Raw genomic sequence first — 115343 nt, 5'->3', positions numbered from 1 at the left:
ATCCGAACGAGTTCTTCTTTCGTCCGGGCCAGCACACTCTTCGCCGTATCCAGACCCACCCGGCGCAACTCGTCGATCATCCAGGTATCGATCTCGTCGCTGAATTCCGACAGGTCAACGTCTTCATCGTCTTCCTGACCTTCCACATCGCGGAATACGTCAATTTCCATCCCGACCAGCCGACCCGCCAGCTTGATGTTCTGACCGCCTTTGCCGATGGCCAGCGACACCTGATCCGGTTTCAGGAAAACCGATACGCGTTTGGCGTCGTGATCCACGTTCATCGACGTGATCTTGGCGGGGCTCAGCGCCCGGCTGATCAGCAGTTCGAAGTTATCGGTATAATTGATAACGTCGATGTTTTCGTTGCCCAGTTCGCGGACGATGCTGTGAATCCGCGATCCTTTCATCCCGACGCAGGCACCGACCGGGTCGATCCGGTCGTCGTATGATTCGACGGCGACTTTGGCCCGTTCGCCCGGTTCGCGAACGATCCGGCGGATGGAAATCAGCCCGTCGTAAATTTCCGGAATTTCGTTTTCAAACAGCCGTTCCAGGAAAACCGGTGATGTACGCGACAGGACGATTTTGGGCGTTCCGTTGATCATCTCGACGCGGTGAACGACGGCTTTGGTCGTCTCGCCTTTCCGGTACCGATCTTTCGGAATCTGCTCGCCTTTCGGCAGGCTCAGTTCATTGCCCTCATTGTCGAGCAAAATTACTTCATTTTTCAGCAATTGGTAGACTTCAGCGTTCAGTAAGTCACCAACCTGGTTTTTGTATTTATCGTACAAGAGCTCTTTTTCCAGGTCTTTGACCTTTTGAATGAGCGTCTGGCGGGCGGTTTGCACCACCCGCCGGCCGAAATCTTCCAGTTTGACCTCCTCGGCTACTTCTTCACCCACTTCAAAGTCAGCCTGAATTTTGCGGGCTTCGGTGAGCGGAATTTTGTCATAATCCCAAATATCCTCCGAATTATCGTCCACAATCTCGCGGGTGCGCCACATTTCGAGGTCACCGCTTTCGGCGTTGATGATCACGTCAAAGTTTTCGTCGGTGCCGTATTTCTTGCGAATCATCGTCCGGAAGACATCTTCCAGAATTTTGATCATGGTCGGGCGGTCAATGTTTTTCGACCGTGCAAAATCTGCAAACGACTCAATGAGTACTCCGCTATCCATAATTTCAGTCTTCAGTTTTTCAGTTCGCAGTCATCAGGAGCGGATTTCCAGTCAGACTTAACAGAAAAACCAACTGAAAACACGCGTTGAAAACTGATCTTCATTTAAATGAAACTTGTATTGTGCTTTTCTTGATATCCGTAAACGGTATGGCCATCGGCTCGACGGGCGGATCGTTCTTTTTCGGCTTCTTGAGCGGTTTTTCCGTAATCACAATAGTTTCTTCACCTACACTCTCCAGCTTACCCCGGCGCGATTGCCCGTCGTTGAGCAGAACTTCGATTTCCCGCCCGATGTTTTTGAGGTACTGACGCCGAAAAACCAGTGGTTCATCGACACCCGGCGACGATACTTCCAGCGTAAAGGGCTGACCATCAAAAATTTCCAGTTCTTCCAGTTGATTGCCCAACCGGCGGCTGATGACCGCGCATTCGTCAATGGTTATTCCGGTATCGCTGTCCAGCAAGACGGTTATTTTAGCACGAGTACGGGAAGGGGATACCTGAATATCAACGACAAAATACTGATCTTCGTTCAAATGCGGCTGTAACAGCTCGTTAACTTTCGCCTTTACATCCATAAATTAACAAAAAAGGGAGTTAAAAACTCCCTGCCATGCACGAATGCTGATAAGTGCTGCAAAGATACAACTTTTATGAATTGTTTCCCAATCAAATTACGACATTCCGGGCCTAACAATTTTTAACGCCTGAGTGAACGGCCTAATTTACGAACATTCATTTGTACCTTTGTACCGCTACGCCCTCGATCTTACGTTACTGAAAAAAGGCGGTCCGAATGACCCGCACCCATCTGACTCGTTCGTATGAAATTCTCGCTAAGGCTTGGCGTACTGGTTTCTTCGTTTTTTTTATCGCTGTTCTGGTCGCTGAACTTATTGCTTTTTTTGTACACATTGCTGGTTTATTATCTGCTCTACGAAGTGCCCATCGGGCACTGGACGGCGAGTGTGCTGATGATATCATTGCCGGTTGCGTGGGGCTTTAATCTTTTCTACATCGTATTCTGGGGGTTGGTTCGTCCCTGGCGGACGCTTATGCCGCTGGTTACGATGCTCATCGGTATTCCGTTCTGGCGACGTACACTCACTTACAACCGGCCTGATGCCAACAGTGAGAAGCGCCCTACGTTACAGGTGATGAGCTACAACGTGATGGGGTTTAACAAGTACGATGTGGTCGATACGCAGCACCCGGATTATGCCAACCAGATGATTGACTGGGTACTGAAAGAGCCTTCGGATATTAAATGTTTTCAGGAATTTTATAATAACAATACTTCCGTTGTTTTTAAAACCATCCGGCGGCTGGAACGGGCCGGTTATCCCTATTACGCCATTCTGCATCCGCCTGACCGGGACTATCTGAAAGAGAAAGACGGTAAATTTATCGGGGTTGCGTTGTTCTCGCGGTATCCCATTGTCAAACGCGGTGAAGAAGTTTTCGATCATTTCAACGGATTGGTGTGGGCCGATGTCAAGATCGACCGGGATACCATCCGGGTTATCAGCGTTCACCTGCAATCGATGGGCATTCGGGTGGGCGGAATGTTGAATCAGCGGGAAACCGAGCAGGTCAAGGAAAATACCCAGGGCTTGTTGCGCCAGCTCCGGCAGGGTTTTACGATGCGCCGGAACCAGATTGCCCGGATTGAAGAATATTACCGGAACAGTCCTTATCCGGTGATCATTAGTGGTGACTTCAACGATACACCGTACAGCTATGCGTACGGCAAACTGCGCCGACTCTTACGGAACGCTTTTGAAGACGCCGGTCGGGGCTTTGGATTCAGTTACAACAAAGCACCCGGTTTTTTGCGCATTGATAACCAGTTTTACAACGCCCGGTTTCTGGAACCCCTCAACTTTGTTACTTACAAGGACGTAAAATTTTCCGATCACTACCCAATCATGGCGCAATACGCCATCAAGCCCCGTGAGATCAGCAAGGATCGAAGGCCGAGAACGCATGTGGAGTTTGATTTTTAAGAAGAACACATTACCGAACACTGAATATTGAATAACGAACACCGAATTGGGAAGGTTGGATAAATCTAACCGTTCATGCCTTTTTCGTTATTCGCTATTCAATATTCAGTGTTCGATATTCATTTGTCTACGGATGGGCATCGACCCAGACCTGGCCATCTTCAAAGATTTCTTTTTTCCAGATCGGAACCTCTTGCTTGAGCGTGTCGATGATGTACCGGCAGGCATCGAAGGCATCGGCGCGGTGGGGCGTCGCGACGGCAATCAACACGGCAATATCGCCGATCGCCAGATTGCCTTTCCGGTGAATGATGGCGTATTTTCGGACAGCCCAGCGCTGGCAGGCTTCTTCGGCGATTTCCTGCATTTTCGACAGGGCCATGCGGTCATACGCTTCGTATTCCAGCCGCTCGACGGCGCGTTCTCGGGTGTTATCGCGAACGGTTCCAAAGAAAAACGTAATGGCCCCGGCACCCCCGTCGGAAACGTGCCGGTAAGCCGTATTCATATCAATCGGTTCAGTCGTAATCGAAACCATAAGGGAATGATGAGTTAAGAATTAAGAGTTATGACGGGGCCGCCCGGCGGTTAGCTCCGCAGGAATAGAATGCGTCAGCCAACTCTTAACTCTTAATTCATAATTCTTAACTATTTTCAGCCTCCGCTGACGGGCGGGATGAGGGCGATTTCGTCGTTGGGATGCAGCGCCTGGTCGGCTTCGGCGTATTCGCCGTTGACGGCTACCAACAACGAGCGTAACCCGTTTAGTGCGGGGTACTGTATCTTCAGGTCAGTTAACAAATCACCTACCTGACCGGTTTGTGGCAAATCGATCGTCAGGGCCGACGTGCCGACGATCTCGCGGGTAATGCCAAAAAGTTGAACAGATACTCGATTGCTCATGCTCAAAGATACGAAATTATCTGGTTGATGCTGGATGGGCTGGATGCTTGATTCTTGATACTGGATGCTTGATTCTTGATATTGGATGCTGGATGGTCTGGATACTGGATTGAAAGAATATTAAACCCAATGGACCGTTTTAACTAGCAAGTATCCAGCATCCAATATCCAGCATCCAGTATCAAGAATCAAGCATCCAGCTTATGACCAACGATCAATTTACCGCCTTTTTTCAGGATGTACTGATTACGGTTTACGCCAACATCCGGGATTTGCATGAAAAACAGGGCTTTGCTGACCCGGAAGAGCAGGACTACATTGACGGACGGCTCTTTAGCTACCAGGAAATTCTGGCAATTTTTCGGGCTTCGGCCAAGGATACCGGCGTTGACCCCAAAGAATTAGGGTTGTAGTTTCACGTAGAACAAGTAGAATTTTTTAAAAATAAGTTATGATATTTGACGCCCGACAACCAGACTGACCAGCCAGGTTGCGGTAAGGTCCGAACATTGCTACCCTTTAACGATTTTATGAAAAAATACATCCTCTCCGCCGTCCTGCTGGGTATGCTGGTCGGCTGCAACAATTCCCAAAAACAACAAGAATCGTCAACCATGTCGGATAGTACCAGCACAGCGGCTGCTGACTCAGCCAGCGGTTTACCGGAACGTTCACGTTTTCAGAAAGACGTCGACGGCAAACAGAATGATTTATATGTATTGACCAACGCCAAGGGCATGAAGGTTGCCATTACCAACTACGGCGGGCGAATCGTCAGCATTCTGGTGCCCGACAAAACCGGGAAGATGGTGGATGTCAACCTGGGCCACAGCAGCATCGACGACTACCTGGCGAATGAGTCCTTCTTCGGAACGCTGGTCGGGCGGTACGGAAACCGGATTGCCAAAGGCCAGTTTACGCTCGAAGGCAAAACGTATAAACTGCCGGTTAACAACGGTCCCAACTCCCTGCACGGTGGGAAAAAAGGCTTCAATGCCCGGATGTGGGACGCTACCCCCGCCGGTGACAACAGCCTGAAATTACGGTATGTATCGCAAGACGGCGAAGAAGGCTATCCCGGCACGCTGACCGTCGATGTAACGTATACACTGACCGACGACAACGGCATCCGGATTGATTATCAGGCCACAACTGACAAAACTACCGTCGTTAACCTGACCAACCACGCCTATTTCAACCTGAACGGCGAAGGATCTGGTTCTGTCGCCGACCACCTGATTCAGATCAACGCCGACCGCTTCACGCCGGTCGATGCAACCCTGATTCCGACCGGCGAACTGGCATCGGTAGAAGGAACGCCCTTCGATCTGCGGAAACCGGTAGCCATTGGCGAGCGGCAGGATGCCGACCATGTGCAAATTAAAAACGGGGGCGGTTTCGACCATAATTTTGTGCTCAATGGCGGGCAAACCGCCCAACCCCGGCTGATTGCCACCGTAACTTCGCCCAAAACCGGCATTTCGATGGACGTCCTAACGACCGAACCGGGCGTGCAATTTTACGGCGGTAACTTTCTGAATGGCAAAGCAGTTGGTAAAACCGGGAACCCGTACGAAAAACGGTCGGCCTTCTGTCTGGAAACGCAGCATTATCCGGATTCGCCGAACCAACCGAACTTCCCGAGCACGGTTTTGAAACCCGGCGAAACCTACAAGACGACCACGGAGTACCGGTTTTCGGTGAAATGATTGTTACACAGGGTTTATCAGAGGACATCAGAGGGTATCAGAGTTTTCTCCGATTAACCCCGATGTTCTCTGATAAACTCTGTGTAATCTTTTTTAACAACCATCTTGTTCCATATGGATAAAATTCAATCAATGCGCCGAATAACGTTGGCGATTTTGCTTTGCGCATCGACTTTTGTGGCGATGGCCCAGCAGTGGACCGCGAAGCAGGCCAACGACTGGTACAGCCGCCAGCCCTGGTTAGTGGGGAGCAACTTTCTACCCTCAACCGCCATCAACCAACTGGAAATGTGGCAGGCCGAATCGTTTGATCCGAAAACGATTGACAAAGAACTGGGCTACGCCGAGAGCCTGGGCATGAACACGATGCGGGTTTTCCTGCACGACATGGTCTGGCGGCAGGATGCCAAAGGCTTTAAAAACCGCATCAATCAATTTCTGGCGCTATGTGCCAAACACAAAATCCGGCCGATGCTGGTGCTGTTTGATTCGTGCTGGGACCCGCAGCCAAAGTTGGGCAAGCAGCACGAACCCGTGTTGGGGCGGCATAACTCGGGCTGGGTGCAAGGACCCGGCGCGGCCATCCTGAGCGACAAAAGCCAGTGGGGAAGTCTGCGCGCCTACGTGCTCGATATTGTGGGCACCTACCGGAATGATCAGCGTGTGTTGGCCTGGGATATTGTCAACGAACCGGACAACGACAATGCCAACAGCTATGGCAAGAACGGAACGATTAAAACCGAACTACCTAACAAAGCCCAGTTAGGCGTTGAATTGGTAAAAGCCGGTTTTGGCTGGGCGCGGGAAGCCAAACCGACGCAGCCCATTACGTCTGCTCCCTGGAATGGCGACTGGTCGTCGCCCGAAAAGATGAACGAGATGAACCGGTTTCTGTTTCAGAATTCCGATGTGATTACATTTCACAATTACGGCCCACCGGAAGATTTCAAAACCCGGGTGAACCATCTGAAGCAGTTGGGTCGACCACTGATCTGTACCGAATACATGGCGCGTCCGGCGGGCAGCACCTTCGAAGGGTCGCTGCCGATTGCGAAAGCGGAAAAAGTGGGGATGATCAACTGGGGATTTGTGTCCGGCAAATCGAACACCATTTACCCCTGGGATTCGTGGCAGAAGCAGTACACGGCCGAACCGCCGGTCTGGTTCCACGATATTTTTCGGGAAAACGGCCAGCCTTACATTCCAGCCGAGACGGCTTTCATTAAGAAGATGACAGGGAAATAATGGAAAATGGCTGGATGGTTATGAATGGTCAGATGGCTGAATTGCTGCTAACAATTTTTAACCATCTAACCATTCTTAACCATCCAACCATTTAGACCCATTCAGAATTAATTATCCTGCATCTTCTCCCCGGCTTCTTCCATTTTTTTGCCGGTTTTGCGTTTTGCTTCGCGCGCTTTCTGCTTGGTTTCTTTGGCGGTTTCCCGGATTTCGTCTCCAGCTTTATCAGCTGCTTTATCTATTTTCTTACCCGCTTTTTTCGCTTTCTGCTTGGCTTCCTGCGCGGTTTCGCGCGTTTCATCGCCCACTTCGTCAGCGGCTTTTTTCACCGTCTGACCCGCGTGATGAGCCGTTTCCTTCGCTTCCTCTTTCACTGTCTGTGCGTTTGCCGTAAAACCGAATGCGGCCAGCAACGCAACCATCCACAATTTTTTCATGACTTTGGCTGTATGATATATTCGATTGTCTCCTGCTATAACCCGCCAGCGCGCGAAATGTTGGGCGAAAACAGAAAAACCTCCCCAAACGGAGAGGTTTTGCCGGGCCGATCAGCCGTCGAATGCTTACGGCAAACTGGTAAAATACGTATAAGTGCCTAACAAATAGCCCGTAACGGCCGTGGAGTGATTTTGACCTTCCAGTTTATTCAAGACAACGTTTGTTGCGCCCCGTTTCTGCATGGCATCGTAGGCATCTTGTGTATTGAAGTAGAAGACCAGGTTATCGGCTGTCCCGTGATACAGATACGTCGGGGTTTTGGGTTTCCAGTCATGCACATCGTTGTCTTTCACAGCATTCAGGAAACCGGTATCCGTGCCATCGTTGACGGCTTTTTTAAAGCTATCGGTGAAAATGTCGCTGATGCTGACCGAAATAGTAATGTCCTTACCATTCTGCGTGGCCTGCGTGGCATACGGTTCTTTCAGGTAATAGCTCATCGGTCTATTTAGCTTGTACAAGTCGTTGTAAGTGAGCAACGTCCAAAGATACAGTCGATTATAGGTAGCGATGCCGTCCGTCTTCTGGTTGATGATGTGCTTCATAAACGCCGTCTTATGATAGGCGCCCGAACCCATCGAGGAGGCAACGAGGTTAAACTCGGTCGGCGCTTCTTCTTCCATTTTCTTCTGCAACGCCATCGTGGCAAAACCGCCTTCCGAATAACCGGTAAGCAGCACCCGTTCGTCCCATTTGATCGAATTCTTTTTGACGAATTCTTTCGTCGCCCGCAGCATGTCGAGCGAAGCCGTTGCCAGCCCTTCGCGGTGTTCGTAAGTATGCGGAATGGCCTTCGATTCGCCGTAGCCAATGTAATCCGGACAAGCCAGAATAAAACCGCTCGATGCGAAGAAAACCCCGCCAAAAGCCGCATCGCTGTTGGCTCCGAAATTCGACGGCGCGTCGGCATCGTTCAGAATGGTCCCGTGTTGCTGGCTGATTAACGGTACGGGAAGCTCTGAATCAGGTACAATGACTGCGCCGGAAGCCTTCGTCGCCGTGCCGTCGGGTAGCTTCGTGTTGTAGACCAACTTGTAGACCTTCACGTTATGCTGCAGAAAACTGCCAATAATGCTCTGGTATTGGGCCGGTAACTGCTGAGCCACCTGGGCGGTCAACTGTGATCGGGTCAGCGATTTGATCTCAGTACTACTGACCAAATAGGTGTCGGCGACGGGATCCGGGTCCTTGCCGTTGTCGTTTTTGCACCCGGACAGAAAGGCCGTAGTCGACAGCAGGAGTGATAGTAAAAACTCCTTTCGATTAAGTGTCATGCGGATGAGTTGGGTAGAAATTTTTCGAAAATGGAAGATGCCGGTATTTTATTAACAACGGCCCAATGCCCTTAGTTCGTGTCCGTTAAAGGCGTTCTTCGAATAATTTTAAGATCCGTTTGTATTCGTCCATCCAACTCGTCGGTTCCACAAAGGCATGATCTTCAACCGGATAAGCTGCCACTTCCCAGTTTTCCTTCCTGAGTTCAATCAGCCGCTGCGTCAGCCGGACCACATCCTGGTAATGCACGTTCACATCGACCATGCCGTGGCAAATCAGCAGATGCCCTTTCAACCCGTTGGCAAAATAAATGGGCGAACTGCGCCGGTAAGCCAGGGTGTCGGCATACGGTTCGTTGAGGATGTTGGCCGTGTAACCGTGGTTATAAGCCGCCCAGTCGGTCACAGGGCGCAGGGCGGCTCCGGCAGCAAAGACATCCGGCGTCGTAAACATCGCCATGAGCGTGATAAAACCGCCGTATGAACCGCCGTAAATGCCGATCCGCTTGGCATCAACGCCCTGAGTTTTCACGAGCCACTGAGCCGCATCGACGTTGTCTGTTAAATCCTTGCCGCCCATGTGCCGGTAAATACCCGTTCGCCAATTGCGTCCGTAACCCGCGCTGGCCCGGTAGTCAATGTCCAGTACCGTGTAACCTTTGTCGGCCAGCAGGTTGTGAAACATGTACTCCCGGAAATACTGGCTCCACCACTTGTGCGCATTCTGCAAATAACCGGCTCCGTGGACGAACACCACCGCCTTTCCGTTCGGTTTCGCCGGTTTATACAACCGCCCGTAAATAGTTTGGCCGTCGCGGGCCGGAATCGTCACCAGCGCCGGATCACGCCAGGGATACGCCTGAAAATCAGGTGTTACTGATTGCGTCAACTGAACCGGGGCCGTTAGTGCGGTTGTCTTACTGCGCCCCTTGTTCATTGGTACTTGTTCATTATCAATTATATACAGTTCCCACGGCTTGTTGGTGTACGAATACCGGATGGCCAGCTTCGTTTCGTCGGGCGAAAGCGTTACATCGTTGGCTCCGGTCATCGTGGTGAGTTTCACCCGGTCGCCACCCGTAACGGCCATGCGGTAAAAATGCTGCTCGCCGGGATGGACCTCGTTGGTCGTCAGGTAAAAATGGGTTTTACTGTTTGACAACTGAACCTGCTGCACTTCAAATGGTCCCTTGGTCAACTGCTTTTTCTGACCGGTTTCGACATTGACGGTGTAAAGGTGCGAATAACCGTCGGCTTCCGACAGGAAGTAAAGTGTCTGGTTATCGCCCAGAAAACCGGTCGTACTGATTGACGCACCGAACCCGCCGATCCAGGCTTCATCGCGCTGACGGTCCAGCAGTTTCAACTGGCGGGTGGCCGGGTCGAGCCGCAGAATCCAGCGGTCCTTGTTGTCGTAGGCCCGGGCAATCACCACGGCGTATTTGCCATCTTCCGACCAGATCGGGCCGCTGATCGTGACCGTGCGTTCGGTCGGCTTTTTGGCTTTTTTGGCGGTATCGGCTGCGAGAGGCTCCGGGGCCGATGGTCCGCGCCGTCGGCTGCTGTCGGGCACGGGTACCGGAGCACTCGGCGTTTTGGCGTAATCCGGCAGATCCATAATTCCCGGCAGGCTTTTGGTCGAAACCGCCTGAATGGTATCCCGCTGAATGTCGTACACAAAAAACTCCTGGCTCGACGGAGGGGCGCCAACTTTCGTGCGGGCCGTGAGGTCTTCCGTAAAGCCCGATTCGGTTACGTAGTTGGGCACGATGGCAGTTTTGGCCCCCTGAGCGGCTTTTACGAGTGAGAACGTCACAAACCGTTCGTCGGGGCTGAGCGTCGGATTCTGGACGGTGCGGCCCTCGGTATAGAACTGTTTCGGACGCCGGGGCTGGCCGGTTTTGGTAATTTTTTCACCTTCGTCCTTTTTCGCTTTTCGTTCGCGCAGCACGTCGAACAAGGCCAACTGGTCGCGTTTCAGCCAGTTTTCCTGCTCGTTGATTTTCGAATCGGCTTTTTTCGAGCCGGTATCCAGGTTTGTTACCTGCGTCAGTTCACCCGTCGCCAGGCTGATGGTAAATAAATTATTAGCGCGGGTAAAAACCACTTTCTGCTCGTTCCCATTGAAAACCGGGTTGCTTTCCCGTTCGACGGTATTGGTGAGCTGACGCGGAGGCAGGAGGCCATTTTTACCCGGTTTGCAATCTTGCAAGAACAAATCCCCGTCTTTTTCATACAGCTTCAGCGTCCGGGTCCGGTTATACGTCCCGCCTGAAGCCGAGGGGAGTAGACGTCGCTCGGTAGGGTTGACTTTCAGGGGCTTACGGTCGCCTGTAAGGTTGATTTTATACAGCGAATCGGCTTTGGCCTGAATGGGATTCCAGTTAAAGTAAATTGTTTTTGAATCTTCCGACCAGAAAATAGCGGAGGGTGACGTCCCGATCCAGCCTTTCGGGTCCTGCATGATTTTTTCGATGGTGAGTTGGGATGGGGCAGGGGTCGGTGCCTGGGCCAGACTTTTGACGACGATGAAGGCGCTCAGTCCAAGTAGACGTAGTTTCATTGATGAAAGAATCGACGAATGGGTTTTTAAATAATGAAATTAGCGAGAAAATAGGAAAAGGATTAGATTTGATCGAAAACAAGTACTGTCCGAATGAATTTCGGCGCATTTTTCTCTAGACTTAACACAATGCGATACGTCGTTCACGCTTACGATTACACAGATGAGCAGGCTATGGATCGGCGGATGGCTGTCCGACCAGCTCATTTTGACGGTGCCCGTCGACTGAAAGCAAACGGAAATTTTGTTCTTGGCGGAGCGTTGCTCGATCCCGATGGAAAAATGATCGGTTCGCTGATGGTGGTCGATTTCGATTCGGAGGAACAGTTGAACGATTGGTTGCAGGCCGACCCCTATGTGACGGGCAAAGTCTGGGAGCGGATCGATGTAAAACCGTTTCGGCAGGCCGAGATTTAGTTCGTAGGGTTTATAATTTATAGTTGACGGGTCTATGAACCTTCGGTTTGTGTTAACTATAAATGACAAACAATAAACCGGATAACTTCGTAAGAATGATTCAGGCAGCAATATTTGATATGGACGGCCTTCTGGTCGATTCTGAACCGTTTTGGCGGGATGTCGAGGTGGAAGTATTCCGGACGGTGGGGCTGGAAATGAGTGATGAAATGTGCAAGCGAACCACCGGAATGCCGACGGATGCCGTCGTGCGGTACTGGTACGAGCAGTTTCCGTGGACCAATCGCAGTCTGGATGAAGTCAATACCGACATCCTTCAGGGCGCTTACGATGCCATCGGAAAATACGCCGGACCGATGCCGGGCGTTCCGGGCATTCTGGATTTGTTTCGGCAGGAAGGCATTCCGATGGCGATTGCGTCGGCATCGCCCATGCACCTGATCGAACTGGTCATCGACCGGCTGAATATCCGGTCGTATTTCACCTGCTGGCACTCCGCTACGCTGGAAAAACGCAATAAACCGCATCCGGATGTGTACCTGGGAACGGCCCAAAAACTGGGCGTTCAGCCGGAAGCCTGTGTTACATTCGAAGACTCCGGCAATGGCCTGAAAGCGGCCCATGCGGCTGGCATGTTCACCGTGGCGGTGCCGGCGGATTACGAGTTCAACGATCCGAAGTTTGACCTGGCCATGCTGAAAATTCCGGTTTTGACGGAATTCACAACGGCCCATTTGCGGGAATTTGAAAACCATCTGTCACGACCCTCAGCGGTTCGCTGAAAATCTAAACCTTTTATGCCCATTCGCCTTTACCAACTGGATGCCTTTACCAACCGGCTTTTCGGAGGAAATCCGGCCGCGGTCTGTCCGCTGACGGAATGGCTGCCTGACGAAACCATGCAGGCCATTGCCGCTGAAAATAACCTGGCCGAAACGGCATTTTACGTGCCCACTGACCCGGCCAACGGGGGATACCACATCCGCTGGTTTACGCCAACGGTAGAAGTCGATCTGTGCGGTCATGCGACGCTGGCATCGGCCTACGTTGTCTTTTGCCTGGAAAAAACCGCCCCCGGTGACGCCATTTCGTTCGACTCCCGAAGCGGTGTGCTGAACGTCCGGCGTGAGGACGACTGGCTGGTGCTGGATTTCCCGATCGATCATACCCACCTGGCCATTCAACCGCCCGCGCTGGAAACTAGTCTCGGCGGTATCAAACCGGTGGAGGTGCTGAAGGGAAAAACCGACTACCTGATCGTGTTTGAAACCGAGCAGCAAGTCTGGGAATTGCAACCTGATTTCCGGGAACTGGCGACCATTCCGGCGCGGGGTGTCATCGTCACGGCCCCGGGTGATCCGTTTGAGGGCAAATCCATTGATTTTGTATCCCGGTTTTTCGGGCCGCAATCGGGTATCGATGAAGATCCGGTAACGGGTTCGGCACACACCACACTTATCCCGTACTGGGCCGAAAAGCTCGGCAAGACGGAACTTATCGCCCGGCAGATTTCCAAACGGGGCGGTTATCTGCGCTGCCAGTTGCTCGGCGACCGGGTTGAAATCAGCGGGCAAGTCAAACTCTACCTAACGGGTGAGTTTGAACTCTAACGTACCCAAGGACTTTAGTCCGTGTTTTTATTGTCTTTCTCGAAAAGCTAGCTTAAAAACACGGACTAAAGTCCGTGGGTACGTTATTCGTGGGTACGGAAACCTTCATCCACGGACGGTTTTCCGGGACCATTCAGGAATAGGAAAACGCTCATCGCTAGTATATTAAGTGCGGGGAAGGTGTTTTTGTACGTATCGCCAATGGCAAGGTGACCCATCAGCACGGCAAACGTGAAGTTGATGAACAGAACAACAGCCGCCCAGCGCGTCCAGAGGCCAAGGATGATCAGAATCGCACCGAAAAATTCAGCATAAGCCGAGAGTGCAGCACTGACCAGCGGGAGCGGAAAACCCAGGCTCTTCAGCCAGTCGGCATAACCCGGAACCCCTTCGGCGGGGTGCAGAGCCGTGTGGCCAACCACATCCAGAATTTGGTACCCAAAAGCCAGCCTTAGCAGAAAAGGCGCGTAAGGCCGGTAGCGGTCGAGGGTGTTGAACACTTTTTTCATAATTAAAATTGATAAAAGTAGGCATCAAGTTGTACCGATCCCTAATAATATTTGTACTTATTCTAAATAAGTAATACATTTGTGGCGTCTCGTTGAAAGCGCCATGAATGAATTGACCGAAAAATCGTTCGAATTTTCCTTTTTCGCACAAAAAAGCCTTGAATCAGGTACCAATCCGTTTCTGGGTGGAATGGATTGCGTCTTCAAAAAGTGCTGTAAAAAATGGAAAAAGAAGGGGAAACATTGCAAGAAGTGCCCCGAAAAATAAGTACGTTACGTTCCAGCCTCTTCCTTTTTTGACCGGTTTTCAATGAAAAACCGGGTTTTCTGCCAATTTTGTAGCATGAATCTTCGCTACAAAATCCTCTCCGGATTACCAGCCGACCCTCTTTTGCAGGAACTCTTCCTGCTTCACGAGCGTGTTTTTACCGGTCAATCGCCGGACGAACTTTTACAGGAGTTCAGGGAAATGGAAAGCCGCAATCTGCTGACCATTCTGGCGCTGGACGAGCAGACGGTGGTGGGGTATAAAATGGGCTATCAACGGAAACCAGGGCATTTTTACAGTTGGTTAGGCTGCGTAAGTCCGGATTACCGTCGGCAGGGGATTGCGGGTGAACTGATGCGGCAGCAGCACACCTGGTGCCAGGGAAACGGTTTCCGGACCATTCGAACGCATACCCGTAATCAATGGCGCGACATGCTGATTCTGAATATCCGACACGGCTTCGACATCATCGGAACCATTGCCAACGCAGGCGGTTACATCACCATTGTTCTGGAAAAACAACTCGATGCCTGAAACAGACCGTCGGCACGGCTGTATGGGAACCGGACGATGCTCCGATTTGTAATGGAATCGATGCATCTCTACATTCATATTCCGTTTTGTAAACAAGCCTGCCATTATTGCGACTTTCATTTCAGCACGAGCCTAATTCAAAAACCGGCGCTGGTTGATGCGCTTTGCCGGGAAGTTGAACTGCAGGCAGATTACCTGCCAACCCGCCACCTGGAAACCATTTACCTCGGCGGAGGCACTCCCTCTTTGCTTACCGAAGCCGAACTCAACCAACTCTTTGAAACGATGCACCGGCATTATACCGTGGCTCCGGATGCCGAAATTACGCTGGAAGCCAACCCCGACGACCTGCTGGGGCCACCCTCGGATCGGTTGCAGCCCCTGCGCAGGCTCCGAAAGTTCGTCAATCGGCTGAGCATCGGGATTCAGTCCTTTCACGAACCCCATTTGCGTATGATGAACCGGGCGCATTCGGCCGACGAAGCCGTAACCTGTGTGCAGTTGGCTCGGGAAGCCGGTTTCGACAACCTGACGATCGATTTGATCTACGGTATATCGGCGGATTCGCACGACCTGTGGGCTGCCGATCTGGCGAAAGCGCTGGCGTTTCGGGTACCGCATATTTCAGCCTACTGTCTGACTATTGAACCGGGTACGGTTTTCGGAAACTGGCAGAAAAAAGGCCGGTTTCAGGCTCCCGATGATGAGTTTGCCGCCGAACAGTTCACGATGCTGGTCCAAACGCTTCGCAGCCGGGGGTATGAGCAGTATGAAATCTCGAATTTTGCCCAGCCGGGTTGGGAAGCCCGGCACAACAGCAGTTATTGGAAACAACGGCCGTATCTGGGAATTGGTCCCAGCGCTCATTCGTTCAACGGCGAAAGCCGACAATACAATGTGGCTCATAATACAAAGTACATTCAGGCCATTGAAAAAGGGAAAATTCCCTGCACGGTTGAAGTATTGTCGCGTGCCGACCGGGTCAATGAATACCTGCTGACAGGCCTGCGCACCCAGTGGGGCTGCGATATTAATGAGCTGACCACCCTGGCCGAAACCGATTTTGAACTCCTTCGCCGGACCGAACTGGAAGAACTCTGCCAGCGAGGCTGGCTCCGGTTCAACAACCACAAACTAACGTTAACCGAAGCCGGAAAGCTTTTTGCCGACCGCGTAGCCGCCGAACTATTTGTGAGTTAAGAGTTATGAGTTAAGAGTTATGAGTTGGCTCCGCCACTTTATGGGAAACGGCGGAGCCAACTCTTAATTCTTAACTCCTAACTCATAATTCTTATGTAGTTTTGCGTTTAATGAATACGCCACGTCCGGTCAATCGTTTGCGCTCATCAACTCCACGTTCGGCTTCCTCCCGTTCGGGCCGTGCCCCGCGGGTAAGTTCGTACCTTCGTCAGCGTCCCTGGCTGGAGCGGATCGGGCGGTTTGTCGCCAAATTCGTTCTGCTGGCCTTGCTGATTTCGGTCGGTTGGGTCATTTTGTTGAAGTATCTACCGGTTTCGTTTACGCCCCTGATGATTTCCCGGAAACTGGAAGCTTCGTCGAATGACCAGGACAGCAAATTGTACAAAGACTGGACGCCCTACGAAGAAATCTCGAAAGAAATGGCACTGGCCGTCATCGCTTCGGAAGACCAGGCTTTCCCGACGCACTGGGGGTTCGATTTCGACGAAATTCAGGATGCCATCAAGGAAAATCAGCGCCGGAAACGGCCCCGCGGAGCCAGCACCATTTCGCAGCAGGTGGCCAAAAATGTTTTTCTTTGGAATGGCCGGTCGTACATTCGCAAAGGGCTGGAAGTTTACTTTACGTTTCTGATTGAGCTAATCTGGGGGAAAGAACGCATTCTGGAAGTTTACCTGAACGTGGCCGAAACCGGTCCGCTGACGTTTGGCGTCGAAGCGGCTTCCCGGCGGTATTACGGTCATTCGGCCCAATACCTGACCCGTACCGAAGCGGCCCGCATTGCGGCTGTATTGCCGAATCCACGGTTATTCTCCATCAAAAAACCGTCGGCCTATACCCAGCGTCGGACCCGGCAAATTGCCCGGCAAATGCGGTATCTGGGCGGTCAATCCTATCTCAAAAAATTGTAAATTGGCAGAATTCATTGTAATTTTAGTTCATGATAATTGTAAGAAATGGACAAATGTTAATTGGGTCCATTTCTTACAATTAGGTTAGCGAACGCTTTGACGTACCAGGGCCTTTGTTACAGTTTAATTAGTGATATTCGGACATAATTAATCTAGTATGTCTGTCAATTTCATCGCCAGATTACACCGTATCTTGAACTGATTATTACGAAAATGCCACAATCGGTCCAGATTTTGAATTCACCTTCCTTGCAGCGAAAAATCTGTGTATTTATAGTGGATGACGACGAAGACGACCGGCAGTTTATTCTGAGAGCCTTTCAGAATGTGGGTGCCAAACACCAGGTGATTCAGTTTGAAGACGGCGACCAGTTACTCCGAAGTTTGCTGGAGCACGAAGACGCGGCTGAGAAGGTAGCCAAATGTGGCCTGATTATCCTGGATGTCAATATGCACCGGATGAGCGGTATTGAAGTCCTGCAAGCCATTAAAAGCCATCCGGCACTAAAGCACATCCCGACGGTTATGCTGTCGACTTCCATTGAAGAAAACCTGGTGCAAAAAGCGTACAGTCTGGGTGCAAACGGCTATTTACAGAAGCCGAACCTGATGGACGACTACAACCATCTGGTGATCAGCATGCAGACCTGTTTTCTGGAAGTGCCCAGCGTCCGCTGGTCGCAATTGCTCTGACCCCAGGTCAGGCCAACTCAGTGCCAGGATCCCAAAGGAGTTTATCAAACGCTTCAACCCGGTCGTCGCTAACCCGGACACCCTCGGCGGCCAGTAAGTCGGCCATCGCCGTTGGGCTGCCGAAAAAATGCTTGCCTGACAAAACGCCCACCCGATTGACTACCCGGTGAGCCGGTACGTCCCGCCCGTGGGCCGCGTTCATAGCCCAGCCCACCATGCGGGCTCCGGCGCGCAGGCCGAGGTAACGGGCAATAGCCCCGTAGGTGGTGACGCGCCCCGGCGGCACAAGCCGTACCACTTCGTATACATCCTCGAAATAATCCCGTTGTGCCATCCGCTAAAACCGCTTACCGGGTTTCGATTTCCTTCACCAGTTCGTCGTACCAGTCGGGGCCATACATCCGGATCAGCGGTTCTTTCAGAAACTTGTATACTTCAACGCCCAACTGCTCACCGAACGAGCAGGCCGGGCTGCAAATCGGCCAGCGGTCGTAATTGAGGGCATGGAAACTGTCGTATTTGGTAATCCGGATCGGATACAGGTGGCAGGAGATGGGCTTCTTGAAGTCGACTTTTCCGTCGTTGTAAGCCGCTTCAATGCCGCATTTCAAAATGCCGCGTTCGTCGTAATTGGCAAAAACGCACTCCCGGCCGTTGATGGTGGTCGTCACAAAACCGTCGTCGCCATCGGATTCGTACAAACCCTGTTTCTCAATGGCCTTAACTCCTTCGGGCATCAGATACGGTTTTACTTTCGGATAAATTTCGTCCAATACCGCCAGCTCCGAGGGTTCCAAAGGGGCACCCAGATCGCCCTCTACACAACACGCCCCTTTGCATTTTTCCAGGTTACAGACAAAAAACTTCTCGGCCACATCATCGCTGATGCAGGTATTATCGATCAAAATCATACGCCTTACTTCTTGATAATTTTTAATTGCTGACCCACGTTAACATTGCCCGACGAGAGCTGGTTCCAGGTTTGAATCTGCTCGACCGTCACACCGTATTGTTTCGAAATCCGGAACATGGTTTCGCCCTTCTGGACGGTATGGTACACGATTTCTTCGCTCACTCGTGGGTCACTGGCCGCCGACCGGCCCGACGACAGGGCCTGGCCCGGAGCGGTTTCCCCCGTTCCCTTAATAACCAAGGATTGCCCCACGGCCAGTTTGTCTTTTTCCGTCAGGTTGTTCCATTCCAGCAAGTCGCTGACCGAAACGTTGTACAGGCGGGAAATGCTGTAGTAGGTTTGGCCGGGTTCCACTTTATGACTCATCGAGCGGGAACTGGCAGAACGGACCGGAGCGGTGGAGGTGCTGGCCGGTGCGGGTGTCGAACGGGTAATCGGAGCCGGGGTTTCGGCCACCGGCTCGGTCGTCGGGCGTTTGGTACTGGCCATCACCGGCGCGGTTGTTGCGCCCGAATCCACTGGTTTCCGCTCGGTGGGGCGACTAGTCGGTGCCGGGCTGGTCGTGGTTTTCATCGGTGTCGCATCCCACTCTGAACCGGTTGTCGCCGACGAACCGGAGCCTTCCGGGCGAACAATCACGACCCGTTGCGTCGAACCGGAATTCTGGGTCGTAACAGTCGGCGCACTGGCCGGTTCCGAAACCGGCGGTTTGGGGTTCGAATTCACCGGGATTTCGGCCGGACGGCTGGCCGGAGCCGTACTGTTGTCGGCAATCCGGGCGTCGGTTTTGGCCGGAGCCGGGGTATCTTTCGACTCGACCAGCTTTGGTGTGTAAAGCTTCCGCTCCGAGGCATTCCGGGGAATGGTATTGGCCGGGCGTTCTGTGGGTGCCGACTGGCTTAGGCGGGTATCGTTCGCGCCGGATTGCGAGGCAATGGGCCGGGAGGCAGGCGCCGGATTGGTCGGTGTTTTGATGATTTCGACCGGACGATTGGCTGGACGGCGTTCGCGTAGCCACATCACCCGACCGACCTGCAAACGGTCGGAACGGTCGATCCGGTTGTACCGTAAGAGCTTTTTCAGCCGGACCCCGTACATCTGCGAAATGCTTCGTGCTGTTTCGCCCACCTGAACCGTGTGGTGCGGAACGGTCGCCTTCTTCATTTTTTTAGACAGGTAATAAACCTCGTTCTCGACAACGGGGTCGCGGTCGCTCATGTCGTTGTACCGCAGGAAGCTCGACACGCTGATCCGGGCTTTACGCGCCAGCGTTGAGGCATTGGCACCCGCCAGCGCCTGAATACCGGGTAAGCCGTTGATTTCGTACAGGACAACATCCGGTTTTCCTTTGGAGTAGTTGACCTTACGCAGAATCGGAAAACCGGTATCGGTTTTTGTCAGTTGCGGAGCCTGCGTTCGGCTTACCGACGTGGCCTGGGTTGCGGTTCGTTGCTGGGCCAGACGCTGGAGAGCCGCAGCCTGCTGACCCGTTGCCGGAATCGCTAGGACATATTCTTTGTCCGCGGGAATGTTATCGCCCAAAACCCAGCGGTTGTATTTGCGGAGTTCGGCTTCGTCGATATTCAGGTCCTGCGAGATCCGGGAGAGACTTTTGCCACTACCATAGGGGTATTCGACCAGCACAATCGGGTTGGCCGTTCGGTAAGCGGGCAAAACACTTTCCAGTGCGATCTTGTGCGCAAAAAAGCGCAAAATATAGCGGTCGGTTTTCTCGTTCAACGTAACCTCTTTGGCGTAGGCCCAGTCGGCCGGAACGAGCTTGCTGATGCCGGTTGTGCCGAGGTAATACGAGAAAAGCGACGATACCCAGTTGTTGTAAACCGTGTTATTGCGTTTGAAATAGCGGGCAGCTCCGTGGGTGGATGCCACGATGCTCTTGCGCTCGTCCACTTCATCATCGACGCGCATCCCGTGATCCATCGCCGTTTCCCGTTTGAATTGCCAGTAGCCCACCGCCGTAGAGGCCGAAACGGCGTCGGGCGTCAGCGAGCTTTCCTGAACGGCCAGGTATTTCAGATCGACCGGAACACCTTCTTCTTCCAGAATGGACTCGATCAGCGGAAAATACAGCACCACGCGGTCGAGCTTGGCTTCCCAGTATTTTCGATTGGATTGTACCAGGGCCGTAATATCCTGTTTGATAATGCGCCGGGCCCCCTCGTCAAAACGGACGTCAAGATCCGCAAAACGGACGGAGGAAGGCACTTCAGTGGGCGTTTGGGCAATACCGGTCAGAACGATTGAGCAGGAAAAGAAAAGGAGAAGGGAGAGCGTCGATAGTCGCTTTTTCATACGCTGTTTAGTGTTTGTAAATCATCATCAAACCATCCCGAACGGGGAGCAAAAGCTGTTCCACGCGCGGGTCTTCACTCACTTTGCGGTTAAAGTCGATCACGGCCTGGGTGTCTTTGTCAGCCCGGCGTTCGGCCGCCGTCCGGCCCTGACCCACCGGTCGGGCCACCTTGCCGCTCCATAGCACATTATCAGCTAAAATAATGCCACCGGTGCGCACTTTGTCGAAAACCAGGTCGTAGTACAGGCTATAATTTTCTTTGTCGGCATCGATGAACACCAGATCGAACGGCCCGTCGAGCGTCGGGATGAGGTCGGCGGCTTTGCCCAGCCGCAAATCGATCCGGTGACCGACCGGCGACTGATTCCAGTACGACCGGGCAAAGGCTTCGAGTTCGTCGTCTTTTTCGAGGGTAATAAGCGTGCCGTCGTCGGCGAGTCCCTCGGCCAGACACAGGGCCGAATAGCCGGTAAACGTACCAATTTCGAGAATTCGGCGGGGGCGCAGCATCTTCGAGTACATCGCCAGCAGCCGCCCCTGAATGTGCCCCGATAACATGCGGGGGTACAGCATTCGGGCCTGGGTATTGCGGTTCAACTGCCGCAGGAGTTCGCTTTCGGGGGACGTATGCGCTTCGGAATAGGCAGAAATATCGGGTGGCAAAAAATCCATGCCGGTGTACGGGGGTTGCTTTAGGCCAGTGAAATAATACCCGGTCGTGTGGTTTTGTAAAGGTACAATTATTCTCTTAACGGGAACGGAGCGATCCTATTTTGTTCCCGTACGGATGAAGAGACATTATGATGAATAATTGCTGACGATTACTCGTCTTCGTCCGGTTCGGGAACAAAAATCAAGTGACTTAAAGAGGGTTCATCGAACATTTCGTGGGCAAGTTCCTGCAACAAACCGGCATCGACCTGACGAATTTCCGCAAAGATTTCTTCCAGCGAATCGAGTTTGCTGGTATCCAGAATACTTTTTGCCATCGTGAGCATCAGGCTCTGGTTGCTTTCTTCCGACATCGCCAGTTGCCCCATCAACTGCTCCTTGGTGTGGTGAAGTTGGAGGGTGGTCAGTGGTTTTTCGCGGAGCAGTTTCATTTCTCGGCCAATCAGCGCGATGCTGCGGTCGAGGTGTTTCTGGTCCGTGCCGAAATAGATACCTAGAAAACCGGTATCCAGAAACGGCGTGTAACTGGCTTCGATGGAGTATACCAGTCCGTATTTTTCGCGCAGGTTCATGTTCAGTCGCGAGTTCATGCCCGGTCCGCCGAGCAGGTTGACGAGCATGAAAAACGGCAACCGGCGGGCATCGGGCAGAGCGTACGACGGGCGACCGATGGCACACTGGGCCTGTGTAATGGGCCGTTCGACAGTCAGGCGTTGCGGTTCATATGGGCCGGGAGCCAGCCGCTTGCGGTCGGAAGTCCGGTGCGGAATGTCGCTGAGGTATTTGGTAGCAATCTTTTTGACCTTGCTGAACGACCAGTTGCTGACCGACGCAAACACGACCCGTTCGGTGTCCAGGTTTCCGGCGATAAACTGCTGAAGCTGTTCGCGGGTAAAGGCCCGTACGGTTTCGGGCCGGCCGAGAATGTTACCGCCCAGCGGATGGTTTTTGAAAACCACCTGATCGAAATCGTCTTGCAGGGCGTCTTCCGGCGAGTCGTAGTACATTGCCATTTCCTCCAGAATGACACTTCGTTCTTTTTCGATTTGTTTTTCGGGAAAAACTGAATAAAAGGCAATGTCGGCCAGTAACTCGGTGGCTTTCTCGAAATGCAGTCCGAGCACCGACGCGTGAAAGCAGACCTTTTCCTTGGTCGTATAGGCGTTCAGTTCGCCCCCGACGGTTTCGAGCCGGTTGATGATGTGAAACGATTTCCGCTTTTGGGTACCCTTGAAAGCCATATGCTCCCAGAAGTGGGCCAGCCCTTCCTGCTGGGGTAATTCGTCACGGCTCCCGATGTCGAGCATGATGCCGCAGTGGGCAATTTGGGTATGCGGTACTTGTTTATGAACAATCCGGATGCCGTTTGGTAAGGTATGCAGTTCGTAATCTTCCATTCTATTCCAACCCGGTTGCGCAACGCGGAAGCGAATGCCAATCAAAACCGGCCTTAAATTCTGTGAGGTGTTTTTGCCGGTACGGGAATTAAGAACTAAATTTAGTCAAAGAAAATTTCATCGCAATGCACGTATGAACACAAATAGTATACTGCTTGTCGTCATCCGCCTGTTGGCTGGCCCGGTTTTGGCGCAGCGTCGCCCGGCGCAGGCTGTTGCCTCTGTTCCATACACGCTAAACGGTCGCTAACGTTGTTTTGCTGTCCGCCAATCTGAATTTTACTCAATGAATCAACCTTTCCGGTTTCTGATTATTCAAACCGCTTTTATCGGCGATGTCATTCTGGCAACGTCCCTGATTGAAAAACTACACGCCCATTACCCGGATGCCCACCTGGATGTGCTGGTTCGGAAAGGCAACGAAGGTTTGCTGAAAGGCCACCCGTTTCTGAACGAAGTGCTGGTCTGGGATAAGAAAAACGGCAAGTACCGGGATCTGCTCCGGCTGCTCCGAATCATCCGGCCGCGCCGGTACGACAAGGTGATCAACCTCCAGCGTTTCGGAGCCACGGGGCTGCTGACGGCCCTGTCGAACGCAACTGAAACCGTTGGCTTCAGTAAAAATCCATTCTCTCGGTTTTTTACGTACCGGGTCGAACACCGGATTGCGCCGGGTATCCACGAAATCGACCGGAACACGGAATTGGTCAGTGACTTTACAAACCGGGCCGTTTACCGCCCCCGGTTGTACCCATCGGCAACCGATTTCAACCTGGTCGAACCCTATCAGGACCGGCCCTATATTTGCGTAGCGCCCACATCGGTCTGGTTTACCAAGCAGTATCCCGAAGAACAATGGGTCGATTTTCTGCAACGTGTTCCGGCTCCTTACACTGTATACCTGCTGGGCGCACCGTCGGATGTGGAAGCCGTCGAGCGTATCCGGCTCAGTGTGGACAGTGAGCGGGTGATCAGTCTGGCGGGCAAACTGCCTTTGCTGGCGTCGGCGGCTTTGATGCAGGGCGCGCAGATGAACTTTGTCAACGACTCGGCCCCCCTGCACCTGGCCTCGGCGGTCAACGCGCCGACAACGGCCATTTTCTGCTCCACCGTGCCGCAGTTCGGCTTTGGTCCACTGGCCGATGAGTCGCATCTGGTTGAAATCGAAGAAATTCTGGAATGCCGCCCGTGCGGGCTGCATGGGCGTAAAGCCTGTCCGCTGGGCCATTTTTTATGTGCCCATGGCATCCGGACCGAACAACTCCTGGAACGAATCCCGCACTGAGGCTTTTGCCGGGATCAATCAAAAGGATTCATATTCGTACTGCTCCAGCACCGATGCGCTTCCAGCCTGCATGCGTCTGACCGGCAAGTTGTTGGTATAGACATATCGATATTCATCGACGCTTGGCTTGGCCTGGGTACCGGATTGCGTCAGGTAGGTCGAAGCCCGGATGCAGTTATTTCTCGACCAGCTCATCTGATCGAAAATCGGGCAGTCGGTCAGCCGGTACGGATTAGTTTTGGTGTCGTATTCGTAGACAATCCGGCGGGTTTGCGTCGAGGCTGCTGCGTTCCGCTGGAGTGGAACCGTCGTGACGGTTTCTTCAACCAGATTGTCCTGGTCGTCGTAGCGGTACTGGTGTGTTGTCAGGGTAACGGGGGAGGTAGCGGCTTTCTCGCCCCGAACGGCGTAGGTGTACCGTTGGCGACCCACCACCTGCCCGACTGCGTTGTAAGTCAATGAATCCGAGTAGAAAAGTGCCCGGTCGGGTTGAGTTGGCAGGGTGCCTTTGCGGAGAATATACCGCTCTACGGTGCCCAGGCGTCCCTGTGCATTGTATTTATACAATTCGGAATACCCGTAGTTCCAGGGCGTTTCGGGATGTACGTACTGCATGGAATACGCCGTGAGTTTGCCGGTTGGGTTGTAGCCGTGCTGGGTCTGACTGAGGGGTGTCTGGTTACGGGTCAGTTCTTCTTTAGTCAGTTTGCCTTTGGCGTCGTAGAAAAACTGCCGAACGCTACCGTCGGAATACGCAATTTTCTTGAGTCGGTTTTGGGCGTGGAGGGACTGCGTAGCGGTCAGAACAAGTAACAAGCTGAAAAAGAGGGTGGAACGAAACACTTTTTGCATAACGCTGGGAGATGGGTTGTGTTGAGTAGAGGCTTGCAAAAACTATGCCCGTAAAAAAAGCCACTCTCGAAAGGGCGGCTTTTCTGGTGATTTTACCAAAATTAGTTTTTGCGGTATTGCTCGATAATCTTATAAAGCGCTTTTTGCTTTTCCAGTTCGGGAAAGAAATCGAACAACTGGCTGTGCTGCTCGTAATTGAGTGTCAGCGCAGCTTCCAGGCTGACGAGCGCTTCGCGGTACGAACCAGCATGGATGAGGTAGATGACCGCCCGGTAGTATAGATCCGCTTCCTGGGGCAATTCTTCAATGCCCATCTCGATGATCTCGTGGGCCCGGGCAAAGTCGCCCTGATCGAACAGCACCAGCGACCATTGCAGGTAGACATCCACGTTGGTTGGGTCCGCATTGACGGCTTTTTCAAAGGCTTCCAGGCTCGAAATCCCGTTGCCAAGCTTGTACTCGGTTTCGGCCAGGGCCAGCCAGTATTCCGCGTTCTTCTCGTTGAGCTTCAGCGCTTTCCGCAAAAACGGGATGGATTCATGCCATTTGCCCAGTTCGCTCAGACAAACGCCGATGCCGTAGTAGCCTTCGTCCCAAAGGTTGTCCAGGTGAACCGCGTCACGGTACCGGGTGATGGCTTCGCCGTAGCGGTTTTGTTTCTCCAGGCTCGCACCCAGGTAACAATACGTTTCGGCCGTCGCTTCTTCGTACTTCAGCGTGTTCCGGTAGGCTTCCTCCGCTTTGACGAATTCGCCCAGATTCATGTACGTATTCCCCAAATTGAAGTACGCCGACGCAAAATCTTCCTTGATGATTGTCGCGTAATCGTAAGCTTCGGCGGCTTCCTTGTAGCGGCTTAGCTTGCTGTAGGCAATGCCGATGTTATACCAGGCGTTGTGCGAATAGGGGTCACGGTCGATCAGTTGCTGGTAATAATCCAGGCTGTTCTCCAACTCGCCGATCAGATCCAGGCAGAACGCCAGTTCGTAAAGGGAGTTTTCGTTGTTGATGTTATGATTGATCGATTTTTTGTACTGCTCGATGGCCTCTTCATATTTGCCCCAATTTTGGTAGGTTTGCCCGATCTGGAAGTAAATATCGTCCTTCTCGTCGGCGGTTTCGAGTAAATCCGTCAGAATTTCGATGGATTGTTCGTAATGCCCGGCCAGGTTGCTGATCGTGCCCTGCATGTACTGCACATCGGGGTCGCTTGGGTTGTAGAGGGCCGCTTTGTCCAGAAGACTCAGGGCCTGCTCGAACTTGCCGTTCGTGGCCAGCAACTGGGCTTTATCCAGCATCAATTCCAGCGAGTAAGGGAAATTATCAAGACCGGCCTCACAGGCTTTCATGGCTTTTTCCAGATCGCCCTCTTCCATGTAATGTTCGACCATCTGTTCGTAAACATCCAGGTCGAAAAATTGGGTTTCAGTTCCTCCCAGCATACTTTCAAATCGCTGTAACGAGGCCTGTATTTCGCTTTCTCTTTCCTCAAACTCTTGCTCCATATTCACATCGTACGGGGGTTACGTATAAATTATACACCACCATTTAGCGTGGAATTCTAGTAGAAATATACAACTTATAATCTATTTCACAAGGATTCCGGTAAAAAATGTACCCACCGGTTTTAGCCTTTTCGGGCAGTTGTTGGCGATCAGGTTTTTAGCTAAATCGTCCGGTTTTTTAGTACTGGGTCTGTCTGAAGAACATCGAAATGCGCCGAATCGTTTCGTCCATGTCCCGGTAGCGGAAGTCAAGTATCTTCTCGATTTTCCGGCCATCGTAGCGATAAGAACCCGAGGCCGAGCGGGCGGTTTCGCGGGTAATCAGCGGGGCCTTGCCGGTCAACCAGGCCCGCACGGCTTCGAGTGGCCACAGCAGCCGGGTGAGCTTTGGCGAGACGGCAATGCGCGGTCGTTTTTTGCCCAATGCATCCGCCAGTTTGTCGAGAAATGTTTTGTACGACATACTCACGGCGGTCAGGATAAACCGCTGGGCAGTGATGTCGCTTCCCATCAGTTGAAAAACCGCTTCGGCCACATCCAGCACATCGACCAGGTTGACGATTCCGGCGGGGTAGAACGGTTTTTCGTCAAAGGCGTATTTAAAAAGCTGCGTACTGCTGCGGGTCCAGTCGCCCTCGCCGAGCACCAGCGACGGGTTGACGATCACGGCGTTGAGTCCTTCGGCGAGGGCGCGCCAGACCTCCAGCTCGGCCCGGTATTTGGTCTGGCCGTAAAACGAGTTCTGGGGCGACTCTTCCCAGCGCTGCTCCTCGTCGATGAGCGTAGCGATGTCGGTTGTGACCTTATTGGTCGGCCGTCCGATGGCCGCAATCGAACTCACGTAGCCCAACTTCCGGATGCCTTTCGCCAGACAGACGTTGACGACGTTGGCAGTCCCTTCGACGTTCACTTTGTCCATACGGTCGCGGTCTTTGGGCGCATATGAAACGATGGCGGCTACGTGGATCACATCGACCGTTCCGCTTTTCTGCGCCGTCTGAATTGCTTCTTCCAGCGACGGAATGTCGAGAATATCGCCTTCCAGCCAGGTAATTCGGTCTTTTACATCATGCAGAAGGCTCAGGTCGCTGCCGGTTCGCCGGAGTGCAGCCACTTTCCGGCCCGCTTCCAGGTATCGCCGGACAATGTGGCTGCCAATGAGGCCGTTGGCGCCGGTGATGAGGGTTATGTCAGGTTGTGAGGAAGTCATTCAGGATGCGTTCAAGGGTGATGAAACCGGGTGCCTGGCGGGCGTGTAGGTCGGTAAGGAGTTGGAGGTACTGTCCGTCGGAGCCAATCGTGGTACGCTTCATGGCTTTGCAAAACGCCCGAAGTTCCGGACTGAATCCGTACGTAGCTACATCAAGGTTCACTTCCTGCGCGTTCCAGAGCAGAAAGGAGTCGATCGCTTTATCCAGCATAATCAGATGTTGGCTGGTCCCGGTTTTTTGCCCGTAGGTAATTCGATTGTTTGCCTCAATAAAGGTGAAATCATCAAAATAAGGCGGTCGGTATTTGGGTTTATAAGTCACATCCTTATCGATTATTCCAACAACTTTATAGGTCGGTTGATTTACCAGGGCGCTTTTCATGGCTTTTACAACATTGTGGACGCCAAAACTGTGGTCAATGACAGCCGCCGATGGAAGTAGCATAGCCACCAGCGCCGTATCTGCGAAGCACTCAGGCAGAAACAGAACGTCCGGCATTGGGAATAAATTTGTCTAAGTTAAAGAACACATCGGTGCTGAAATCAAGAATATGCCGCAGGTCTTGAGCGGTCAGCGCGTGTACTTTGGTTTCATAGTTTTCGTAGTACGTCACGAAAACGTTCAATTGATCTTCTTCCAGATTTTCAATGAACGTGTGCAGCAGATAAGGACTGTGCGTTGAGATAAAAAATTGGTTCTCCGTGCTGTAAATCATTCGATACGCCAGTTCCTGCGTATACGGCGGAAAGGAATGGACTTCCGGTTCTTCTAAAATGATGACAGAGTCCTTATTGGACTCAACAGCAGTGATGTAAAACATAAACCGCCGGAAGGTGTCGGCGATGGAGAAGAACGGATATTGAGTAACGTATGGCCCATCTTTTTTCTGCAGAATAAACTCTTGTTCTGCGTCAAATAAAACAAGTTCCAACTGTTGTTCAGTAAACAGTTTGGCAAACTCACCCCACAAATCTTTTCTTCTTCTGATTACTTCGTAAAGGTTTGGCCCATTGGGAGGTAATAAAAATTCCTGAAATAGGTTTTCGAAATCTGTTAAATTTAAAAAATCATATTTTTTAACAGAGTTTAATCTTTTAAAAGATCTATCAGTTTCAGGAAGAATTACACGATCAAATTTGCCATCTTTTTGAATAGAAATTAGCTGTGTGCCTGAATACTGTTCCAATGTATTGTAATGCCGTCGATCGCGCTTGACGGCTTGGTAAGCTTGATAAGAAGAAAGCAGTAAGCGAAACGTCGTCTCAACTTGTGGTACAACTGAAGAGGAAAATAAAACGGCTACTTGTTTGTCTGAGATAACCTCAATGGTTTGTCGAGTTTCACTATCACGATAAAGGTGTTTCAATTCTTTATAACGAGTAAAACCGTCCATAAACCTTTCGGCACTATACTCCGCCCCCAACAACCCCAACGCTTCCAGTATATTCGATTTTCCCACGTTCGGCTTGCCGATGAAGACGTTTACTCGTTTACAATCCTTAAGTTCTAAGTCCTTGATCGACTTGAAGTTTTTGATTTCGACCCAATTCAGGAAATTATTCGTGCTTTCCATGGTGTTCTCCGTAAACCGGCCCGTTTGCGGCCCTTTGCGTAAACATAACAAGGTTTGACGCCGATTTGCTAATTTCGCGCCAAAATAAGGTGAGAAAGTACGCGGTCGAGCGTCCGGCGGAACCCGGATTTGTTTTTACCCTGAACCGCATACCGTATACCGAAAACCGACCATCATGTCATTAGAAAACCCGCAACGCTATACCGTCACGGCGGCCCTGATTTACGCCAACGGCCCGATTCACATCGGACACCTGGCCGGTTGTTACCTGCCCGCCGACATCTACGTGCGCTACCTCCGGGCGACGGGCAAGGATGTGGCCTTCATCAGCGGGACCGACGAACACGGCGTTCCGATCACGATCCGGGCGCAGAAAGAGGGCGTCACCCCGCAGGAAATTGTCGACAAGTATTACGTCCAAATCAAACGGTCGTTCGAAGACTTTGGCATCTCGTTCGACATCTACTCGCGGACCTCGAAGCCGATTCACCACGAAACCTCACGGGAGTTTTTTCTGAATCTCTACAACTCCGGCAATTTTACGGAGGAAGTCACCGAGCAGTATTACGACGAAACCGCCAAACAATTCCTGGCCGACCGCTACATCGTGGGCGTCTGCCCGGTTTGCGGCAACGAAAATGCCTACGGCGATCAGTGCGAACGCTGTGGCTCGACGCTCAGCCCCACGGAGTTGAAAGAACCCCTGCGCTCGATGCTCTCCGGCTCAAAACCGGTGTTGAAAGCAACCAAAAACTGGTACCTGCCGCTCGACCGGATGCAGCCGCGCATCGAGGAATACATCAACAGCCATCCGGAATGGAAAACCAACGTGATGGGGCAGTGTCAGTCGTGGCTGAAAGAAGGGCTGCGGCCCCGCGCCATGACCCGCGACCTCGACTGGGGCATCAAAGTGCCGCTGCCCGACACCGAGGGCAAGGTGTTGTACGTCTGGTTCGATGCGCCGATTGGCTATATCTCGATGACCAAGGAGTGGGCCGAACAGCAGGGTCGCGATTGGGAACTGTACTGGCGCGACAAGGACACCAAGCTGGTGCATTTCATCGGAAAAGACAATATCGTCTTCCACTGCATTATTTTCCCGGCGATGCTGATGCACGAGGACAGTTATATCCTGGCCGACAATGTGCCCGCCAACGAGTTTATGAACCTGGAGGGCGACAAGATTTCGACATCGCGGAACTGGGCGGTCTGGCTGCACGAATACCTGAACGAGTTGCCGGGTAAACAAGATGTGCTGCGCTATGTGCTGGCGGCCAACGCGCCCGAAACGAAGGACAGCGAGTTTACCTGGAAGGATTTCCAGACCCGCAACAACAGTGAACTGGTGGGCGTCTTCGGCAACTTCGTGAACCGGGCGATGGTGTTGACGCAGAAGTTTTGTGACGGAAAAGTGCCGACGAAAGGCCCGTTGACCGAAACCGATCAGGCCGTGCTGGACGAACTGGCGCAGTTTCCCGACCGCATCGGACAGGCCATCGAGCAATACCGGTTCCGTGAAGCGCTGGCGTTGCTGCTGGACCTCGCCCGGCTGGGCAACAAATACCTGGCCGAAACCGAACCCTGGAAAGTGGCTAAAACCGACCCGGTTCGCGTTCATACCATCCTGAACATTGCCTTGCAGATTTCGGCTAGTCTGAGCATCGTCTGCGAGCCTTTCCTGCCCTTTACGGCGGAAAAACTGCGGAGGATCCTGAATACCGACCAGATCACCCCTACCGATGCGGTCGGCTCCGGTTTTCACTGGATCAACGCGGGCAAGGGCGATCTGCTGCCGCATGGGCACGTGCTGGGCGAAGCGGTTTTGCTGTTCGAGAAGCTGGAAGACGACGTTATCAATCAACAAATCCATAAACTGCACGAAGCCAAACGCATGAACGAACTGGCCGTTAAAACCGTCCCGGAAGCCAAACCGGTGATTCAATACGACGATTTTGCCAAAATGGATATTCGCATCGGAACCATTGTGGAAGCCGAGCGCGTACCCAAGAGTGATAAACTGCTGAAGTTGAAAGTCGACGATGGCACGGGCCAGCGCCAGATACTGAGCGGTATAGCGAAGCACTTCGAACCCGAAAAACTCATTGGTACGCAAGTCACCTTTCTGGCGAACCTGGCGCCCCGCAAAATGATGGGGCTCGAATCGCAGGGCATGATTCTGATGGCCGAAGACCGCGACGGCAGCCTGGCGCTGATTAGCCCCGACAAGGCGGTTTGGAACGGGGGGACAGTTTCTTGAACCCGGATTACGCAGATTAAAAGATTAACGGGATGGCTACCGCAATCTTTTACATCCTGATAATCTTTTAATCTGCGTAATCCAAGTTCAAGACTGTAAAAAGATAAAGCCTCCCGATCACTGCGAGAGGCTTTATACTGACTATTCCTAAACCCTTAACCTTTTCTTATCTAAAAACTTACCTTCTGAAAAAACCGTATAATTTGCCGGTTTTTGATTGTTACCATCTTTAAGACGTAAGCGATCTTCAGAAGTAACGAATTAAAATTCTAAGTTTCTTATCTAACTGAGAATTTCCTGATTTTGTTCAATTAACCTTCCGTTGAAGGACAATGCAAATATCGCAAGAAATTTCAAGAGTACAAATTTTATTTTAAAAAAATGTTGAACTGAATGGGTGGTATGCACTTGATTTGTAATAGGTTATAAGTTCAATTATAGCTTGTTTAGGCGGGTTTTTAAAATAAAATACTTTAAAATGCACAATTAAGCCAAAGGAAATTTTTATTTCTCAAAGTTGAAAATTCTTTAAAATATTATATTATTGGTTGAAAAAATTCATCGTGTGTTGTAGTCCGGAAGTACAAAAACTGATGACGGCATCCCCGGCCCGGTCGAGATGTTGGGGTAAAACCACCATTTCGTCTTCCGGAAACTGCCCCAGAACAAAGTCGACCTGACGACCTTTCGAAAAATCATTGCCAATTCCGAACCGTAAGCGAGCATACTCCTGCGTCCCCAGCACCTCGTCAATGTTCCGCAAACCGTTGTGGCCACCCGGTGATCCTTTGGGCTTCAGCCGCAACTTGCCAAAAGGCAAATCCTTGTCATCCGTAATAACCAGCAAATTTTCTGCCGGAATACCAAGCTGTTTCAAATACAAGCTAACGGCCCGACCGCTCAGGTTCATGTAGGTTGTCGGTTTGATCAAATGAATCACCTTGCCCTTGTGTCGCCACTCGGCCGTGTAGGCTAGCCGGTTGAGCGAAAAGCTGAAACCGTACTGGGCTGCCAGGCGATCCACTACCATAAAACCGGCATTATGACGCGTCAGCATGTATTCCGGACCGATGTTGCCAAGCCCGGCGATCAGAAATTTCATAGTAACTGTTTTGTTGAATCCCTTGACTGTTTGAACCCGCAAAGTTCGCAGAAACAAATCAACAAAAAACAGGCGCTGGAAACCAAAAACTGAAAACCGCCTAGTATCTTTCGTTCATGAATCAGAAACGCCTTATTCTTGCCAGCCCGTTGCTGGAGATTGTCATCAGCCGTCTGTGTCAGGAACTCATTGAAAATCATCAGGATTTTGCCGAAACTGTCGTGTTGGGCATGCAGCCACGCGGGATTTATTTTGCGAAACGAATCGTGGCCGAACTGAATCAGACACTGCAAAAAGAAATTCCATTGGGTTTTCTTGACGCGACGTTTTACCGGGATGACTTTCGCCGGCGCGACCTGCCGCTGCGACCGAACAACACGTACGTGCCTTTTCTGATTGAAAACAAAAAAGTTATACTGGTCGATGATGTCATCGCGACGGGGCGCATGGTTCGGGCGGCACTCGATGCCATGACGGCTTTTGGTAGACCGCAATCGGTCGAGTTGCTGGTGCTGGTCGACCGGCGGTATAACCGGGATTTGCCCATCAAACCCGATTATACCGGCAAACGGGTCAATACACTGGAATCGCAGCGTGTGCTGGTCGAATGGACGGAGCAGGGTGCCGAGACCGATCGGATCTGGCTCATGGAATAGAGCCGCATTAGCCCAAATGACAAAAAAACGCCCGAAATTCAGGACGTTTTGCATTTTCGGGCATTATAATCTGACTACGGAGATTCTCTATTGGTTAACCAAAACCGGTCGTTCATGGCTCTCTGGCTATCATTAATATACTTACTGTTTTTAATTGTCTGATAATTTGGTAGTTTTACTCAGTAATTTATTAGCTCTCTGTCTTCCAGCAAGTCTTTGTTCTGCGCTTTTACTATAGGAGCCCAAAAGCCATCATAGAGAACCCGCTTAGTATTTTGTTTGATAAACTAGCTTTTCGGCTCTTTTTTATCACTAAGCAGTGTAAGGTTCAACATATATATACTGAGCACTAATTAGAGTAAATACAGTTTAGTAAAAATGTTTGATAAAATATCATTAATTTAAGTACTTGTACTTAAACCCGCTATGCTTATATGATAAGTTCTGTTTTAACTTATGTTTCCCTTAGTCGGCTTGCCAAGGCCATGATAGAAGCCAGAAATCATCAGTTTACTTCACTGGTGTCGGCAGGACAGGCATGTAACCGGTTATACCGATTGACTAACCGCGACCATTGGATTGTAAAACACCAGCAGGAGCAAATTTATTGGGTATTACGTCCGAAACATGCCGAAGCATTCGAGAAGGAAGGACACGTAATTCTGACGCCCCGCAAACGAAAATAATAGTACTTTTTTTACTCAACGTGTATGAAGCGAGCCTGGGATTTATCCCAGGCTTTTTTGCTGCATGTTCGGTAATGGGGTATTATTGGATGGCAAAACTGGAATCTTTAGTTTGATGGCAGGTAGGCCCGAGCTGAAAACCACTATTTTACCCACCAGATCTGATTTAATCGGACGTTGCCGGGCAGAGTAACGCTGTATAGGACAGTTGCGCCTGAGCCAGCAAGTCCGCATACCGATCAATGCTGCTTTGATACCGTTGCATCAGGCGCGTTTTGTAGGGGCCTTTTGCCATTTCCTTTTTGGTAGAAAGGAGCAGATTTTGCATTTGCCCGAGCGTTTTCTGAAGATTCTCAATCCGGTTTTGTTTGGCTTTTAGTAATCGCGTAAACCATTCTGAAGGGGTGAGCTCCTGAACAACCGGTTTGTGCAGGGGCTGGGCCAGAATCGACTCCCATTCTTTTTTCAGAATACGGATTGGTTCCGAGAAAGGATGGTTATTGAAGATATCGAGCGGCAGGTCAATGATACCGTTCCCATCGCGCAGCGAAGCTCTAACAGGCTGACTTCCTCGCTGAACAATACCGCTCAGAATGTCAAAAGCCGTTTCCAGCTCATCAACCTGGCAGAAAAAATTTCGCCATTGCTGCTGGTTGTCGATTGTCGTTAAGGTGAGAACCATGTTGCTGCTTGTTCATTATTCTACAGAATAACGCTGAAGGAAATTTGAATATATAAAATGATTTAAATATAGCTGTTTGCTTACCAGAATGTTAGTAAGCGCGATTTAGAGTTCGGAGCCGGAGATGAGCGTAGCGGTCTTCACTCCAAGGAAAGATAATGACTTTTAAGTGAACTACTTACCTTCTTTTTTGAAAGTAGATACAAATTGGTTTAGCGTAAACTACTTATATTTTTATTATTCAATGGCCTTTAGGAAAGGGGGCATGGTAACCGGATTCAACTCTGTATAAAAAAATAGGGCGGGGCGTAGGGGGGAGGTTGCCGACGCGGGTCTTAGCGGCATAAAACAACAAATACCGTTTCAAACCGCTATAACAGCCATGAAAATTACATCCATTCTTTCTGTTTTTTTTGTTCTGACGTTAGGGTTACTGACCTCCTGCGATTACGAGCGCATAGGACCCTATGAAGAAGATGACCGCACCTACGGGCTGACCAACTTCGACCGGGTCGATATGGGCAGTGCGTTTACCATCACGGTTGAGGAAGGCAGCAATTTCAGCATCGAAGCCCGGGGTAACCGCCGGGATCTGGACGACCTCGACATTTACACCAGCAACGGAACGCTGTATGCCAAATACCGCAACGGTCATCGCAACCGTCGGTACGACATGCACATCGACATCACGATGCCAACCCTGCGCGGGGCCGAGTTTTCGGGCGCATCACGGGCGGAAGTGTTTGGCTTCCAGGGCTTACGCGAACTGGATATTCGGTTGTCGGGCGCGTCGCGGGCCACATTTGATGTCGACGCCGACCGGACTAACATCGACGTATCGGGCGCATCAGACCTGGATTTGAAAGGAGCCAGCGGTTTGTTGATCGGCGAACTGTCGGGTGCCAGCAAGATGGAAGCCTTTGACTACCCGGTCGACGAAGCCGAACTCGACCTCTCGGGTGCCAGCACAGCCCGGGTGCGGGTCGTCAAACGGCTGGAAGTCGAAGCCAGCGGGGCCAGTAGCGTTCGGTACCGGGGCAATCCGGAACTGAGAACGCGGCTGTCGGGTTCCAGCACGGTTCGGCAGGATTGATTTCACAGAAAAAGGAAGTGAGAGTCAAGACGAAAGGGCTTCAACAAAAAAGGACGCACCGACAAGGGCGTCCTTTTTTGTTGGCTCATTTTTATGGTTACTCAATGACTTTGGCCACTTCCAGTTCCTGCGGTTTTTTCGGCTTTACCTTTTTGCGGGTAAACCGGGCAATCAGCCGGTCGACCACCAGGTACATCGACGGCACCACCAGCAGCGTCAGCAGGAGCGAGGAGGTGAGCCCACCGATGATGACCCAGGCCATCCCGTTTTTGGTTTCGGCCCCGGCCCCACTCGCCAGCGCAATCGGCAACATCCCCAGAATCATCGCCAGCGTCGTCATCAAAATCGGCCGTAACCGCTCTTTCCCGGCTTCGATCAGGGCGTGAATCACGTCGTGCCCTTCGGATTTCAACTGATTCGCGAAGTCGACAATCAGAATGGCGTTTTTGGCCACCAGACCCAGCAGCATGATCATCCCAACAATCGAGAAAACCGTCAGGCTTTCCATCGTGAGGGCCAGCGCCAGCAACGCGCCGATCAGGGCCACCGGAATCGAGAACAGCACCACGAACGGATAAACCACGCTTTCGTACAGCGCCACCATGATGAAATACACCAGCAAAATGGCAATCATCAGGGCCAGACCGAGGCTGCCGAAGGCATCCGACTGCTGTTGTAACTGACCAAGGTACTGAATCGAGATGCCTTCCGGCAGTTTTACCGTTGCCATTTTCGCCTGAATATCAGCCCCTACGGTTCCGACCGGACGACCCACGACCTGCGCGTTGATGGTGACGGACGAAAGCCGGTCGATGCGTTCCAGTACGCTTTCCCCGATTTGTTCCTGAACCGTGGCAAACTGCGAGAGTTGGAAGGTTTTACCCTGGTTGTTCACAAACGTCAGGCGGCTGATGTCGCTGGCACTCGTGCGGTCGAAACGGTCAAGGCTGATCAGAATGTCGTATTCATTCCCGCCCTGCTTGAACTTCGACTGGTCGTTGCCCCGGAATGCAGTTTGCAACGCAATCCCAACTTCCGACGCATTGATTCCGAGTTGCGCCATTCGTTCCCGGTCGAGGTTGACGGTCACTTCCGGTTTCGGGTCTTTTACCGAATACTTCACATCCTGCGTTCCCGCTACCGATTTGGTCACGTTCAGAACCGTCGCAGCCGCTGCCCGAATGTCTTTCAGGTTGGTTCCTTTCACGGCAATCTGAATCGGAGCTTGTTGCGCACCCACAATCCCGACCGGACTCACGGTGACTTTTGTCCCCGGAATCTTGCTGACTTCCTCTTTCAGGATTTGCCCGAATTCCTCGGTCGAAACCGTGCGTTGTTTTTTATCAACCAGCTTCACGTTCACATCGGCCAGGTTGCTGTTCGATGCCGTCGCCAGCCCGTTGCTGCTGTACCCGACGTTCGTAAACACGTTCGTCACTTCGGGGTGCTTCATGATGATCTGCTCGGCCTGCTGGGCAATCGAGTTTGTCTGGTAAATTGACGCCGTGGGAGCGAGTTCAATCTGTACATTCATTTCACCCTGATCACTCTGCGGCATGAAGGCCCCCCCGATAAAACCGGCCGGTACGAGCGCAATCGAGCCGACCATTAGCGCAATCGTTGCCAGGAAAATATAACGCTTGTGGCCCAGCACCCACACCAGAATACGGCCATAGGCGTTGGTTAGGCGGGTGATCAGGTTTTCAAAACCGAGGTTCAAACGGCCCCAGAGCGATTTTTGGCTCAACACTTCAATTTTGCCAAACCGGGATGCCAGCAAGGGCGTCAGTGTAAACGATACCAGCAAGCTCATCAGCGTCGAGAAAACGACCACGAGCGCGAATTCGCGCAGGATGTTCCCGATCAAACCGCCCGTCATCGCCAGTGGCACGAACACCACCACGTCGACCAGCGTAATCGCCAGGGCCGTAAAGCCAATCTCGCTCCGTCCGTCGAGGGCCGCTGTCCGTTTATCCTTGCCCATTTCGAGATGCCGGTTGATGTTTTCCAACACCACAATCGAGTCATCGACCAGAATCCCAACGACCAGCGACAAGGCCATCAGCGTCATCAAATTCAGCGAGAAGCCCATCAGGTACATGAGCGCAAACGTCGGAATCATCGACGACGGCAGGGCCACCAGGACGAACAGGGCCGACCGGAGGCTGTGCAGGAACAACAGCATCACCACCGAGACGATCAGAATCGCCAGCCCCATGTCGAACACCACCGCATCAGCCGATGCCAGCGTATACACCGACTGGTCGGACGCAATGTTGAATTTCAGGTTGATGTTGCCGTACTGTTTTTCCAGTTGGGTAATCTTGGCCTGCGTCAACTGGCTGACCGACACGGCGTTGGCGTCCGACTGCTTCTGAATTTGCAACCCAATGGAAGGCCGGGCGTTGATGTGGTTGATGGCGGTCGGTTTCGTCGTGGCATCGACCACTTCGGCCACATCGTTCAGCAGCACCTGGCTCCCGTTGGTTTTGCGGGCAATAATCAGATTCCGCAGCCGATTGGTCGTTTCGACGGAGGCATCAAACCGGATCGAGTACTGCGACTCGCGGGTTTCCAACTGACCGGCCGGGTAGCTGGTGTTGGCGGCTGCAATGGCCTGCGACACCTGCGTGATCGACAGACCATAAGCCCGGAGTTTCTCCTGATCAACATTCACCTGAATTTCCCGTTCGTTACCACCGATGACGTTCACCTGGCCGACGCCCGAGACGTTCGACAACTGCGGCTTGATGTTGTCGTCGATCAGGTCATAGAGTTCGGTTGGCGAAAGGTCGGCCGTAACACCCATCCGCAAAACCGGGATTTCGTCGGTCGAGAATTTGTTGATGATCGGGCGGTCGGCTTCGTCGGGCAACAGGTTGATGATCTGCTCCACCTTCCGCTGGGCATCCTGCTGGGCGAGCGTCGTGCTGACGCCGTTTTTCAACTGCACCACCACGATGGAAGCGCCTTCCTGCGAGGTGGAGGTCATACGGTCCAGCCCTTCGAGCGACGACAGGGCGTCCTCGATCCGCTTGGTCACGTTGGTTTCCACCTCGTCGGCGGAAGCACCCCGGTAGGTCGTTGCCACACTGATGACGTTGGCTTCGAACTTCGGCAGCAGGTTGTAAGACAGTTGCTGGTAGCTCAGCGCCCCGAACAGAATCAGGACAATAAAGACCGTCGTTACCAACAAGGGCCGTTTGACGGCTATTTCGGATACTGACATGTTGATGTTTTTTTACGTACCCACAGACTTTAGTCCGTGTTTTTTGAGCTTATCCAAGCTAGATAGTTGAGCTAACTCACACGGACTAAAGTCCGTGGGTACGGGGTTATTTGGTAACTTGTACGAGTTTGCCATCGCTCAGGTTCAACTGGCCGGTGGTCACCACCTGATCCCCGGCCGACAGGCCGTCCAGCACTTCAATCGTATCGCCAAACTCGCGGCCCACTTTGATCTTCCGTTGTTTGGCGGTATTGCCTTCAAGGACGTAGACATACGGGTTCTTGATGCTTTCGACCAGGGCAATGCGTGGAATCTGCAACGCCTTCTGGTTTGATTTCTGCGAGAAATCGACGTTCACAAACGTACCGGCTTTCAGACCGTTGGCGCTACCAATCGTGATTTCGACCGGGTAATTATGTTCGTCGGTACCCTGCGGTGCGATATACGAGATTTGTCCGGAGTACGTTTTGCCGGGGAACACATCGGCCGTTACCCGAACCGTCTGGCCTTTGCGCAGTTGGTACACATCACTTTCGTTAACCAGTACATTGACTTTCAGGCGGTTGACGTCCAGTACCGTCCCCAAAACCGTCCCCGGCGTAATGTATTCACCCGGTTCGATGTCTTTTTTGACGATCTGACCGCTGATCGGCGCTTTGACATTGGCATCCTGAATCTGCTTTTTGATCTGCTCCGCCTGGTTGACGGCGTTTTCGTAGTTGTATTTCGTCTCGTTCACCTGAATTTCCGTCGTCGCATTTCCCGCCAGCAGCGTGTTGTAGCGGTTAACGTCTTTCTTCAGCTTTTCGATGCTCAACTGTGTGGCTTCCAGCGACAGTTCTTTCAGCCGGTTGTCCAACTGCACCAAAACCGTTCCCTGCCGCACCTGCGAGCCCAGGTCGAAATTCACCTGCGTGACCCGCCCGGCTGTTGTCGCCGTGATGCTGGCTTCCTTGAACGGAATCAGGTTCCCGGTTTTAACCAGTTGCTGACTGACCGCACCCTCCTCAACCGACGTTACCGTGACCGGAATGGCCACATTGGTGTTGGTTGGTGCTACTTTTTTCTCATCGATCTTCTTCTTGTTCGAAGCCAGCCGGAAGCCGATAAGCGCCGTAACAGCCAGAAAGGCTACTACAACGATGATGGTTGACTTTTTCATGGTGTTGTCGGTTGTATACTCAGAGTTGGTTATAAAAAGTTAACAGCGTGCCCTGCGATTGTTCGAGATCCAGCCGGGCCTGGTAGTAATTAATAAGTGAGTTGATGTAGTTCGACTGCGCCTGCCTGTACGAGTTATCGGCGTTGATCAGGTCTGTCAGCGACTTGGTGCCCTGCCGGTATTGCAGCGTGGTCACGTTGTACACCTCCTGCGCCAGTTTTACGGTTCGGTCGTCGTTCTGAACGGTGGTTTGGGCGCGTTGCAGCTGCGACTGCGAGTTGTTGAACTGCAACTGAAAGGCCGAAGCGTTCAACCGCTGCTGTTCTTCCTGCGTCAAGACCGTCAGCCGTTGCTGCTGAATCTGGGCGTCGCGTTGCAGACCGTCGAAAATCGGCACCCGCAGGCTTAGCCCGACGCTTCCAAAACCGGTAAAGTTCCGGAACGCATCGCCGAATTGGTTAGCGAAGGCTAGTGTACCGTAGCTGGCGCTGGCGCTCAGCGTTGGGAGGTAGCCCGCCTTGATCCGCTCCAGTTGCAGCCGTTGCAGCGCCAGATTGGTTTCGGCCTGTTGGAAGCTCACCAGTTTTTTGACATCAAACGGCGGGACTTCAATCGGCGCAATCTGATTGAACGCCAGCGAATCGGGCAGCACCAGCGGCTGATCGGCGGGCAGGCCCATCTGGTATTTCAACCGGTTGAGCGCCAGGTTTAGGTCGTTTTCGGCCACCGAGAGCTGTGAGCGCGTGTTGTTGTAGCTCACCTCGGTATTCGTGTAATCGATGGGCTGAATAACACCGTTGTCCCGCTGCAATTTCAGAATGTTCAGCACCTGCTGCGTCCGCTCCAGGTTGTCGCGCAGGAGGTTGATCTGCTGCTGAGCAATAAAAACCTGGTAGTAGTTGCTGGTGATGTTGTAAATAATCTCTTCCTGCGTCTGCCGGTTGTTCAACTGGGCCAGTTGCTGGTTCGGTTTGTTGGCTTTCAGCCCAATCAGTAACGATTTATCAAATATCGGCTGGGTAGCCTGGGCGCTGACGTTGGTCTGGTATTTCTGACCGAAGGCCACCCGAACCGGTTCGGGGCCAAAAATTCCGGCCGGAATAATCGACGTTTGCAGTTTGATATTATCTGTAAAATTTCCCGATCCTGTAACCTGTGGCAAATACAGCCCCACGGCCTGACGCGCCTGCTGATTGGCGGTTTCGGTTTGGTATTGTGCAATCCGTACGGTCCCGAAATGTTGCAAACCGTAATCGATGCAGCTTTTTAGCGACCAATCCGTTGTCTGGGCCAGGCCGGGCAACGAAGCGGCTAGCGAAAGCGACAAAACAAAGGCGACTAGCTTTTTCATAATTGTACTAAAAAAAGAAAAACTTAACTTGTGGATATGTCAACTGTAGATATATCAACGATTTATCTACGAAAAAAACAATTAGGGTTCAATCAGGTTCGAAATCTTTTTCAAAAGCTTCATGAGCGTTGTAACTTCATCCGGGGTCAATTGGTTTGTGACTTCCCGATCCAGTTTTTGAGCGGTCTCTATAATCTTGGTGATAATCAGTTTTCCGGCGGGCGTTAGCTCGACCAGGTTTTTGCGCCGGTCGATGCTATCGGGCGTAACGCGCAGATAGCCATCCCGTTCCAGCGTCCGAATCGAGCGTTGGATGCCGGATTTGTCTTTTTGGAGGATATTGGCAATATCCTGTTGCGACAGCAATCCTTCCGTTGAACAGTTCACGACAAACAAAACCGGGAGTTGTTCCAACTGCAGCGAGAAACCGGATTTGGCCAGATCCCGGTTTGTCTTTCGGGCAAACAAATGGGACACGTGGTTGACGTTGAAGATGAGCAGATCACCCAACTGATCGTATATTTTTTCCCGTATGGAAACGTCTTCTTTCACAATCATGGCTACAAATTTATTGTCCGTTGATATATCAACCAAATTTTCAAGAAAAAAGTTTTGTATTTTTTCAGTACCCCTGACCGCCGGGTCCGGGAAGTTTTAGCTATCTCATGGAGTAAAAAGCAACTCATGGATTCGGCGGGTCCGGTGGCGTTTCGTCCATCCGAATGGTCACTAAAAACTCCCCGGACCCGGCGGTCCGGGGTACTAGAGGGCATACCGGCCGGTGGCGGCATAGTGCTTGAGCTCGATGGTATCGCTCGGGAGCGGTTTGGAATTCCAGTGGGGGTGAATCGCCAGGGCGGAACCCAGGGCCGTGGCCTGGGCCATTGAAGCGGCAAACACCTCAGTGTCGGGAAACGCAGCCGCCAGCAGGTTCATGTAAAGGGGATTTTTACTAAAACCGCCATCCACAAAAATCCGCTTGACCGGTGAGTTAGCCAGCACGAGGTTCGTCGAAATGAGTTGCTGGGCCACAATATCGAGCATCAACTGGTGATAGGCTTCTTCGTACGTTCGGAAAACCGACAGGTCGCGGTGCCGGAAAAGGGATTCCTGGAGCGGAGGAGCCTTAACGCCCTCGAAGCGGTTGTCGCCGTTCGGCCGTGATTCCCGCAGGTATTGAATCAAATCCGGATTATAATCCACCTGTTTGTAATAATTGTCGGCGGTATTGAAATGAGCCGCCAGCCGTTTGGTCTGCTGTTCGTGTTCGTACCCGGCGAACAGGCGCGAGGCTTTGATGGGCTGCCCTTTGTAGTGCATGAAAGACAGGCAATCGTACTGCAACTCTTCGGCGGTCAACGGCGCGGTATTGAACGGGTTCAGGCTAATCGACCACGTGCCGGTGGAGATCAGCACGAACGGTTCCTGAAACGAGGCCAGGTACGGAATCAAAGCCGCCGAACTGTCGTGCAGGCCGACGCCCACCTTGAGCGGGTGATTCAGCCAGATGGCGTTCAGCACGCTGTCGGACGTAAAAATCGGCCCGAGTAACTTGTCCAGTTTTTCGGCAAACACCCAGTCGTGGTACTGGTTTTTGGTATAATCCCAGAACATCGTGTGGCAGCCGATGCTCGTCACGTCCGACAACACCTGCCCCGTAAACAGGTAACTCATATACTGCGGCAAATGCAGCGCGTACCAGATTTTGCGGAATAGCTTCGGTTTGTCGTACTTGATCCGGTACAGCATCAGGCCCGAATTCAAACTGTCCAGTTTCGGCGATGCGGTTTGCATGGCCAGCGTGGTTTCGTCGCCGTACGTATCGTAGAATTTTTTCCGGACCCCGGCCGGATACGGTTTCAGGTAGTTGTACAGATAGCCGATCGGGCGGCTTTCTTCGCTCAGGTACACCAAACTGGCGCCGTAGGTCGAAAAATTCAGCGCCCGAATGTCAAATTCCGGCAATTCCAGCACGTCCCGCAGGAGCGTTTGCACCCAGTTGGTCAGCCGGGCCAGATCTTCGCACGGATCGCCATCGTCATCGACAATTTCCTCAAACGGTTCCGTCCGTTCCCAGACGATCTCATACCGTTCGTTGAACAGAAACAACTTCTTGTTGGTCTTCCCAATGTCGAAAATGGCAATAACTGGCGTTTTCATATTTCAATGAGTGAATGAGCGAATGAGTGAATGAGTGAATAGCTTCGCCACTTCCGCTTCCTGCGAAGCTATTCACTCATTCACTCACCGCGCGGGCGGCCCCGTCGCTCATTCAAAATTAGATTAAAGTCCCGTTGCAATCGTTTTCAGGCCGCGTTCGCCGATGAGTTGCTGGCGGATGTTGAGTTGGCGGAAGAGGGCCAGCGGTTGCAAGGCGCCACCCGCCCGCCGACGCGCTTCGGCTACCAACGGTCGAACGTCGGTCCGGAATGCTTCCTGCAAAATTTCCTGCGCCCGCACTACATCGTTGACTTCCCGGGCTTCTTCCAGCGCCACACGGTCGACCAGCAGCGCCTGGGCGTAGGCCAGTTGAATGGCTTCGACGGATTGCAGCAGGTCTTCCAGCGGGTCTTTCACGTTGTGGCTGGCGTCGATCATCCAGCCCAGGTCCGTCGCGTGGTTCATGCCTTTGCTGTCCATGCCTTCAATTAATTCGTTGAAGATCAGGAATAATTGGTAAGGTCGAATGCTGCCCACGGTGAGGTCGTCGTCGCCGTACTTGGAGTCGTTGAAGTGAAAACCGCCCAGTTTGCCTTCCATCAGCAGTAGAGCCACAATCTGTTCGATGTTGGCATTCGGCAGGTGGTGACCCAGGTCGACGAGCGTATACGCTTTCGGGCCAAGTTTGTTGGCAAACAGCAGCGACGAACCCCAGTCGCCGACGGTCATCGAGTAAAAGTTCGGTTCGAAGGCTTTGTATTCCACGAAAACTTTCCAGTTGTCGGGCAGGGCCGCGTAGATTTCCTGCAAACTGTCCAGCGTGCGTTCGAAGGCTTTCCGGAAATTCAACTGGCCGGGGAAACACGAACCGTCGGACAGCCAGACCGTCAGCGACTTCGAGCCCAGCGCCACGCCGTGCCGGATCACCTCGATATTGTGGTCAATGGCCTGTTGCCGCACCACTCGGTCGACGTGTTGCAGTGATCCGAATTTGTAGCTATGTTGCTGATCCGGCTGGTCCTGAAACGTGTTCGAGTTCATCGCATCGAACCGCAGCCCGAAGCTGGCGGCCAGGCTTTTGATGGCTTCACCGTCGGTCGGAATGTCCCACGGAATGTGCAGGGAAATGGCTCCGCTCGATTGGTTGAGGGCGTGCAGTAGCCCCACATCCTCGATTTTTTCTTCCAGCGAACGCGGTTCACCTCCGCCCGGAAACCGGCCAAACCGGGTGCCGCCCGTGCCGAGCGCCCAACTCGGAATGGCAATCTGGAAGTCGATGAGTTTGTTGATGACCTCCTCGGCGTTGACAACTTCCTCCGTCCAGTACGACAGCTTCCGCTGGTGGGCTTTTTCGAGCTTGTTGTTATGATCGGCAATCTGATAGGATTCGAGTTTCATGAGCAGGTTAGGGGTTTAGGAAAGAGAGTTGTTACACAGGGTTTATCAGAGGTGATCAGAGAAAACCCTGATTAACTCTGATTTTCCCTGATAAACCCTGTGTAACAACTACAATTAATTTACCTTACAAACGCCATCGCCACCCCGCCATCGACGTTCAGCACGTTGCCGGTCGATTTGCTCAGCAAACCACCCACGAAGGCGAAACACGCATTGGCGATGTCGTCGGGCAGGATGATTTCGTTCAGCAGCGTCCGTTTGGCGTAGTAGGCGGGCAGTTCTTCCACCGTCACGCCGTAGGCTTTGGCCCGGCCTTCCGCCCAGGCACCCGCCCAGATTTTGCTGTCGGAGATCACCGCATCCGGATTAACCACGTTGACCCGGATATGGTCTTTACCCAGTTCGGCGGCATTCAGGCGGCTCAGGTGCAACTGGGCGGCTTTGGCCGAACCGTAGCCCGCGTTGTTGGGGCCGGACACCAGGCCGTTTTTGCTGGCAATGTTAATCACATCACCGCCCAGTTTTTGCTTCCGCATGATTTCCACGCCTTTCTGGGTGACCAGAAACTGGCCTTTCACCAGCACATCGTACAACAAATCCCAGTCTTTTTCGGTATGCTCTTCAATCGGTTTCGAGATCGACAACCCGGCGCAGTTGACCACAATATCCACCCCGCCGAACGAGAGCGCAGCCGCATCGAACGCCTTGCTGATGGTGTCGGCGCTGGTCACATCGAGGCCCACCGCCGTGTGCGTATCCCGGCCGTATTGCTGACGGAACTCTTCATTCGCACCATTTAGCCGCTCGGGATCGTTGTCGTTGATGACCACCACGGCCCCTTCGGCCACGAACCGTTTGGCGATGGCTTTCCCGATGCCGCCCGCGCTCCCGGTGATCAGGGCGATTTTGCCCGACAGCGGTTTCGGTTTCGGCATCCGCTGGAGTTTGGCTTCTTCCAGCAGCCAGTATTCAATGTCGAAAGCTTCCTGACGCGGCAGTGAGGTGTATTCCGAAATGGCTTCGGCCCCCTTCATGACGTTGATGGCGTTGGTATAAAACTCAGCCGCCACCCGCGCCGTTTGTTTGTCTTTAGCAAACGAGAACATGCCCACGCCCGGCCACAGAATAATCACCGGATTCTTGTCGCGAATCGCCGGGCTGTTCGGGTGTTTGCAGGTTTCGTAATACTGCTCGTACATGGCCCGGTAGGCTTCAAAAGCCGGGCTCAGTTTTTCCTGAATGGCGGCCGTATTCGTCACGTCCTCGTCGGGCGTCAGGTCGAGCACCAGCGGGCTGATTTTGGTCCGCAGGAAGTGGTCGGGGCAGGAGGTGCCCAGCGGAGCGAGCCGCTCCAGATCATTCGAGTTGATAAACTCCAGCACGCGCTCGTCGTCCGTAAAGTGGCCGATCATCGAGGTGCGGTTCGAGCAGAAACCGCGCAACACCGGTGCTAGTGTGGAGGCCTGTTGCCGACGGGCTTCCTGATCGAGACTTTGCAGTTTGGCACCCCCAAAAACCGGGCGGTTTTTTCCGTAGTTTTCTTCCAGGTATTCCGCGCATTTTTCGATGACTTCCAGCGTATTGATGTAGCTTTCGTAAGCCGTATCACCCCAGGTGAACAAACCGTGCGAACCCAGCATGATGCCCCGGATGCCCGGATTCTGTTCCAGGCATTCGTTCAGTTTCAATCCCAGATCAAAACCGGGCCGCTGCCAGTCGACCCAGCCGATGGCACCGTCGAACAGTTCCTGCGTAATGCGTTTGCCGTCTTTGGCGGCTGCGATGGCAATGGCGGCATCGGGGTGCAGGTGATCGATGTGGGCAAACGGCAGAAAACCGTGCAGGGGCGTATCGATGGACGGCGCTTTCGACGCCAGATCGAAAATGCAGTGGTTGAACAACTCGACCATCTCATCTTCGAATTCGATCCCCCGATAAATGTTTTTCAAGCTGCGCAGCCGATCCACATACAGAGCCGCCAGACCGCTCCGCTTCATCGTACCGAGATCGCCCCCGGAACCTTTGATCCACATCACCTCGGTGTCGTTGCCCGTCAGCGGGTCTTTCGCCATCGTTTTGCAGGAGGTGTTGCCCCCGCCGTAGTTGGTCAGCCGCAGGTCGGCTCCCAGGAGGTTGGAACGATAGATGAGGAGGGCCACTTCGTCACCGGCCAGTTGGGCGGCTTTGGCTTCGTCCCACAGGTAGCTTACATGACGAAACTCGTTCGCCTGCCGTGTGTTGTTCGTACTGAGCATATCGAATGGATGTCGGAACGCCGACGCGATTGATTCTTCTGAGCCAGGTTATCGATCTTAAAAAGAGGTTTCGACCGGACTTATACCCAAAGATAAACGGCAAGCCCAGGCTGACTTTCATGTACTGTCCTATTTTGTGACCGAAAAATGATTTTTTTGTCTGCCAATTGAAGCGGTTGCAAAATAGAGGATGGTTTTGGCGACAGCAAACTCTTTTTCGCTAATTGTGTTTGTGGAATAAAACCGACCAAAGAACCATGCTGGCTGTTGCCCCCGTAACGCTCTACAAAATAACCCAATCGGCTGATCCTCAAGCGCAGCCCGACCTGCTGGCCGTGGAAGAGCCGCTGGAAATCCGGCTGGGTTTTGGCCCGGCCGACAACCGCCAGCAGCGTACGGTGGCCGTCACGATGCGAACGCCCGGCCACGACGAAGAATTGGCCCTGGGTTTTTTATTTACGGAAAATATCCTCGAAAAACCGGCGCAGGTTGTTTCCGTTCGGCATTGTGTCACGGACTCCGAAAAAAAAGGGAATGTCCTGCGGGTCGAACTCCGGCCGGATGTGCTGATCGACTGGCAGCGGCTCGAACGGCATAGTTTTACGGCCTCCAGTTGCGGAATTTGCGGCAAAACGTCGATCGACGCGGTGCAGGCCGTTTGCCAGACGCCCGTTGTGGCTGGTTTTCAGATCGCGCCGGAACTCATTCACAATTTACCCGAAAAACTCCGGGAAACACAGCGGGCTTTTGCTCACACGGGCGGGTTGCACGCAGCCGCCTTGTTCGACGAAACCGGGTGCTTATTGCTGGTGCGGGAAGATATCGGGCGGCACAACGCCCTCGATAAGCTCATCGGGGCGGCTTTCTGGCAGGGTTGGCTTCCGCTGAGCCGGTTTGGCGTACTGGTCAGCGGCCGCATCGGGTTCGAACTGGTGCAGAAAAGCTGGATGGCGGGCGTTCCGATGCTGGCGGCCGTGGGTGCACCGTCGAGCCTGGCCGTCGAGCTGGCGAAAGGAGCGGGGATGACGCTGCTCGGTTTTGTCCGTGATAACCGATTCAATCAATACAGTTAATCCTGTCAGGGCAATAAATCAAATCCATGAAACTCGCTCCCAACGCCCTAAACGGCCTGAAAATTACGAAGCCGACCGAAACCGCTGCCGGACTGACCGCCGTGACGGTTTCCTTTCAACACGTTTTCCGGCATACCGATCTTGTGCGGGGCTGGAAAGCTTTGTACCACCTTAACCAGAAAGACGGCTACGACTGCCCGAGTTGCGCCTGGCCCGATCCTGACCACGACCGCTCGACGATTGCCGAGTATTGCGAAAACGGCGCGAAAGCCGTGGCCGAGGAGGTGATGACTAAACACACGGCCTCGCCGGTTTTGTTTCAGCGGTATTCGGTGGCCGAACTCTTGCAAAAAGACGATTTCTGGCTTGGGCAACAAGGTCGCCTGACGCAGCCGCTGGTGATTCGGAAAGGACAAACGCATTACGAGCCGATTGGCTGGGAGGACGCCTTTCACTTAATCGCCGATCATCTGAATACCCTGGCGTCGCCGGATGAAGCGGTTTTTTATACCTCTGGTCGGACCAGCAACGAAGCCGCTTTTCTGTACCAGCTTTTTGTCCGTCAGTTCGGCACGAACAACCTGCCCGATTGCTCGAATATGTGCCACGAATCGACCTCGGTGGCGCTGGCCGAAACGCTCGGGCTGGGCAAGGCGTCGATTGTCTACGAAGATTTCGAAAAGGCCGAGGTGATTATGATCATGGGCCAGAATCCGGGCACCAACGCGCCCCGGATGCTGACCCCGCTCGAACAGGCCAAGCGCAACGGCGCGACCATCATTGCCGTCAATCCGCTGGTCGAAACCGGGTTGGTGGCCTTCAAGTATCCGCAGAGCCCCCGCGATATGCTGCTCGGGGGCCAGAAGCTGACCGATCTGTACCTGCAAATCCGCATCAATTCGGACCTGGCGTTTCTGAAAGCGGTTTGCAAACTGCTGCTGGAAGAAGAAAAGAAAACGCCCGGCCTGGTCATCAATGCGCCGTTTATTGAGAAGTATACCACGGGTTATCAGGCGTTTATCGAGAATCTGGAAGCGTATGACGTGGGCGAACTGGTGGCCGAATGCGGGTTATCGATGGAGCAGGTGCAGCAAACCGTCGAGCTGCTCAAACACAAAAAGAAGATCATCATTTGCTGGGCGATGGGCCTGACGCAGCACCGCAATGCCGTCGAGACGATCAATGAAGTGATCAATTTGTTGCTTTTGAAAGGCAGCATCGGCATTGAAGGGGGAGGAGCCGCCCCGATTCGCGGGCACAGCAACGTGCAGGGCGACCGGACGATGGGCATCTGGGAACGGCCGAAACCTGAATTTCTGGACAAATTAAAAACCGTCTTCGGCTTCGAGCCTCCGCGCAAACCCGGTTTCAGCGTCGTCGAAGCCGTGCAGGCCATGCACGAGGGCCGGGCGAAGGTATTTTTCGGGATGGGCGGCAATTTCCTGATGGCGGTTTCCGATACGAACTACACCGCCGAAGCCCTGCAACGCTGCCAACTGACGGTTCAGGTATCGACCAAACTAAACCGCAGCCACCTGATTCACGGCGAAACGGCCCTGATTCTACCGTGTCTGGCCCGCTCTGACCGCGACGAGCAGGCATCCGGCGACCAGTTTGTAACCACCGAAGCCACCACCGGCGTGGTGCAACATTCCAAAGGGATGCTCGAACCGGTTTCCAAACACCTCAAAAGTGAACCCGCTATCGTGGCCGGGCTGGCAAAGGCGGTTTTCCAAAACCGGCCAACGCCCATCAACTGGGATCAGCTCGTCAGCAATTACGACCACATCCGCGATCTGATCGAGCAGGTTGTTCCCGGTTTTGAGCGGTACAACGAACGTGTGCGGAAGCCGGGCGGTTTTTATTTGCCTAATGGCCCCCGCGAACGAAAATTTACAACCAAAGACGGCAAAGCGCATTTTACCGTCAATACCCCCGACCGCATCGCCCTGCAACCCGACGAGTTGTTGCTGATGACGATTCGCAGCCACGACCAGTTCAATACCACCGTTTACGGCCGTGACGACCGTTACCGGGGCATTCACAACGAACGGCGCGTGGTGTTGCTGCACGCCGACGACATCGCCGACCGGGGGCTGAAACCGCAGCAGGTGGTCAATTTGCAAAGCCGGTACGACGGCAACATCCGCACCGCCGAACGGTTTGTCGTCGTGCCCTACAACATTCCGCGCGGGTGTGCGGCTGCTTATTTCCCGGAAACCAACGTCCTGCTGCCCATCGACCAGGTGGCCAAAGGAAGCCTGACGCCTACCTCGAAGTCGATTGTGATTACGGTAACTTTGCCTGCGGCAGAAAAAACCGGAAAAGCGGGGAACCAGGAAACGGACGGGACGCACCGGTAATTCAATCCCGGTTTTTTGGAATCGGGATTTTCCCTTCCTTACTTTGGATTTTCACTCGAATACAACGATCAAATGTCTACTGTTTTACTGACCGGCGGGGCCGGTGGGCTGGGCCGCTCGGTGACCCGGCAGTTGCTGAGCAAGGGCCATACCGTCGTGGCAACCCTCGAACCGGGTGGTCACACGCTCGATCCGCAACCGAATCTGTTTCCGCACGCCCTCGACCTGACCGACGAAGCCGGTTGCCGGCAACTCGTGCAGCAGGTCGCGGCTGACCACGGCGGTATCGACGCGGCCATTCTGCTGGTAGGCGGTTTTGCGATGGGATCCCTTTCCGAAACCAACTTTGCAGACATCGAAAAAATGTTCCGAATCAATTTCCAAACGGCCTACCAGGTGGCCCGCCCGGTTTTTGAACAGATGAGCCAGCAACCCGGAGGTGGACGGTTGGTGCTGGTGGGTGCCCGTCCGGCGCTGGTACCGTCGGCGGGGCAGCATATGGTGGCCTATGCGTTGTCGAAATCGTTGGTCATCCAGTTGTCTGAACTCATCAATGCCGCCGGGAAGAGTAAAAATATCGTGTCGACCGTCCTGGTGCCGAGCACCATCGATACGCCCGCCAACCGCGAAGCCATGCCCGATGCCGACCCCGATAATTGGGTAAAGCCCGACGACATCGCCGAACTGGTGGATTTCGTGACGTTTGGGCCGGGCAAGATCCTGCGGGAGCCGGTTTTGAAAGTGTATAATAAAGCCTGATGCTACACCAAATCCGAATGCGTTTTCTTTACGCTTCGGTGAATTATTCATGATGAATCTCCGAAACTCTTTTTCTTATTTCCTGAACCGGAAAACCGTTGGTGGGGGTCTGCTATGGTTGACGCTTCTGCCAGCAATCGCTCAGAAACCGTCGGCCATCTGGTACCGGCAACCCGCCCGCAACTGGAACGAAGCCTTGCCGGTAGGCAACGGTCGGCTGGGCGCGATGGTGTTTGGCCGACCTGCCGACGAATTGATCCAACTAAACGAATCCTCGCTCTGGTCGGGCGGGCCGGTCGACCGCAATCCCAATCCGGGCGTGGCGAAGTACCTGCCCGAAATCCGGGAAGCGCTGTTTCGGGAAGATTACAACGAAGCCGCCAAACTGACCCAGAAAATGCAGGGCCTGTATACGGAAGCCTACCAGCCGCTGGGTGATTTGCTCCTGAAGCAAGCATTGACCGGACAACCGACGGAATACCGCCGTGAACTGAACATTGAGAATGCCAGCGCAACCACGCGGTTTCGGGTCGATGGTGTGACGTATACGCGCGAAATCTTCGTGTCGGCACCCGATCAGGTGATGGTGCTGCGGCTGACGGCCGACAAAAAAGGAGCCTTGAACATGACGGCGGCCACCCGGAATCCGCACCCGGTTACGAAGTTGGTAATGGGCCGGGATGAACTGGTCGTGCGCGGCAAAGCCCCCGCCCATGCCGACCCTAATTACGTGGATTACAACCCCAAACCGGTTATTTACGACGATCCGGCCGGATGCCGGGGCATGCGCTTCGACTGGCGCGTGAAAGTCCGCTCGACTGACGGGATGGTTTCTGCCGATACGGCTGGAATTCGGATTCAGAACGCTTCGGAAGCGGTTTTGCTGCTGACGGCGGCCACGAGCTTCAACGGGTTCGATAAATGCCCCGACCGCGAAGGCCGGGACGAAAAACAACTGGCCGACGGCTACCTGAAGAAAGCCCTGGCGAAATCGGTGGACGGTTTGCGCCGGGATCACGTGGCGGATTATCAGCGGTATTTCAACCGGGTCAAGTTGACGTTGGGAACCTCGCCCTCAGCCCTGAATTTGCCCATGGATGAGCGCTTGCAGCGGTACGCCGAAGAGGCCGCAGACCCGGAGCTGGAAAGCCTTTATTTTCAGTTCGGACGGTATTTGCTGATTTCGAGTTCACGGCCCGGCGGAGTTCCGGCCAACTTGCAGGGACTCTGGAACCCAATGGTGCGCCCGCCCTGGAGCAGCAACTACACGACCAACATCAACACCGAAATGAACTATTGGCCCGCCGAAATGGTGAACCTGTCGGAACTGCACACGCCCCTGCTCGACTGGATTCAGTACATGGCGGTTACGGGTCGGGAAACCACGAAGAACTTTTACAACGCCCGGGGCTGGACGGTTCACCACAACTCCGACCTCTGGGGGACGAGCAATCCGGTCGGCGACAAGGGCAAGGGCAGTCCGTCCTGGGCTAATTGGGCCGTCGGCGGGGCCTGGTTGAGCCAGCATTTGTTCGACCATTACCAGTTTACGGGGGATAAAAAATACCTGCGCGACTACGCGTATCCGCTTCTGAAAGATGCGGCTCTGTTTTGTCTCGACTGGCTGGTGGAAGACAAGCAGGGGCGTCTGGTCACGGCCCCTTCAACTTCCCCGGAAAACGTTTTTGTCACCGATCAGGGCGTCAAACAATCCGTTTCGGTGGCCACGACGATGGACATGGGCCTGATTTGGGATCTGTTCACGAACGTCATTCAGGCATCGGAACAACTGGGCGTTGATGCGGAGTTGCGGAAGGAGTTGTCGGAAAAGAAAAAGAAGCTGTTTCCGTTGCAGGTTGGCAAAAACGGCAACTTGCAGGAGTGGTACAAAGACTGGCAGGATGAAGATCCGCAACACCGGCATGTTTCACACCTGTACGTGCTGCATCCTGGCCGGGAGATTTCGCCCCTGACGACGCCGAAGCTGGCCGATGCCGCCCGGAAAACCCTCGAAATCCGGGGGGATGGCGGTACGGGCTGGAGCAAATCCTGGAAAATTAACTTCTGGGCGCGGCTGCACGACGGCAACCATGCTTACAAACTGTTGCGCGAACTGCTGAAACTGACCGGCATGGAAGGCACCGACTACGCCAAAGGGGGCGGTACGTACCCGAATCTGTTCTGCGCCCACCCGCCGTTTCAGATCGACGGTAATTTCGGTGGCACCTCGGGCATGGGCGAAATGCTGCTGCAAAGCCACGATGGTTTGCTGAACCTGCTGCCCGCCCGACCCGACGCCTGGGCAATTGGCGAGGTGAAAGGGCTGAAAGCGCGCGGGGGTTACGAATTGGATATGGACTGGCAGAGCGGCAAGCTGACCCGTGTGGTGGTTCGCTCGACCCTGGGCGGGAATTGCCGGTTGCGGGTGACAACTCCGTTGAAATCGAGTGGCAAAACCGGTTTGAAAACCGCTACGGGCAACAATCCGAATCCGTTCTACGAACTGCCGGAAAACCAGTACCAAACCACGTCGCCCGAAACCTCCGGCAACGGCGTCTGGGCCTACGACCTGCCGACCGAAGCCGGGAAAGAATATATCTTGCTGAGTGCCAATTGATGATTTAGTTGTAAACCCTTTAATCTGATAGTCCATGAAAACCCTGAAATGCCTGTTCTTCTCCCTGCTTGTGGCCGGAACGGCGCTGGCGACTGATCCCGGAACGGTGAAAAAAGACGAAAAACAAGCCGTTGAACAGGCCGTCGAGAAACTGCGGAAAGCCATTCTGGATGCCGACAAATCGGCCCTCGAAGCGATCACGACCGATCAGTTGACCTACGGTCACTCGAACGGGTTGCTGGAAGACAAAACCGCCTTTATCAAAGCGCTGGTCAGTGGCGATTCGGATTTTACCACGCTGGACCTGACGGAGCAAACCATAACCGTGGTGGATAACACGGCCTGGGTACGGCACAAGCTGGCGGGCAACACCAACAACAAAGGCGTCGCCGGAAGCGCCAAACTGGCGGTTTTGCTCGTCTGGGTGAAACAGAAAGGCGACTGGAAACTGCTCGCCCGCCAGGCCGTCAAGATTTAACGTACCCACGGACTTCAGTCCGTGTTTTGAGTAAATATGACCATTTAGATGGAAAAAACTCCCAAAAACACGGACTAAAGTCCGTGGGTACGAAGGAGCCGGTCGATGGTGGCGGCTATGCGGTTGACTTTCCCGTCGTCGGTTTTGGCGGCATCGATCCAGTCAAAGCAGGCTTGCTGTTCTTCAGCTGTGAAGCGTAGAAACGTTTGGTGAGCGGCTGGCTCATCTTCCAGGCAAAGCAGCAAATCGCGGGGCACCTCAATGGGCGGGCGTTCGGTGAAAAGCGTAATGTGGACCCAATCCCCGGCTTCTTTCCCGATTTTCTTCCGGATTTCGGCTTTGATCGCCAGGAACAACCGGCCGTTGCCCATCGGCATCAGCGTGCAGTTCCGAAGCTCATACGCATCAATCCGACCGCTTACTTTGACCCAGTTGAAATACGTTTTTTTGTCCGGAACAATTTCCGGAATAGCGGCATAGGTCCAGCCCCCTTTTCCGGGAAATTTTTCGAGCCGGTACGGGCCGTCGACCAGCGGTTTTTCCATGATTGAGGAAAGGAAACGATTCGGTAAACCACCAAAGATAGAAAGAACCGGATCGTTCCCTCAATTCCAAACGCGGAAAGTTTCGTTACTGACGGCTATTCAGTGCCAGCAGGGCGTCGGCTGGTGACGACCGGAAAAGCTGGTAGATATCGGCGGTAGCCCCCACATGAATTTCCTGCGTGTCGGTTTCCAGGGCCCGTAGCAGGTCTTCGGCCACCACCGTCGGCGAAATTCCGTTTGCTCCGCCAATAGCCTCCGAAAACTCGGTATTGACCAGCGGGGGCATCAGTTCAAACACCTTGATGGCTGTGTCTTTGGCAAGCGTGAACCGCAGGGCCTGAGTGTAGGAGTGCAGCGCGGCTTTGCTGGCGGCATAGGTGGCCAGGACGTGGTTGGGCACAAAGGCAACAATCGATGAGACGTTGACAAAGGCCGCTTCGGGCTGTTTTTTCAGCAGCGGCAGAAGCTTCTCGGTCAACCGGACAATCGACAGATAGTTGGTCGAAATTTCCTCGGCGGCTTTGTCGGTGGCCTGCACGCCGTCTTCGGACAGTAAATAATAGAACGCCCGACCGGCGTTGTTCACCACCAGATTCAGCGTCGGAAACTCCCGGTGCAAACGTTCGACCAACTGCTCGACGTCTTCGGGCTTGCTTACATCGGATACAATAGCCGTGGCATTGGGCAATTGCGCAGCGGCTTTCTGCAAACGTTCGGCGTTGCGACCGGTGATAATGACCTGATTACCGGTTTTGGCAAACAGTTTGGCAATTTCGAAACCGATCCCGGCGCTCCCGCCGGTGATCAATACGGTGTTGTTCTGTGTTTTCATGCGTTTAATTGATTAGGGATGATTTGTTATATACCGATCGGTATATCGTTGGGTAAAAAAATTAAGGACTCGTAGTTGTGTCAATTTCGCGCACCAGCTTGCGGGCGGTTTCCAAAACCGCATCCAGGTGAAGCGGTTTCCGCGTCGTTCGGGCGATGAAAATACCACCCTGGATCAGGGCCAGAATGGTTGTGGCAACCTGCTCCGGATCAGCCTCGGCCCGAAATTCCCGGGCGGTTATGCCTTGCTGAATCAGGGCCGCAAGCTCCCGTTGCGTTTCGAGCAATTCTTCGGCGACCCGTTGCCGCAGCGGCTCGTGGGTGTCGTCGGCTTCGGTGCCCGCATTCAGTAGAGGGCAACCGCCTTCCGGAAAAACGTGGATCTCGGCGCTGCTAAACAAGTCGATGAAAGCCAGGAGCTTGTCGCGATGGCTGGCGGCTTTGCCGAGTCGCTCCTGAATAATGTTGGCCCGTCGCTCGGCGTTGAAATTGAAAACCGCCAGGGCAACGTCATCTTTATTCTCAAAATTCCCGTAAATGCTCCCCTTCGTGAGCCGCGTGGCTTCGGTTAGATCCGACAGCGACGTACCGGCGTACCCCTTCTTGTTGAAAATACCGGCGGTCGTTTCAATAATGAACTGGCGGGTGGTTTCGGATCGGGGTGTAAATTTCATGACGCAAATATATACCGATCGGTATATGAATTCCAAGCACTTTTTCATTTATTTTCATTTTTGCCCGTTACACGCTCAGATGGAGCAAAAGTCACGTTTGAATGGTATGTTTGCTGAAGAGTTCCACGGGTTTGCTGGGTTACGATTCGACACCACCAATTTCAAACTCTGTTCGGAATCCCTTGCATTACTCCCACCCGTTTCAGTATTAAACTTAATTAGCAGTATGAAGCTACTATTCCTTATTCTCTCTTTAGTGTCCATACCGCTCTCCACGTATGCCCAAACAAAAGAGATCGCCAATCTTCCTGCCAGTAGTCCGGAGGAGGCCGGTTTCAACAAAGATTCTATTCATGCCCTTACTGATACCCTTTCCAAATTCAGGCAAAGAGATTTCCGGGGATTGATTGTTATTAAAAACAATAAACTTGTCCTGGAGAATTACTACAATACGTTTTGGCGAAATCACATACACGATATCCGGTCGGCCGGAAAAAGTATTACTGCCTTGCTCCTGGGTGTGGCGATCAAAGACGGATTGGTAAGAAACGTAGATCAGGATGTTTATTCGTTCTTTCCGAAGGAGAAGTACCCGGCTATGCACGAAGATTATAAAAAGGTGAAGCTGATTCATCTGCTGAATATGGTTTCAGGCTTAGATGCCGATTCGGATAACCCTAAAACGCCCGGTAGTGAAGGCAAATGGATCGCAAAGGACGAATGGGTAAAGTATTTGTTAAGCGTTCCTTTATCCAGGAAGCCAGGTGAAAAATGGGTCTATGCCGATATTAATGCTGTGTTGATTGGAGCGATCATCGAAGAAAAATCAGGGATGAGCCTGCGGGATTTTGCCAGGCAAAAAGTTTTTGACCCGCTGGAAATCAACGAGTTTTACTGGTACACTAATGCCGCAAATCAGACGGGCGCTGCTGGCAATCTTTACCTTTCCACGCTTGACTTTGCAAAGTTGGGTTTGTTGGTGGCTAATAAAGGAAAATGGGGGAATCAGCAATTAGCCGATCCTGATTATATGAATCGGTTGTTGAATGAACACTCTACTGCCATAGGTAATTATAATCCGCTGGCGGACGAATACGGGATGCTCTGGTACAGATCAAGCAGAACGTTTGGCAAAAGAAAAGTAAACTATCTCTGGGCATCCGGAAATGGCGGAAATCATTTGGTGATTGTTCCCCAAGAAAATATGGTCATCGCCATGACGTCTGGTGCATATGGCAACTGGTACCCCCATCAGAGGGCCTATTTTATCCTTAGTAAGGTCGTACAGGCCTTGGAAAAAAAAGAGTAAACATCATCCGTTTGGGCATCTGGTGGCTGAAGGGCCTGTGTAAACCAGGGGACTGCTAACAGGCTGGACAAGCGGTTCGGTGGAGCGTCAACGTATGTTCCGGTCAGTTTCTGACCAATGGTGCAAACCACTGGATCGCCGGGCAAGTTACTAACCCTTCAATAACTCGTCTCCTCCAGCTTGACTTTTCCCCGGAATGTCCAAAAAACAAAAACCGTGTAGGTCAGCACCAACGGCATGCCGATGGCGGCAAAGAGCAGCATCGTGCGCAGGGAGCCGTCGGTCGAAGCGGCTTCGTAAATGCTGATGTGGCCGCGCGCGTCGGTTTTCGACAGCACCAGGTTTGGGTACAGGCCCGACGCAAACAGCACCAGCAGCAGGGCCGTGGTGATGCCCGACGAGATGAAACCGCGCAAGTACCGTCGTTGCTCGATCATTCGACGCATGTTCAGCACAATCAGCACAGCCGACAGTGGCAGGGCAAACATCACCGGGTATTTGTGAAAAATGGCTTCCATGTGCGGCACGTAAATGAGCGTCGCCATGGAGGCCGTGATGAAACAGAGAATGAAAAATTTGCTTGTCTGGTTGATCAGAATGGTCATTTTGGCATACAGCCGGTCTTCGGTTTTCATGGCGAGGTACATGGCCCCGTGCAGCATGAACAAGGACAAAACCGTGACGGATATCAGCAGGGCGTAGGGGTTGAAAAAGTCCCGCAGCCGTCCGACAAACTGGTGATCTTTGTCCAGCGGGATTCCCTGGATCAGATTCCCCAGAATCAGCCCGAACAACAGGGCAATCGTGGTGCTCGACAGGCAGTAACTCACATCCCAGAAGGTGCGCCACCATTTCATTTCTTCCTTGCTCCGGAACTCAATCGAGATGGCGCGGAAAATGATGGCCACCAACAGCAAAATAAACGGCAGATAGAAAACCGACAAAAGGGTTCCGTACACGAGCGGAAAAGCCGCAAACAACGCCCCCGCGCCGATCACGAGCCAGACTTCGTTGCCATCCCAGACCGGCCCGATGGCGTTCAGGGCAATCCGGCGGCTTTGTTCCTTCCGGAAAAACAGGTGCAGCGCCCCCGCCCCCAGATCAAAACCGTCGAGAATACCGTACCCGCTGATGAGCGCACCAATCAGCAAAAACCACCAGGTGGGAAGATCAAGACCGAGCAGGGTGTCCATAGTCAATGAGTGAATGAGCGAATGAGTGATTGAGTGAATAGCTCTGCCATTTTCTGCTTCCTGCGAAGCTATTCACTCAATCACTCATTCGCTCATTCACAATTAAATGGGTGATAGATTGAGTTTCGAGTCCGGCGTCTCCGGGTCGTCCTCGCTCACGTCCGGGCCGTGCTGGATTTTTTTGTTCAGCAGGTAAATGAACAGAACGAACAGGACGACGTAGACGAACGTAAACAGCAGGAGCGAGATCAGAACGTGCTCGGCTTTGACGGCTTCCGAAAGCGCATCCGACGTGCGGAGCAGCCCGTACACGACCCAGGGCTGCCGACCCACCTCGGCCGTGTACCAGCCGACCTGATTGGCGATCTGCGGCAGCAACACCGCCCCGACAAAAACCACCATCAGCCAGCGCGTTTCGAAAAGCTTTTTTCGGTACAACAGGAAAAGTGCCAGCCAGCACAAGCCGATGAGTGTCATGCCTATGCCCACCATCAGGTGATAGGTCTGAAAGACGAAATTCACGGCGGTCGGGCGGTTTTCGGGTTTGAAGCTGTTGAGACCGGGAATCGGTTTTTGAAAATCCTGATGCACCAGAAACGACAAACCGCCCGGTATTTTCAGGCCCGTCGTCTGCTGCTTTTCGGCATCGACCCAGCCGAAGAGGTACATATCCGCCGGAGCAGATGCGTCAAAATGCCCTTCCATCGTCGCCAGTTTGGCCGGTTGGTGTTTCGTCACGACTTCGGCGGATTTGTGGCCGGTAAACAACTGCCCCAGCGACGAAATAGCCGCCACCCACAGGGCAATCCGGAAGGCTTTTTGCGAATGCTCCACGTAACGCCGTTGCAGGATGTACCAGGCACTGACGCTCAGGACCAGAAACGAACCCGCCAGAAACGCCCCAATCAACACGTGCGAATACCGTTCGAGGGACGACGGATTCAGTACCATTTGCCAGAAATCGGTCACCACAGCCCGGGCTTTCATCCCTTCGCCCTCTATGCGGTAACCCGCCGGGGTTTGCTGCCAGGAGTTGGCCACCACAATCCAGAGTGCCGAAAACATGGACCCCAGGGCCACCAAAACCGTCGACAGAAAGTGAACGCGGGGGCTGACGCGATTCCAGCCGAAAATTAGAATGCCCAGAAAAGCCGATTCGAGGGCAAACGCAAAAATTCCTTCGGCGGCCAGGGCGCTGCCAAAAATATCGCCGACGTAACGGGAATACACCGCCCAGTTCGTGCCAAACTCAAATTCCATCACGATGCCGGTGGCGACGCCGATGCCGAAAATGAGCGCGAAAATCCGGACCCAAAACCGGGTCAGTTCTTCGTAAACCTTGTCTTTGGTCTTCAGATACAAGCCTTCCATGAACACCAGGCAGACGCCAAGGCCAATGCTCAGGGGCGGATAGATGTAGTGGAACGCAATCGTGAAGGCAAACTGAATGCGGGAAAGTAACTCAACGTTGTCCATAACCGGAGAGGAGTTATGAGTTAAGAATTAAGAGTTAAGAGTTGAGGGGGGAGGTCACAGTAGTCATTCTTAATTCTTAACTCTTTTGCTTGCAAGGTACAGTAGAAGTGGACATGAAAGGTTGGTTTGGAACAAGATTTAAAAAGAAAAAGAGTTATTTCTCAGAGTTGAGCGGAGAAGATCAGAGGTAAGCAGAGAAAAAAACTCCGCTAAACTCTGTTGTCGCTCGCGTGTGGTGAGTGACAACAGCTCATAGTCCTGGTTTTCACGGTCGTCCCTAATTTATTCAGTCCGGAGGTTTTTTGTTGGATTTGCCTGAGCGGCCCGGTACGTGCGGATTCCAATGGTTAGACTGCCTAAAATGACCAATAAGCCGCAGCAAAGACCAAACGTTTCAAAACCGATGGAAACCCGGTAGGCGAAATTGCTCAGAAGTGCATTTCCTGCTATGTAGCCCAAAGGATAAGCTATCAGAAAGGCAATCAGCAGAAGTTTTATAAAATCCCAGGACAGGAGGTTGAAAAGCTGAAACACCGTAGCTCCCATTACTTTTCGAATGCCTATTTCCTTGACTCGCAGTTGTGTTGTGTATGTCACCATTCCCAACAAGCCCAGGCTGTCATCCAGCCATAACGTACGTCCAATCGCTTCCGTCGGGCTGCCCAGGCGAAATGCTCCAACGGCTTTTTCATTGATTAAAACCAACCGGCCCGGGCGTTGATGGGGAACGGTTCCCGTCATGTTGGGGAAATTCTGGCCGGCCACAAGCGATAAGTTCATGGTTTGAACAAAATTGGTATCTACGGCAACCTGCACCGTTCGGGCAGAATCATGTCCATACCGTTCATTTTTCACATATCGTAACTCGTTCAGCTCGCTTAACAACGCCGAAGTGGCCGTTACCCGCTCGACGCCGGTTACCTGACGCAATTCGTTGCTAAGTCGTTGTTGTTGAACGCGATTACTGAGCGGAATCGTTAACAGGCGTTCACGTCGGAATCCATAATCGGCCGTTGAGAAGAAATGAAATTGTCGTGATAGGGTTACCAGCACCATCATGACGATCAGGGAGATGGTGAACTGAGCAACAATCAACGCTTTCCGAAAAGATAGCCCCCGGATCACCCGTAAGCCGGAATAACTCCGGAACACCTGGGCAGGCTCAATGCCGGACAAAATCCGGGCCGGTGCCCAACCCGCCAGGACGCCAGCCAGCAGGGAAAACCCAATTAACAACATCCAGAGACGGAAGTCCCATGCCAGTTCGGAGAGCAGCCATAAACGCACCACGGGCATTGGCCGGATGACCACCGCCATGCCATACGCTAATGCTAAGGCCAGCAGGGCGACACCGACCGATTCTGTCATGAATTGACCCATAACCTGCCATCGGAATGCCCCAACCACCTTCCGCACACCCACCTCGCGGGCTCGGCCGATGGATCGCGCCAGCGTTAGATTCACGTAATTAAAACCGGCTAAAAGTAAGGTTACCAGACCCACAAAAAACTCGCCTATCAGATCGCCATAGTGTTTTTCATTGACCATCCGCCGACTGAGTAATTCGGGTGACGGAGAGAGTTGGGAAAGGGCTTGCGGCCGAAAGTGATAGGGAAGCCGGTTCTCGGAAAGCCGGTTTTCGTTTATCCGTTTGATGAGGGAGGAGAGGACCTGCTGAAGGTGATCCGGCGGAATTAAAGGTTTCAATAGGACATAGGTAAAACCATTGGTGTATTTTTGCCAGTCTCGATTGTCAGTTTGTTGAACACCTTGCTGTAGGGTACTCAGGGAAAGAAGTAAATCAAATTTGAAATGGGAGTTGACGGGCACTTCCGCCAATACGCCTGTAATGGTGATGAGGCCTAGTGTTTCGTGGTGGAAGACCTTGCCGACCGGATTCGTGGTTCCGAAGTAACGATTGGCGGTTTGGGGACTAATAACCGCCGTTAATGGTTCCGTGGCCAGTCGCCCGGTAGCGAGTTGAAAATGAAACAGGCTGAAAAAACCGGGATCAACGGCCAGAGCCGTCACGTCAAGCCGTTTGTCATTACCCGTTAGCGAGGTTGGAAAGTTGACGACGCGGGCCGTCTCTTCGATGCCTGGATAGTCTTTCTTCAGGGTTGAGGCCAAACCCATCGGGGAGGTCGCAAAAGACGTTGGGCCCTTCGTCGGACTCATAACGTCGGTAATTATTCGATAGATGCGGTCGCGTTTCGGATGAAAAGCATCATACTCGAACACCGCTTTAATATGGGCAATGGCCAGAAAACATACCGTCAATCCCGAGGCAAAGCCGAAGATGTTGATGGCGGAAAATAGCTTATGTTTCCACAAATTGCGCAGGGCGATTTTACAATAATTCTGGAACATAGGATAAAACCGGTTTGACCTTAAACTTCGCTATTTTCCACCGGATTAGTATTAAAAAAGAAAAAGAGTTATTTCGCAGAGTTGAGCGGAGAAGAAAGGAGTTTAGCGGAGGTAAGCAGAGAAAAACCTCCGCTAAACTCCTTTCTTCTCCGCTCAACTCTGCGAAATAACTTTTAAGTCAAACGAATATGCGTCCTTACATCCTTGCCGAAGCCAACTGGAAACACATCCACGACCACCCCATCGAACTGGCGATTCTGCCCTGGGGAGCCACCGAAGCCCATAATTACCACCTGCCCTACGCCACCGACGTGATCGAAGCCGACACGATTGCCGCTGAATCGGCGCGGCTGGCCTGGGAGCAGGGGGCAAAGGTGATGGTGCTGCCCACGATTCCGTTTGGCGTCAACACCGGCCAGACGGACATCTTGCTGGATATCAACCTGTATCCGAGCACACAGAAAATGATTCTGAACGACATCATCGAAGTCCTGAACCGACAGGGCATTCAGAAACTCCTGATTCTGAACAGCCACGGCGGCAATGATTTCAAAACCATGCTGCGTGAACTGGGCGTTCAGTATCCGACCATGTTTCTGACGACCTGCTCCTGGTTCAACGCGCTCGATAAAACCCGGTATTTCGACGAACCCAAAGGCGACCACGCCGACGAGATGGAAACCAGCCTGTTACTGCACCTCCGCCCGGATCTGGTACTGCCGCTGGACGAAGCGGGCGACGGCGCGGCTAAAAAATGGAAGGTGCAAGCCCTGCGCGAAGGCTGGGCCTGGGCCGAGCGCAAATGGTCGCTGGTGACGGCCGACACGGGCATCGGAAACCCCAGGGCCGCTACGGCCGAAAAAGGCAAACGGTATTTCGAGGATGTGACCCGGAAACTGAGCGGCTTGCTCGTGGAGCTGGCAAAGCTGGACGTGACGGACTTATACGAATAAAACCGCCCGACCACCCTTCAAGCCGGTTTTGGCCGGAGGGGAGCCGGGCGGTTTTTAGAAACAGGAAGCGGTTATTTTTTGGCCGTATACATCACCCGCCAGACTTTGCCTTTGACCGAATCCGTGATGTACAACGATCCGTCCGGCCCCTGTGCCAGCCCCATCGGGCGGTGTTTGGCGTCGCCGGGGCTGGCCAGGTCGAGTTTTCCGGCGTTCACATTCGTGCCCGGTTTGCCCTGTTCGTCCACGCCCGCGAAGTTTTCGGCAAACACCTCGTACTTACCCGACGGTTTTCCGTCTTTGCCGAACGGCACAAACGCCACAAAATAACCACCCTGCTTCAGCGGAGCACGGTTCCAGGAACCGTGGAAGCAGATGAAAGCCCCGTTTTTGTATTTGCTGGGGAATTGGTTGCCGGTGTAAAACAGCACGTCGTTGGGTGCCCAGTGACCCGGGAAGGCCATGATCGGCTTGTCTTTTCCGGCGCAGCGGTCGACGATTTTGCCGTCACCACCGTATTCGGGAGCCAGTATTTTTTTGTTTTGTTCGTGATCATTGTAGCAATACGGCCAGCCGAAATCCGACCCTTTTTTGACCATCAGAAACTCCTCCGACGGCAGTTCGGCGCTTACCTCGTCGGTAAACATACCGCCCCAGTTGTTGAGGTTGTCGCGGCCATGTTGCAGGGCGTAGAGGGTGTTGCTGGCGGTGTTCCAATCGATAGCTACAGCGTTACGAATGCCGGTCGCGTAACGGACGCCATCGCTTTGCTTCTGATTCGGTTTGTTAGCATCAAATTCCCAGATACCGCCGTACTCTTCCAGAATGGGGCAGGGCTCCATGCCTTTCGAGCCTTTCTGCCGGTCTTTTTCCTGGCAGGCATTCGAGGGTGCCCCGAACGTAACGTATAGTTTGCCAGCGGGTGAAAAGGCCAGGGGCTTCGAGGCATGCTGCCGCTGAAAGGTCAGGCCGACCACAATCGGTTCCGGTTTTGTCTCCGGATCGACCATGCCGTTGGTCATCTTGTAGCGATACACCGACGTATCGGATGAAGCATACAGGTAGCCGTTGTAAATCGCCATCCCGGTTCCGGCGTAGTTGCCAAACGCGAGTGTTTTATCGGCTTTTCCGTCGCCGTTGGTATCCCGCAATTCAACAATGCCCTTGCCGTCTTTCAGCCGATTGAGTTTGACAAAAACCGTCCCGTTGGCGTCGACGGCGATGTGCCGGGCGGAGCCCAGGTTGTCGGCAACGGTGAGCGCACCAAAACCGGTCGTGAGTTTCAATCCACCGTTGTCGGGGTCCGGAGCGGGCAGAACGGCGGTTTTTCGGCCGGAAGGATCAGCGGGAGTGTAGTCTTTGCGGGGAATAAAAGCCCACCCCAGGAGGGCGAATAGGACCTCGGTCAGCAGCCACAACCGGGTCTTGTACTGGAACAGTTGTTTCATGAAAATAAAGGATTTACGGGCTATGGTTGGAATTGCTGAAATATAAGAACAGAATGCATTATTTTTACACGCTTATCTCGTTAACCGCACCAAGTCGTGTTTGGTTTCGGGTAAAAAAAGCGGATATTCCCTTTTACAAAAAGTAACCGCCATGCCTACAACGGATACCGGTTGCTTACACACTGAAACAGAACGTAGTAAATGACTTCCCTTGCAAGATGGCTCAACCGGGGCGCGGCTCTGCTGTTACTGACGGGCGCGGTGCCGGTTGGGGCCCAGACCCTTGATGAATCGCTAACTCCTTTACCAACCGATCGCCTGTCGTCCGTGCCCGCTAACTGGAAACCGGCCTCGTCGATTATGGTCAATCCGTTGAAATCCGACAGTAAACTAAAACCCGGCACGGGCGTGCTGGTTGGAACGCCCGGCCAGCCGGTGACGTTGCTGACCAACGCCAGTGATGTCCGGCTGGTGCTGGAGGTCATCCTGTCGCCGGGTGCGGAAGCAACCTTGTCGTTTGGCCCAACGGGCATCCGGCTGGCCGATACCTGGGGGAGTCCGGAGGTCAACACCGCTACGTTCGGGACCATCGAAGGCAATGCCACGTTGTTGCCTCTCCAGAACGCGGTGAAAGCACCTGGCTTGTGGCAACCGTTGGAGGTTCAGCTTCAAAGCAGCGGTCAGGGACCGGCTACGTTGGAAAAAATGGCGCTCAATGGTGTTGTATTGCACGAAAACCTGGTGTTACCCCGAAGATCTGGTGGAACCCCAGGCACCGTCATGCTGAATGTCAAGAACGGTGTTGTGGCAGTGCGGAACGTTGGCTACCAATTGATTACCGACCGGCCCGTTGCGAAACTGGCGAATGTGCGGTATAAACTGTACGAAAACCGGACCGAGACCACCTCGCCCGCTGAACTGGCGAACCTGAAGCTGGTAAAAGAAGATACCGTTTCGACGGTCACCTATGAAGTGTCCTTTGGTCAGCCACGCTGGCACGGGATTGTTTACACGGGCGATCTGGTAGTCGATAAAACCGGGCCCTATACGGTGGCCTTGCAGCAGGGCGGTTTTGCGTCGCTGCAAATCGACGGCAAGGAAGTGATTGCCAATCAACGGCTCGATCTGGGCTACATGAATACCGCCAAAGTCGAACTGACGGCCGGAAAACATCCGTTTACCCTGTTCTTTGGGCGATCGTGGCCCCGGCCGGGTCTGGGCTTCTTTATTTCGGCCCCGGATACCAAATTTCAGGCTTTGCATACGCGGGCGTCGCTGCCCGAACCCGATCCGGTCGGTGCGATAACGGTTGAACCTAGCGCCAAACCGTCGGTGATCCGCTCGTTTGTCAATTTTGGCCCGAAAAAGAAAACGCATTGTATTTCTGTCGGTAGCCCAACCGGTCTGAACTATACCGTCGATCTGAACCAGGGCGCTTTGTTGCAGGTTTGGCGCGGACCGTTTGCGGATGTGACCGAAATGTGGTACGAACGAGGAGAACCGCAATTGCTCAAGCCGATGGGCACACTGGCGGTTTTGTCGGCCCAGAGTCCGCTGGCGTTGCTGGCCAATGCAACGCAATACTGGCCCGATAGCCTGTCGGACAGCGAGTTTAAATACACTGGCCTGACCATGGATAAGCAGAGTTATCCGATTCCGCATTACCGGCTTCGCGATCTGGACATTACGGATGCGGTTTTGCCCAATACCGACGGTAAATCGTTTACGCGCACCCTAACGGTGAAAGGTCCGGAAAACGAGTCGCTCTACTGCCGCCTGGCGACGGGGTCGACGCTGGAAGAAGTGACCAAGGGCCTGTATTCCGTCGATGGAAAGTATTACGTACGAATCGATTCCAAACTGAAACCGACGATCCGGACCAGCTCCGGACGGCAGGAATTGGTGATGCCGGTCAGCGTAAAGGGCGGCTCGACCACGATTCAGTATTCTTACATTTGGTAAAAGCGCATGGAAACTCCAATTTCATGGGCGGATTTCGAAAAGGTGGAAATGGCTGTCGGCACAATCATCGCCGTCGATCCTTTTCCGGAGGCCCGAAAACCGGCGTACAAACTAACGCTCGATTTTGGTCCCAAAGGCATCAAACGGTCGTCGGCGCAATTGACGAAGCTCTACAAACCCGCCGATCTGCTGGGGATGCAGGTGGTAGCAGTGATTAACTTCCCGCCGAAACAGATTGCGACGTTCATGAGCGAATGCCTTGTTCTGGGTGCATTGGGTAAAGAAGGTGAAGTGACCCTGTTGCAAACCGAACGTAAAACTGAGAATGGCTCCCGAATTGCTTAGTTACTAGAAATCATGAAAAATAAACTTTCTTTTCTCTTTTTCTCCCTTTTCCTGTCCTCTTTCGCGATGGCACAACGCCCGTTGACGGAAGATGACTATTACCGACTGATTACCGTGCCCGTGCCCGAAGGGATTCAACTCGAAGTGGGCGGAATGGCCGTGTTGCCCGACGGTCGGCTGGGGGTTTCCACGCGCCGGGGCGAGGTCTGGCTGATCAGCAATCCGTACATGAAAGGCAGTCGGCAGCCGCAGTATAAGCGGTTTGCCTACGGTCTGCACGAACCGCTCGGGCTGGCTTACCACAAAGGCGCTTTGTACGCAACCCAGCGGGGCGAACTGACCAAAATGATGGATACCGATGGCGACGGCGAAGCCAATGAATACCAGTCCATCGTAAAATGGCCATTGTCCGGTAATTACCACGAATATTCGTACGGGCCGGTCTTTTTGCCGGACGGCGATATGCTCATTACGCTCAACCTTGGTTGGATTGGGCGCGGAGCCAGCCTGGCCAAATGGCGCGGGTGGATGCTGAAAGTGAACGAAAAAGGGGAAGTCAAACCCTGGGCTACGGGGCTGCGCTCTCCGTCGAGTTACCGGGCTTTGCGCGACGGCAGCATTTTTTACACTGAAAACCAGGGCGACTGGGTTGGTTCCGGCCGGATGACTCACCTCGAACTGGGCGATTTTGCCGGCAATCCGGAAGGGTTGAAATGGACTTCCGAGCCGGGCTCACCCCTGAAATTGAAGCCGGAAGACGTACCGAGCACGGGCAAACCGATGCACGAAGTAGCCAAAACCGTCCCGAATCTGAAAGTTCCGGCTATCTGGTTTCCGCATACGCTGATGGGAATTTCGACCTCCGACATTCTGGAAGACACAACCGCCAGCCGGTTTGGCCCGTTCGATGGGCAACTCTTCGTCGGCGACCAGGGGCACAGCAAGGTGATGCGCGTTTTCCTGGAAAAAGTCAATGGCGAGTACCAGGGTGCCTGTTTCCCGTTCCGCTCCGGTTTTCAGTCGGGTATTTTGCGGATGGCCTGGGGGCTGGATGGCTCCATGTTTGTCGGGCAAACCAGCCGGGGCTGGTCGGCCACCGGCAAAGACCCGTTCGGGGTGCAGCGCCTGGTCTGGACCGGCCAGACACCGTTCGAAATGAAAGCGATTCGCTCGATGCCCGACGGTTTTGAAGTTGAATTCACATTGCCGGTTGACAAGAAAACCGCCGAAGATCCGGCCTCTTACAGCCTGAACAGCTTTACGTACAAATACCACCGAACCTACGGAAGCCCGATTGAGAACGCCCGTCCGGTTCCGATCCGGGGGGTGGTGGTGTCCGAGAATGGCCTGAAAGCACGGATTGTGGCTGATACGGTTCTGCGCGAAGGCTATGTCCACGAAGTAAAGGCCGAAGGGGTCAAATCGACTACCGGGTTGGCGCTCCTGCACAATACCGGGTATTACACCCTGAACGCCATTGCTCCTGGGACGAAACTGGCCATCGCGGCTCCTGCCAAACACAACCATGCCGACATGGCGATGGCTTCGACCAAGGCTGAACCACCGGTTTCGGGTGCGAAAGGGAAAACCGCAGTGAGTGCCAAGCGCGTCACAGAGCAACCCGCCGACTGGACGAACGGCCCGGATCAGGTCATAACGATTGGGACGCTGCCGGGGCTAAAATTCGACAAAACACAGGTGGAGGTGAAAGCCGGAAGCCGTGTGAAATGGATCTTCAATAACAACGACGATATGCTGCACAACTGCGTAATCGTAAAACCGGCCACGGCCAATGCCGTCGGTGACGCAGCGTTGAAACTGAACCTGAATGGTTCCAAAATGCAGTATGTGCCCGTTACGCCGAACGTTCTGTTTCATACAAACCTGATGCAGCCCGAAACCTCGGAGTCGCTCTATTTCGTCGCTCCTGCGACACCGGGTGAGTATCAGTTCGTCTGCACGTTCCCGGGACACGCTTCCCTGATGCAGGGCGTGCTAAAAGTGGTGAAGTAATTCGCATTTTTATAAATTTTTTACGAGTATAGGTGATTAAACAAAGCTTTAATCACCTATTTTTATATCTGTTTATACGCACCCAAGCTTGGAACACTCTTTACCCTCTCACTCTTTACGGAATTTTTTCACAACACTGGTTGGTAAGCCGGGAGAAACTACACTGGAAAGCCGGATATTCAATTCGATGTGCCTAGTGGTAATTCTGGCAATGGTTTATAATATTCCGTTCAATTATTCCATCGGATTAACGGAAGCATCACTTATTTCGCTGGTACTTTTTCTACTCTTTTCGTTTCTTTATTACCTCTCCCGAATAAAAAATAAATTTTATATCAGCATTACTACCGCTGGCATATTGATTAACCTATTGCTAGCGATTAATTATTTTTTTAATGCGGGTGCAGTCGGCTCGTCGTTGCTCCTGTTTATGCTGGTTTATTTTCTGCTAACCATCATTGCCCCTGCGCGGCAATATAGGTTCTGGTTTTGTTTTAATCTGGTTGTCGTATTTGGCCTTTTATCGATCGAATACCTGTATCCTGAATCGATCGTAACGAAGTATACAAATCGTTTGAACCAGATTCTCGATGTGGCATCTACCTATCTGGTCGGGGTAATTCTCATCTACCTGGCCATGCAGTTTTTTAGAAAAGCGTACAGGGCGGAGCAACGCCTGGTGGAACAGAAGTCCCTGGTGCTCGAACAGTTAAATGCCGAAAAAAATAAACTTTTTTCAATCGTTTCACACGATTTGCGCTCCCCACTGGCTTCCGTTCAGCAGTACCTTGAAGTCATTCGGGAAACGGAGTTGAGCATCGATCAGAAAAAACAGATTGAAGCGGAGTTGTTGGCGGTTGTGAGTCATACACAGGAAATGCTTTTCAATTTATTATCGTGGTCGACAACCCAGATGGGCGGTACTAGTGTCAATCTGGGGAAGGTACATGTCGAAGCCGTATTAAAGCCGATTTTGGAGATTTATAAACCGTTGTCAGCTAAAAAAGGAATCGAATTACGGCATTCGATCGATCCGGATTTATGGGTGTTGGCGGATACCAATATGCTGCCTCTTATCGTCCGAAACCTGATTGGTAATGCCATCAAATTTACTCCAGTCGGTGGTTTAATTTCTGTACAAACTACCAAAACGGGCTCCGAATGTCTGATCGCCGTACAGGATAATGGAATCGGTATTGACGCAGCTCATGAAGAAGCTATTTTTTCGCTGAAATCACGATCAACGTTTGGGACAAATCACGAAAAAGGCGTAGGCCTGGGTCTTTATTTGTGTAAGGAATACGCTGAAATTCAGAAAGGGAGACTCTGGTTTGAGAGCCAACAGGGTGCCGGGACCACTTTTTATTTAGCTTTACCACTTACCCGTTAGTAGGTATAGATCAATGGGTAAGTTGCATTCCGGTGTCTGACAAACGGTGGGATTTCAGGCACCGTAATGCTTGTGTAATTAGCTGCTATTTTGGTTTAGTAACCAATCGTAAACCGCTGTCGAATGTGTTGCGGCTGTTCGAGTTCGTCAAGCAGGGCTACCGCCAGATCCTCAACCGAAATTTTGCTTTCACCCTATTCCTCGAAGACGGGTTGCTCTAGATTTTGGCGGAATCGGGCAGTTCGTTCGCCAGGTTCCAGCCTAATGGTCGGACTCAGAAAGGTCCATTCCAGATCCGTTTCCTGTTTCAGAATATTCAGGTAGTCGCGGGCGGCCAGGGCCCCCGGTTTCCATCCGGCCGGGAGTTGGGGCGTATCGACCAGTTGAAGGCCGGGTGCCGCTTCCAGACTACCCGCTCCACCCACTACCAGCAGGCGTTTGACACCGGCTTTTCGGATACCCCGCTGGATGGCCTGCGAACCAGCCAGGAAGTCGTCGTAAAGGTTCGGATTGGTCCAACCCGCATTGTAGGCGCTGACCACCGCATTGTGTCCGGCCACCAGCGTTGTGATTTCCTCTTCATGCTGAGCATCACCTTTCTGAACGGTCAACTGCGGGTCTGAAATCGCTCTGTTTTCGGGATGACGGACAAGGGCCGTGACTGAATGTCTGCGTTGCTGATTTCGTTCCGAATCAAAACCGGGTTGATCTTCATCCTGTCGGCGATTACTTCCGACCGTAAGCGTTTTTGTTGCAGTATCGTAAGAGTCGGAGAAGCTTTTTCCGGAAGGAGAAAAAAAATGCAATCGAGTTGTAGCGTTTCGGCACCCGGGGCCGACTTACCAACGAAAACAACCTCGGAAGGGTCTTCAGCCTACCGTCGCTCCTCCGGACAACGGAAGCAATGGGCGCAAATCGTCGTTGGGCGGGTAATTCAACATGGCAGAGTTAATCGATTGTACGCCAAAGGAACGGGAGTGGCTGCACCTGTGCCGGGTCGCCAATCCAAAGGCTCAGGAGCGGGTTTTCAAGCACTTTTATGGGCTGGTGTTTAACCTCTGTTTGCGCTATTTACCCTCGAAGGCGCTGGCGCAGGAGGTACTGAACGACTGTTTCCTGAAACTATTCAACCGGCTTGAGGCAGCCGGACCATTGCCGGAATCGTTTCGGCCCTGGCTCCGGCAACTGACCGTGTACACGGCGATTGCTTATTACCGGAAAGAAAAGCGGTTTTTGTGGTCCGAATCGGTTGAGACAGCGTGTTCGTTGGCTTTTCAGGAGGAAGAAATAACGGCCGAACTGGCTGCGGAAGAAATTCTGGCCCTGCTGACGCAATTGCCGGACGTATGGCGGCTGGTATTCAATCTGTACGAAATCGAAGGCTACACCCATACTGAAATCAGCGAGTTGCTGTCGATTCCCGTGAGCAGTTCGCGGGTGTATCTGACCCGGGCCAAACAACGCTTGAAAGAACTGATGGCGTCGAAAGCCCTGAACCGCCCGTTGATTCCGATTCATGTCCGTTACACCGACGACCGTATGAGCAGCACCAACTGGAAACGCATTCGGGAGACGCTGACCGATTATGTTCCGCCTGGTCAGGATGAAGCCTGGGAAGCTTTCCGGCGGTTTCGGCTGAACCAGTCGCCAGCGGGGCCGTCTGGAAAAATCAGTCTCTGGAAGTTGAACGTACTATGCCTGACCGCCGTAAGCGTTCTCTGCCAGCAGGCAACCCGGTTTCCGTCGACTGACGGTGATTTTGCCAGAAGCCTGAGCGAACCGCAGGCCGTGGCCCAATTGCCTGACCCAGCGAATCCGGTGACCGCTTCGACACCCGAACCCATTATGAAATCCGGCTCAAATCTGTTGGAGCTGTTGACTGTTAGTCATTTAGGAGCGAAAAAGCCGATATCGGCAAACCGGGGGAAACTGCTCTCTGCTCCCAAAGCGAACCAGACGGAAAGGGTACTCAAAATGACCAACGACCCGCCGGATACTCGGGAAAAAGGCGGCAGGCCCAATGGGAGAGTGGTAGCTTCGACCGGCGAAAACCGGGTGTCGGGTCAGCGAAGCGGTTTGCTATCCCAATCATTGACTATATCCACGCAACAAAACCGGTTCGACGACGATGCAGACCAGTCGTTTGCCAATCCCCGCCAGTCGCGGTTTTCGGGCCGACGCAGGGGCGATTTCCAGACAAGGTATCCGGGCGGATTGGCTGAAACTATTTCCGGTTTTCCGAGCGAGCGAGCCATCGGACCGCTGGCTTTTGTGCGCCCAAAGCCGTTTCGCGTTGATCCGGTAGCAGTCGCCCGGCCCCGTGTTCAGCCCGTGGCAAAGAATATTGAACCTACGCGCCGTCCTTCGGTTAAACCGGTTTTCGGAGCCGGGCTGTTGGCCGGGGGGCAGTTTGTTTCTTCCGGTCGGAATAGGGCATTAATTGGCTGGACGGCCGGTTTTTGGGGCGATTTGCGGTTAAACAGCCAGTTTTCGCTGGAAACCGGCCTGAACCTGGCCCGGCCGAAACTGACGTTCCCCGGCGGTGAACCGATGCAGATCGATTCGGGCAGTCGAATAGTAGGTCAAAACCGGAGCGGCTGGCAGATCACCATCCCATTGTCGGTGCGTTACCAATTGCTCGAAAACCAACGGCTGCGCTGGTCGGTGGCCACCGGAGTCGCCACGACGGGCTTGTTCGGGCAGATTCAGCAAATTGATTATCAGATAATTAGGCGGGTGGCGTCGGCCGATACTTCCCAGCAGGTTGTGACCAGTTTCTCCCGCGAAACACAAACCGATCCGGCGTTGCGGCTGCGACCGTTTGGCTGGATGCAGGTTTCGTCGGGCTTCGAACTAACGGCCTGGCGCGGACGCTCCCTCTGGATTGAACCTTTTTTCAGGTACCCGCTCCAAAAAAGCACCAACGACTTGTTGCGGACCAGCCAGGTGGGTATTCAGATCCGTTTGCGGCTGATACCGGAAAACCGTTAAGGAAATCAGTTCACAATCAAATCCATACAACCATGAGAAACCTGTTGATTTCGGTGGCGCTTTTGGGCGCGGTGATTGGCTGCGGAAAAGCCATCGAGGAGCCTACCCCGGATACTAGTTCGTTGCGAACCAGCGGACAACAAACGGATACAGGCAAGGTCGTAAACCCGCAAGATTCAGTGTATATCCCACCCCAAAAAGATACTACGATTAGCTGGCCGCCCAACGATTCGCTTATTACGCAGCCAACCCGGCCACCGAAAGATACCGTTGTCGTACAGCCGCCGAAACCACCGACGGATACGGCGGTCATCCGGCCACCCCGACCGCCGAAACCGCCCCACTACGATTCATTGCCGGTGCCGCCCCGCGACACGGTTCACATCCCGCCGAGGGATTCAACGGGGCGACGTCGTTAGAAATTCCCGACAAAACCGGGCGTGAGGAAGTTTCTTCGCGCCCGGTTTTGTTTACCGGGTGCGTGATCTGCGGGCAGTTGCTGACTCGGTTTTTACCGTATTCCGGCGGGTTTTCGGGGCCAGGCTGTTTTTTCTCGCTTCTTTTTTCTATACTCGGGTTGAATACCGATAACGGGTGTTCAATTCGTATGCGAACCATTCTACTTTCGATCGGACTAATGACAGTTTTCGGGTTTGCCCGGGCCCAGCAACCGACCGATCCCTCGTTTTATAAACCGGGCACGGCTATCCCGGCCCACTTGAAGCCCATCGAGCGGTCGTATGGAGCTTATTTCTACGGCGGAAAACGGCTACGCTCGCCTACCTCGCTCGAAATTCCGTTTAATGAGTTGAACGAACCGACGGTAAACCGGCATTTCCGACGGTTTCGGACGCTGAACACCATTGGACAGGCCGTGGCCGTTGTCCCGCTGATTTACGTGCTGGCCCAACCCCGCAACCAGGCGGCCCGCTCCGGCGAGTACTGGACGGTGTATTTTGGCTCCATTGGTGTAACGCTGGGTTTGACGCTCATCGGCAACGGGCAGGTGCGGAAAGCCGTTACACAGTACAACCGGACGCTGGCGTTGACCCGTTTGGGCTTTTCAGCTCAACCGCTGCCGGGAACCACCCAAACCGCCCTGGGCTTCAGCCTGAGCCACCGATTATGAAAACCGCTGAATCATCGGAGGAAGAAAACGGACTGCCTTTCCGGAATTTGTTTTCGGAAGATGAAACCCGCGACTTTTACCGCCCGGTGTTCCAATTGCCCACGCGTGGGATTGCCATCGGTTCGCTGGTGGTCTCGTTGCTCCTGGCCGGAGCGCTGGTCATCTCGTCGCGCCTGGAACCCCGCCGTCCGCCGAAACGCCCGAAACCGGTGCCGCGCTCCGGCAAAAAAGCGCCTGAAAAGGCGGGTTCGCTCCCAAAAACCGACACGATGGCGTATTTTCGTTAACGAACGCTTTTAACACTTCCCAACACCCCGCATGAAAACCGCCTTTTTTTCCATTGCCCTGCTACTCGTTTTTCGAAGTGCGCACGCCCAAACCACCATCGTTCGCGATCCGCAGATTGCCCAACTGGTTGGCGAGGTATCGGCCGACAGCCTGCGCGAGCACGTGACCAAACTCGTCAGCTTCGGAACCCGGCACACGCTGAGCACGACCACCGACCCCAAACGCGGCATCGGAGCCGCCCGGCAGTGGGCATTGTCCAAATTTCAGCAGTACGCCAAACAATCCGGCGGGCGGTTGACCGCGCAGATCGACGCCTGGACGCTGCCTGCCGACGGTCGGCGGGTCGATCAGGCGACGCCGATGGGCAACGTCATGGCGACGCTCAAGGGCACCGACCCGAGCGACGACCGGATTTTTCTGGTCAGCGGCCACATCGACAGTCGCGTTACCGATGTCATGAACCGCACCGCCGACGCGCCCGGCGCCAACGACGACGGCTCCGGCACGGCCGCTGTTATTGAACTCTGCCGTGTGATGAGCAAAACTGCTTTTCCGGCGACCATCATTTTTGTGGCCGTGAGCGGGGAGGAGCAGGGGCTGCTGGGTGCCAACCACCTGGCGCAGCGGGCCAAAGACGAAAAGTGGAACCTCGAAGCCTTGCTGAACAACGACATCATGGGCTCCAACAACAGCCCCGATCTGCGCGTGATCGACAACACCCGCGTCCGGGTCTTCAGCGAGGGTTTACCCGGTTTTCAGACCGATTCAGTAGCGGCCAACATCCGGCAGTATGGCCTGGAAAACGACGGAAAAGCCCGCCAACTGGCCCGGTACACGAAAGAAGTCGGGGAACGGTATGTCGATCAACTGGAAGTCGTGATGGTCTACCGCAACGACCGGTATTTGCGCGGGGGCGATCACACGCCGTTTGTCACACGCGGTTTTCCGGCCGTTCGGATTACAGAAATGAACGAGAATTTTGCCCATCAGCACCAGGATTTGCGGACGCAGGACGGCGTGGAGTACGGCGATTACGTGAAGTTCATGGATTTTGATTACCTCCGGAAAAATACCGCCATGAACCTGGCCGTGTTGGCCAATCTCGCCAAAGCACCCTCGATGCCGCAGAACGTGACGGTGGAAGCCCGGAATCTGACCAACTCCACGACGCTGTTCTGGCAGGCCCCTAAAGCCGGGGCCTCGGCGGGCCGGAAGATCAAAGGATATTACGTGCTGATGCGTGAGACGCACTGGCCGTTCTGGCAGAAGAAATTTTTTACCGAAAAACAGGGGCTGACACTGCCGTATTCGAAGGATAATTATTTCTTTGCCGTTCAGGCGGTTAGCGCCGACGGGAATGAAAGTCTGCCAGTGATTCCGCGCCCGGGTTTGCGCTAAATCGGTTGGCCGAAAACCGGCTTGTTAAGAAATTTTAACGCCCTGCCGCAACACATGGGCGGTTTTTCCCGTATCATAAGAGAGAAAACCGGAGCTTTTTAACGGAAAAATTACAACCTGAACGTTTTTTTTGTAGTTTACGTCTCCAACGGTCATCTCATCCACTTACACTCAATCGAATACCTAACAAAAAACCTGACAATTTATGAAGCGTTTCCTTTATCTGCTCTGCGTCGTGGTGTTTGCAGCGGGCTTAACCTCGTGTAATGATGATGATGAACCGGCACCCCCGCCGGCTGTCGTTGGCCGTTGGGACCTGAACCATATCAAAACATCCGGTTTTTCGAATAGCCAGTTGAATAACCTGACGCTTGATTTGTATTATTTGAATTTTATTAGCTCTCGAATTGACATTTACAGTGATAATACCTTCCGGGAAAACTTTCGTCAGGAATTCTCGGTCGGCGATTTTACGGGTAACTGGGAGTTCGCGAACGATCAATTGACGCTCAAGTATGATGATGGGGATGAACAAACCTACACCTACACGAAGAACGGCAATCTGGAAGAGTTGGCTTCTGAAGTAGTTGATTATGCGTTGGATAGCACGAACGTTGGTAAAGCGCAATTGATTTTCCGCAAATAAACGAGTCTTCGTTTATAAATGGACCTCCGGGAGATGTGCTTCCGGAGGTTTTGCTTTTTATCGGTTGTTACACAGGGTTAATCAGAGGAAATCAGAGTTTATCCGAGAACTCTCTGATTTCCTCTGATTAACCCTGTGTAACAACTCCTTCTCATTCCACCGGCTTCACATTATCATCCGACACCCGGTCGATGAGCTTGTTGTACGGGTCGATGCCAGCTTTGGCGGGTTTGCCTTTCACGACGAACTCCAGCGTGTGGGTGCCCGGGGCCAGCCAGTGTTTCTTCAGGTACAGCGGCACTTTCTCCGTCATGCCCTTCTTGTTTTTGGCATCGGCCGCAAAAATCCCGATCTCGATCAGGTCCTTCGCCTTGCCCGCGCCAGTTTCCTTGCCCGCCTTGTCGTAATAGAGCTTCCGGGTTTGCACCGTCATCGTCACTTTATACTGATCGTTTTTCAGCGCGACGGTTTTGGCGTCGGTGATGCGGTTTTCGTACAGCGCAATTTTCTCGAAACTATCCGTCAGGTAATACTGCAACGAGTCCGGCGTGGCGGCTTTGATGTAGCTGTACCAGTCGCGGCTGGTCGTAAAGGGTGATTTTTGCTGAAAGGCATCCCGTTGCAGGTAGTCGCGGAAGGCCCGGTTCAGGCGTTTTTCGCCGATGTAATCCTGCAAGGCGAACAAGACCACTGAGCCTTTGTCATACCAGACATACGCCCGGGTGTCGTTGTCGAGCAGCGTTTCCTCAAACTTGTCTTCCGACGAGCGCCCGCGCAAATACCGGTCAAGGCTATATTTCAAACGCGATTGCATGATGTTGTCGCCGTACGTGTGTTTCAACACCATCAGGGACGCGTACTCGGCCATCGACTCCGAAATCTGGTTGGCACCCCGCGTATTGCTCGGCATCACCTGGTGACCCCACCACTGGTGCGCGACCTCGTGAGCCGTCACGTAATAGGCGTAGTCGGTTTTGTCGGGATCGCGGAAATCGCCCACCCAGCCGAAGCTCTCGGCATATGGCACGGTGTTCGGAAACGACTGCGCAAAGCTTTCGTAGCGCGGAAACTCCATAATCCGCATCTGTCGGAACTGGTACGGGCTAAAGTGCTGGTGGTAATAATCCATCGACGCCTTCACGGAGTTCACATACCGGTCGATGTTGCGGCCGTGGGTCGGGTGATAATACACTTCAATATTGACCGGTTTTCCGTCCGGACTTTTCCAGACGTCGCGCTGCACGGCATACCGGGCCGAACTGACGTTCATGAAGTAGGCGATGGGCGCGTCCATTTTGTAGTGGTAATACTTGCGCCCATTGGCGGTCCATTCCTTCTGCAAATACCCGGGCATGATGGCAAGCTGGTCGGGGGCCGTGCTGACGGTGCCTTCGAACGTGATCCAGTCGCCGTCTTGCGTAAACAGGAAGTTGCTTCGTCCCCAGGTATCGGTATAAGCTGGTTGCTGGTATTGCTTGATCGGTAAACTAAACTTCTTGCGGTATTTGTCGCTGCTCAGTTCGCCCTGGGTGCTGTAGCCAAACGAAGGGAAAATACTGGTATCAAAAAACGAACCGTTGTACACCAGGTGGCGATTCAGGCCGCTGTTGGTGAATCCTTTCGGTTGGGCCACCATCGTGATTTCCATGCGGGCCGTATCGCCGGGCTGGAGTGTGCGGGGCAGTTGGTAGATGTGATACCGAAAAACCGTGTCCCGAAGCAGGGCTTTGGGCGGTTTTCCGTCGATCAGCAGCTTTTGGGCTTTCGCATGAAAAGCAGGCGGAAAGGCAAACAGCAGGTGTAGCGAGTCGAGCGGGTGGGCGGTTTTGTTGACCAGCGTAAACAGTCCGTTGGCCGTCACGCGCCGTTCTTCGGGTACCAGGTCGATACGCACCTGAACATCGGTAATCTTCGGGTGGTCGGTGCGTTCGTAGCGGCTGTATTTCTTTTCGTACTCAGCCTGAAGTTCCCGCACTTCGTCGGGCGTCTGGTACTGGTTCAACACGCTGACGTTGTAGTAAATCCAGGCACCGGAAGCTACCCAGGTGAGCAGAAAAACCGTTAGGGCCGCAGCCGACGGTTTACTGAACCGGAGTTTGGCCAGCTGCCAGCGGGTTTTCAGATCGCCTTCGCTGCCCCGGTTCCAGAACAGGTTGCCGATCACGAGCAGGGCAAGGCCGAACGCCAGCCAGTAGAGGTTGAACCAGAACAGCGGTTTCAGGAAATGCCCAAATCCGTTCATGTCCGAAATCCGGTAACCGGGTGAGTAGCTGTAAAAGAACAGGTTGTAATCCAGTTCGGCAAAATTCCGCAGGCCGAATAGGATCACCCAGACGCCAATCGTGATGATGTGCCCCGTAAACTTGCTGTTGACCAGGATGTGCACAAAAAACGCCAGCATCAGCAGTTGCAGGTATTCCGGGAATTCGATCAGGTACAGGTCGGTGAAGTATTGGCCGAATTCAAAGTGGAAATAGCCTTTCAAAAGCTGGTTGAGTACCCCGCTGACAATCACCAGATTGACGAGTAGAAAACAAATTCCGGCCAGGGCCAGAAACTTCGAGCCGTAGCTGACCCAGTTCGGAATCGGCAGCGCATCGGCAATGTTGTCGAATCGCACGGCTTTGTCGCGGTGAACGCTCTCGCCGGTGTAAAAAATGATCAGGATGAAGACAAACAGAATGTAGTTGAAGTCTTTTGCTTCGATCATGTAATAGGTCGCCGGCAGCGAACGAGTGCCCATGATCTGATCGGCAAACCAGCCGTCAAGGAACAGAAACAGCGCCCCGCCCATCAGAATGACCAGAAAATACACATCCCGGACGATGTTGGCGAATTCGAGCCGGGTCAGCCGGAGCAAATGCCCGAAATAAGCATTGGTCGTAAAGGTTTTTTCGGCCACGGGCAGCGTGGTCAGTGGGGGGGCTTTCGGCGTCACGGCTTCCGGTTTTGACTTCTTGCCCAGCCGGACGGCTAAAAACCGCTGGAAATCAAACCGGAACAGTGTATAAAGCAGGGTTGCCAGCCCAATACCCCCCCACAACAGCCGGTTGAGGAGCACGTTGCCCGTCAGCCCGGCATGGAGTTCGTTTTGTTCGGCGGGCGTCCAGTATTTGGTGGCATTCTCAAAGGTGTTGAGCGCAAACGGGTCGAGCAGATCGACCAAATCCTTGTTTTCGAGATCGGTCGCTAACGTCAGCCCGAGCAAATAGCCGATGAACAGCAGCAAGCTCCCGGCGTAGGTCACAAACACGTTGCGGGTTAGGGCCACCAGGCTGAAAAACAGGCTCCCAGTGAAGAAAACCGTCGGGATGACGAAGACGAGCAGGGGCTGCACGTAGTCCCAGATCCGGATCGGGCCGTAGCGTTCGACGTTGTCGGCCAGGTTCAGCACCGGCCCGAGCGCCGAGCCCAGCATGATGCCGAAACACGCGCAGCTCAAGATGCCGATCAGGACAACGAACGAACCCAGGTACCGGCCCATCAGGTAGCCTCGTTCGCTGATCGGATAGGAGAAAAAGTAGGTGCGGGTGTTATGTTCGATGTCACGATAAACCGGCACGCCCATTACTGCCGAACTGAGCATGGTGGCAAAAATACTCGTCAGAATCAGCAGGTAGGAAATGGCGTAGGGCGAGTTGACATTGGCTTTTTCCGAAGCCGGCCCGTTGCCGTAAATCAGCACCAGAAACGTATAGAGAAACAAAATCAGACCGTACAAATAGGTTGCCGGGCGTTTCAGGCGGTATTTTAGCTCAAACGTAAAGATATTCCAAAACATGATTTCAGTTAAGAGTTATGAGTTAAGAATTATGAGTTGGCTGACGCGTTATACGTTTAATTCTTAACTCTTAACTCATCACCGCTCGGGCGGCCCCGTCCTAACTCCTGATGACTGGTGATTTTGGAGAAATAGACGTCTTCGAGGTCGGCTTCGATGGGTTCAAAACCGAGTTGCGGGCTGTCGCTGTAGATGTGAATCTGGGTTTTGCCGCCTTTGAGTTGGGTCGAGATCACCTGGTGATTGGCCCGGTAGGTATCCAGTTCGGCTTTCTCGATGATTTTGCGCCAGATTTTGCCCTGAATCCCGGCGACCAGATCGGCGGGGTGGCCCTGGGCGATGACGTTGCCGAGGCTGATAATCGCCATGTCGGAGCAGAGGTTGGTGACGTCTTCCACGATGTGCGTGGACAGAATCACGACGGTGTTTTCGCCGATTTCCGACAGCAGGTTGTGAAACCGGTTGCGCTCGGCGGGGTCCAGCCCGGCGGTGGGTTCATCGACAATGATCAGGCTCGGGTTGCCGATCAGGGCCTGGGCAATACCGAATCGCTGTTTCATCCCGCCCGAAAACGTGCCGAGGTTTTTCTTCTTGACGTGAGCCAGATTGACCTTTTCGAGCAGCGCATCGACCAGCAGTTTCCGCTCACGGCTGTTGCTGATGCCTTTCAGACCGGCGATGTGGTCGAGCATGGTTTCGGCGGAGATTTTCGGATAAACCCCGAATTCCTGCGGCAGATAGCCCAGCACCCGGCGGATGGCGTCTTTCTGTCGGAGTACGTCGATGGTGCCGTGGGGCGTGTCTTCGAGCCGAATATGGCCACTGTCGGCTTCCTGCAAGGTCGCAATGGTTCGCATCAGCGACGATTTACCCGCGCCGTTGGGCCCCAGTAGGCCAAACATACCCTGCGGAATAGTAAGCGTGACGTCGCGCAGCGCCTGCACGCCGTTGGAGTAGGTTTTTGTCAACCCCTCGATGGTCAGTTTCATGGTTCGTTCGTTAGGTGGTCAATGGTTCGTAACCGGCTGAGAAGGCCGGATTTAGAGCGGATGAGTAAGTATATTCAATATTCCTGATTTTTAGCCGGATTAGTCTGATCTTTCTACGCAGTTTATAGCGGAAAACTACGGCAAGACTAGGGTGAATTAGTAAAAATGGGCAGGTTGAATATTTATATCATCCACGATAGAAATATACGGTTTAGCTAAAACTACCTTTGGATTTCAACTGATTTTTGTGAATTATTCTAGCAAATGCATAAATCTGGTTTATTATTAAGATACGCTTTTGTAAATTTTGATTATTTTTGAAAACGCCAAACGTAATTTGGTTCGGTTTAGAAATAATAAAATATCATCGTAGTTTAGTACAAAAAATGTACGACAACATGGACCAACCTGTCTCCCGTCGAAATTGGTTACGTGCGGGCGCTCTCCTGACCGCCGGGCTAACCGTTAATCGGTCTTCTTTTGGTAGTAATCTGTGGAATCCGGTTACTGCAAATGCACAGCATGAACAAAGGCTCGTCAACGAATTTGCCCGGCTCGGCCTGGCCGCTCCGCAGATCAAAGCGCGTATTGCCTTCAACGAAAACCCGCACGGTTTGTCACCCAAAGCCAAGGAAGCCATCGTAAAAGCCGTCGACAGTGGTAACCGCTACGCCATGTTCGAAGGGCAGGAATTGAAGAAGCTTATCGCTGCCCGCGAAGGCGTGAAGCCCGAACAGGTGATGCTCTCGGCCGGTTCGTCGGAATTGCTGACGGCGATGGCGGTTTACTTTACCGGTAGTGCGGCCAAAGGCAAGGGCGGAACCATTTTGACCAGCCAGTTTACCTACGATGATTTTCTGGGTTGCTCGAAGAAGTTCGGGGCTAAAATCGAAGCCGTTCCGCTGACGAAGGAATACCGCTACGACCTGGCTACGATGAAGGCCAAAATAACGCCGGAGACGAAACTGGTCTACATTTGCAACCCCAACAACCCGACCGGAACCGTTCTTCCGGCGTCCGAATTGGTGGCTTTCTGCAAGGAAGTATCGGCTAAGATTCCGGTTTTTGTCGACGAAGCCTACATCGACTTTCTGAAACCCGAAGACCGCCCGGCCCTGCCGAAACTGGTGGCTGAGGGGCATAACGTGTTCCTGACGCGCACCTTTTCGAAGATCCACGGTTTTGCCGGGCTGCGGCTGGGCTACGCCATCGGTCCCGAAAAATTTCTGGACGAACTTCAGGATTATTCGCGGGGTGAATGGAACCCGAGCGTGACCACACTGAAAGCCGGAATTGCCAGCTACCAGGACGACGAATGGCAGAATTTCTGCCGCACGGAAAACGACAAAGCCCGCGAACTGTTGTATAAGGGGCTGAAAGACAAAGGCTATGAGTACGTGCCCTCGTACGCCAACTTCGTGCTGTTCCCGATTCGGATGAAGACGAAGCAATTTGAAAAAGAGATGTTCGGCAACGGCGTGCTGACCTCCACCCGCGAATACAACGCCCAGCCCTACTGCCGCGTCAGCATCGGCACCGTCGACGAAATGGCCCTCTTCCTGGACGTATTCAACAAAATAGTCTAAATGAGTTAAGAATTAAGAATTAAGAGTTAAAAAGGTGACTGGCATTTATGCGTCAGCCAACAATTCTTAATTCTTAATTCTTAACTCTTAACTCATTAAAATGACCCGACGTAGTTTTATTGAATCAACCGGCGCGACGTACGCAACCTTGATGGCCTGGGGGCTCCTGAAACCGGCCCCGGCTGACGCGTTTGATTTACCGGCCAACGGCCGAAAAGACGGAAAAGCCCGCAAAGTGGTCATTCTGGGGGCTGGACTGGCGGGCCTGACTACTGCCTACGAACTCGGCAAACTTGGCTACGACTGCACTGTGCTCGAAGCCCGCAAGCGGTCAGGTGGCCGGGTCTGGACGGTTCGGGGCGGTACGAAGGAAACGGAAATCGGTGGCAGTGAGCAGACTTGTAAATTTGTTGACGGCCAGTATTTTAACGGGGGAGCCGCCCGAATTCCGCACAACCACCAACTGACGCTGCATTATTGCCGCGAACTGGGCGTTCCGCTCGAAATTTTCAACGGCTCCAACGAATCGGCCTGGCTTTACAACGACGGCGGTTCGGGCGCGCTGGCGAACAAACGGATGCGCATCCGAGAGTACCACAGCGACCTGCGCGGTTACACCAGCGAACTGCTGGCGAAGGCCCTCGATCAGTCGTCGCTCGATCAGCAGTTGACGAAAGAAGACGTCGAGAAACTGATTGATTTTCTGAAGAATGAAGGCGATCTGAATACTGGCAAACTGTACAAAGGCACCAACCGTCGGGGCTACAAAACGCCACCCGGTGCGGGGGCGGTGCCCGGTGATCTGGCCGATCCGTATGGGTTGACGGATTACCTGCGGTCGGGGTATATGCAACCGGTTTTCTATAACAACGGCGATTATACGTTCGAGCAACACGCGACCTTGCTGCAACCCGTGGGTGGGATGGACGCGATCCCGAGGGCGTTTGAAAAAAAACTGGCTGGGAAGATTCAGTTCAATGCGCCGGTGAAGGAGTTGCGAAAAACCGAAAACGGTGTTCGGGTAGTGTACCAGAAAGACGGCAAACCGACCGAACTGACGGCGGAATTCTGCGTCTGTGCGCTGCCGCTGCCGGTGTTGAAAAAGCTGGATTCGGACCTGTCGCCGATGGTGAAACGGGCCGCCGATTTTATTCCGTACATGAAAACCGGAAAAATTGGCCTGCAATTCAAACGGCGGTTTTGGGAAGAAGATGATGCGATTTACGGCGGGATTTCGCGGACCAACATGGACATCAACCAGATCTGGTACCCGTCGTTCGGGCTGCTGGGGCAGAAAGGCGTGTTGATCGGCTATTATAATTTTTACAGCCGGGCCGAAGCTGTGGGCGATTTGCCGCTGGCCGGTCGCGAGAAACTGGCGCTCGAACAGGGCTACAAACTCCACCCGCAATACCCGCAGGAATTTGAAAACTCGTTTTCGCTGGCCTGGCAGAAGATTCCGTACAACGAAGGCGGTTGGGCGGTCTACGACGATGCGGTTCGCCGGAAATATTACCCGGCCCTGCTCGAACCGGATGGCAACATCTACCTGGCCGGTGAACACACCACGTACCTAACGGCCTGGATGGCCGGAGCCTTTACGTCGGCCCGGCGGGTGGTCGAAGCCCTGCATGCCCGTGTCGGCGAATACACGAAAAAATAGTATTCACGGGCCGCCCGGCGGTCCGTGGATACGTTAACTAAACTAATGTCATGAAAACTAACCTACTTCGTCAATTTCTCCTTCTTTGTTGTTTGGTTGTATTGCAACTGGTTTCTTCCCGCGTCTGGGCACAGACAGCCTCCATGTCGCTCGACCACCTGAAGGCCATCAAAGCCATTAAAATCGGCAATCTGGAAAAAGATACGTATTTCAAATCCGGTGATTTCATCCTGGATCGCTACGAGGAACGTCCGGCGTATGTGTTCAATTACAGCGACGGTATTCCCCGCAAAATCTATCTCTATAAAGTGTTCACGGCGGCTGATACCAAGGAATTGGGCTTGCTGGCGATCTATGAAAACGGCAAGACAAAAGAAACCAAACCGTTTGTGATTCCCGGTGCCAGCGCCGACCGCAAGGCGTGGGATGCGTACATCGACGACCTGAAGTATGTTGGAGAAAAAGAACCCGGCCTGATGTCGGCCCTCGGTTTTGTGCTTTCCCGCGAAATGGCTCTGCTGATGGGCGGTGGTACCAAAGAAGAAGGCGGTGAGAAGAAAAAAGAAGAATACAACTTCTGTTTCCCGGCTGATGCCGTGGTGACGCTGGCCGACCGGCAGACGAAAGCCATTCAGGCCGTCAAAGCCGGTGACGAAGTAATGGCCTACGACGCGCAAACCCGTCAACTGGTTCCGGCGCGCGTTCGCGAAGTGACGATTCACGAGAAATCGAATCTGGCGATTGCGGGCGTTTGGATCACTCCCGTTCAGGAAGTTTCGGCCAGCCTGTCGTTGACCCAACCGGTGTTGCTGGAAGCCACGGCCAACCACCCCGTTCAAACCGCCACCGGCGCGAAAAAACTGGGCGATCTGCGCAGTGGCGATGTGCTCTACCGCTTCGATGGGGCAACGCGCTCAGTTGCCGCCTGGAAAGTAACGGCTGCGCAATCGAATGTCCGGACGGTGGATAAAGTCTACAACCTCGTCACTGAACGCGGCAGTTATCTTGTGAACGACGTCGTCGTGCTGGACAAGTAATTGATCGTTTAAGGTTACGCGTACCCACGGACTTTAGTCCGTGTTTATTTGTCTATCTCGATAAGTAAGCTAAGATCACGGACTAAACGGGGCCGCCCGGCGGTCCGTGGGTACGCGTATCACATTCCCCAGGCTGTCATGCCGCCATCGACAGCCAGCGTTTGTCCCGTAATGTACCCGGCTGCGGGGGTACACAAAAAGGCGACGGCGGCTGCGACTTCTTCCGGTTTTCCGATGCGGCCCATCGGCGTGCGGCTTACAATGCGTTCCAGGCGTTCGGGATTCGTCAGGACCGGTTCGGCCAAGGGCGTATGAATGTACCAGGGCGCCACGGCGTTAACCCGAATCCCGTCCATCGCCCACTCCACGGCCAGGTTCTTCGTGAGTTGGTGCAGAGCAGCTTTGGTCAGGCCGTAAATCGACCCGCTGCTGGTGTGCGTCAGGCCCGATACCGACGAAACAAACACGATACTTCCCCCGGACGACTCCTTCAACAGCGGATAAGTGGCTTTGCACAGTTCATACCCCGACCGTAAGTTGGTATTCAGGAGGTGATCAAATTCGTCCGGGCGGTAGTCCACAGTCGGTTTGCGGATGTTGGTACCGGCGTTGTTGACCAAAATATCCAGACTTCCCCAGCGGTTTTTGACGGTTTCTACAAGGTGTTGTGCCGCATCCGGTTGGCTGATGTCGGCAGCTAAACCGTCCACCGAAAAACCATTTTGCCGGTATGCTTGCAGTTGCTGTTGCAGTAAATCGTTGTCGCGGGCGACGAGGAAGACGGCAGCGCCTAAGTCGAGTAATTGCTTCACGATCGCTTCGCCGATGCCTTTGGTACCACCCGTAACCAGGGCGCGTTGATTCGTCAGTTGCCAGGAAAGAGTCATAGTTGAGTCGGATTTACGTTGGCGAGGTCGCCGTTCCCAGGTTGCAAGAAATGAAGCTGAGCGGTTTTTCCCTACGAAACCGTTCATTTCTTTTCGGGTTTTATTCCGTCAACGACCGGTGGCTGGTAGAAAACCGGTAAGACCGACTTTCAGTAACGATGCGTCAATCCTTCAAAACCGATGAAAAGTCTCCAACGGATCGGTCTGCTTGCCTTGTTCGGTTTCGCCAGTACGCTGTTGCGGGCGCAAAACCGGGTGCTGGACCAGGCCATGCATCACCTGCGGGCGGGTGAAGAACGGGAATGGGATTTTTTCAAAAGTGAGCCGCAAAAACAGTACACGTTCCGGTTTACAGCCCGGGAAAATACCTCGGAACTAACGCTGAGCCTGCGACAGGAGGACGTGAAACTGGGCTGGAATGTCTACCTGAACGGCCTGGATTTGGGCAAACTCGATCCGGATGAAAATGCCCGGATTCGTTACGTGAGCCTGCCGGCCCGGACACTGAAAACCGGTGAAAACACGCTGCTGATTGCGTATACCCAGCCGTTTGGCAAAACCGACCCGCTGCCCGACGACATTCGGGTGGGCGAAATAACGTTGCACGTACAGCCGGTGAAGCAACTGCTCCGGCAGACCACCCTGGCGGTCTCTATCACCGACCGAGCGACCAATCGCCCGATTCCAGCCCGAATTACGATTGTTGAGGGCCGGAAAGCCCTGCAACCCGTTGACGCGACGCCCGATCCGCACTGGGCCGTTCGAACCGGCTGCGTGTATACCGCAACCGGACAGGCGATGTTCACGTTGCCGCAAGGAAAATACACGCTGTACGCGACGCGCGGCTTTGAATACACTGCCGATTCACTTTCGGTTGAACTGAAAACGGGTCAAACCGTCCAACATGCCTTCCGGCTTTCCCGGGAAGTGCCGACCAACGGCTGGGTCGCTGCCGATCCGCATGTTCACACGTTTACGCATTCCCGGCACGGCGATGCGACGGTTCAGGAGCGACTGGTCACCCTGGCGGGCGAAGGGATCGAACTGCCGATCATGACGGACCATAACGTGCTGGTCGATGTCCGCTCGCTGACCCGCGAGCTGGGTCTGGATACGGTTTTTACGCCGGTGAAGGGCAACGAATTCACCACTAAAGTAGGCCATTTCAACGTATTTCCGGTACCGGATTCTACCCGTGTGCCGGATCACCACGTCAAAGATTGGGCTGCGGTTTCCCGGAATCTGGCGTCGTCGGGTCGGGCGATTATTCTGAACCACGCCCGCGATGCGCACTACAACTTTCGCCCGTTTGGTCCCGAGCGGTATGTGGCCGTGGCTGGGCTGGATCGGGAGGGCTGGGCGTTACCGGCGCAGGCGATGGAGGTGCTCAACTCCAGTTCGCAGCAAAAAGACATCGGGCAATTGTACCGCGACTGGTTTGGCGTTCTCAACCGGGGCCAGTGGCTGACACCGGTCGGTTCGAGCGATTCCCACGATGTCATGCGGTATCTGGTCGGGCAGGGGCGCACCTACATCCGATGCCGGGACGCGGCCCCCGGACGCATCGACCTGAACGAAGCCGTCAATCAGTTTCTGGCCGGCAAAGTCATGGTCAGTTTTGGTTTGATGGCGGAAATAACGGTGAATCGAACCTACGGCCCCGGCGAACGGGTTCCGGCCTCAGGATCGGTTGACGTCGCGGTGCGGGTGCTGGGACCGTCCTGGAGCAAGGCCGACCGGGTTTCCCTTTACGCCAACGGCCAGAAAATTCGGGAAGCCAACATTGCACAAACCGGGAACAAGGGCGTCAAATGGACCGGAAACTGGACCATCCCCGTGAAAAGTCAGGATATGCACCTGGTGGCTATTGCCGAAGGGCCGGACCCCGCACTCCCGTTCTGGCCGATTCCCAAACCGTATTCCCGGCTTTCCAGTGAATGGCATCCGCAGGTCATCGGCTCGTCGGGGGCCATGTGGATCGACGCGGACGGCGACGGCCGGAAAACGAGTGCCTACGCCTACGCCCGGCAACTGATTGACCAAGCCGCCGGGAATTTTCCGAAACTGATTGCCCAACTCGGAGCCTACGATCAGGCGGTGAGCATCCAGGCGGCTTCGATTTTACAGGAGCAGAACCGGCTGGCCGAAACCGGGCTGACGGAAGCCTTGAAAAACGCAGCGCCAGTCGTAAAAGCCGGTTTTCAGGAATTTGCCAAAGCCTGGAAAGCGTCGGAGCTGGCCCGTAAAAACCGGTGAAAAGTACAAGGGGCTGAAAATCAGATTACAACGGTTGAAATTAAACAAAGCAAATATTTTTGCACAATCCTGAGTATTAGTTGAATTATCCCGCCTATTAACAGGCAGTCGTCCATCAAGACTGCTTTTCTGATTTTTACGACCGGGATCTATGCTGAAATCCGACCTCAATCGCTCCCCACAACCTGCCTGGGAAAAAACCGACGAAACCCTGCTCTGGCAGCAGTTCCGGGAAGGGCCGCAGGAAGCTTTTCAGGCGCTGGTGCAGCATTTTTACCGGGAACTTCATTTTTACGGCGGACGGTTCACCCGCGATTCGGATTTGCTGAACGATTGTTTGCAGGACCTGTTTCTGGATTTATGGACATACCGGGCCAAAATCGTCCAGACGCCCTACATCCGGCCATACCTCTACAAATCGCTCCGGCGCAAGATTTACCGGGAAATGCTGCGCCATTCGTCGATCGTCAACGAAGACGGGTTTACATTCGACGACCTGAGTTCGGAAGAAATCACCGCCGAGCAGGTTCTCATTCATACGGAATTGTCGGAGTACCAGACTTCCCGGCTAAATGCTTTGCTGGCGCAGCTTTCGGATCGGCAGCGGGAAGCCATTCACCTGAAATTCTACGGCGAACTGTCGAATGACGAAATTGCTGATATTCTGGCCGTTAACAAGCAATCGGTCGCGAACCTGCTCTACCGGGGCCTGAGCCGTTTGCGGGAAAGCTGGCCGTCGCTGCTGACGATGATCGGCTGCTGGCTGCTGGATCGTTGAAAAATCCGTCATCCAAGTGAGTATCGACAACAAAAACTTTCCTAGTAACGACCGAAATGATGTTGAGTCTCAACCGGATATGAACGATTACCAACACTTTACCGTCGAAGATTTCCTGCTGGACGCCTGGTTTCTGGCCTGGGTCAAACACGGCCAGCCCGAAGCCCGGCAGTTCTGGGAACAGTGGCAGCGGGAACATCCCCACCAACGTGACACGCTGCTGCTGGCGAAAGACATGGCCGAAGCGCTCAAAAACCGTCCGCATAGTCTGTCGGCGGAGCAGGAACGGCGGGAGGTCGATCAGATCGTTAAGCTCACGCGCCACGTACCGGTTCGGTCGCCCTGGACGGTTTTCAGGACTTCGCTGACCCAGCATCGCTGGCTGGCTGCAGCCGCTTTGATCGTGCTGCTGGGCGTGGGCTGGGGCCTGATTCGGTTCAACGATGATTCCGCGCCCCTGTCAACGTTAACGCCCCTTTCCGACCTGGAGAAACCGGCGAATGATCAGTGGGTCAACCAGGTTAACGGCACCTCACAACCGGTGAGCCTGACCCTGCCCGATGGCAGCCAAATGACGCTGATGGCCCAGAGCCAGGCGTCGTATCCGCGCACGTTTGAAACCGATAAACGGGAAATTTTCCTGAAAGGCGATGCGGTATTTTCGGTCGTGCACGAAGGCAAACGCCCTTTTCTGGTGTACAGCGGGACGCTGGTGACGCGGGTGCTTGGCACGCGGTTTCGGGTGCAGGCCCGACCCGGCGATACGCAGCTCAAGGTGTCGGTGATTTCCGGAAAAGTGTCGGTGATGGACCGGAAAGACTGGAACGCGGCCCGAAAACCGGCTCATCAAACCCTAACGGGCGTGGTGCTGACCGCCAACCAACAGGTGACCTACAACACCAACCAGCGTAGTTACCAGAAAGAACTGGTCGACAAACCCGCCGTGATTGCGTCGGCCCTTCCGGAAACCTTCACGTTTGAGGATACGCCCGCGACGGCGGTGTTTGAGCGGCTGAAAAAAGCCTACGGCGTCGAAATCATTTACGAACCATCGGCGCTGCGGCATTGCACCCTGACGGCGTCGCTGGCGGGCGTCAGCTTGTACGATCAGCTTCAGTTGTTGTGTGCCTCCATTGGGGCCACCTACGAGGTGGTCGATACGCGCATCATCATCAGCAGCAAGGGCTGCTCCTAAGTTCTTACTAAAAAAAGCCCGCTATGGTGCGAACATAGCGGGAGAATTGGACCGATCGGACGGCACTAACGGGCCACCGCCGACCGGTGTAGCTACTCCTTTGCCCGGAATAACTAAACCACCCCCAATGTATGGACAAGTTTACAAAACCCGAAACAATTCGGATGCTTATGCGAATTTCGTTCTTCCACGTGTTGCTTACCGTCCTGTTTATCAACGGTGTTCTGGCGGCCAACGCGCAGGAACTCCTGGAGCAGCGGGTGAGTATGCGACTGGATAATAACACCGTCCGGCAGGCGTTGCTGACGCTGGAAAAAACCGCCCACGTCAAGTTTGTCTACAGCCGACAGATTGTGCAGGTCGATCGGAAAATCTCGCTGGCGGTGACCGACGAACGGTTGTCGGACGTGCTGGACCGGCTGCTGAAACCGCTGCAACTCCGGTATGTCGTCACGGGCAGCCAGATTGCCATTGTCCCCAAACCAACGGTGGAGGAGACGGGCGACGAGCAGGCGGCTGTTTCCGTTGAAAGCCTGGACCGGGCCATCAGCGGCTCGGTTAAAAGCGAAACCGGAGAAGGATTGCCGGGCGTCAGTGTGGTGGTGAAAAGTACAACGCGCGGCACAACGACGGATGCCGACGGAAATTTTAAACTCAGTGTTCCGGAGCGGAATGCCGACGGATCGGAAACCGTGTTGGTTTTTTCGTTTGTCGGCTACCTGAATCAGGAAATTGCGATCGGCAACCGTACAGTGATCGACGTACGACTGCTGCCCGACACCAAAGCGCTGGGTGAGGTCGTCGTGGTGGGCTACGGAACCCGCACCAAAAGCTCCGTGACCGGGGCCATTTCGTCGGTGAAGGCCGAAGAGCTGAAAGTAACGCCGGTGGCCAACCTGGCCCAGGGCATTCAGGGACGGATTCCCGGACTGGATATGCGCCAGAACTCGGGCACGCCGGGCGGCAACATCAGCGTGCGCATCCGGGGTACCAACTCGATCAACGGGACGTCGGAACCGCTGTACGTCATCGACGGTATTCAGATTTCGGCCACCTCGGCGGTCAACGCGGCCAACCCGCTTTCGCAGATCAATCCCTCCGACATCGAATCGGTGGAGGTGCTGAAAGACGCGGCTGCCACGGCTATTTACGGTGCTCGGGCGGCCAACGGCGTGGTGCTGATCACGACCAAGCGGGGCAAAGATGGCGTGACCAATGTTTCCTACGATGGCTACATCGGTCAGCAGGAAGCGACGCGAAAACTGGGGATTCTGAATGCCACGCAGTTTGCCCAGTTGGAAAACGACACGTACAGCCCCACCGTCGTGTACCCCAATCCGGCTGCGGTGGGCGCTGGCACCAATTATGTCGATTTGATTTTCCGGCAGGCGATGATTCAAAACCACCAGCTATCGGTCACCAGCGGCAATAACAAAACCCAGATTGCGATGGGGGCCAACTATTTCAGCCAGGATGGAATCATCAAAAACACCGATTACAAACGGTATGCGTTCCGGGCCAACATCGACCACCGGATCAGCGAGCGGTTTAAAGTGGGCACCAGCCTGTATTACACCGTTACGGGCGAAAACCGCGTGAATGCGGGTGGTACGGGCGTCAACGTCACGAGTGCCCGCGAAGGCATTCTGGGTCGGGCGGTGGCGGCTCCGCCGACCTTGCTGCCGTACCGCTCCAACGGCAGTGTGTTTTCGTTTGCCGACCAGTTTAACGGGCGATACCGGGAAACCGTCAATCCGATGGGCGAACTGGCGAAGAAAAACTACACCAACGGGAGCCGGTTTCTGGGCAATCTGTACCTGGAAGTTAACCTGCTCAAGGGCCTGACGTACCGCGCCAGTTTCAACGCCGATTTGTCGTCCAGTTTGCAGGAACAGTATTCACCCCGGTCCATTGTCGATTCGATTTCGCTGAATAACCCCAATGCCGTGAACGGCGTCGCGGGCAACAACAGCAGTTACGCCCGAACCTTGCTGCACGAAAGTATCCTGACCTACAAGAGCCAGTTCGGTCAGCACCACACCCTCGATGCGACCGTGGTGTATGCCACGCAGTCGGATATGCTCCAGACCAACAACCAGACCGCTTCGGGCTTTGGCAATGATTTTACGGAAAACTGGTCAACGGCCAACGCAACGGTGTACGCCCTGTCGAGCTTTCGGAACAAAAGCGACCTGAGTTCCTGGTTAGGCCGGGTGGGCTACGGCTACAAAGATCGGTATTTCCTGGACCTGACCGCCCGCGTGGACGGTTCCAGTAAATTTGGGGCCAACAACAAGTACGGTTTTTTTCCGGCCATATCGGGTGCCTGGCGGGTGGTGGAAGAGCAATTTATGCAATCCGTGCGCTTCATCAGCGACCTGAAGCTGCGGGCCAGCTACGGCATCACCGGAAATGCGGGGGCCATCGGGCCGTACCAGTCGCTGGCGACGGTGAGCGGGCAGGGCTACAACTACAATTTCAACAACACGGTTTTGACCGGTATCAATCCGAGCGGGATTGCGAACCCGGATTTGAAGTGGGAACAGGCGACGCAACTTGACATCGGCCTGGATGTGTCGCTGTTGAACAACCGGCTGAACGTGGTAGCCGATTATTACCACAAACGCACGGATAACCTGCTCTTCACCAAAGCATTGCCCATGTCATCGGGCTACACCACGATTACGGGTAATTACGGTTCTATTCAAAACAAAGGGCTGGAGTTGGGTGTCAGCGGCAAAATCCTGACGGGGGCAGTCAAGTGGGAAGCGTCGGGCAACATTACTTTCAATAAAAACAAAGTGCTCGCGCTGGATGGGATTCAGAACGAAATTGCCTTGTCCAGTTATTCCATTCTGAAAGTCGGTTATCCGCTCGGGATTTACCGCACCTACATGCTCGATGGGATCAACCAGACCGGCGAAACGTTTCTGCCGGGTTACGACGCCCGGACGGGCGGTTTTAAAATCAAGGATGTCAACGGCGACGGCAAAATCAGCACCGACGACCAGGTGATTGTGGGCAATGCGCAACCCAAGTACTTTTTCGGTTTCTCCAGTTCGGTGCGCTACAAGAATTTTGAGCTGAGCGGTTTTGTGCAGGGCGTCCGGGGCAGCCGGTTGTTCAACGGCTTCCGGTTTACGTTCGAGACGCCTTCCGGGCAGGTGAACCTGCTGGAAGGAACGGCCAATCGCTGGTCGGCCACCAACCCCAACAACGAGTACGTCAAACCCGCTCAGGGCACGAACCTGCCCGTCGGCGATCGGTGGGTGGAAGACAATTCCTATATCCGGGTCAAGAACCTGACGCTGGCCTATAACCTGCCCCGGTTCAAATTTATCAAGGGCGTTCGGGCGTATATCGCGGGGAATAACCTGTTTACCATCACCAACTACCAGGGCTGGGACCCTGAATCCAACAATTACGGCAGTGCCAACGCGCTGTTTTACGACAACGGCACGTACCCGGCGGCCAAATCCTACGTGGTCGGCCTTCAGTGTACCTTCTGATTTCTAAACTCCTGCCTTTTATGAAACGCTATTTTTCAACATCAATAGGAGTCGCGCTGACGACGGTTTTAGGGTTGAGCGCCTGCCAGAATTTGGAGGAAACGGTGTATTCCTCCGTCATCACGACGAATTTTTACCAAAGCGCGCAGGATGCCGAAGCCGCCCTAACCGCAGCCTACGGCTCCATCAATGACTTGTTCGATCAGGCGCCGATTGTCTTTGCCGGCGACTTTGCCGGGGATCAGTTGTGGGTCAAACCGGTGGTGGGCCGGAACGTTTTTGCGGTTTACAGTTACGATACCGACTATTCCGGCCCGAAAAGCTTTGGCCGAACCGCCGAAAGTCCGTACGGCTTGTGGCAGTTTTGCTACAAAGGCATCGAAAACGCCAACTGGGTCATTGAGCGGGTACCACCGATTCCGATGGAAGCCAACCGCCGGAACGCGATTGTGGGCGAAGCCTTGTTTCTGCGGGCTTTCTACCACTTTACGCTGACGAAAAACTTCGGCGACGTCGTCATCCGGACGACACCGAGCAAAAGCGAGTCGGATGCGCTGGTGGCCAAAAGCGCCAAAACCGAGGTGTACAAACAGATTTTTAAGGACCTGGACGAAGCCATTCCCAAGTTGCCGTCGTACGCGGCTTCGACGGTGAAAGGGCGGGCTTCCAAGGAAGTCGCGATCGGGTTGTACGCCAAAGCGGCTTTGTACGCCGAAGACTGGGCCACCGCCAAAACGAAAGCCATTGACGTGATCAATTCGGGCAAATACGCGCTGATGCCGGAGGTACTCGATGTGTTTAACGTCGATAAGGAAGACCAGGCCCGGCAGGAGAACATGTTCGCTTTCGAGGGCGATAATGCCACGCGCGCACGCGGCACCACCCTGATGGGGTTCTGCGGACCCGCGAACAGCGCCAGCCGGGATTACGGCAACATGACGTTTGGCTCCATTTTTGCCTTCCAGGCGTTCTTCGATTCCTTCCATCCGGCGGATAAAAGAAGGCAGTTGCTGGATACCACCTTCGTCAGCGTCGCGGGGAAAGTGGTGCCGCAAAAGGACATTACACCGTATACCGTGAAAGGCGTGTTGATTAAAAAATACATGGATAAAAACTCGGTGGGTGCCAAGGGGCGCAACAACGTTCCCATCCTGCGGCTGGCGGATCTGTACCTGATTGCGTCGGAAGCGGAAGCCCGGCTGAACGGCCCTACGGCGACGGCTTACCAATACATCAACGCGATCCGGAACCGGGCGGGCCTGGCTAATCTCAAAACCGGGTTGAGCAAGGACGATTTCATCAGTGCGGTTTTGCAGGAACGGAGCTGGGAGTTTTTCGCCGAGGGCGACCGCTGGTACGACCTGACCCGGACCAACACGTTTCTGACGGTGATCCCGAAAGCCATTAACGAAGTCTATCCGGTGCGCACTCCCCAGCCCAAACACCGGTATTACCCCATTCCGCTGGACGAAATCCGGGCCAATCCGAAACTCGAACAAAACCCGGACTGGAAATGACACGATTCCGTTCCAGAAGCCGAAAGAGTCTGATCGTCTTCGCCCTGCTCGGTTTCTGTGCCTTTCAGCCACCGGTCTTGAAAGCTCCCGAATCAGCCGCGCATTCGGGAGCCAGCGATAGCCTGAATATGGAAAACGCGCACCGGGAAATCTGGCGACGGTTTATCGATGCGCATTCGATTTTGCTTGATTTTGCCGATACCAACGGGCGGTTTGACCGACCAACGGCGGCTGAGTTTCGGGACAATAAACCCAATGCCTTAGGCTGGTGGACGCCCACGGAAAACGGGGCCATGTTCAATGGCTTGTACCTCGACGGGATTTGCCAGCGCTGGCTGCACCGGCACCAGGAAGCCGATCGCATCAAGGCCCGCCGATTGGCGCAGGGCCTCCTTTTTCTGGCGTCGGTTGGCGACACCCCCGGTTTTATTGGGCGGGGTGTGGCTTCGGATGGCAAAACGCCCCCGGCGATGGGATCGAATGACCAGACCTCGCCCTGGTTTTACGGGTTGTGGCGCTACCTGTACACCGGTTTGCCCGAACCGGACGAACGTCGGCAGATCATCGCCAAAATGGTGGAGGTGGCGAATGCGCTGGTGGCCAACGACTGGCGCATCCCGACAATGTCTTATGCGCCCGCCCGTTTCCGGAATACCTTCGCGACCTTCAACTGGGAAGGTGCTCCCCGGATGCTGTTCATTTTGAAAGCGATGCACCAACTAACCGGTGAGAGCCGTTGGGATGTGTTGTACCGGAAAGCCGCTTCCGAAACCGGCGGAGAACCCCGGCGGAGCCGCCTTCAAATCTGCGCCGACGGCATGCTGTTCGATATTCCCAAGCAGTTTCGGTGGACGGGCATTTCCAGTACGGTCGATGTGCGGGCGCTGTGGGAAATGGAAACCGACCCTGTCCTGCGCCGGGCGTATGAGCAGGGGTTGAACGCCAGTGCCCAGAGCGCCGTCGTCGATATTGCGCGCTGGCATCTCTTTGACAACCAGGACCGAAAACCGTTTCTCCACGACTGGCGTAGCCTGCTGACCAAGTGGCAACCGCAGCACAGCGAACAAGACGCCCTCGCCGTTTCGCAGACGCAATTGAATGAATTGGTCCGGTTGTCGCCCCGGCGCAATTACGAACTGGGGTTGGTGCGGGAACCGCTGTGGATGGCCTGGATTGTGACGTTGGCCCCCGACCCCAGCCTGGCCGATCAATACCGGTCGGAAATGCTGAGTGCCATTGGTCATTTTCGCTACGAACGCTTGTATTATTCCCAATTTTTTCCGGCGGAAGCCGTCTGGTTTCGCCTGCAAAAAAACGTGACGAATGCCCGATGAAACACTCCCTATTTTCCCTGATTCTGCTGACCAGCGCCGTATTCCTGGTTTCGGCCAACGCCCAGCCGCTTACGAGTGATCCGACCGATCAGGTGCTCGAATCGCAGATCGAGCAGGCCCGGCTGGAAATCAATCGCCGGTTTATGAATCCGCAGTACGGTATTTTATACGATTACGCGGGTCGGGATGGCACTACGTTTCTGCCTACGCCCGACGAATGCCAGACCGATAAACCGAACGGCCTGGCCTGGTGGGCACCGATTGAGAACGGCGCTTTTTTCAACGGAATTTACCTGGACGGCCTGATCAACTGCTGGAAAATCAGCCAGAAACCGGCCGATGCGCAGGAGGCCCGGAAGGTGGCCGGGGGATTGGTGCGGCTGGCCACGGTGGGCCGGGTGCCGGGATTCATTGCGCGGGGCGTTGCTGCGGACGGCCAGAGTCACCATGTCGCGGGTTCCGATGATCAGACTGGCCCCTGGTTCTACGGCCTCTGGCGGTACATCAACAGCGGGATTCCGGACAAGGCGGAAAAAGACAAACTGATTGCGTTGATGGAACGCGTCGGTACGGCGCTGGAAGCCCGCAACTGGCAACTTCCCTGCGACCGGGAGGGCTACGGTTTTCGGGGAAACCTGACCGACAAAGGCTGCCGGATTTCGGTGCGACTGCTGTTTATTTACCGGGCTTTGTACGATGTGACTCGCGATAAAAAGTGGCTCGACGGCTATCACCACCGACTGAAGGAAATTCCGGAAGGCGATTCCGTAAACCGGTTGGAATTGTGCAACCAAGGAATTCCGTACGAGACTGAAAATCCCGAAAAAGGCAATAAAACGGAAAATGAGTTCTGGATTACCGGGATTTCGCAGGCCAACCTGAAGGCGCTGGTCGAACTGGAAACGGACCCGGTATTGCGCGAAAAATTTCGGAACGGGCTGAACCAAAGTGCGGAAAAAGCCGCCCTACATCTATCACGGTATCAACACTTCGACAATGCGCACGCGCTGGTATTCAACGAAAACTGGCGACTGCTGAATGCTTTCTGGAAACCCCAGCCCGACATTGCCACGGCGCTGGAAGTAGCACTTCAGGAAGTACGGGAATGGGATAAGTTATCGCCAGCCAGGCGTTATGAGGACAAGTGGATGCGCGAACCGCTGTTTGCCTGCTGGGTGGTGCTGTTGTCTGGTAACCAGGCATTGATTGAAAAGCACAAACCGGTATTGAAGAATGCCCTGCTGCATTATGACTGGAAGCGGCTTTACACCTCCCGGTTTTTTGTGGTCATTCCGGCGTATTACGAAGCGAAACGGAATCATTTTTTTTGAAAACCGGCGCGCTGTTTCTCCGAATACTAGGGATGCGGTCACCCGTTGCCGGTCGAAAAACGCAGCGGAAACCGTAAGCAGTGCCCGTAGGGTGGATAAGGAATTTGTGTTTTTTTACTACATTTACACGCTTTATTCCAACCCTTATCACCTTGCGGGTAGTTTATGAACCCAACTCGTTACTCCAACCGTTTCCGGTTGTCCAGTCGGCTTACGGGCCTTTCTACGGCAGGACTTCTCATCGGCGGTATTTTGGTCGGTGCCTGGCAAAACGACAACCTCAACCAGGCTTCTGGTACCTATCTTGAACGGCTTTTTGCCGGCCTTTCCGACGACGACAAGCGCGACCCGAAGTACGCCGTCGGTAGTCTGAACGTGGCACCGGGCCTGGAAGCGAAGCTTTTTGCCGCCGAACCGATGCTGACCAACCCCACCAACATCGACGTCGATGCGCGGGGCCGCGTCTGGGTGTGCGAAGCGTATAACTACCGGGCCGGTATCAACGGCAATCCCACCCGCCCCGAAGGCGACCGCATCCTGATTCTGGAAGACACCAACGGCGACGGTCAGGCCGATGTGACGAAGACCTTTTATCAAGGGCCGGAACTGGTTTCGCCCCTCGGCATCTGGGTGCAGGGCAACAAGGTCATCGTGTCGGATAGTCCGAACGTGTTTGTATTTACGGACGAAAACGGCGACGACAAAGCCGACAAAAAAGAACTGCTGTTTACCGGTTTAAGCGGAGCGGACCACGACCACGGCATGCACTCGTTCGTGTTCGGACCCGACGGCAAGTGGTATTTTAATTTCGGGAATGAGGGCAAGCAAATCCGCGACAAAGACGGCAAACCGCTGTTCGACCGCAGCACCGGCAAGGAAATCGATCTGAAAAACTTCCGGCAGGGCATGGTGTTCCGCTGCAACCCCGACGGGAGTGAGATGGAGGTGCTGGGCCATAATTTCCGGAATAACTACGAAGTGGCGCTGGATTCGTACGGCGCGATGTGGCAGTCGGACAACGACGACGACGGCAACAAGGGCGTCCGGATCAATTACGTGATGGAGTACGGTAACTACGGTTATACCGACGAAATGACCGGCGCGGGCTGGCGGGCCAACCGAACCAACCTGGAAAGCTCGATTCCGCTGCAACACTGGCACCTCAACGACCCCGGCGTCGTTCCCAATCTGCTCCAAACCGGCGCGGGTTCACCCACCGGCATTATCGTTTATGAGGGGAAACTGCTGCCGCAAGTGTTTCAGGGCCAGGTGATTCACTGCGACGCGGGGCCAAACGTGGTCCGGGCGTATCCGGTGACCAACGACGGCGCGGGCTACAAAGCCACGATTGTTCCGGTGTTGGAAGGCGTGCGCGATCAGTGGTTCCGGCCTTCCGACGTCTGCGTCGCGCCCGATGGCTCCCTGATCATTTCCGACTGGTACGATCCCGGCGTGGGCGGTCACCAGGCCGGCGACCAGAACCGGGGCCGGGTTTATCGCGTGGCTCCCCCCAATACGCCGTACAAAATACCGGCGGTTAATCTGGCTACCACCGCCGGGGCCGTCGAAGCGCTGCAAAGCCCGAACATGGCGATCCGGTATGCTGCCTGGAACAAACTGTACGAATTGGGTGCGAAAGCCGAAAAAGACCTGGCAAAGTTGTACAAATCGTCGCCCGATCCACGGATGAAAGCCCGCGCCCTCTGGCTATTGAGTAAATTGGGTGCCAAAGGCAAGAAATACATTGAAACCGCCCTGAAAGAAAGCGATCCGAACCTCCGGATTGCCGGGCTGCGGGCAGCCCGGCAATTGAAAGGCGATGTGATTCCGTACGTAAAGCTGCTGGTGAACGACCCCGATCCGCAGGTGCGCCGGGAGTGCGCCATTGCGTTGCACCGGAACACCTCACCGGAAGCACCGGATCTGTGGGCGCAACTGGCGGCCCGTCACGATGGCAACGACCGCTGGTTCCTCGAAGCTCTTGGTATTGGCGCTGACGGCCAATGGGATACGTATTACACGGCCTGGCTGAAACGTTCCGGCGCGAATCCGCTGAGCACGGCGGGGGGCAAAGACATTGTCTGGCGGGCGCGAACCAAAGAAGCCGTTCCGTTGCTGGCGAGTTTGGCGGGTGATCCGCAAACCGATCTGACGGAGCGTCTGCGGTATTTCCGGGCGTTCGATTTCAATCCGGGCGCGACCGAAAAATCCAATGCGTTGCTGACTATTTTGAAAAACAACCCGAGTGACGTTCAAATTACGAAACTGGCCCTGCGACACCTGGATCAGAACTTCGTAAAGAACTCGCCGGAAGCGATGGCCGCGTTGACGAAGCTGCTGGACGAAACCTACGGCAAACCGGATTACATGGAAATGGTGAGCCGGTACGAACCCGCTGCCGAAAATCCGCGCCTGCTGGCCCTGAGCCAGAAACAGTTTAACGACCCAATTGGCCGCGATGCCACCCGTCAATTGCTCAAACAGGGGGGCGGAAAACTTGTGTGGGAGGTCATTAACGGAACGAATCCGGAAGCCGCCGTGAACATGGCGTCGGCCCTGCGCTGGGTGGGCAGCAAAGAATCCCTCGATATACTGAAAACCGTTGCGCTGGACGAAAACCGCCCGAAGGCCCTGCGCCGGGAAGCGACCCGGGCGATTGGGGGCAGCAACGACGGCGAGGAGCTGATTCTGTCGATGCTGCGTTCCGGGCAAATCAAGGATGAATACAAAGCGGCTGCTGTACAGGGAGTTAGCACAACCTGGCGGAAAAAAGTACGTATGGAAGCGGCCAGTTACCTGGATGGCGGGAAAGGAACCACCGGGAAAAAGATGCCCGGTATTCCGGATTTGCTGGCGATGACCGGCGATGCCAGCCGGGGACTGAACGTCTTTAAAACCAACTGCTCGATTTGCCACCAGATCAACGGCGCGGGCATGGATTTTGGCCCTAAATTGTCGGAAATTGGCAGCAAACTCCCGAAAGAAGGGCAGTATCTGGCCATTCTGTACCCGGATGCGGGCATTAGTTTCGGGTACGAAGGTTTTGAAGTGAAGTTCAAGGACGGCAGCACGGTATCGGGCATTGTTTCCAGCAAAACCGAAACGGACCTGCAAATGAAGTTTCCGGGGGGCGTCGTGACCGACTACAAGATGAGCGATGTGGTTTCCATGAAGCAACTCGATGCGTCGATGATGCCGTCGGGGTTGCAGGAAAACATGTCTACCCAGGAACTGGTGGATTTAGTCGACTATTTAGCGAGTTTAAAACGAAAATAGAAACCTTCCTTTATTATGATTCAACGACGCGATTTTGTCAAATCAACCTTAGGGCTTGCCGGTGCTGCCCTGGCTGGCAATGCTTTGGCCGGTAACGAGCCGTCACAACCCAAGGCCGTAGCGAAAAACCAGTTCAAATTGCTGTATGCGCCCCACTTTGGGATGTTCTCGAACAGCGCCGGGAAGGACGTCGTCGATCAGCTCAAGTTCATGGCCGATAACGGTTTTATGGCGCTGGAAGACAACGGCATGATGGGCCGGCCGGTGGAAGAGCAGGAAAGAATCGCGAAGGAAATGACCCGCCTGGGCATGAAAATGGGCGTTTTTGTGGTCGATAAAGGGGGGAACGGCGCGAATACCCTGGCGGCTGGCAAACAGGAGTTCATCGATATTTTTCTGAATGGCTGCAAAAAAGCCGTGGAGGTCGCCAAGCGCGTCAATGCCAAGTGGATGACGGTGGTGCCCGGTGATTTTCAACGGAATCTGCCCATCGGGATTCAGACCGGCCACGTGATCGACGCCCTGCGCCGGGGTTCCGACATTCTGGCTCCGCACAACCTGACGATGGTGCTGGAACCGCTCAGCGATACGCCCAACCTGTTTTTACGTACCTCCGACCAGACCTACGAGATTTGCCGCGCCGTCAACAGCCCGGCCTGCAAAATTCTGTTCGACGTGTATCACATGCAGAAAAATGAAGGCCACATCATTCCGCATATCGACTGGTGCTGGAGCGAAATCGGCTATTTTCAGATTGGCGACAACCCCGGCCGGAAAGAACCGACAACGGGCGAAATCAACTACAAAAACGTGTTCAAACACTGTTACGAAAAAGCCAAAGCCGAAAACAAGGAGTTTATTTGGGGGATGGAGCACGGCAATTCGTTGCCCGGCAAAGAAGGAGAGCAGGCCCTGATCAAAGCCTACGTCGAATCCGACAGCTTTACGGTGTAGTACCCACGGACTTCAGTCCGTGACAAGGGCTAGTTACTCAAATAGCTGGCACTAAAACACGGGCTTTAGTCCGTGGGTACGAAGAAGCCCGGCCACCTGGCCGGGCTTCTTCGTCTTCCTGCGTTCAGGCGGTTTTTTACAACGCGACGACGGAGTTATCGTCCGACGAAACACCACTGCCGACAAACTTATCAGCGTCCGGATCGTTCAGCCATTTTTCGCCATCGATGAGGTAACGGAACTGAGTTTCCTGGCCGACGGGCAGTTCCACCGTCGTTTTATACGATCCGTCTTTTTGTTTCTTCAGAGCAGTAGCCGATGCGTCCCAGCCATTGAAATCACCCACCAGGGCAACTTCTTTTGCGCCGTTAACCGTGTCAGCAGGCAGCGTAAACGTTACTTTGCAAATACTAGGCTTGCTTTTTACGTATTGTTTTGCAAGTGCCATATCGAGTAGAGTGTTTGGTTTACGGTTGTAAATTTATATGAAAAGAATAGTAATGCAATGGTTATCAAAGTATTAAAACCTTGCTTTCTTGTAAATGTTCTATTCTTCGATATTATTATGTAATAAACCGACAAAAAAGAACGAAATTTTTTGTAAAACCGGCAAGTTCATAAAATGTTTATCCGTACACCCGGCCTGCACTGATTGGATGGACACAATTTGTCCGGTAACCGTTGCAAAACGCCGGTTTTCTTATCGTACGGTGTATCGTACGCCCAGGAAACCGCGAATGCCCTGATTCGGCGCAAAGACGTAGTTTGGGTCGAACGTCAGCCGGTACGGGTTGTCGGGCGTGGCCACCACCTGCCCGTTGGCATCGAAGACCACACGCTTGTCGAACGGATCGAAGGCCCGGGCAATGCTGTTGGCGGGGGGCGTGAAATTTAGCAGGTTTTTAATGCCGCCGTAAATCTCAAATCCATTGTCAAACCGCTTCGTCAACTGGATGTTCTGGATGCTCCAGGTCGGTGAATATTCGGGTCGGGGGTCATCGGAACTCAGCAATGGAAGCCGCATCGGTCCGTACAGATTGCCCGTGTAGTCGGCCGAAAAGCCTCTCCCGAAGTCATACGAAGCCGTCCAGGTGCCGGTGACGCGCTCGGTCAGCAGTTGCCGGGTCCGGACCGGATCGCCGTCGGCGTCGTCTTCCACCTGATAGACATCCATCACGGTAGCGCCAACATTGAGCTTCAGCGGAAAGGCAAAATTGGCGTCCAGATTTACACTGATACCCTTGGAAACGGAATGCCCTTTCAGGTTATCAAAAATGATTTTGTTGGGGTCGGTATCGTAATCGGCCAGAATGCGGTTCGTAAAATAGGTGTAAAACGCCGACGCGTCAATGTTCAGAAAGCCGCTTCCGAAGATGACCTGACGGGTGTAATTGAGGTTGACGTTCCAGCTTCGTTCGGGTTTCAGTTCTTCTGCCACCACCACCTGCCGGGCACCGGTCAGGGCCGCGTGGTCCTCCGTAAACAGGTTCACCACCCGGTAGCCGGTTCCGGCATTCAGCCGGATGACGTTGTCTTTGTTGGGCGACCATTTATACGAAAACCGGGGGGTCAGGATGTTGCCATGCCGCGAATTGTAGTCGTAACGCAGTCCGAGCAGCAGCTTGTGCTGCTCGTTGAAGGTAAACTCCGGCTGGGCGAAAATACCGGGCAGCAGCGTACGGTCGGGCTGGTTGACGGGCCGCAGCGAGTCGGCCGAGCGGGTTGCGGGCGTGTTGTCGTCGTAAAAGGTGTAGCGAAACGGTGTTCCGACCAGCAGACTAAAGCGGCTGTTAAACTCTTTCGTCCAGAGCAGTTGCGCAAAGAAAATCCGCTGGGTTGCCATGAAGGAAGTCGTGCCATAATAGGAATTCTGGTTATGGCTGTTGAACGACGATTGCAACGTGATATTTTCAGTCGTGGGCAACTGGTAGGCACCGATCAGCTCCAGTCGTTTCGTATAGATGCTCTCGGCGTACAGGCTGTCGGTGCCACGCAGGGCCGGGGTCCAGTTGGTTTGTCCGCCCCAGCGGTCTTCGTAAAAATACCGAGCGGCAATACTCGCCAGACGGTTTTCCTTGCGTTCAAACTGCCATTTATTGAACACCGAGATCCGGTGTTGCAGCGTCACATCCGTAAACCCGTCCTTGTTGTTGTCGATGGGATTTTGGTAATTATAATAGTTCAACCCCACGAGGGAGTTGGCCTTACCTGCCCGAAACTTGACGCCGAGATCGGCATTGTATTCCTGCCAGGTCGTACCGAAAACATCCGCCGTGACCACCGGGGCCTTCAGCGGGTTTTTGGTAATAATGTTGATTAAACCGGCCACCGCTTCCGAGCCGTAGAGCGTCGACGCCGGGCCTTTTACCACCTCGACGCGCTCGACCAGCGAATTCGGAATCCCGGACAAACCGTAAACCGTCGAAAGCGAACTGACAATCGGCATCCCGTCGAGCAGCACCATCGTGTAAGGACCTTCCAACCCGTTGATGTGAATGTCGCCGGTATTGCAGACGTTGCAGTTGAGCTGCGGTCGCACGCCGTTGATATTCTGAAGAGCATCGTAAATATTGGGCGTCGGGTTTTTCTGAAAAAATTTCGGTGTATAAATTTCCACTGGTACCGGGCTTTCCAGCTTGGAAACCTCTTTCATCGTGCCCGTGATGACGACCTCCCCGAGCGTATTGGCCGATTCGCGCAGATCGACGGTCTGGCGCAGCGTCTGGCCAGCCGTTACCGTAACGGTTTTTTGATGGGTTTCATAGCCGACCATCGACACCACCAGTTGGTAACGGCCCGCCGGAACGCCCGTCAGCCGGAACACGCCCGCCGTGTCGGTCAGGGTGCCGAAGCGGGTGCCTTTTAACGCTACGGTCGCGAGTTCGAGCGGTTTTTGCTTCGAAAGGACTTTTCCTTCCAACGTAGCGGGGGATTGCGCTTTCGCCGAAAGGAGTGTACACAGAATCAACAGAACGGATAGGTATATCGTTTTTTGCATGGTTGTCGGTATCAAGAAAGGAGGAATTGTACACAATTGTCGAGTGCTGTAAGTCACTGAACTACAAGCCAGGAGTGGCCGGATGCACGAAACAACGGGGTACGAAAAGGCGCGTCATGGAATGACGGAGCAAAAACTAAGACGCGACAACCGGCGGCCCCCGGTGGGAGAAACAGCGGAAGGCGTGTGTGCGGAGGAAGGGCGTTACGGACTGGAAAAACCGGGTGTCGGGAACGCTTCGCAACGCCAGCGCAAAGACGAAGGGTACAATGTCGTCGTAAAGGACGTTACTGAAACTTTCAAGCCAGAATAGTTCCGCGTTAGTGTGCGTATTGGGCTGATACGGGCTGTCGCCGACGGGCTTGAACGGGTGGGCGTGAACGATGATCCGCCCACTGGCCAGGCGGTGCGCGTGCCGGAAAACGACCGAGTTGACCATCATCAGGCTGAACAGAATCAGCAGAACGCGGGCAATTTTTCGTCGATAAACCGGCAACCAGTGCATGGCGTTGGATAACAAGTTGAAACAGACGGTCGTAACCGTGCGAACAAATATAAATAATAAATTTAGACAAGTCTAAAAAACTTACCGCTTGGACTTTTAAACCGGTATTTTCAATCTTTTCCAGCGAAAGCTATAGCTCAATAACCTGTCTGGTTATATTTGAACAGACAGAGTAATTAAATTTTAATTGAAGAATGATAACAAGTAAATGTAAAATGATAAATGTAAAAGTGGCTCTGTCTACCAAATTCGATGTGCCATTACCCTTTACGGTACACTGATAACACAGGATGCAGACCCCTTTTACATTTTTTATTTTACATTTAGCATTTTACATTCAAGATTCCACCCTTTTCCAAATCGTATGCGAAACATTGCCATGCTGGGTTCCGGTTTTATTGGCCGGTTCTATGCCGAATCTATCCACGGTCAACGGGGGCGCGACCGCGTGGTCGCCATTTACGCCCGTCGCGAAGAAAGTGCTAAAAAGTTTGCCGCCGACTACGGTTGTTCCATCTGGGGCACCAACATGGAAGAGGTGATTGCTAATCCGGAAGTCGATATGGTGTGCATTGCCCTGCCCAACAACCTGCACGAAGCGGCCGTCTTGCTGTGTGCCAAACACAAAAAAGCCGTCGTGACCACCAAACCCCTGGGGCGCAACGGCGAAGAGGCCCTGCGGATGCTGCGGGCCGTCGAAGAAGCCGGAATTTTTGCCGGATACCTGGAAGATCTTTGCTACACACCCAAGTTTCTGAAGGCGTTGGAAAGCGTCAAAAATGGCGCGCTGGGCCGTATTTTATGGGCCAAATCCCGCGAAGCCCATCCGGGGCCGCATAGCGACTGGTTCTGGGACAAAGAGCAGGCCGGGGGCGGTTGCATGCTCGACCTGGGTTGCCACTGTGTTGAAATCGCCCGGAATTTTATTGGCAAAGATGTCCGGCCCATAGAAGTCATGTGCTGGGCGGCCACGCAGGTCAAACCCATTGATGCCGAAGACCACGCCATTGCGCTGGTCAAGTACGAAAACGGAGCCATCGGGCAGTTTGAGGTGAGCTGGACGTTCCGGGGGGGCATGGATTTGCGGGATGAGGTGATGGGCACCGAAGGAACCATCTGGATCAACAACTTCCTGCGCACCGGTTTTGAGATGTTCACCACGGGAAAGGGGGCCGACTACGTGGCCGAAAAAGCCGAAAGCAATACCGGATGGCTGTTTCCGGTAGGTGACGAGGTGAACGACCTGGGCTACAACCACATGTTTACGGATATGTTTAATGCGGCTGACGAAGGACGCCAGCCCGCCGAGACGTTCTACGACGGTTACGTGGTCAACGCGATTCTGGACGCGGCTTACCGCTCGGCCGAAACCAAGCAGTGGGAACCGGTGCAGTTGCCCGTCTGGCGGGGTCGGGAAGGACTCATGCAGGAATCGACGCTGGTGGAGTACGACGAAAATCATTACCTGATCAAGGAAGAAGTAACGCACGATGGGCGGCATAAGGTGATCCTGAAGGATAAACAAACCGGCCGGATTCTGGAACGTGATCTGATCTAATCACTTTTTGACTCAACCGCTGCTTGGCAACACCCATTAGCCCAGTGTTCAGTTCGGATGAATTGACCTTTCCGCATTTAGGCCGTTTTGCCCGGTTTCTTCTCGACAACCACCTGGAGGAACTGGCCGCTGAATTTTTGCGCCTGTTTCGGGAGGTCAAACTTCCCATGCTGGTGTTTTTCGAGTCGATGCCCGAAGAGCAGATTCTGCAACTCTCGAAGCAAACGTCGGCGCGTCTGCTGACGGCCTTTATCGAAAACCGGGTCGTTGAAAACATCGAGACCACTCTGCAAAGCTGGGCGCAAACCCTGCTGCCGGTGATCGGGCGGAACCAGATCGCCACCAATGAAATTGCGTTGGTCAGCTACGTGCGGAAACAGGCGCTGGTTAATTTTCTGAACCGTTACACCCGCGATGCGGAGGAACTGGTTGCATTGATCCGGGAAATCGATCGGTACATTCTCGAACTCGATAGCCGGTCGATGAAGCAGTACATCAGTTTGCTGAACCGGGATATTAACGAACAACTCCACTTCAACGAAAAGCTGACCGATACGTCGCCGGGCATAATTTATGTCTTCGACCTGATCGAACGGCGGGAAGTGTTTACAAACCGGAAGATCGAACCAATACTGGGCTACACCCCCGAGGAAATTCGGGACATGGGAGAGAACTATTTGGAAACGGTTCATCATGCGAACGATATTCCGCGCATTCTGGCCCATTTTGACTCGTTTGTTAATCTGGAGGACGGTCAGGTTCAGACCTTTGAACACCGCATGAAAGACAAATCGGGGCGTTACCGGTGGCTGCGGAATTACGAGTCTATATTTCGTCGGAAACCCGACGGAAGTCCCTGGCAGATTATCGGACTTGCACTCGATATCGAACAGGAGAAACAAAGCACGCAGTTGCTGGAGGAAAAACAGAATTTCATTCAGAAAATTACCGATGCGGCCCCGGCAATCATTGCAACATTCAACATCAATAGCGGTCAGTATCAATTCATTAGTCAGGGGTTTGAACTCCTGCTGGGCCATTCACCCCAACAGGTGCTGGACGAAGGGATTGCCTTTTTGCTTGCTATTCTGCACCCGGATGATTTGCCTCGCCTGATGGAAGAAAATGCACGGGCGCTGGAGAAGGCCAATCAAATGCCGGAAAGTCAGGTACAGGTATCGGAATTTCAATACCGAATGCGGCATCGCAACGGCACTTATCGCTGGTTTCGAACCTTCGGAACCGTTTTTGACCGGAATCCGGAAGGTAATGTGGAACACATCCTGAATATTTCACTCGATATTACGGAGAAAGTGGAGGCCGAACACAAGCTCGAAGAGAAAAACCGGCGGCTGGAACAGTCGAATGCCAGCCTGCAGGAGTTTGCGTACATCGCCAGCCATGATTTGAAAGAACCCCTGCGAAAAATTTCCACCTTTGGTGAGCGGTTGTTGCAGACGCAGCGCGGCAGGATGGATCCCGAAGGGGATACGTATCTGGAAAAAATTGTCGAAGCGGCCCACCGGATGCACCGGTTGATCGGCGATGTACTGTCGGTTTCACTGATTTCGGCCGACCAGACGTTTAAGGTACAGTCGCTGCAAGTGCTGGTCGACGAAGTGCTGGAAACCCTGGATTACCAGATCGAACAGATTGGAGCCGACATTCGGACCGATCAATTGCCCGTTGCCCCGGTGGTAGCTACCCAGTTTCGGCAGCTTTTCCAGAACCTGCTGACGAATGCGCTCAAGTTTTCCCGGAAAGATTCCCCCCTTCAGGTGCGGATTACTCACCGGTTTCTGTCGGCTTCCGGGGAACTTCCGGCGGGGCTGAGCCCCGCCCGACGGTTCCTCGAACTAACCATTGCCGACAACGGCATCGGATTCGACAACCGGTATGCGCACAAAATTTTCGCGATTTTCCAGCGGTTACACGCCCGGAAAGACTTCGAAGGAACCGGAATCGGCCTGGCTATCTGCAAGAAAATTGTAGAAAACCACGGGGGAGTGATTTCGGCCAAAGGCGTTCCCAACCAGGGAGCTACCTTTACGATTGTTCTTCCGGCCTGAAAATCAAAACCGGCCGTGCAGGATGTAGCTGTCGGTTCGGGCGTAGAGGGACGAATAGAAACTGAAGTCGTGCCGGTTGGTATCGAGCCGTTTATCGAGCCGCAGAACCGGGGTATGCATCGTTACGCTAAGTTGGCGGGCCAGGTCGCCTTCTGCCGAAACCGCCAGCACTTTTTGTTCGCCCCCTTTCACGAGCAAACCGTATTTGGTGCGTAATAAATCGAACAGTGACCGGTTTTCGAGCCGCTGACGCGAAAAACCGGGTAAATACCGATTCGGCACGACTACTTTTTCCAGAAAAACCGGCTGATCGTCTACCGCCCGCAACCGTTCGAAATAGTAAAAACCGGCTTTGGTGTCGTCTTCGGTGGGGGTAAACAGGAAGTCTTCCGGGAAGGGGCTCAGACGGGGTTTGGTCAGAATGGTCGTCGTCATTCGCTCGCTTCCCCCGGCGTTGGCCGTATTGGCCAATCGTCCGACAATGGACATGACGCCCAGACCAATCGGCAGCGGCTGCACAATGCTGCCTTTTCCCTGGTGTTTGCGAATGTAGCCATCCTGGACAAGCAGACTGAGGGCCTGCCGGATGGTGGGCTGGGTCAGGCGAAACTGATTCTGAAGGTCTTTTTCGGAGGGCAACAGATCCCCGGATTTGAAATCACCCCGGATAATCTGCTGACGCAGGGATTCATAAAGGTATTGATACTGAGGAATGCGGGTTGGCCGATCGTTCATGGAAACACACTAGTTGACGGACAAGTATACGAAAATCTCCCCGATTGGAAACTTATTATAATGAGTTGTTGGAATCCTAAAACCAACTTTATACCTTCGCTGGCAGAATTTACCGGCTTTACTTTAGTATATGGATCAACTGTGGTTAGCCAACAAGCGAATCGTCGTGATCGGTGGGACAACCGGGTTGGGGCTGTCGGCGGCTCAGGTTTTCGTGAGGCAGGGCGCCCGGGTGGTCGTTGTAGGCCGGAAGGAGGAAAGCTGCAAAGCGGCTGAGAGCCAACTCAATGGTTTCGGGATGGCGCTCAACGGCGATGCCACCGACCCGGCCACGGCGGTTTCGGCTATCGCGCTCTGTCAGGGCGAATACGGCGGTTTTGATGGCTTATACCATGTGGCCGGGGGAAGTGGGCGACGGTTTGGCGACGGCCCGCTGCACGCCCTGACGCTCGACGGCTGGAACCGCACGTTCGAGTTGAACCTGACCTCGCTCATGCTGTCCAATCAGGCCGCTGTGAATGCGTTTCTCGAACAGAAAACCGGCGGTACTATTCTGAACATGGGATCCGTACTGGGTTTTTCGCCTTCACCGAAGTACTTCGCAACGCATGCCTACGCGGCTACGAAGTCGGCCATCATCGGTTTTACCAAATCCATTGCGGCTTATTACGCGCACAACGATATCCGGGTGAATGCCATTACGCCCGCGCTGGTGGAAACGCCGATGGCGCAGCGAGCGGCTAACGACGAAACCATTCTGAATTTTATCAGCACGAAACAACCGCTCGATGGCGGGCGAATCGGTCAGGCATCCGATCTGGACGGCGCGGCTGTTTATTTTATGTCTGACTATTCCCGGTTTACCACCGGACAGATACTGGCGGTCGACGGTGGCTGGGCCGTAAGCGAGGGGCAAGGGTGAAACAATGGGAAATAATGAATATTGAATAGCGAATAACGAATGAGAAAGTGCCGCCGAGTTGGATGGAAGACTGCAAACGGAAAACCGTATACCGCAAATGCCTGCTAAGCACTCGATTGGAATTGACATGGGTGGGACGCGCATCAAGGGTGTGTTGCTGAACACCGAAACCGGTGAGGTGCTGCACCGGGTCATTTGTCCGACCAACGATGGCGAAGACGGGCAGTGGAAACACATCGTACGCGATACATTCGAGCAGCTTAACGCGGCCGCTAACGGGCAGTTTGACACCATCGGGCTATCGGCACCGGGTTTGCCGACGGTAACCAACGACGCCATTGCCTGTATGCCGGGGCGGTTATCGGGGCTTGAACGGTTTGTCTGGTCCGACTTTCTAGGCCATCCGGTTCGGGTATTGAACGACGCCCACGCGGCCCTGATGGCCGAAGCCCGGTTCGGCGCAGCCCGCAACGTTCGGAACGCGCTGATGCTGACGCTCGGCACGGGCGTCGGGGGCGGTTTGCTGGTGGATGGGAACCTCTACCAGGGCTTTTACCAGATGGCAGGCCATCTGGGGCATGTTTCGGTGCAGGCGGATAGCACGCAGATGGGCATTACGAATATGCCCGGTACACTGGAAGAGGCCATTGGGAACGCGAGTGTGTCCCGGCGTTCGTTTGGGCGTTACACCATGACCTCGGACCTGATCCGGGCTTACCGGGAACAGGAGCCGTTGGCCACGCAGGTTTGGCTGACGTCCGTCCGCCATCTGGCCGTGACGTTGGCGGGTTTTGCCAATGCGTTTTCGCCCGAAGTTATCGTGCTGGGCGGGGGCATCACCCAGGCCGATGAGGCTCTGTTCGGTCCGCTGGCGTCGTTTCTGGAGGTCTTCGAATGGCGGCCGTCGGGCAAGAAAACCACCATTAGCAAGGCCCATTTTGTGGACTGGGCCGGAGCCATCGGAGCAGCCGGATTTGCCATTACGCGTCATTAGTGAGAAAAAAATCCTGTGATGATACATATTTACCTGGAGAAATGTCGACAGTTGATCGACACCGTTGAGCGGCAGACAGCCCAGTTGCAGCAGGCAGCGCAGTGGTTTGCCGAATCCATTCTGGCAGGCCGGATGGTTCATGTTTTTGGGTCGGGCCACAGCCGGATTATGGTGGAAGAAATGTGGCCGCGCTACGGATCGTACCCGGGTTTTAACCCGATTGTCGAGCTTTCGCTTACCTTTCACAACCTGGTGGTGGGCGCCAATGGGCAACGGCAGGCCATGTTTCTGGAAAATGTTTCGGGCCTGGCTGAGCGGATTCTGCGCAATTACGACCTGTCGGCGAAGGATTCGGCGCTGGTTATTTCGTCGAGTGGTTGCAATGTGGTGCCCGTCGAAATGGCGGAAGAATTTCAGAAACGGGGCGTCAAAGTGGTGGCACTAGTTACCAAAGAACATTCCGATCGCAGCACGAGCAAACGCCGGGATGGCCTGAAACTGAGCGATTTTGCGGATCTGGTACTGGATACCGGCGCACCGGTAGGCGATGCAATGGTAACGATTCCCGGTCTGGAAACGCCCGTTTCGCCGGGTAGCACGGTGGGCGGTGCCCTGATCATCAACAGCATCAAAGCCGAACTGGCCCGTTTGCTGACCGAAGCCGGACAACCGCCCAAAGTCCTGACCGCCGGGGTCGTCATCGGTGCGGAGCAAGCCACAAAATTGTTCGAAGCGGCTTACGACGAACACGCCCACCGCCTGTCAAAATTATACGCCGAAGTTGGCCGCCCCCGTACCCACGGACTTTAGTCCGTGAGTGCTTCTATGATCTAATAGTTGGTATAAACTTAAAGGTGATACTGTCTATCACGGACTAAAGTCCGTGGGTACTATAAACGATCGAACTTATGCAACCTAAACCCATCCGTACCACCGTCGTCGGGAGTTACCCGTTCCCCGGCTGGCTCGAATTTGCTTCCCAAAATCTGGATCAATTCGGCCGGGCCGACATTGAGGAAATGATCGAAGATGCCGTGGTGGCGGCTGTGCACGACCAGACCAACGCCGGGCTGGACGTCATCACCGACGGGGAACAAACCCGGCTCGACTTTAACCTGTCGTTTTACGGCTACATCCGGGGCCTGGAACCCAATCATGCTGAAACGCGCAAATTCGGCCCACCCGCCCACGACCAGCGCGGCAAACATTCCATCGTGGCCGAACTGACCGCGCCAAACGGGTTGGGGGCCGTTTCCGAGTTTCAACGCCTGAGAAAGCTGGCACCGGCGGGGCCAACGCTGAAGGCTTCGGTGCCGGGACCATACACGCTCAGCGGCCGGATGCTGCCCAACGAGCGGTACAAAGACCGGGATGCCATCACCGAAGCCCTGCTGCCAATTGTCCGGAAAGAACTCGAAGACCTGGTAGCGGCTGGGTGTACCGAAATTACCGTCGATGAACCGTCGATGTCGTGTTACGCCTACAAGGAGGATACGAAGCGGTTTGTCGATATTTTCAACCGGACGGTTGCGCCGGTGGTGGGCAAGTGCCGTCTGTCGACGCACCTGTGCTTCGGGAATTTCAAAGGGAGGCCGGTGGGCTACCGGAAAATTCATCCGATGCTGCCTGATTTTCTGGATTTGTCGGTCGATGAGGTACACGTCGAGATGGCCAACCGGGAATTTGACGAGATTGAACGCATCGCCGAATTTGCACAGAAGATGGACGTTGCTGTCGGGATTATCGACGTCAAAAATTATTACATCGAAACCGTTAAGGATGTCATCGAGCGGATTGAGCGGTGTTTGAAGTACATTCCGGCTGAAAAACTGGCCGTGGCACCCGACTGTGGCCTGAGTCAAACCGCTCGTTGGGCCGCCCGGCAGAAGCTGATCAACCTGGTGGCCGGGGCCGAAAAAGTGCGGGAAGGATAATCCGTTCA

General features: G+C 53.7%; 92 protein-coding genes (1 of these 92 only partly in view). 50 read left to right on the top strand and 42 right to left on the bottom strand.

All coding sequences use genetic code 11. The annotated features are described in order from the left end of the window. Positions 1-1181, bottom strand: the 5' portion of a protein-coding gene (gene nusA / locus ACO2Q8_RS23495) for a transcription termination factor NusA (protein ID WP_423347315.1). It extends 64 nt beyond the left edge of the window; only the first 1181 of its 1245 coding nucleotides appear in the window; its start codon is at positions 1179-1181; its stop codon lies beyond the left edge, outside the window. Positions 1182-1281: 100 nt separating this feature from the next. Further along, complete coding sequence (rimP, locus tag ACO2Q8_RS23490; protein ID WP_423347314.1) at positions 1282-1761, bottom strand: ribosome maturation factor RimP; 480 nt, start codon at positions 1759-1761, stop codon at positions 1282-1284. A gap of 246 nt (positions 1762-2007) precedes the next feature. Between rimP and ACO2Q8_RS23485 the strand changes: the two genes are divergently transcribed. Further along, positions 2008-3189: an endonuclease/exonuclease/phosphatase family protein gene (locus ACO2Q8_RS23485; protein ID WP_423347313.1), complete on the top strand. Its 1182-nt coding sequence runs from the start codon at positions 2008-2010 to the stop codon at positions 3187-3189. 127 nt (positions 3190-3316) lie between these two features. On the opposite strand, the gene ACO2Q8_RS23480 is transcribed toward ACO2Q8_RS23485, so the two are convergent. Next, positions 3317-3727: a molybdenum cofactor biosynthesis protein MoaE gene (locus ACO2Q8_RS23480; RefSeq protein WP_423347312.1), complete on the bottom strand. Its 411-nt coding sequence runs from the start codon at positions 3725-3727 to the stop codon at positions 3317-3319. 116 nt (positions 3728-3843) lie between these two features. Further along, positions 3844-4092 carry a MoaD/ThiS family protein gene (locus ACO2Q8_RS23475; RefSeq protein ID WP_423347311.1) on the bottom strand — a complete coding sequence of 83 codons (249 nt, stop codon included), beginning with the start codon at positions 4090-4092 and terminating at the stop codon, positions 3844-3846. Positions 4093-4295: 203 nt separating this feature from the next. Here ACO2Q8_RS23475 and ACO2Q8_RS23470 point away from each other — a divergent pair, with 203 nt between their 5' ends. The 3 genes from ACO2Q8_RS23470 (at position 4296) to ACO2Q8_RS23460 (ending at position 7046) form a co-directional block, all read left to right on the top strand. After that, positions 4296-4505, top strand: a complete 210-nt coding sequence (locus tag ACO2Q8_RS23470) for a hypothetical protein (RefSeq protein ID WP_423347310.1) — start codon at positions 4296-4298, stop codon at positions 4503-4505. Between the two features lie 117 nt (positions 4506-4622). After that, positions 4623-5801 carry an aldose epimerase family protein gene (locus ACO2Q8_RS23465; protein WP_423347309.1) on the top strand — a complete coding sequence of 393 codons (1179 nt, stop codon included), beginning with the start codon at positions 4623-4625 and terminating at the stop codon, positions 5799-5801. A gap of 114 nt (positions 5802-5915) precedes the next feature. Continuing rightward, the gene (locus ACO2Q8_RS23460) at positions 5916-7046 is read left to right on the top strand and encodes an endo-1,4-beta-xylanase (RefSeq protein WP_423347308.1); all 1131 of its coding nucleotides are present in this window, start codon (positions 5916-5918) and stop codon (positions 7044-7046) included. A gap of 107 nt (positions 7047-7153) precedes the next feature. On the opposite strand, the gene ACO2Q8_RS23455 is transcribed toward ACO2Q8_RS23460, so the two are convergent. The 3 genes from ACO2Q8_RS23455 to ACO2Q8_RS23445 form a co-directional block, all read right to left on the bottom strand. Further along, a complete protein-coding gene (locus tag ACO2Q8_RS23455; RefSeq protein ID WP_423347307.1) occupies positions 7154-7483 on the bottom strand; it encodes a hypothetical protein in 330 nt (109 codons plus the stop codon). A 126-nt stretch (positions 7484-7609) separates the two neighbouring features. Beyond that, on the bottom strand, positions 7610-8818 hold the full coding sequence (locus ACO2Q8_RS23450; RefSeq protein WP_423347306.1) for an alpha/beta hydrolase family protein: 1209 nt from the start codon (positions 8816-8818) through the stop codon (positions 7610-7612). A gap of 85 nt (positions 8819-8903) precedes the next feature. Further along, a complete protein-coding gene (locus ACO2Q8_RS23445) occupies positions 8904-11381 on the bottom strand; it encodes a prolyl oligopeptidase family serine peptidase (protein WP_423347305.1) in 2478 nt (825 codons plus the stop codon). Between the two features lie 129 nt (positions 11382-11510). Here ACO2Q8_RS23445 and ACO2Q8_RS23440 point away from each other — a divergent pair, with 129 nt between their 5' ends. The 3 genes from ACO2Q8_RS23440 to ACO2Q8_RS23430 all read left to right on the top strand — a co-directional run bounded on the left by ACO2Q8_RS23440 (position 11511) and on the right by ACO2Q8_RS23430 (position 13408). Further along, a complete protein-coding gene (locus ACO2Q8_RS23440; RefSeq protein WP_423347304.1) occupies positions 11511-11798 on the top strand; it encodes a YciI family protein in 288 nt (95 codons plus the stop codon). A 95-nt stretch (positions 11799-11893) separates the two neighbouring features. Continuing rightward, positions 11894-12580, top strand: a complete 687-nt coding sequence (gene hxpB, locus ACO2Q8_RS23435) for a hexitol phosphatase HxpB (RefSeq protein WP_423347303.1) — start codon at positions 11894-11896, stop codon at positions 12578-12580. A gap of 15 nt (positions 12581-12595) precedes the next feature. After that, the gene (locus tag ACO2Q8_RS23430) at positions 12596-13408 is read left to right on the top strand and encodes a PhzF family phenazine biosynthesis protein (RefSeq protein WP_423347302.1); all 813 of its coding nucleotides are present in this window, start codon (positions 12596-12598) and stop codon (positions 13406-13408) included. 83 nt (positions 13409-13491) lie between these two features. Here ACO2Q8_RS23430 and ACO2Q8_RS23425 read toward each other — a convergent pair whose 3' ends face one another. Continuing rightward, positions 13492-13917, bottom strand: coding sequence for a DoxX family protein (locus ACO2Q8_RS23425; RefSeq protein WP_423347301.1), 426 nt, complete (start codon positions 13915-13917; stop codon positions 13492-13494). A gap of 343 nt (positions 13918-14260) precedes the next feature. Between ACO2Q8_RS23425 and ACO2Q8_RS23420 the strand changes: the two genes are divergently transcribed. From ACO2Q8_RS23420 to ACO2Q8_RS23405, 4 genes are all read left to right on the top strand, one after another. Continuing rightward, complete coding sequence (locus ACO2Q8_RS23420) at positions 14261-14719, top strand: GNAT family N-acetyltransferase (RefSeq protein ID WP_423347300.1); 459 nt, start codon at positions 14261-14263, stop codon at positions 14717-14719. Between the two features lie 60 nt (positions 14720-14779). Further along, positions 14780-15919: a radical SAM family heme chaperone HemW gene (gene hemW, locus ACO2Q8_RS23415; protein ID WP_423347319.1), complete on the top strand. Its 1140-nt coding sequence runs from the start codon at positions 14780-14782 to the stop codon at positions 15917-15919. 110 nt (positions 15920-16029) lie between these two features. Further along, positions 16030-16830, top strand: coding sequence for a monofunctional biosynthetic peptidoglycan transglycosylase (gene mtgA, locus ACO2Q8_RS23410; protein WP_423347299.1), 801 nt, complete (start codon positions 16030-16032; stop codon positions 16828-16830). Between the two features lie 213 nt (positions 16831-17043). After that, on the top strand, positions 17044-17523 hold the full coding sequence (locus tag ACO2Q8_RS23405) for a response regulator (RefSeq protein ID WP_423347298.1): 480 nt from the start codon (positions 17044-17046) through the stop codon (positions 17521-17523). A 7-nt stretch (positions 17524-17530) separates the two neighbouring features. Here ACO2Q8_RS23405 and ACO2Q8_RS23400 read toward each other — a convergent pair whose 3' ends face one another. The 5 genes from ACO2Q8_RS23400 to ACO2Q8_RS23380 all read right to left on the bottom strand — a co-directional run bounded on the left by ACO2Q8_RS23400 (position 17531) and on the right by ACO2Q8_RS23380 (position 22819). Next, the gene (locus ACO2Q8_RS23400; protein WP_423347297.1) at positions 17531-17857 is read right to left on the bottom strand and encodes an MGMT family protein; all 327 of its coding nucleotides are present in this window, start codon (positions 17855-17857) and stop codon (positions 17531-17533) included. Between the two features lie 13 nt (positions 17858-17870). Further along, on the bottom strand, positions 17871-18434 hold the full coding sequence (locus ACO2Q8_RS23395) for a DUF3109 family protein (protein ID WP_423347296.1): 564 nt from the start codon (positions 18432-18434) through the stop codon (positions 17871-17873). Positions 18435-18439: 5 nt separating this feature from the next. Beyond that, positions 18440-20749 carry a LysM peptidoglycan-binding domain-containing protein gene (locus ACO2Q8_RS23390; protein WP_423347295.1) on the bottom strand — a complete coding sequence of 770 codons (2310 nt, stop codon included), beginning with the start codon at positions 20747-20749 and terminating at the stop codon, positions 18440-18442. Between the two features lie 7 nt (positions 20750-20756). Further along, entirely contained in the window at positions 20757-21422 is a 666-nt protein-coding gene (locus tag ACO2Q8_RS23385) for an O-methyltransferase (RefSeq protein WP_423347294.1), read from the bottom strand. A 149-nt stretch (positions 21423-21571) separates the two neighbouring features. Further along, entirely contained in the window at positions 21572-22819 is a 1248-nt protein-coding gene (locus ACO2Q8_RS23380) for a M16 family metallopeptidase (protein WP_423347293.1), read from the bottom strand. A gap of 286 nt (positions 22820-23105) precedes the next feature. Between ACO2Q8_RS23380 and ACO2Q8_RS23375 the strand changes: the two genes are divergently transcribed. After that, the gene (locus tag ACO2Q8_RS23375; RefSeq protein ID WP_423347292.1) at positions 23106-24104 is read left to right on the top strand and encodes a glycosyltransferase family 9 protein; all 999 of its coding nucleotides are present in this window, start codon (positions 23106-23108) and stop codon (positions 24102-24104) included. Positions 24105-24122: 18 nt separating this feature from the next. Here ACO2Q8_RS23375 and ACO2Q8_RS23370 read toward each other — a convergent pair whose 3' ends face one another. The 5 genes from ACO2Q8_RS23370 to ACO2Q8_RS23350 form a co-directional block, all read right to left on the bottom strand. Continuing rightward, a complete protein-coding gene (locus tag ACO2Q8_RS23370) occupies positions 24123-24956 on the bottom strand; it encodes a hypothetical protein (RefSeq protein ID WP_423347291.1) in 834 nt (277 codons plus the stop codon). 101 nt (positions 24957-25057) lie between these two features. Next, complete coding sequence (locus tag ACO2Q8_RS23365; protein ID WP_423347290.1) at positions 25058-26461, bottom strand: tetratricopeptide repeat protein; 1404 nt, start codon at positions 26459-26461, stop codon at positions 25058-25060. A gap of 178 nt (positions 26462-26639) precedes the next feature. Continuing rightward, the gene (locus tag ACO2Q8_RS23360; protein ID WP_423347289.1) at positions 26640-27671 is read right to left on the bottom strand and encodes an SDR family NAD(P)-dependent oxidoreductase; all 1032 of its coding nucleotides are present in this window, start codon (positions 27669-27671) and stop codon (positions 26640-26642) included. Beyond that, complete coding sequence (locus ACO2Q8_RS23355) at positions 27652-28170, bottom strand: hypothetical protein (protein ID WP_423347288.1); 519 nt, start codon at positions 28168-28170, stop codon at positions 27652-27654. The genes ACO2Q8_RS23360 and ACO2Q8_RS23355 overlap by 20 nt, the downstream gene beginning before the upstream one ends. After that, positions 28145-29245 (bottom strand): AAA family ATPase, encoded by a 1101-nt coding sequence (locus tag ACO2Q8_RS23350; protein ID WP_423347287.1) that lies wholly within the window; start codon positions 29243-29245, stop codon positions 28145-28147. The genes ACO2Q8_RS23355 and ACO2Q8_RS23350 overlap by 26 nt, the downstream gene beginning before the upstream one ends. Before the next feature lie 175 nt (positions 29246-29420). Between ACO2Q8_RS23350 and metG the strand changes: the two genes are divergently transcribed. After that, positions 29421-31502 (top strand): methionine--tRNA ligase, encoded by a 2082-nt coding sequence (gene metG / locus ACO2Q8_RS23345; protein WP_423347286.1) that lies wholly within the window; start codon positions 29421-29423, stop codon positions 31500-31502. A gap of 541 nt (positions 31503-32043) precedes the next feature. On the opposite strand, the gene pth is transcribed toward metG, so the two are convergent. Continuing rightward, positions 32044-32604: an aminoacyl-tRNA hydrolase gene (pth, locus tag ACO2Q8_RS23340; protein WP_423347285.1), complete on the bottom strand. Its 561-nt coding sequence runs from the start codon at positions 32602-32604 to the stop codon at positions 32044-32046. A gap of 116 nt (positions 32605-32720) precedes the next feature. On the opposite strand from pth, the gene pyrR reads away from it, so the two are divergent. Then, on the top strand, positions 32721-33260 hold the full coding sequence (gene pyrR / locus ACO2Q8_RS23335) for a bifunctional pyr operon transcriptional regulator/uracil phosphoribosyltransferase PyrR (protein ID WP_423347284.1): 540 nt from the start codon (positions 32721-32723) through the stop codon (positions 33258-33260). Positions 33261-34112: 852 nt separating this feature from the next. Here the strand turns inward: pyrR and ACO2Q8_RS23330 are convergent. Continuing rightward, a complete protein-coding gene (locus ACO2Q8_RS23330) occupies positions 34113-34628 on the bottom strand; it encodes a hypothetical protein (protein WP_423347283.1) in 516 nt (171 codons plus the stop codon). A 382-nt stretch (positions 34629-35010) separates the two neighbouring features. Here ACO2Q8_RS23330 and ACO2Q8_RS23325 point away from each other — a divergent pair, with 382 nt between their 5' ends. Then, entirely contained in the window at positions 35011-35721 is a 711-nt protein-coding gene (locus ACO2Q8_RS23325) for a head GIN domain-containing protein (RefSeq protein ID WP_423347282.1), read from the top strand. Between the two features lie 97 nt (positions 35722-35818). Here the strand turns inward: ACO2Q8_RS23325 and ACO2Q8_RS23320 are convergent, their stop codons facing one another. The 7 genes from ACO2Q8_RS23320 to ACO2Q8_RS23290 all read right to left on the bottom strand — a co-directional run bounded on the left by ACO2Q8_RS23320 (position 35819) and on the right by ACO2Q8_RS23290 (position 47276). Next, on the bottom strand, positions 35819-38950 hold the full coding sequence (locus ACO2Q8_RS23320; RefSeq protein ID WP_423347281.1) for an efflux RND transporter permease subunit: 3132 nt from the start codon (positions 38948-38950) through the stop codon (positions 35819-35821). Positions 38951-39056: 106 nt separating this feature from the next. Further along, entirely contained in the window at positions 39057-40112 is a 1056-nt protein-coding gene (locus ACO2Q8_RS23315) for an efflux RND transporter periplasmic adaptor subunit (protein WP_423347280.1), read from the bottom strand. 19 nt (positions 40113-40131) lie between these two features. Continuing rightward, the gene (locus tag ACO2Q8_RS23310) at positions 40132-41463 is read right to left on the bottom strand and encodes a TolC family protein (protein ID WP_423347279.1); all 1332 of its coding nucleotides are present in this window, start codon (positions 41461-41463) and stop codon (positions 40132-40134) included. 81 nt (positions 41464-41544) lie between these two features. Then, positions 41545-42021 (bottom strand): MarR family winged helix-turn-helix transcriptional regulator, encoded by a 477-nt coding sequence (locus ACO2Q8_RS23305; RefSeq protein ID WP_423347278.1) that lies wholly within the window; start codon positions 42019-42021, stop codon positions 41545-41547. Between the two features lie 204 nt (positions 42022-42225). Then, entirely contained in the window at positions 42226-43623 is a 1398-nt protein-coding gene (locus tag ACO2Q8_RS23300) for an FGGY-family carbohydrate kinase (protein WP_423347277.1), read from the bottom strand. A gap of 123 nt (positions 43624-43746) precedes the next feature. Then, positions 43747-45021 carry a sugar isomerase gene (locus ACO2Q8_RS23295; protein WP_423347276.1) on the bottom strand — a complete coding sequence of 425 codons (1275 nt, stop codon included), beginning with the start codon at positions 45019-45021 and terminating at the stop codon, positions 43747-43749. A 119-nt stretch (positions 45022-45140) separates the two neighbouring features. Further along, positions 45141-47276 (bottom strand): bifunctional aldolase/short-chain dehydrogenase, encoded by a 2136-nt coding sequence (locus ACO2Q8_RS23290; protein WP_423347275.1) that lies wholly within the window; start codon positions 47274-47276, stop codon positions 45141-45143. A gap of 257 nt (positions 47277-47533) precedes the next feature. On the opposite strand from ACO2Q8_RS23290, the gene fdhD reads away from it, so the two are divergent. The 5 genes from fdhD to ACO2Q8_RS23265 all read left to right on the top strand — a co-directional run bounded on the left by fdhD (position 47534) and on the right by ACO2Q8_RS23265 (position 54566). Beyond that, complete coding sequence (gene fdhD, locus ACO2Q8_RS23285; protein WP_423347274.1) at positions 47534-48349, top strand: formate dehydrogenase accessory sulfurtransferase FdhD; 816 nt, start codon at positions 47534-47536, stop codon at positions 48347-48349. 26 nt (positions 48350-48375) lie between these two features. Further along, a complete protein-coding gene (locus tag ACO2Q8_RS23280; RefSeq protein ID WP_423347273.1) occupies positions 48376-50712 on the top strand; it encodes an FdhF/YdeP family oxidoreductase in 2337 nt (778 codons plus the stop codon). Positions 50713-50784: 72 nt separating this feature from the next. Beyond that, complete coding sequence (locus ACO2Q8_RS23275) at positions 50785-51471, top strand: SDR family NAD(P)-dependent oxidoreductase (protein WP_423347272.1); 687 nt, start codon at positions 50785-50787, stop codon at positions 51469-51471. 49 nt (positions 51472-51520) lie between these two features. Next, on the top strand, positions 51521-54088 hold the full coding sequence (locus ACO2Q8_RS23270) for a glycoside hydrolase family 95 protein (RefSeq protein WP_423347271.1): 2568 nt from the start codon (positions 51521-51523) through the stop codon (positions 54086-54088). Between the two features lie 34 nt (positions 54089-54122). Then, a complete protein-coding gene (locus tag ACO2Q8_RS23265) occupies positions 54123-54566 on the top strand; it encodes a nuclear transport factor 2 family protein (protein ID WP_423347270.1) in 444 nt (147 codons plus the stop codon). Between the two features lie 74 nt (positions 54567-54640). On the opposite strand, the gene ACO2Q8_RS23260 is transcribed toward ACO2Q8_RS23265, so the two are convergent. From ACO2Q8_RS23260 to ACO2Q8_RS23250, 3 genes are all read right to left on the bottom strand, one after another. After that, on the bottom strand, positions 54641-55111 hold the full coding sequence (locus ACO2Q8_RS23260) for a YdeI/OmpD-associated family protein (protein ID WP_423347269.1): 471 nt from the start codon (positions 55109-55111) through the stop codon (positions 54641-54643). An 85-nt stretch (positions 55112-55196) separates the two neighbouring features. Then, positions 55197-55943 (bottom strand): SDR family oxidoreductase, encoded by a 747-nt coding sequence (locus ACO2Q8_RS23255; protein WP_423347268.1) that lies wholly within the window; start codon positions 55941-55943, stop codon positions 55197-55199. Positions 55944-56004: 61 nt separating this feature from the next. Further along, positions 56005-56616 carry a TetR/AcrR family transcriptional regulator gene (locus tag ACO2Q8_RS23250; protein WP_423347267.1) on the bottom strand — a complete coding sequence of 204 codons (612 nt, stop codon included), beginning with the start codon at positions 56614-56616 and terminating at the stop codon, positions 56005-56007. Positions 56617-56641: 25 nt separating this feature from the next. Between ACO2Q8_RS23250 and ACO2Q8_RS23245 the strand changes: the two genes are divergently transcribed. Continuing rightward, the gene (locus ACO2Q8_RS23245; RefSeq protein WP_423347266.1) at positions 56642-57925 is read left to right on the top strand and encodes a serine hydrolase domain-containing protein; all 1284 of its coding nucleotides are present in this window, start codon (positions 56642-56644) and stop codon (positions 57923-57925) included. A gap of 158 nt (positions 57926-58083) precedes the next feature. On the opposite strand, the gene cydB is transcribed toward ACO2Q8_RS23245, so the two are convergent. From cydB to ACO2Q8_RS23230, 3 genes are all read right to left on the bottom strand, one after another. Then, complete coding sequence (cydB, locus tag ACO2Q8_RS23240) at positions 58084-59118, bottom strand: cytochrome d ubiquinol oxidase subunit II (protein ID WP_423347265.1); 1035 nt, start codon at positions 59116-59118, stop codon at positions 58084-58086. A gap of 102 nt (positions 59119-59220) precedes the next feature. Beyond that, positions 59221-60594, bottom strand: a complete 1374-nt coding sequence (locus tag ACO2Q8_RS23235; protein WP_423347264.1) for a cytochrome ubiquinol oxidase subunit I — start codon at positions 60592-60594, stop codon at positions 59221-59223. A gap of 282 nt (positions 60595-60876) precedes the next feature. Further along, positions 60877-62964, bottom strand: coding sequence for an ABC transporter permease (locus tag ACO2Q8_RS23230; protein ID WP_423347263.1), 2088 nt, complete (start codon positions 62962-62964; stop codon positions 60877-60879). A 188-nt stretch (positions 62965-63152) separates the two neighbouring features. Here ACO2Q8_RS23230 and ACO2Q8_RS23225 point away from each other — a divergent pair, with 188 nt between their 5' ends. After that, a complete protein-coding gene (locus ACO2Q8_RS23225; RefSeq protein ID WP_423347262.1) occupies positions 63153-63917 on the top strand; it encodes a creatininase family protein in 765 nt (254 codons plus the stop codon). Between the two features lie 71 nt (positions 63918-63988). On the opposite strand, the gene ACO2Q8_RS23220 is transcribed toward ACO2Q8_RS23225, so the two are convergent. Next, a complete protein-coding gene (locus tag ACO2Q8_RS23220) occupies positions 63989-65365 on the bottom strand; it encodes a PQQ-dependent sugar dehydrogenase (RefSeq protein WP_423347261.1) in 1377 nt (458 codons plus the stop codon). A gap of 201 nt (positions 65366-65566) precedes the next feature. On the opposite strand from ACO2Q8_RS23220, the gene ACO2Q8_RS23215 reads away from it, so the two are divergent. From ACO2Q8_RS23215 to ACO2Q8_RS23200, 4 genes are all read left to right on the top strand, one after another. Further along, on the top strand, positions 65567-67327 hold the full coding sequence (locus tag ACO2Q8_RS23215; protein WP_423347260.1) for a hypothetical protein: 1761 nt from the start codon (positions 65567-65569) through the stop codon (positions 67325-67327). A gap of 6 nt (positions 67328-67333) precedes the next feature. Next, on the top strand, positions 67334-67672 hold the full coding sequence (locus tag ACO2Q8_RS23210; protein WP_423347259.1) for a tRNA-binding protein: 339 nt from the start codon (positions 67334-67336) through the stop codon (positions 67670-67672). A gap of 12 nt (positions 67673-67684) precedes the next feature. After that, complete coding sequence (locus ACO2Q8_RS23205) at positions 67685-69685, top strand: plastocyanin/azurin family copper-binding protein (RefSeq protein WP_423347258.1); 2001 nt, start codon at positions 67685-67687, stop codon at positions 69683-69685. 196 nt (positions 69686-69881) lie between these two features. Further along, entirely contained in the window at positions 69882-71075 is a 1194-nt protein-coding gene (locus ACO2Q8_RS23200; protein ID WP_423347257.1) for a sensor histidine kinase, read from the top strand. A 194-nt stretch (positions 71076-71269) separates the two neighbouring features. On the opposite strand, the gene ACO2Q8_RS23195 is transcribed toward ACO2Q8_RS23200, so the two are convergent. Beyond that, entirely contained in the window at positions 71270-71881 is a 612-nt protein-coding gene (locus ACO2Q8_RS23195; protein WP_423347256.1) for an NAD(P)-dependent oxidoreductase, read from the bottom strand. Between the two features lie 133 nt (positions 71882-72014). Here ACO2Q8_RS23195 and ACO2Q8_RS23190 point away from each other — a divergent pair, with 133 nt between their 5' ends. From ACO2Q8_RS23190 to ACO2Q8_RS23165, 6 genes are all read left to right on the top strand, one after another. After that, positions 72015-74066: an RNA polymerase sigma factor gene (locus tag ACO2Q8_RS23190; protein WP_423347255.1), complete on the top strand. Its 2052-nt coding sequence runs from the start codon at positions 72015-72017 to the stop codon at positions 74064-74066. Between the two features lie 32 nt (positions 74067-74098). Further along, positions 74099-74485 (top strand): hypothetical protein, encoded by a 387-nt coding sequence (locus ACO2Q8_RS23185; RefSeq protein ID WP_423347254.1) that lies wholly within the window; start codon positions 74099-74101, stop codon positions 74483-74485. Positions 74486-74673: 188 nt separating this feature from the next. Continuing rightward, positions 74674-75195, top strand: a complete 522-nt coding sequence (locus ACO2Q8_RS23180) for a hypothetical protein (RefSeq protein ID WP_423347253.1) — start codon at positions 74674-74676, stop codon at positions 75193-75195. Then, entirely contained in the window at positions 75192-75482 is a 291-nt protein-coding gene (locus ACO2Q8_RS23175; protein ID WP_423347252.1) for a hypothetical protein, read from the top strand. Before ACO2Q8_RS23180 ends, ACO2Q8_RS23175 begins: the two co-directional genes overlap by 4 nt. 31 nt (positions 75483-75513) lie before the next feature. Continuing rightward, positions 75514-76881 (top strand): M28 family metallopeptidase, encoded by a 1368-nt coding sequence (locus ACO2Q8_RS23170; protein ID WP_423347251.1) that lies wholly within the window; start codon positions 75514-75516, stop codon positions 76879-76881. 205 nt (positions 76882-77086) lie between these two features. Continuing rightward, positions 77087-77527 (top strand): hypothetical protein, encoded by a 441-nt coding sequence (locus ACO2Q8_RS23165; protein WP_423347250.1) that lies wholly within the window; start codon positions 77087-77089, stop codon positions 77525-77527. A gap of 151 nt (positions 77528-77678) precedes the next feature. Here ACO2Q8_RS23165 and ACO2Q8_RS23160 read toward each other — a convergent pair whose 3' ends face one another. After that, on the bottom strand, positions 77679-81308 hold the full coding sequence (locus ACO2Q8_RS23160) for an ABC transporter permease/M1 family aminopeptidase (protein WP_423347249.1): 3630 nt from the start codon (positions 81306-81308) through the stop codon (positions 77679-77681). A gap of 56 nt (positions 81309-81364) precedes the next feature. Beyond that, positions 81365-82297 (bottom strand): ABC transporter ATP-binding protein, encoded by a 933-nt coding sequence (locus tag ACO2Q8_RS23155; RefSeq protein ID WP_423347248.1) that lies wholly within the window; start codon positions 82295-82297, stop codon positions 81365-81367. A 398-nt stretch (positions 82298-82695) separates the two neighbouring features. On the opposite strand from ACO2Q8_RS23155, the gene ACO2Q8_RS23150 reads away from it, so the two are divergent. The 3 genes from ACO2Q8_RS23150 (at position 82696) to ACO2Q8_RS23140 (ending at position 86583) form a co-directional block, all read left to right on the top strand. After that, positions 82696-83883: a pyridoxal phosphate-dependent aminotransferase gene (locus tag ACO2Q8_RS23150; RefSeq protein ID WP_423347247.1), complete on the top strand. Its 1188-nt coding sequence runs from the start codon at positions 82696-82698 to the stop codon at positions 83881-83883. A 100-nt stretch (positions 83884-83983) separates the two neighbouring features. Continuing rightward, positions 83984-85546 carry a flavin monoamine oxidase family protein gene (locus ACO2Q8_RS23145; protein ID WP_423347246.1) on the top strand — a complete coding sequence of 521 codons (1563 nt, stop codon included), beginning with the start codon at positions 83984-83986 and terminating at the stop codon, positions 85544-85546. A gap of 50 nt (positions 85547-85596) precedes the next feature. After that, the gene (locus tag ACO2Q8_RS23140; protein WP_423347245.1) at positions 85597-86583 is read left to right on the top strand and encodes a Hint domain-containing protein; all 987 of its coding nucleotides are present in this window, start codon (positions 85597-85599) and stop codon (positions 86581-86583) included. A gap of 119 nt (positions 86584-86702) precedes the next feature. Here the strand turns inward: ACO2Q8_RS23140 and ACO2Q8_RS23135 are convergent, their stop codons facing one another. After that, the gene (locus ACO2Q8_RS23135) at positions 86703-87470 is read right to left on the bottom strand and encodes an SDR family oxidoreductase (RefSeq protein WP_423347244.1); all 768 of its coding nucleotides are present in this window, start codon (positions 87468-87470) and stop codon (positions 86703-86705) included. A gap of 180 nt (positions 87471-87650) precedes the next feature. On the opposite strand from ACO2Q8_RS23135, the gene ACO2Q8_RS23130 reads away from it, so the two are divergent. The 9 genes from ACO2Q8_RS23130 to ACO2Q8_RS23090 all read left to right on the top strand — a co-directional run bounded on the left by ACO2Q8_RS23130 (position 87651) and on the right by ACO2Q8_RS23090 (position 103620). Beyond that, a complete protein-coding gene (locus ACO2Q8_RS23130; RefSeq protein ID WP_423347243.1) occupies positions 87651-89726 on the top strand; it encodes a CehA/McbA family metallohydrolase in 2076 nt (691 codons plus the stop codon). 151 nt (positions 89727-89877) lie between these two features. Then, the gene (locus tag ACO2Q8_RS23125; protein WP_423347242.1) at positions 89878-90504 is read left to right on the top strand and encodes an RNA polymerase sigma factor; all 627 of its coding nucleotides are present in this window, start codon (positions 89878-89880) and stop codon (positions 90502-90504) included. Positions 90505-90583: 79 nt separating this feature from the next. Then, the gene (locus tag ACO2Q8_RS23120; RefSeq protein ID WP_423347241.1) at positions 90584-91699 is read left to right on the top strand and encodes a FecR family protein; all 1116 of its coding nucleotides are present in this window, start codon (positions 90584-90586) and stop codon (positions 91697-91699) included. 131 nt (positions 91700-91830) lie between these two features. Continuing rightward, positions 91831-95208: a TonB-dependent receptor gene (locus tag ACO2Q8_RS23115; protein WP_423347240.1), complete on the top strand. Its 3378-nt coding sequence runs from the start codon at positions 91831-91833 to the stop codon at positions 95206-95208. A gap of 20 nt (positions 95209-95228) precedes the next feature. Next, positions 95229-96725: a RagB/SusD family nutrient uptake outer membrane protein gene (locus tag ACO2Q8_RS23110; protein WP_423347239.1), complete on the top strand. Its 1497-nt coding sequence runs from the start codon at positions 95229-95231 to the stop codon at positions 96723-96725. Further along, entirely contained in the window at positions 96722-98059 is a 1338-nt protein-coding gene (locus ACO2Q8_RS23105) for a hypothetical protein (RefSeq protein WP_423347238.1), read from the top strand. The genes ACO2Q8_RS23110 and ACO2Q8_RS23105 overlap by 4 nt, the downstream gene beginning before the upstream one ends. Beyond that, the gene (locus ACO2Q8_RS23100; RefSeq protein ID WP_423347237.1) at positions 98056-99390 is read left to right on the top strand and encodes a hypothetical protein; all 1335 of its coding nucleotides are present in this window, start codon (positions 98056-98058) and stop codon (positions 99388-99390) included. Before ACO2Q8_RS23105 ends, ACO2Q8_RS23100 begins: the two co-directional genes overlap by 4 nt. Positions 99391-99555: 165 nt before the next feature. Next, complete coding sequence (locus tag ACO2Q8_RS23095; RefSeq protein ID WP_423347236.1) at positions 99556-102666, top strand: PVC-type heme-binding CxxCH protein; 3111 nt, start codon at positions 99556-99558, stop codon at positions 102664-102666. A gap of 18 nt (positions 102667-102684) precedes the next feature. Then, positions 102685-103620: a hydroxypyruvate isomerase family protein gene (locus ACO2Q8_RS23090; protein ID WP_423347318.1), complete on the top strand. Its 936-nt coding sequence runs from the start codon at positions 102685-102687 to the stop codon at positions 103618-103620. 136 nt (positions 103621-103756) lie between these two features. Here the strand turns inward: ACO2Q8_RS23090 and ACO2Q8_RS23085 are convergent, their stop codons facing one another. The 3 genes from ACO2Q8_RS23085 to ACO2Q8_RS23075 form a co-directional block, all read right to left on the bottom strand. Beyond that, positions 103757-104068, bottom strand: a complete 312-nt coding sequence (locus tag ACO2Q8_RS23085; protein ID WP_423347235.1) for an isoamylase early set domain-containing protein — start codon at positions 104066-104068, stop codon at positions 103757-103759. A 252-nt stretch (positions 104069-104320) separates the two neighbouring features. Next, complete coding sequence (locus ACO2Q8_RS23080; RefSeq protein ID WP_423347234.1) at positions 104321-106618, bottom strand: TonB-dependent receptor; 2298 nt, start codon at positions 106616-106618, stop codon at positions 104321-104323. Positions 106619-106754: 136 nt separating this feature from the next. Further along, entirely contained in the window at positions 106755-107123 is a 369-nt protein-coding gene (locus tag ACO2Q8_RS23075; RefSeq protein ID WP_423347233.1) for a hypothetical protein, read from the bottom strand. Between the two features lie 364 nt (positions 107124-107487). Here ACO2Q8_RS23075 and ACO2Q8_RS23070 point away from each other — a divergent pair, with 364 nt between their 5' ends. Further along, positions 107488-108681 (top strand): Gfo/Idh/MocA family protein, encoded by a 1194-nt coding sequence (locus ACO2Q8_RS23070; protein ID WP_423347232.1) that lies wholly within the window; start codon positions 107488-107490, stop codon positions 108679-108681. Positions 108682-108704: 23 nt separating this feature from the next. Next, complete coding sequence (locus ACO2Q8_RS23065) at positions 108705-110750, top strand: sensor histidine kinase (RefSeq protein ID WP_423347231.1); 2046 nt, start codon at positions 108705-108707, stop codon at positions 110748-110750. A gap of 3 nt (positions 110751-110753) precedes the next feature. Here ACO2Q8_RS23065 and ACO2Q8_RS23060 read toward each other — a convergent pair whose 3' ends face one another. Then, on the bottom strand, positions 110754-111485 hold the full coding sequence (locus ACO2Q8_RS23060; RefSeq protein ID WP_423347230.1) for a GntR family transcriptional regulator: 732 nt from the start codon (positions 111483-111485) through the stop codon (positions 110754-110756). A gap of 130 nt (positions 111486-111615) precedes the next feature. Between ACO2Q8_RS23060 and ACO2Q8_RS23055 the strand changes: the two genes are divergently transcribed. The 4 genes from ACO2Q8_RS23055 to ACO2Q8_RS23040 all read left to right on the top strand — a co-directional run bounded on the left by ACO2Q8_RS23055 (position 111616) and on the right by ACO2Q8_RS23040 (position 115335). After that, the gene (locus tag ACO2Q8_RS23055) at positions 111616-112407 is read left to right on the top strand and encodes an SDR family NAD(P)-dependent oxidoreductase (protein ID WP_423347229.1); all 792 of its coding nucleotides are present in this window, start codon (positions 111616-111618) and stop codon (positions 112405-112407) included. A gap of 97 nt (positions 112408-112504) precedes the next feature. Next, the gene (locus ACO2Q8_RS23050) at positions 112505-113401 is read left to right on the top strand and encodes an ROK family protein (RefSeq protein ID WP_423347228.1); all 897 of its coding nucleotides are present in this window, start codon (positions 112505-112507) and stop codon (positions 113399-113401) included. Positions 113402-113419: 18 nt separating this feature from the next. Beyond that, positions 113420-114211, top strand: a complete 792-nt coding sequence (locus ACO2Q8_RS23045) for a sugar isomerase domain-containing protein (protein WP_423347227.1) — start codon at positions 113420-113422, stop codon at positions 114209-114211. Between the two features lie 98 nt (positions 114212-114309). Then, a complete protein-coding gene (locus ACO2Q8_RS23040) occupies positions 114310-115335 on the top strand; it encodes a methionine synthase (RefSeq protein WP_423347226.1) in 1026 nt (341 codons plus the stop codon). Positions 115336-115343: the final 8 nt, after the last annotated feature.

Origin of the sequence: Larkinella sp. VNQ87 (genome assembly GCF_049445795.1) — a bacterium.
In the GTDB taxonomy this organism is placed as follows: domain Bacteria; phylum Bacteroidota; class Bacteroidia; order Cytophagales; family Spirosomataceae; genus Larkinella.
This window is presented reverse-complemented; position numbering and strand designations above follow the sequence as displayed.

Bases quoted from the DNA above. Each gene is read 5' to 3' on its own strand.
- rimP (WP_423347314.1), bottom strand. From the start codon at position 1,761: ATGGATGTAAAGGCGAAAGTTAACGAGCTGTTACAGCCGCATTTGAAC.
- ACO2Q8_RS23485 (WP_423347313.1), top strand. From the start codon at position 2,008: ATGAAATTCTCGCTAAGGCTTGGCGTACTGGTTTCTTCGTTTTTTTTA.
- ACO2Q8_RS23480 (WP_423347312.1), bottom strand. From the start codon at position 3,727: ATGGTTTCGATTACGACTGAACCGATTGATATGAATACGGCTTACCGG.
- ACO2Q8_RS23475 (WP_423347311.1), bottom strand. From the start codon at position 4,092: ATGAGCAATCGAGTATCTGTTCAACTTTTTGGCATTACCCGCGAGATC.
- ACO2Q8_RS23470 (WP_423347310.1), top strand. From the start codon at position 4,296: ATGACCAACGATCAATTTACCGCCTTTTTTCAGGATGTACTGATTACG.
- ACO2Q8_RS23465 (WP_423347309.1), top strand. From the start codon at position 4,623: ATGAAAAAATACATCCTCTCCGCCGTCCTGCTGGGTATGCTGGTCGGC.
- ACO2Q8_RS23460 (WP_423347308.1), top strand. From the start codon at position 5,916: ATGGATAAAATTCAATCAATGCGCCGAATAACGTTGGCGATTTTGCTT.
- ACO2Q8_RS23455 (WP_423347307.1), bottom strand. From the start codon at position 7,483: ATGAAAAAATTGTGGATGGTTGCGTTGCTGGCCGCATTCGGTTTTACG.
- ACO2Q8_RS23450 (WP_423347306.1), bottom strand. From the start codon at position 8,818: ATGACACTTAATCGAAAGGAGTTTTTACTATCACTCCTGCTGTCGACT.
- ACO2Q8_RS23445 (WP_423347305.1), bottom strand. From the start codon at position 11,381: ATGAAACTACGTCTACTTGGACTGAGCGCCTTCATCGTCGTCAAAAGT.
- ACO2Q8_RS23440 (WP_423347304.1), top strand. From the start codon at position 11,511: ATGCGATACGTCGTTCACGCTTACGATTACACAGATGAGCAGGCTATG.
- hxpB (WP_423347303.1), top strand. From the start codon at position 11,894: ATGATTCAGGCAGCAATATTTGATATGGACGGCCTTCTGGTCGATTCT.
- ACO2Q8_RS23430 (WP_423347302.1), top strand. From the start codon at position 12,596: ATGCCCATTCGCCTTTACCAACTGGATGCCTTTACCAACCGGCTTTTC.
- ACO2Q8_RS23425 (WP_423347301.1), bottom strand. From the start codon at position 13,917: ATGAAAAAAGTGTTCAACACCCTCGACCGCTACCGGCCTTACGCGCCT.
- ACO2Q8_RS23420 (WP_423347300.1), top strand. From the start codon at position 14,261: ATGAATCTTCGCTACAAAATCCTCTCCGGATTACCAGCCGACCCTCTT.
- hemW (WP_423347319.1), top strand. From the start codon at position 14,780: ATGCATCTCTACATTCATATTCCGTTTTGTAAACAAGCCTGCCATTAT.
- mtgA (WP_423347299.1), top strand. From the start codon at position 16,030: ATGAATACGCCACGTCCGGTCAATCGTTTGCGCTCATCAACTCCACGT.
- ACO2Q8_RS23405 (WP_423347298.1), top strand. From the start codon at position 17,044: ATGCCACAATCGGTCCAGATTTTGAATTCACCTTCCTTGCAGCGAAAA.
- ACO2Q8_RS23400 (WP_423347297.1), bottom strand. From the start codon at position 17,857: ATGGCACAACGGGATTATTTCGAGGATGTATACGAAGTGGTACGGCTT.
- ACO2Q8_RS23395 (WP_423347296.1), bottom strand. From the start codon at position 18,434: ATGATTTTGATCGATAATACCTGCATCAGCGATGATGTGGCCGAGAAG.
- ACO2Q8_RS23390 (WP_423347295.1), bottom strand. From the start codon at position 20,749: ATGAAAAAGCGACTATCGACGCTCTCCCTTCTCCTTTTCTTTTCCTGC.
- ACO2Q8_RS23385 (WP_423347294.1), bottom strand. From the start codon at position 21,422: ATGGATTTTTTGCCACCCGATATTTCTGCCTATTCCGAAGCGCATACG.
- ACO2Q8_RS23380 (WP_423347293.1), bottom strand. From the start codon at position 22,819: ATGGAAGATTACGAACTGCATACCTTACCAAACGGCATCCGGATTGTT.
- ACO2Q8_RS23375 (WP_423347292.1), top strand. From the start codon at position 23,106: ATGAATCAACCTTTCCGGTTTCTGATTATTCAAACCGCTTTTATCGGC.
- ACO2Q8_RS23370 (WP_423347291.1), bottom strand. From the start codon at position 24,956: ATGCAAAAAGTGTTTCGTTCCACCCTCTTTTTCAGCTTGTTACTTGTT.
- ACO2Q8_RS23365 (WP_423347290.1), bottom strand. From the start codon at position 26,461: ATGGAGCAAGAGTTTGAGGAAAGAGAAAGCGAAATACAGGCCTCGTTA.
- ACO2Q8_RS23360 (WP_423347289.1), bottom strand. From the start codon at position 27,671: ATGACTTCCTCACAACCTGACATAACCCTCATCACCGGCGCCAACGGC.
- ACO2Q8_RS23355 (WP_423347288.1), bottom strand. From the start codon at position 28,170: ATGCCGGACGTTCTGTTTCTGCCTGAGTGCTTCGCAGATACGGCGCTG.
- ACO2Q8_RS23350 (WP_423347287.1), bottom strand. From the start codon at position 29,245: ATGGAAAGCACGAATAATTTCCTGAATTGGGTCGAAATCAAAAACTTC.
- metG (WP_423347286.1), top strand. From the start codon at position 29,421: ATGTCATTAGAAAACCCGCAACGCTATACCGTCACGGCGGCCCTGATT.
- pth (WP_423347285.1), bottom strand. From the start codon at position 32,604: ATGAAATTTCTGATCGCCGGGCTTGGCAACATCGGTCCGGAATACATG.
- pyrR (WP_423347284.1), top strand. From the start codon at position 32,721: ATGAATCAGAAACGCCTTATTCTTGCCAGCCCGTTGCTGGAGATTGTC.
- ACO2Q8_RS23330 (WP_423347283.1), bottom strand. From the start codon at position 34,628: ATGGTTCTCACCTTAACGACAATCGACAACCAGCAGCAATGGCGAAAT.
- ACO2Q8_RS23325 (WP_423347282.1), top strand. From the start codon at position 35,011: ATGAAAATTACATCCATTCTTTCTGTTTTTTTTGTTCTGACGTTAGGG.
- ACO2Q8_RS23320 (WP_423347281.1), bottom strand. From the start codon at position 38,950: ATGTCAGTATCCGAAATAGCCGTCAAACGGCCCTTGTTGGTAACGACG.
- ACO2Q8_RS23315 (WP_423347280.1), bottom strand. From the start codon at position 40,112: ATGAAAAAGTCAACCATCATCGTTGTAGTAGCCTTTCTGGCTGTTACG.
- ACO2Q8_RS23310 (WP_423347279.1), bottom strand. From the start codon at position 41,463: ATGAAAAAGCTAGTCGCCTTTGTTTTGTCGCTTTCGCTAGCCGCTTCG.
- ACO2Q8_RS23305 (WP_423347278.1), bottom strand. From the start codon at position 42,021: ATGATTGTGAAAGAAGACGTTTCCATACGGGAAAAAATATACGATCAG.
- ACO2Q8_RS23300 (WP_423347277.1), bottom strand. From the start codon at position 43,623: ATGAAAACGCCAGTTATTGCCATTTTCGACATTGGGAAGACCAACAAG.
- ACO2Q8_RS23295 (WP_423347276.1), bottom strand. From the start codon at position 45,021: ATGAAACTCGAATCCTATCAGATTGCCGATCATAACAACAAGCTCGAA.
- ACO2Q8_RS23290 (WP_423347275.1), bottom strand. From the start codon at position 47,276: ATGCTCAGTACGAACAACACACGGCAGGCGAACGAGTTTCGTCATGTA.
- fdhD (WP_423347274.1), top strand. From the start codon at position 47,534: ATGCTGGCTGTTGCCCCCGTAACGCTCTACAAAATAACCCAATCGGCT.
- ACO2Q8_RS23280 (WP_423347273.1), top strand. From the start codon at position 48,376: ATGAAACTCGCTCCCAACGCCCTAAACGGCCTGAAAATTACGAAGCCG.
- ACO2Q8_RS23275 (WP_423347272.1), top strand. From the start codon at position 50,785: ATGTCTACTGTTTTACTGACCGGCGGGGCCGGTGGGCTGGGCCGCTCG.
- ACO2Q8_RS23270 (WP_423347271.1), top strand. From the start codon at position 51,521: ATGATGAATCTCCGAAACTCTTTTTCTTATTTCCTGAACCGGAAAACC.
- ACO2Q8_RS23265 (WP_423347270.1), top strand. From the start codon at position 54,123: ATGAAAACCCTGAAATGCCTGTTCTTCTCCCTGCTTGTGGCCGGAACG.
- ACO2Q8_RS23260 (WP_423347269.1), bottom strand. From the start codon at position 55,111: ATGGAAAAACCGCTGGTCGACGGCCCGTACCGGCTCGAAAAATTTCCC.
- ACO2Q8_RS23255 (WP_423347268.1), bottom strand. From the start codon at position 55,943: ATGAAAACACAGAACAACACCGTATTGATCACCGGCGGGAGCGCCGGG.
- ACO2Q8_RS23250 (WP_423347267.1), bottom strand. From the start codon at position 56,616: ATGAAATTTACACCCCGATCCGAAACCACCCGCCAGTTCATTATTGAA.
- ACO2Q8_RS23245 (WP_423347266.1), top strand. From the start codon at position 56,642: ATGAATTCCAAGCACTTTTTCATTTATTTTCATTTTTGCCCGTTACAC.
- cydB (WP_423347265.1), bottom strand. From the start codon at position 59,118: ATGGACACCCTGCTCGGTCTTGATCTTCCCACCTGGTGGTTTTTGCTG.
- ACO2Q8_RS23235 (WP_423347264.1), bottom strand. From the start codon at position 60,594: ATGGACAACGTTGAGTTACTTTCCCGCATTCAGTTTGCCTTCACGATT.
- ACO2Q8_RS23230 (WP_423347263.1), bottom strand. From the start codon at position 62,964: ATGTTCCAGAATTATTGTAAAATCGCCCTGCGCAATTTGTGGAAACAT.
- ACO2Q8_RS23225 (WP_423347262.1), top strand. From the start codon at position 63,153: ATGCGTCCTTACATCCTTGCCGAAGCCAACTGGAAACACATCCACGAC.
- ACO2Q8_RS23220 (WP_423347261.1), bottom strand. From the start codon at position 65,365: ATGAAACAACTGTTCCAGTACAAGACCCGGTTGTGGCTGCTGACCGAG.
- ACO2Q8_RS23215 (WP_423347260.1), top strand. From the start codon at position 65,567: ATGACTTCCCTTGCAAGATGGCTCAACCGGGGCGCGGCTCTGCTGTTA.
- ACO2Q8_RS23210 (WP_423347259.1), top strand. From the start codon at position 67,334: ATGGAAACTCCAATTTCATGGGCGGATTTCGAAAAGGTGGAAATGGCT.
- ACO2Q8_RS23205 (WP_423347258.1), top strand. From the start codon at position 67,685: ATGAAAAATAAACTTTCTTTTCTCTTTTTCTCCCTTTTCCTGTCCTCT.
- ACO2Q8_RS23190 (WP_423347255.1), top strand. From the start codon at position 72,015: ATGGCAGAGTTAATCGATTGTACGCCAAAGGAACGGGAGTGGCTGCAC.
- ACO2Q8_RS23185 (WP_423347254.1), top strand. From the start codon at position 74,099: ATGAGAAACCTGTTGATTTCGGTGGCGCTTTTGGGCGCGGTGATTGGC.
- ACO2Q8_RS23180 (WP_423347253.1), top strand. From the start codon at position 74,674: ATGCGAACCATTCTACTTTCGATCGGACTAATGACAGTTTTCGGGTTT.
- ACO2Q8_RS23175 (WP_423347252.1), top strand. From the start codon at position 75,192: ATGAAAACCGCTGAATCATCGGAGGAAGAAAACGGACTGCCTTTCCGG.
- ACO2Q8_RS23170 (WP_423347251.1), top strand. From the start codon at position 75,514: ATGAAAACCGCCTTTTTTTCCATTGCCCTGCTACTCGTTTTTCGAAGT.
- ACO2Q8_RS23165 (WP_423347250.1), top strand. From the start codon at position 77,087: ATGAAGCGTTTCCTTTATCTGCTCTGCGTCGTGGTGTTTGCAGCGGGC.
- ACO2Q8_RS23160 (WP_423347249.1), bottom strand. From the start codon at position 81,308: ATGTTTTGGAATATCTTTACGTTTGAGCTAAAATACCGCCTGAAACGC.
- ACO2Q8_RS23155 (WP_423347248.1), bottom strand. From the start codon at position 82,297: ATGAAACTGACCATCGAGGGGTTGACAAAAACCTACTCCAACGGCGTG.
- ACO2Q8_RS23150 (WP_423347247.1), top strand. From the start codon at position 82,696: ATGGACCAACCTGTCTCCCGTCGAAATTGGTTACGTGCGGGCGCTCTC.
- ACO2Q8_RS23145 (WP_423347246.1), top strand. From the start codon at position 83,984: ATGACCCGACGTAGTTTTATTGAATCAACCGGCGCGACGTACGCAACC.
- ACO2Q8_RS23140 (WP_423347245.1), top strand. From the start codon at position 85,597: ATGAAAACTAACCTACTTCGTCAATTTCTCCTTCTTTGTTGTTTGGTT.
- ACO2Q8_RS23135 (WP_423347244.1), bottom strand. From the start codon at position 87,470: ATGACTCTTTCCTGGCAACTGACGAATCAACGCGCCCTGGTTACGGGT.
- ACO2Q8_RS23130 (WP_423347243.1), top strand. From the start codon at position 87,651: ATGAAAAGTCTCCAACGGATCGGTCTGCTTGCCTTGTTCGGTTTCGCC.
- ACO2Q8_RS23125 (WP_423347242.1), top strand. From the start codon at position 89,878: ATGCTGAAATCCGACCTCAATCGCTCCCCACAACCTGCCTGGGAAAAA.
- ACO2Q8_RS23120 (WP_423347241.1), top strand. From the start codon at position 90,584: ATGAACGATTACCAACACTTTACCGTCGAAGATTTCCTGCTGGACGCC.
- ACO2Q8_RS23115 (WP_423347240.1), top strand. From the start codon at position 91,831: ATGGACAAGTTTACAAAACCCGAAACAATTCGGATGCTTATGCGAATT.
- ACO2Q8_RS23110 (WP_423347239.1), top strand. From the start codon at position 95,229: ATGAAACGCTATTTTTCAACATCAATAGGAGTCGCGCTGACGACGGTT.
- ACO2Q8_RS23105 (WP_423347238.1), top strand. From the start codon at position 96,722: ATGACACGATTCCGTTCCAGAAGCCGAAAGAGTCTGATCGTCTTCGCC.
- ACO2Q8_RS23100 (WP_423347237.1), top strand. From the start codon at position 98,056: ATGAAACACTCCCTATTTTCCCTGATTCTGCTGACCAGCGCCGTATTC.
- ACO2Q8_RS23095 (WP_423347236.1), top strand. From the start codon at position 99,556: ATGAACCCAACTCGTTACTCCAACCGTTTCCGGTTGTCCAGTCGGCTT.
- ACO2Q8_RS23085 (WP_423347235.1), bottom strand. From the start codon at position 104,068: ATGGCACTTGCAAAACAATACGTAAAAAGCAAGCCTAGTATTTGCAAA.
- ACO2Q8_RS23080 (WP_423347234.1), bottom strand. From the start codon at position 106,618: ATGCAAAAAACGATATACCTATCCGTTCTGTTGATTCTGTGTACACTC.
- ACO2Q8_RS23075 (WP_423347233.1), bottom strand. From the start codon at position 107,123: ATGCACTGGTTGCCGGTTTATCGACGAAAAATTGCCCGCGTTCTGCTG.
- ACO2Q8_RS23070 (WP_423347232.1), top strand. From the start codon at position 107,488: ATGCGAAACATTGCCATGCTGGGTTCCGGTTTTATTGGCCGGTTCTAT.
- ACO2Q8_RS23060 (WP_423347230.1), bottom strand. From the start codon at position 111,485: ATGAACGATCGGCCAACCCGCATTCCTCAGTATCAATACCTTTATGAA.
- ACO2Q8_RS23055 (WP_423347229.1), top strand. From the start codon at position 111,616: ATGGATCAACTGTGGTTAGCCAACAAGCGAATCGTCGTGATCGGTGGG.
- ACO2Q8_RS23050 (WP_423347228.1), top strand. From the start codon at position 112,505: ATGCCTGCTAAGCACTCGATTGGAATTGACATGGGTGGGACGCGCATC.
- ACO2Q8_RS23045 (WP_423347227.1), top strand. From the start codon at position 113,420: ATGATACATATTTACCTGGAGAAATGTCGACAGTTGATCGACACCGTT.
- ACO2Q8_RS23040 (WP_423347226.1), top strand. From the start codon at position 114,310: ATGCAACCTAAACCCATCCGTACCACCGTCGTCGGGAGTTACCCGTTC.